The sequence below is a fragment of the Pseudomonas sp. DR 5-09 genome, from assembly GCF_001655595.1.
In the GTDB taxonomy this organism is placed as follows: Bacteria; Pseudomonadota; Gammaproteobacteria; order Pseudomonadales; family Pseudomonadaceae; genus Aquipseudomonas; species Aquipseudomonas pharyngis.
On the sequence record NZ_CP011566.1, the window covers coordinates 4,053,812 to 4,166,406 of the forward strand.

General features: G+C 60.9%; 105 protein-coding genes, 4 tRNA genes and 1 pseudogene (2 of these 110 running past the window's edge). 49 read left to right on the forward strand and 61 right to left on the reverse strand.

Going from position 1 to position 112,595, the window contains the following annotated elements:
* The 7 genes in view from nuoH to nuoN are tightly spaced (at most 39 nt apart) and all read left to right on the forward strand, a layout consistent with a single transcriptional unit that may run on beyond the window.
* On the forward strand, positions 1-215 hold the 3' end of the coding sequence (gene nuoH, locus PDR5_RS18165; RefSeq protein WP_007964859.1) for an NADH-quinone oxidoreductase subunit NuoH. Its footprint begins 793 nt before the window's first position; the window shows 215 of its 1,008 coding nt (coding positions 794-1,008); its start codon lies beyond the left edge, outside the window; its stop codon occupies positions 213-215.
* A gap of 11 nt (positions 216-226) precedes the next feature.
* A complete protein-coding gene (nuoI, locus tag PDR5_RS18170; RefSeq protein WP_007951461.1) occupies positions 227-775 on the forward strand; it encodes an NADH-quinone oxidoreductase subunit NuoI in 549 nt (182 codons plus the stop codon).
* Positions 776-784: 9 nt separating this feature from the next.
* Positions 785-1,285: an NADH-quinone oxidoreductase subunit J gene (gene nuoJ, locus PDR5_RS18175; RefSeq protein ID WP_007951462.1), complete on the forward strand. Its 501-nt coding sequence runs from the start codon at positions 785-787 to the stop codon at positions 1,283-1,285.
* Between the two features lie 3 nt (positions 1,286-1,288).
* On the forward strand, positions 1,289-1,597 hold the full coding sequence (gene nuoK, locus PDR5_RS18180; protein ID WP_003180046.1) for an NADH-quinone oxidoreductase subunit NuoK: 309 nt from the start codon (positions 1,289-1,291) through the stop codon (positions 1,595-1,597).
* Complete coding sequence (gene nuoL, locus PDR5_RS18185; protein ID WP_039767429.1) at positions 1,594-3,447, forward strand: NADH-quinone oxidoreductase subunit L; 1,854 nt, start codon at positions 1,594-1,596, stop codon at positions 3,445-3,447. The genes nuoK and nuoL overlap by 4 nt, the downstream gene beginning before the upstream one ends.
* 39 nt (positions 3,448-3,486) lie before the next feature.
* Positions 3,487-5,019, forward strand: a complete 1,533-nt coding sequence (gene nuoM / locus PDR5_RS18190; RefSeq protein WP_011334963.1) for an NADH-quinone oxidoreductase subunit M — start codon at positions 3,487-3,489, stop codon at positions 5,017-5,019.
* 7 nt (positions 5,020-5,026) lie between these two features.
* Positions 5,027-6,490, forward strand: coding sequence for an NADH-quinone oxidoreductase subunit NuoN (nuoN, locus tag PDR5_RS18195; protein ID WP_064597748.1), 1,464 nt, complete (start codon positions 5,027-5,029; stop codon positions 6,488-6,490).
* Positions 6,491-6,548: 58 nt separating this feature from the next.
* Here the strand turns inward: nuoN and PDR5_RS18200 are convergent, their stop codons facing one another.
* A complete protein-coding gene (locus PDR5_RS18200; protein ID WP_064597750.1) occupies positions 6,549-7,022 on the reverse strand; it encodes a GNAT family N-acetyltransferase in 474 nt (157 codons plus the stop codon).
* 372 nt (positions 7,023-7,394) lie between these two features.
* On the opposite strand from PDR5_RS18200, the gene PDR5_RS18205 reads away from it, so the two are divergent.
* The 4 genes and pseudogenes from PDR5_RS18205 (at position 7,395) to PDR5_RS18215 (ending at position 9,417) form a co-directional block, all read left to right on the forward strand.
* Positions 7,395-7,745, forward strand: a complete 351-nt coding sequence (locus tag PDR5_RS18205; RefSeq protein WP_064597755.1) for a hypothetical protein — start codon at positions 7,395-7,397, stop codon at positions 7,743-7,745.
* The gene (locus PDR5_RS18210; RefSeq protein WP_064597757.1) at positions 7,735-8,049 is read left to right on the forward strand and encodes a helix-turn-helix domain-containing protein; all 315 of its coding nucleotides are present in this window, start codon (positions 7,735-7,737) and stop codon (positions 8,047-8,049) included. The genes PDR5_RS18205 and PDR5_RS18210 overlap by 11 nt, the downstream gene beginning before the upstream one ends.
* Positions 8,050-8,210: 161 nt before the next feature.
* Positions 8,211-8,409 (forward strand): annotated as a pseudogene (locus PDR5_RS29990) (OprD family porin); the annotation flags it as partial.
* Positions 8,410-8,538: 129 nt separating this feature from the next.
* Complete coding sequence (locus PDR5_RS18215; RefSeq protein WP_064597759.1) at positions 8,539-9,417, forward strand: alpha/beta fold hydrolase; 879 nt, start codon at positions 8,539-8,541, stop codon at positions 9,415-9,417.
* A 44-nt stretch (positions 9,418-9,461) separates the two neighbouring features.
* Here PDR5_RS18215 and PDR5_RS18220 read toward each other — a convergent pair whose 3' ends face one another.
* Genes PDR5_RS18220 through PDR5_RS18245 form a run of 6 tightly spaced genes read right to left on the reverse strand, consistent with a single transcriptional unit; the run spans position 9,462 to position 15,429 of the window.
* Positions 9,462-11,204 carry an ABC transporter substrate-binding protein gene (locus tag PDR5_RS18220; protein WP_007951484.1) on the reverse strand — a complete coding sequence of 581 codons (1,743 nt, stop codon included), beginning with the start codon at positions 11,202-11,204 and terminating at the stop codon, positions 9,462-9,464.
* A gap of 47 nt (positions 11,205-11,251) precedes the next feature.
* On the reverse strand, positions 11,252-11,524 hold the full coding sequence (locus PDR5_RS18225) for a DUF2160 domain-containing protein (protein ID WP_039767461.1): 273 nt from the start codon (positions 11,522-11,524) through the stop codon (positions 11,252-11,254).
* Between the two features lie 10 nt (positions 11,525-11,534).
* On the reverse strand, positions 11,535-12,329 hold the full coding sequence (locus tag PDR5_RS18230) for a carbohydrate ABC transporter permease (protein WP_371915867.1): 795 nt from the start codon (positions 12,327-12,329) through the stop codon (positions 11,535-11,537).
* 30 nt (positions 12,330-12,359) lie between these two features.
* The gene (locus PDR5_RS18235; RefSeq protein WP_007951487.1) at positions 12,360-13,226 is read right to left on the reverse strand and encodes a carbohydrate ABC transporter permease; all 867 of its coding nucleotides are present in this window, start codon (positions 13,224-13,226) and stop codon (positions 12,360-12,362) included.
* On the reverse strand, positions 13,223-14,335 hold the full coding sequence (locus tag PDR5_RS18240) for an ABC transporter ATP-binding protein (RefSeq protein ID WP_007951488.1): 1,113 nt from the start codon (positions 14,333-14,335) through the stop codon (positions 13,223-13,225). Before PDR5_RS18240 ends, PDR5_RS18235 begins: the two co-directional genes overlap by 4 nt.
* Entirely contained in the window at positions 14,335-15,429 is a 1,095-nt protein-coding gene (locus PDR5_RS18245) for an ABC transporter ATP-binding protein (protein ID WP_064597764.1), read from the reverse strand. The genes PDR5_RS18240 and PDR5_RS18245 overlap by 1 nt, the downstream gene beginning before the upstream one ends.
* A 270-nt stretch (positions 15,430-15,699) precedes the next feature.
* Here PDR5_RS18245 and PDR5_RS18250 point away from each other — a divergent pair, with 270 nt between their 5' ends.
* A complete protein-coding gene (locus PDR5_RS18250; protein ID WP_064597766.1) occupies positions 15,700-17,565 on the forward strand; it encodes a sigma-54-dependent Fis family transcriptional regulator in 1,866 nt (621 codons plus the stop codon).
* A gap of 16 nt (positions 17,566-17,581) precedes the next feature.
* Here the strand turns inward: PDR5_RS18250 and PDR5_RS18255 are convergent, their stop codons facing one another.
* The 3 genes from PDR5_RS18255 to PDR5_RS18265 all read right to left on the reverse strand — a co-directional run bounded on the left by PDR5_RS18255 (position 17,582) and on the right by PDR5_RS18265 (position 22,237).
* Positions 17,582-18,793 carry an MFS transporter gene (locus PDR5_RS18255; protein ID WP_064597768.1) on the reverse strand — a complete coding sequence of 404 codons (1,212 nt, stop codon included), beginning with the start codon at positions 18,791-18,793 and terminating at the stop codon, positions 17,582-17,584.
* 340 nt (positions 18,794-19,133) lie between these two features.
* Complete coding sequence (gene cysS, locus PDR5_RS18260) at positions 19,134-20,516, reverse strand: cysteine--tRNA ligase (protein ID WP_039767472.1); 1,383 nt, start codon at positions 20,514-20,516, stop codon at positions 19,134-19,136.
* Between the two features lie 20 nt (positions 20,517-20,536).
* Positions 20,537-22,237 (reverse strand): glutamine--tRNA ligase/YqeY domain fusion protein, encoded by a 1,701-nt coding sequence (locus PDR5_RS18265; RefSeq protein ID WP_064597770.1) that lies wholly within the window; start codon positions 22,235-22,237, stop codon positions 20,537-20,539.
* 250 nt (positions 22,238-22,487) lie between these two features.
* Here PDR5_RS18265 and PDR5_RS18270 point away from each other — a divergent pair, with 250 nt between their 5' ends.
* Together PDR5_RS18270 and lpxH are read left to right on the forward strand one after the other, a co-directional pair.
* Positions 22,488-22,994 carry a peptidylprolyl isomerase gene (locus tag PDR5_RS18270; RefSeq protein ID WP_039767476.1) on the forward strand — a complete coding sequence of 169 codons (507 nt, stop codon included), beginning with the start codon at positions 22,488-22,490 and terminating at the stop codon, positions 22,992-22,994.
* Positions 22,991-23,737 (forward strand): UDP-2,3-diacylglucosamine diphosphatase, encoded by a 747-nt coding sequence (lpxH, locus tag PDR5_RS18275; protein WP_064597773.1) that lies wholly within the window; start codon positions 22,991-22,993, stop codon positions 23,735-23,737. Before PDR5_RS18270 ends, lpxH begins: the two co-directional genes overlap by 4 nt.
* A gap of 197 nt (positions 23,738-23,934) precedes the next feature.
* Here the strand turns inward: lpxH and PDR5_RS18280 are convergent, their stop codons facing one another.
* The 7 genes from PDR5_RS18280 to PDR5_RS18310 all read right to left on the reverse strand — a co-directional run bounded on the left by PDR5_RS18280 (position 23,935) and on the right by PDR5_RS18310 (position 35,155).
* Positions 23,935-25,464, reverse strand: a complete 1,530-nt coding sequence (locus PDR5_RS18280) for a DHA2 family efflux MFS transporter permease subunit (protein ID WP_039767480.1) — start codon at positions 25,462-25,464, stop codon at positions 23,935-23,937.
* A 168-nt stretch (positions 25,465-25,632) separates the two neighbouring features.
* Positions 25,633-26,835 carry an HlyD family secretion protein gene (locus PDR5_RS18285; RefSeq protein ID WP_039767481.1) on the reverse strand — a complete coding sequence of 401 codons (1,203 nt, stop codon included), beginning with the start codon at positions 26,833-26,835 and terminating at the stop codon, positions 25,633-25,635.
* 15 nt (positions 26,836-26,850) lie between these two features.
* Positions 26,851-28,320 carry an efflux transporter outer membrane subunit gene (locus PDR5_RS18290; protein ID WP_064597775.1) on the reverse strand — a complete coding sequence of 490 codons (1,470 nt, stop codon included), beginning with the start codon at positions 28,318-28,320 and terminating at the stop codon, positions 26,851-26,853.
* Positions 28,310-28,792, reverse strand: a complete 483-nt coding sequence (locus tag PDR5_RS18295) for a MarR family winged helix-turn-helix transcriptional regulator (RefSeq protein ID WP_011334990.1) — start codon at positions 28,790-28,792, stop codon at positions 28,310-28,312. Before PDR5_RS18295 ends, PDR5_RS18290 begins: the two co-directional genes overlap by 11 nt.
* A gap of 247 nt (positions 28,793-29,039) precedes the next feature.
* The gene (locus tag PDR5_RS18300) at positions 29,040-32,714 is read right to left on the reverse strand and encodes a translocation/assembly module TamB domain-containing protein (RefSeq protein WP_064597777.1); all 3,675 of its coding nucleotides are present in this window, start codon (positions 32,712-32,714) and stop codon (positions 29,040-29,042) included.
* On the reverse strand, positions 32,711-34,438 hold the full coding sequence (locus tag PDR5_RS18305; RefSeq protein WP_064597778.1) for an autotransporter assembly complex protein TamA: 1,728 nt from the start codon (positions 34,436-34,438) through the stop codon (positions 32,711-32,713). Before PDR5_RS18305 ends, PDR5_RS18300 begins: the two co-directional genes overlap by 4 nt.
* A gap of 66 nt (positions 34,439-34,504) precedes the next feature.
* Positions 34,505-35,155, reverse strand: coding sequence for a GNAT family N-acetyltransferase (locus PDR5_RS18310; RefSeq protein WP_064597780.1), 651 nt, complete (start codon positions 35,153-35,155; stop codon positions 34,505-34,507).
* A 174-nt stretch (positions 35,156-35,329) separates the two neighbouring features.
* Between PDR5_RS18310 and xthA the strand changes: the two genes are divergently transcribed.
* Entirely contained in the window at positions 35,330-36,142 is an 813-nt protein-coding gene (gene xthA, locus PDR5_RS18315) for an exodeoxyribonuclease III (protein WP_064380745.1), read from the forward strand.
* A 120-nt stretch (positions 36,143-36,262) separates the two neighbouring features.
* Positions 36,263-37,597: a substrate-binding domain-containing protein gene (locus PDR5_RS18320; protein WP_064600895.1), complete on the forward strand. Its 1,335-nt coding sequence runs from the start codon at positions 36,263-36,265 to the stop codon at positions 37,595-37,597.
* Between the two features lie 144 nt (positions 37,598-37,741).
* Here the strand turns inward: PDR5_RS18320 and PDR5_RS18325 are convergent, their stop codons facing one another.
* Entirely contained in the window at positions 37,742-38,971 is a 1,230-nt protein-coding gene (locus PDR5_RS18325; protein WP_064597782.1) for an acyl-CoA dehydrogenase, read from the reverse strand.
* A gap of 176 nt (positions 38,972-39,147) precedes the next feature.
* Here PDR5_RS18325 and PDR5_RS18330 point away from each other — a divergent pair, with 176 nt between their 5' ends.
* The 3 genes from PDR5_RS18330 to PDR5_RS18340 all read left to right on the forward strand — a co-directional run bounded on the left by PDR5_RS18330 (position 39,148) and on the right by PDR5_RS18340 (position 41,591).
* A complete protein-coding gene (locus PDR5_RS18330) occupies positions 39,148-40,092 on the forward strand; it encodes a LysR family transcriptional regulator (RefSeq protein WP_011334997.1) in 945 nt (314 codons plus the stop codon).
* Between the two features lie 55 nt (positions 40,093-40,147).
* Positions 40,148-40,549 carry a MerR family transcriptional regulator gene (locus PDR5_RS18335; RefSeq protein ID WP_011334998.1) on the forward strand — a complete coding sequence of 134 codons (402 nt, stop codon included), beginning with the start codon at positions 40,148-40,150 and terminating at the stop codon, positions 40,547-40,549.
* 142 nt (positions 40,550-40,691) lie between these two features.
* Positions 40,692-41,591 carry a hydroxymethylglutaryl-CoA lyase gene (locus PDR5_RS18340; protein ID WP_007951509.1) on the forward strand — a complete coding sequence of 300 codons (900 nt, stop codon included), beginning with the start codon at positions 40,692-40,694 and terminating at the stop codon, positions 41,589-41,591.
* 669 nt (positions 41,592-42,260) lie between these two features.
* Here PDR5_RS18340 and PDR5_RS18345 read toward each other — a convergent pair.
* Positions 42,261-43,958: an AMP-binding protein gene (locus PDR5_RS18345; RefSeq protein WP_064597784.1), complete on the reverse strand. Its 1,698-nt coding sequence runs from the start codon at positions 43,956-43,958 to the stop codon at positions 42,261-42,263.
* 200 nt (positions 43,959-44,158) lie between these two features.
* On the opposite strand from PDR5_RS18345, the gene PDR5_RS18350 reads away from it, so the two are divergent.
* Genes PDR5_RS18350 through PDR5_RS18365 form a run of 4 tightly spaced genes read left to right on the forward strand, consistent with a single transcriptional unit; the run spans position 44,159 to position 49,720 of the window.
* Entirely contained in the window at positions 44,159-45,322 is a 1,164-nt protein-coding gene (locus tag PDR5_RS18350) for an isovaleryl-CoA dehydrogenase (RefSeq protein WP_064597789.1), read from the forward strand.
* 12 nt (positions 45,323-45,334) lie between these two features.
* Positions 45,335-46,942: a carboxyl transferase domain-containing protein gene (locus tag PDR5_RS18355; protein WP_064597790.1), complete on the forward strand. Its 1,608-nt coding sequence runs from the start codon at positions 45,335-45,337 to the stop codon at positions 46,940-46,942.
* 13 nt (positions 46,943-46,955) lie between these two features.
* On the forward strand, positions 46,956-47,771 hold the full coding sequence (locus tag PDR5_RS18360; RefSeq protein ID WP_064597792.1) for a gamma-carboxygeranoyl-CoA hydratase: 816 nt from the start codon (positions 46,956-46,958) through the stop codon (positions 47,769-47,771).
* On the forward strand, positions 47,771-49,720 hold the full coding sequence (locus tag PDR5_RS18365) for an acetyl/propionyl/methylcrotonyl-CoA carboxylase subunit alpha (RefSeq protein ID WP_064597794.1): 1,950 nt from the start codon (positions 47,771-47,773) through the stop codon (positions 49,718-49,720). Before PDR5_RS18360 ends, PDR5_RS18365 begins: the two co-directional genes overlap by 1 nt.
* Positions 49,721-49,759: 39 nt before the next feature.
* Here PDR5_RS18365 and PDR5_RS18370 read toward each other — a convergent pair whose 3' ends face one another.
* Positions 49,760-50,416, reverse strand: coding sequence for a LexA family protein (locus PDR5_RS18370; RefSeq protein WP_039767691.1), 657 nt, complete (start codon positions 50,414-50,416; stop codon positions 49,760-49,762).
* Positions 50,417-50,545: 129 nt separating this feature from the next.
* Between PDR5_RS18370 and PDR5_RS18375 the strand changes: the two genes are divergently transcribed.
* Entirely contained in the window at positions 50,546-50,884 is a 339-nt protein-coding gene (locus tag PDR5_RS18375) for a DUF6124 family protein (protein WP_039767517.1), read from the forward strand.
* A 163-nt stretch (positions 50,885-51,047) separates the two neighbouring features.
* On the opposite strand, the gene PDR5_RS29715 is transcribed toward PDR5_RS18375, so the two are convergent.
* The gene (locus tag PDR5_RS29715) at positions 51,048-51,266 is read right to left on the reverse strand and encodes a hypothetical protein (RefSeq protein ID WP_156669347.1); all 219 of its coding nucleotides are present in this window, start codon (positions 51,264-51,266) and stop codon (positions 51,048-51,050) included.
* Between the two features lie 97 nt (positions 51,267-51,363).
* Here PDR5_RS29715 and PDR5_RS18380 point away from each other — a divergent pair, with 97 nt between their 5' ends.
* Entirely contained in the window at positions 51,364-52,515 is a 1,152-nt protein-coding gene (locus PDR5_RS18380) for a M14 family metallopeptidase (protein WP_064597797.1), read from the forward strand.
* 145 nt (positions 52,516-52,660) lie between these two features.
* On the forward strand, positions 52,661-53,869 hold the full coding sequence (locus PDR5_RS18385) for an MFS transporter (protein ID WP_064597799.1): 1,209 nt from the start codon (positions 52,661-52,663) through the stop codon (positions 53,867-53,869).
* Between the two features lie 7 nt (positions 53,870-53,876).
* Here the strand turns inward: PDR5_RS18385 and PDR5_RS18390 are convergent, their stop codons facing one another.
* Complete coding sequence (locus PDR5_RS18390; protein WP_064597801.1) at positions 53,877-54,422, reverse strand: cytochrome b; 546 nt, start codon at positions 54,420-54,422, stop codon at positions 53,877-53,879.
* Positions 54,419-55,513 (reverse strand): catalase family peroxidase, encoded by a 1,095-nt coding sequence (locus tag PDR5_RS18395; RefSeq protein ID WP_064597803.1) that lies wholly within the window; start codon positions 55,511-55,513, stop codon positions 54,419-54,421. Before PDR5_RS18395 ends, PDR5_RS18390 begins: the two co-directional genes overlap by 4 nt.
* A gap of 157 nt (positions 55,514-55,670) precedes the next feature.
* On the opposite strand from PDR5_RS18395, the gene PDR5_RS18400 reads away from it, so the two are divergent.
* Both PDR5_RS18400 and PDR5_RS18405 read left to right on the forward strand, forming a co-directional pair.
* Positions 55,671-56,177 (forward strand): RNA polymerase sigma factor, encoded by a 507-nt coding sequence (locus PDR5_RS18400; RefSeq protein ID WP_064597805.1) that lies wholly within the window; start codon positions 55,671-55,673, stop codon positions 56,175-56,177.
* Positions 56,174-56,926 carry an anti-sigma factor family protein gene (locus tag PDR5_RS18405; protein ID WP_064597807.1) on the forward strand — a complete coding sequence of 251 codons (753 nt, stop codon included), beginning with the start codon at positions 56,174-56,176 and terminating at the stop codon, positions 56,924-56,926. The genes PDR5_RS18400 and PDR5_RS18405 overlap by 4 nt, the downstream gene beginning before the upstream one ends.
* A gap of 6 nt (positions 56,927-56,932) precedes the next feature.
* Here PDR5_RS18405 and PDR5_RS18410 read toward each other — a convergent pair whose 3' ends face one another.
* The 7 genes from PDR5_RS18410 to PDR5_RS18440 form a co-directional block, all read right to left on the reverse strand.
* Positions 56,933-57,904, reverse strand: coding sequence for a Csu type fimbrial protein (locus tag PDR5_RS18410; RefSeq protein ID WP_064597809.1), 972 nt, complete (start codon positions 57,902-57,904; stop codon positions 56,933-56,935).
* Complete coding sequence (locus PDR5_RS18415; protein WP_064597812.1) at positions 57,901-60,258, reverse strand: fimbria/pilus outer membrane usher protein; 2,358 nt, start codon at positions 60,256-60,258, stop codon at positions 57,901-57,903. The genes PDR5_RS18410 and PDR5_RS18415 overlap by 4 nt, the downstream gene beginning before the upstream one ends.
* An 84-nt stretch (positions 60,259-60,342) precedes the next feature.
* On the reverse strand, positions 60,343-61,125 hold the full coding sequence (locus PDR5_RS18420) for a fimbrial biogenesis chaperone (RefSeq protein ID WP_064597814.1): 783 nt from the start codon (positions 61,123-61,125) through the stop codon (positions 60,343-60,345).
* Positions 61,126-61,149: 24 nt separating this feature from the next.
* Complete coding sequence (locus tag PDR5_RS18425) at positions 61,150-61,650, reverse strand: Csu type fimbrial protein (RefSeq protein ID WP_064597816.1); 501 nt, start codon at positions 61,648-61,650, stop codon at positions 61,150-61,152.
* A 4-nt stretch (positions 61,651-61,654) separates the two neighbouring features.
* Complete coding sequence (locus PDR5_RS18430; protein WP_064597818.1) at positions 61,655-62,191, reverse strand: Csu type fimbrial protein; 537 nt, start codon at positions 62,189-62,191, stop codon at positions 61,655-61,657.
* A 20-nt stretch (positions 62,192-62,211) separates the two neighbouring features.
* Positions 62,212-62,745 carry a Csu type fimbrial protein gene (locus PDR5_RS18435; protein WP_064597820.1) on the reverse strand — a complete coding sequence of 178 codons (534 nt, stop codon included), beginning with the start codon at positions 62,743-62,745 and terminating at the stop codon, positions 62,212-62,214.
* A 101-nt stretch (positions 62,746-62,846) separates the two neighbouring features.
* On the reverse strand, positions 62,847-63,356 hold the full coding sequence (locus PDR5_RS18440) for a Csu type fimbrial protein (RefSeq protein WP_064597822.1): 510 nt from the start codon (positions 63,354-63,356) through the stop codon (positions 62,847-62,849).
* 287 nt (positions 63,357-63,643) lie between these two features.
* Between PDR5_RS18440 and zapE the strand changes: the two genes are divergently transcribed.
* Positions 63,644-64,777, forward strand: a complete 1,134-nt coding sequence (gene zapE / locus PDR5_RS18445; protein ID WP_064597824.1) for a cell division protein ZapE — start codon at positions 63,644-63,646, stop codon at positions 64,775-64,777.
* A 62-nt stretch (positions 64,778-64,839) separates the two neighbouring features.
* Positions 64,840-66,150 (forward strand): leucine-rich repeat-containing protein kinase family protein, encoded by a 1,311-nt coding sequence (locus PDR5_RS18450; protein WP_064597826.1) that lies wholly within the window; start codon positions 64,840-64,842, stop codon positions 66,148-66,150.
* Between the two features lie 127 nt (positions 66,151-66,277).
* On the opposite strand, the gene PDR5_RS18455 is transcribed toward PDR5_RS18450, so the two are convergent.
* Positions 66,278-66,982, reverse strand: coding sequence for a YebC/PmpR family DNA-binding transcriptional regulator (locus PDR5_RS18455; protein WP_011335021.1), 705 nt, complete (start codon positions 66,980-66,982; stop codon positions 66,278-66,280).
* Positions 66,983-67,202: 220 nt separating this feature from the next.
* Between PDR5_RS18455 and PDR5_RS18460 the strand changes: the two genes are divergently transcribed.
* Positions 67,203-68,609, forward strand: coding sequence for a type VI secretion system Vgr family protein (locus tag PDR5_RS18460; RefSeq protein WP_064597828.1), 1,407 nt, complete (start codon positions 67,203-67,205; stop codon positions 68,607-68,609).
* Positions 68,610-68,612: 3 nt separating this feature from the next.
* Here the strand turns inward: PDR5_RS18460 and PDR5_RS18465 are convergent, their stop codons facing one another.
* Together PDR5_RS18465 and PDR5_RS18470 are read right to left on the reverse strand one after the other, a co-directional pair.
* Positions 68,613-70,010, reverse strand: a complete 1,398-nt coding sequence (locus PDR5_RS18465) for an FAD-dependent oxidoreductase (protein ID WP_172829540.1) — start codon at positions 70,008-70,010, stop codon at positions 68,613-68,615.
* A gap of 66 nt (positions 70,011-70,076) precedes the next feature.
* The gene (locus PDR5_RS18470; protein WP_064597832.1) at positions 70,077-71,402 is read right to left on the reverse strand and encodes an MFS transporter; all 1,326 of its coding nucleotides are present in this window, start codon (positions 71,400-71,402) and stop codon (positions 70,077-70,079) included.
* Positions 71,403-71,672: 270 nt separating this feature from the next.
* Here PDR5_RS18470 and PDR5_RS18475 point away from each other — a divergent pair, with 270 nt between their 5' ends.
* Entirely contained in the window at positions 71,673-72,545 is an 873-nt protein-coding gene (locus PDR5_RS18475; protein ID WP_064597834.1) for a LysR family transcriptional regulator, read from the forward strand.
* Positions 72,546-72,599: 54 nt separating this feature from the next.
* On the opposite strand, the gene PDR5_RS18480 is transcribed toward PDR5_RS18475, so the two are convergent.
* Positions 72,600-73,460 (reverse strand): LysR substrate-binding domain-containing protein, encoded by an 861-nt coding sequence (locus PDR5_RS18480; protein ID WP_064597836.1) that lies wholly within the window; start codon positions 73,458-73,460, stop codon positions 72,600-72,602.
* Between the two features lie 113 nt (positions 73,461-73,573).
* On the opposite strand from PDR5_RS18480, the gene PDR5_RS18485 reads away from it, so the two are divergent.
* From PDR5_RS18485 to PDR5_RS18495, 3 genes are all read left to right on the forward strand, one after another.
* Positions 73,574-74,683, forward strand: a complete 1,110-nt coding sequence (locus tag PDR5_RS18485) for a 2-aminoethylphosphonate--pyruvate transaminase (protein ID WP_064597841.1) — start codon at positions 73,574-73,576, stop codon at positions 74,681-74,683.
* 57 nt (positions 74,684-74,740) lie between these two features.
* Positions 74,741-75,568, forward strand: a complete 828-nt coding sequence (gene phnX / locus PDR5_RS18490; protein WP_064597843.1) for a phosphonoacetaldehyde hydrolase — start codon at positions 74,741-74,743, stop codon at positions 75,566-75,568.
* 196 nt (positions 75,569-75,764) lie between these two features.
* Positions 75,765-76,319: a cytochrome b gene (locus PDR5_RS18495; RefSeq protein WP_064597845.1), complete on the forward strand. Its 555-nt coding sequence runs from the start codon at positions 75,765-75,767 to the stop codon at positions 76,317-76,319.
* On the opposite strand, the gene PDR5_RS18500 is transcribed toward PDR5_RS18495, so the two are convergent.
* Both PDR5_RS18500 and PDR5_RS18505 read right to left on the reverse strand, forming a co-directional pair.
* A complete protein-coding gene (locus tag PDR5_RS18500; protein ID WP_064597847.1) occupies positions 76,316-77,224 on the reverse strand; it encodes a 1-aminocyclopropane-1-carboxylate deaminase/D-cysteine desulfhydrase in 909 nt (302 codons plus the stop codon). The genes PDR5_RS18495 and PDR5_RS18500 overlap by 4 nt on opposite strands.
* 41 nt (positions 77,225-77,265) lie before the next feature.
* Positions 77,266-79,305, reverse strand: a complete 2,040-nt coding sequence (locus PDR5_RS18505) for an NADPH-dependent 2,4-dienoyl-CoA reductase (RefSeq protein ID WP_064597853.1) — start codon at positions 79,303-79,305, stop codon at positions 77,266-77,268.
* A 204-nt stretch (positions 79,306-79,509) separates the two neighbouring features.
* On the opposite strand from PDR5_RS18505, the gene PDR5_RS18510 reads away from it, so the two are divergent.
* Together PDR5_RS18510 and PDR5_RS18515 are read left to right on the forward strand one after the other, a co-directional pair.
* The gene (locus PDR5_RS18510) at positions 79,510-80,637 is read left to right on the forward strand and encodes a nitrilase-related carbon-nitrogen hydrolase (RefSeq protein ID WP_064597855.1); all 1,128 of its coding nucleotides are present in this window, start codon (positions 79,510-79,512) and stop codon (positions 80,635-80,637) included.
* A 3-nt stretch (positions 80,638-80,640) separates the two neighbouring features.
* Positions 80,641-81,681, forward strand: coding sequence for an AraC family transcriptional regulator (locus tag PDR5_RS18515; protein WP_064597857.1), 1,041 nt, complete (start codon positions 80,641-80,643; stop codon positions 81,679-81,681).
* Positions 81,682-81,685: 4 nt separating this feature from the next.
* On the opposite strand, the gene PDR5_RS29720 is transcribed toward PDR5_RS18515, so the two are convergent.
* The 3 genes from PDR5_RS29720 to PDR5_RS18525 all read right to left on the reverse strand — a co-directional run bounded on the left by PDR5_RS29720 (position 81,686) and on the right by PDR5_RS18525 (position 83,857).
* Positions 81,686-81,874: a hypothetical protein gene (locus tag PDR5_RS29720; RefSeq protein ID WP_156669348.1), complete on the reverse strand. Its 189-nt coding sequence runs from the start codon at positions 81,872-81,874 to the stop codon at positions 81,686-81,688.
* Positions 81,875-82,001: 127 nt separating this feature from the next.
* On the reverse strand, positions 82,002-82,865 hold the full coding sequence (locus PDR5_RS18520) for a DUF2242 domain-containing protein (RefSeq protein WP_064597859.1): 864 nt from the start codon (positions 82,863-82,865) through the stop codon (positions 82,002-82,004).
* 92 nt (positions 82,866-82,957) lie between these two features.
* Positions 82,958-83,857: a LysR family transcriptional regulator gene (locus tag PDR5_RS18525; RefSeq protein ID WP_064597862.1), complete on the reverse strand. Its 900-nt coding sequence runs from the start codon at positions 83,855-83,857 to the stop codon at positions 82,958-82,960.
* Positions 83,858-83,979: 122 nt separating this feature from the next.
* Between PDR5_RS18525 and PDR5_RS18530 the strand changes: the two genes are divergently transcribed.
* The gene (locus PDR5_RS18530; RefSeq protein ID WP_064597864.1) at positions 83,980-85,185 is read left to right on the forward strand and encodes an MFS transporter; all 1,206 of its coding nucleotides are present in this window, start codon (positions 83,980-83,982) and stop codon (positions 85,183-85,185) included.
* Between the two features lie 60 nt (positions 85,186-85,245).
* Here PDR5_RS18530 and PDR5_RS18535 read toward each other — a convergent pair whose 3' ends face one another.
* The 10 genes from PDR5_RS18535 to PDR5_RS18580 all read right to left on the reverse strand — a co-directional run bounded on the left by PDR5_RS18535 (position 85,246) and on the right by PDR5_RS18580 (position 94,644).
* Positions 85,246-87,117, reverse strand: coding sequence for a SurA N-terminal domain-containing protein (locus PDR5_RS18535; RefSeq protein ID WP_064597866.1), 1,872 nt, complete (start codon positions 87,115-87,117; stop codon positions 85,246-85,248).
* Between the two features lie 231 nt (positions 87,118-87,348).
* The gene (locus tag PDR5_RS18540; RefSeq protein ID WP_002552737.1) at positions 87,349-87,621 is read right to left on the reverse strand and encodes an HU family DNA-binding protein; all 273 of its coding nucleotides are present in this window, start codon (positions 87,619-87,621) and stop codon (positions 87,349-87,351) included.
* Positions 87,622-87,769: 148 nt separating this feature from the next.
* Positions 87,770-90,166, reverse strand: a complete 2,397-nt coding sequence (gene lon / locus PDR5_RS18545; RefSeq protein WP_039767614.1) for an endopeptidase La — start codon at positions 90,164-90,166, stop codon at positions 87,770-87,772.
* A 163-nt stretch (positions 90,167-90,329) separates the two neighbouring features.
* A complete protein-coding gene (gene clpX, locus PDR5_RS18550; protein ID WP_064597867.1) occupies positions 90,330-91,613 on the reverse strand; it encodes an ATP-dependent Clp protease ATP-binding subunit ClpX in 1,284 nt (427 codons plus the stop codon).
* A gap of 113 nt (positions 91,614-91,726) precedes the next feature.
* Positions 91,727-92,362 carry an ATP-dependent Clp endopeptidase proteolytic subunit ClpP gene (gene clpP / locus PDR5_RS18555; protein WP_007951559.1) on the reverse strand — a complete coding sequence of 212 codons (636 nt, stop codon included), beginning with the start codon at positions 92,360-92,362 and terminating at the stop codon, positions 91,727-91,729.
* 92 nt (positions 92,363-92,454) lie between these two features.
* Entirely contained in the window at positions 92,455-93,765 is a 1,311-nt protein-coding gene (gene tig / locus PDR5_RS18560; RefSeq protein WP_064597869.1) for a trigger factor, read from the reverse strand.
* Between the two features lie 400 nt (positions 93,766-94,165).
* Positions 94,166-94,241 (reverse strand) — tRNA-His (locus PDR5_RS18565).
* Positions 94,242-94,317: 76 nt separating this feature from the next.
* Positions 94,318-94,402, reverse strand: a tRNA-Leu gene (locus tag PDR5_RS18570).
* Between the two features lie 57 nt (positions 94,403-94,459).
* Positions 94,460-94,535: transfer RNA gene (locus PDR5_RS18575), tRNA-His, on the reverse strand.
* A gap of 32 nt (positions 94,536-94,567) precedes the next feature.
* Positions 94,568-94,644 (reverse strand) — tRNA-Arg (locus tag PDR5_RS18580).
* 274 nt (positions 94,645-94,918) lie between these two features.
* Here PDR5_RS18580 and folD point away from each other — a divergent pair.
* Positions 94,919-95,773, forward strand: a complete 855-nt coding sequence (gene folD, locus PDR5_RS18585; RefSeq protein ID WP_011335038.1) for a bifunctional methylenetetrahydrofolate dehydrogenase/methenyltetrahydrofolate cyclohydrolase FolD — start codon at positions 94,919-94,921, stop codon at positions 95,771-95,773.
* A gap of 229 nt (positions 95,774-96,002) precedes the next feature.
* A complete protein-coding gene (gene pbpG / locus PDR5_RS18590) occupies positions 96,003-96,941 on the forward strand; it encodes a D-alanyl-D-alanine endopeptidase (protein WP_011335039.1) in 939 nt (312 codons plus the stop codon).
* A 53-nt stretch (positions 96,942-96,994) separates the two neighbouring features.
* Here the strand turns inward: pbpG and PDR5_RS18595 are convergent, their stop codons facing one another.
* The 3 genes from PDR5_RS18595 to PDR5_RS18605 all read right to left on the reverse strand — a co-directional run bounded on the left by PDR5_RS18595 (position 96,995) and on the right by PDR5_RS18605 (position 98,185).
* Positions 96,995-97,201, reverse strand: a complete 207-nt coding sequence (locus tag PDR5_RS18595) for a hypothetical protein (protein ID WP_007951563.1) — start codon at positions 97,199-97,201, stop codon at positions 96,995-96,997.
* 12 nt (positions 97,202-97,213) lie between these two features.
* Positions 97,214-97,420 carry a DUF6021 family protein gene (locus PDR5_RS18600; RefSeq protein ID WP_041475356.1) on the reverse strand — a complete coding sequence of 69 codons (207 nt, stop codon included), beginning with the start codon at positions 97,418-97,420 and terminating at the stop codon, positions 97,214-97,216.
* Positions 97,421-97,513: 93 nt separating this feature from the next.
* Positions 97,514-98,185: a peptidase C39 family protein gene (locus tag PDR5_RS18605; RefSeq protein WP_064597872.1), complete on the reverse strand. Its 672-nt coding sequence runs from the start codon at positions 98,183-98,185 to the stop codon at positions 97,514-97,516.
* 231 nt (positions 98,186-98,416) lie between these two features.
* On the opposite strand from PDR5_RS18605, the gene PDR5_RS29905 reads away from it, so the two are divergent.
* Complete coding sequence (locus tag PDR5_RS29905) at positions 98,417-98,584, forward strand: hypothetical protein (protein ID WP_172829492.1); 168 nt, start codon at positions 98,417-98,419, stop codon at positions 98,582-98,584.
* Positions 98,585-98,658: 74 nt separating this feature from the next.
* Here PDR5_RS29905 and PDR5_RS18610 read toward each other — a convergent pair whose 3' ends face one another.
* The gene (locus tag PDR5_RS18610; protein ID WP_039767626.1) at positions 98,659-99,408 is read right to left on the reverse strand and encodes a TerC family protein; all 750 of its coding nucleotides are present in this window, start codon (positions 99,406-99,408) and stop codon (positions 98,659-98,661) included.
* A 29-nt stretch (positions 99,409-99,437) separates the two neighbouring features.
* Positions 99,438-99,677, reverse strand: a complete 240-nt coding sequence (locus PDR5_RS18615; protein ID WP_064597874.1) for a hypothetical protein — start codon at positions 99,675-99,677, stop codon at positions 99,438-99,440.
* 146 nt (positions 99,678-99,823) lie between these two features.
* On the opposite strand from PDR5_RS18615, the gene nhaR reads away from it, so the two are divergent.
* Positions 99,824-100,723 carry a transcriptional activator NhaR gene (nhaR, locus tag PDR5_RS18620; RefSeq protein WP_064597876.1) on the forward strand — a complete coding sequence of 300 codons (900 nt, stop codon included), beginning with the start codon at positions 99,824-99,826 and terminating at the stop codon, positions 100,721-100,723.
* On the opposite strand, the gene PDR5_RS18625 is transcribed toward nhaR, so the two are convergent.
* Positions 100,720-101,880: an MFS transporter gene (locus tag PDR5_RS18625; protein WP_007951570.1), complete on the reverse strand. Its 1,161-nt coding sequence runs from the start codon at positions 101,878-101,880 to the stop codon at positions 100,720-100,722. The genes nhaR and PDR5_RS18625 overlap by 4 nt on opposite strands.
* Positions 101,881-102,216: 336 nt before the next feature.
* Between PDR5_RS18625 and sstT the strand changes: the two genes are divergently transcribed.
* Entirely contained in the window at positions 102,217-103,449 is a 1,233-nt protein-coding gene (sstT, locus tag PDR5_RS18630; protein ID WP_064600897.1) for a serine/threonine transporter SstT, read from the forward strand.
* A 65-nt stretch (positions 103,450-103,514) separates the two neighbouring features.
* Here sstT and PDR5_RS18635 read toward each other — a convergent pair whose 3' ends face one another.
* On the reverse strand, positions 103,515-104,024 hold the full coding sequence (locus PDR5_RS18635) for a DUF1993 domain-containing protein (protein ID WP_007951572.1): 510 nt from the start codon (positions 104,022-104,024) through the stop codon (positions 103,515-103,517).
* A gap of 125 nt (positions 104,025-104,149) precedes the next feature.
* Between PDR5_RS18635 and PDR5_RS18640 the strand changes: the two genes are divergently transcribed.
* Positions 104,150-104,800, forward strand: a complete 651-nt coding sequence (locus tag PDR5_RS18640) for a YceH family protein (protein ID WP_064597878.1) — start codon at positions 104,150-104,152, stop codon at positions 104,798-104,800.
* A 17-nt stretch (positions 104,801-104,817) separates the two neighbouring features.
* Here the strand turns inward: PDR5_RS18640 and PDR5_RS18645 are convergent, their stop codons facing one another.
* Together PDR5_RS18645 and PDR5_RS18650 are read right to left on the reverse strand one after the other, a co-directional pair.
* Positions 104,818-105,336, reverse strand: coding sequence for a cupin domain-containing protein (locus PDR5_RS18645; protein WP_064597879.1), 519 nt, complete (start codon positions 105,334-105,336; stop codon positions 104,818-104,820).
* Between the two features lie 97 nt (positions 105,337-105,433).
* The gene (locus PDR5_RS18650) at positions 105,434-106,252 is read right to left on the reverse strand and encodes a shikimate 5-dehydrogenase (protein ID WP_064597881.1); all 819 of its coding nucleotides are present in this window, start codon (positions 106,250-106,252) and stop codon (positions 105,434-105,436) included.
* Positions 106,253-106,506: 254 nt separating this feature from the next.
* On the opposite strand from PDR5_RS18650, the gene PDR5_RS18655 reads away from it, so the two are divergent.
* The 3 genes from PDR5_RS18655 (at position 106,507) to PDR5_RS18665 (ending at position 107,596) form a co-directional block, all read left to right on the forward strand.
* Positions 106,507-106,857: a hypothetical protein gene (locus tag PDR5_RS18655; protein ID WP_007951578.1), complete on the forward strand. Its 351-nt coding sequence runs from the start codon at positions 106,507-106,509 to the stop codon at positions 106,855-106,857.
* A gap of 259 nt (positions 106,858-107,116) precedes the next feature.
* Positions 107,117-107,311: a hypothetical protein gene (locus tag PDR5_RS18660; protein ID WP_007951579.1), complete on the forward strand. Its 195-nt coding sequence runs from the start codon at positions 107,117-107,119 to the stop codon at positions 107,309-107,311.
* 102 nt (positions 107,312-107,413) lie between these two features.
* The gene (locus PDR5_RS18665) at positions 107,414-107,596 is read left to right on the forward strand and encodes a hypothetical protein (RefSeq protein WP_064597883.1); all 183 of its coding nucleotides are present in this window, start codon (positions 107,414-107,416) and stop codon (positions 107,594-107,596) included.
* On the opposite strand, the gene PDR5_RS18670 is transcribed toward PDR5_RS18665, so the two are convergent.
* Positions 107,593-108,654, reverse strand: a complete 1,062-nt coding sequence (locus PDR5_RS18670) for an AI-2E family transporter (RefSeq protein WP_039767635.1) — start codon at positions 108,652-108,654, stop codon at positions 107,593-107,595. The two genes, PDR5_RS18665 and PDR5_RS18670, sit on opposite strands and share 4 nt — an antisense overlap.
* Before the next feature lie 156 nt (positions 108,655-108,810).
* Here PDR5_RS18670 and trhP point away from each other — a divergent pair, with 156 nt between their 5' ends.
* Positions 108,811-110,139 (forward strand): prephenate-dependent tRNA uridine(34) hydroxylase TrhP, encoded by a 1,329-nt coding sequence (trhP, locus tag PDR5_RS18675; RefSeq protein ID WP_064597885.1) that lies wholly within the window; start codon positions 108,811-108,813, stop codon positions 110,137-110,139.
* 37 nt (positions 110,140-110,176) lie between these two features.
* Here the strand turns inward: trhP and PDR5_RS18680 are convergent, their stop codons facing one another.
* Both PDR5_RS18680 and PDR5_RS18685 read right to left on the reverse strand, forming a co-directional pair.
* Positions 110,177-110,407: a hypothetical protein gene (locus PDR5_RS18680; RefSeq protein ID WP_064597887.1), complete on the reverse strand. Its 231-nt coding sequence runs from the start codon at positions 110,405-110,407 to the stop codon at positions 110,177-110,179.
* Positions 110,408-110,501: 94 nt separating this feature from the next.
* Positions 110,502-111,215: a FadR/GntR family transcriptional regulator gene (locus PDR5_RS18685; protein WP_064597889.1), complete on the reverse strand. Its 714-nt coding sequence runs from the start codon at positions 111,213-111,215 to the stop codon at positions 110,502-110,504.
* A gap of 364 nt (positions 111,216-111,579) precedes the next feature.
* Here PDR5_RS18685 and PDR5_RS18690 point away from each other — a divergent pair, with 364 nt between their 5' ends.
* Positions 111,580-112,595 carry the 5' portion of an MFS transporter gene (locus tag PDR5_RS18690; RefSeq protein ID WP_064597891.1) on the forward strand. The gene runs 331 nt beyond the window's last position, so only the first 1,016 of its 1,347 coding nucleotides appear in the window; it begins with the start codon at positions 111,580-111,582; its stop codon lies off the right edge, out of view.

The window sequence follows — 112,595 nt, forward strand, 5'->3', positions numbered from 1 at the left end:
TCGGCATCCTGCCGCAACTGTCCTTCGTCTGGTTCGCACTGAAGACCGCGTTCTTCATCATGCTGTTCATCCTGCTGCGCGCTTCCATCCCGCGTCCGCGTTATGACCAGGTGATGGATTTCAGCTGGAAATTCTGCCTGCCACTGACCCTGATCAATTTGCTGATAACCGCTGCGGTTGTGTTGTGGAACACACCTGCGGTTGCGGTTCAGTGAGGATTTGACCCATGTTCAAATATATTGGCGACATCGTTAAGGGTACCGGTACCCAGTTGCGCAGCCTGGTCATGGTCTTCGGCCATGGCTTTCGCAAGCGCGACACCCTGCAATACCCGGAAGAGCCGGTCTACCTGCCACCACGCTACCGTGGTCGCATCGTCCTGACCCGCGACCCCGATGGCGAAGAACGCTGCGTAGCCTGCAACCTGTGCGCCGTGGCGTGCCCGGTGGGTTGCATCTCGCTGCAGAAAGCTGAAACCGAAGACGGTCGCTGGTACCCGGACTTCTTCCGTATCAACTTCTCGCGCTGCATTTTCTGCGGTCTCTGCGAGGAAGCCTGCCCGACCACCGCGATCCAGCTGACGCCGGATTTCGAGATGGCCGAGTTCAAACGTCAGGACCTGGTGTACGAGAAAGAAGATCTTTTGATCTCTGGCCCCGGCAAAAACCCTGATTACAACTTCTATCGTGTTGCAGGTATGGCCGTTGCGGGCAAGCCGAAAGGCGCCGCACAAAACGAAGCCGAGCCGATCAACGTGAAGAGCTTGCTGCCTTAAGGAAGAACGATGGAATTCGCTTTCTATTTCGCATCGGGTATCGCTGTTGTGTCCACACTGCGTGTGGTCACCAACACCAATCCTGTGCACGCCCTGCTCTACCTGATCATTTCGTTGATCGCCGTGGCCATGACCTTCTTCGCACTCGGCGCGCCGTTCGCCGGCGTGCTGGAAGTGATCGCCTACGCTGGCGCCATCATGGTGCTGTTCGTGTTCGTGGTGATGATGCTGAACCTGGGCCCGGCCTCGGTTCAGCAGGAACGCACCTGGCTCAAGCCCGGGATCTGGGCGGGGCCGGTGATTCTCGCCGCCCTGCTGCTGGCCGAACTGCTGTATGTGCTGTTCGCTCACCAGAGCGGTCAGGCCATCGGCCACACCACCGTCGATGCAAAAGCCGTGGGCATCAGCCTGTTCGGTCCGTATCTGCTGGTGGTCGAACTCGCCTCGATGCTGCTGCTCGCTGCAGCCGTCACGGCGTTCCATTTGGGCCGTAACGAGGCGAAGGAGTAAGACATGCCTGCTATCCCTCTCGAGCATGGATTGGCCGTTGCCGGCATCCTGTTCTGCCTTGGTCTGGTCGGCCTGATGGTCCGCCGCAACATTTTGTTCGTGTTGATGAGTCTGGAAGTGATGATGAACGCCTCTGCACTGGCCTTCATCGTTGCGGGCGCCCGCTGGGCGCAACCGGATGGACAGATCATGTTCATCCTGGTGATCAGCCTTGCAGCCGCCGAAGCCAGTATTGGCCTGGCGATCCTGCTGCAACTGTATCGCCGCTTCCACACGCTCGATATCGACGCTGCCAGTGAGATGCGCGGATGAACCTACTCTTTCTGACTTTCGTATTCCCTCTGATCGGGTTCCTGTTGCTGTCGTTCTCCCGCGGCCGCTTCTCGGAAAACCTGTCGGCGCTGATCGGTGTCGGCTCCATCGGCCTGTCTGCCATCGTCGCGGCTTACGTGATCTGGCAATTCAACGTCGCGCCACCGGAAGGTGGCGTCTACACCCAGGTGCTGTGGCGCTGGATGTCGGTGGAAGGTTTCCAACCTAACTTCGCGCTGTACCTGGATGGTCTGTCCGTGACCATGCTCGGTGTGGTTGTCGGTGTCGGCTTCCTGATCCACCTGTTTGCATCGTGGTACATGCGTGGCGAAGACGGTTACTCGCGCTTCTTCTCGTACACCAACCTGTTTATCGCCAGCATGCTGTTCCTGATCCTGGGCGATAACCTGCTGTTCATCTACTTCGGTTGGGAAGGCGTGGGCCTGTGCTCGTACCTGTTGATCGGTTTCTACTACAGCAACCGCAACAACGGTAACGCCGCACTCAAAGCCTTCATCGTCACCCGTATCGGCGACGTGTTCATGGCGATCGGCCTGTTCATCCTGTTCCAGCAACTGGGCACGCTGAACGTCCAGGAACTGCTGGTGAAGGCGCCTGAGCACTTCAAGGTCGGCGATTTCTGGATCGTGCTGGCAACCCTGATGCTGCTGGGTGGTGCGGTCGGTAAATCGGCTCAACTGCCGCTGCAGACCTGGCTGGCGGACGCGATGGCCGGCCCTACCCCGGTTTCGGCACTGATCCACGCCGCAACCATGGTGACTGCCGGTGTCTACCTGATCGCCCGTACCCACGGTCTGTTCGCCCTGGCGCCGGACATCCTGCACCTGGTCGGCATCGTCGGTGGTGTCACCCTGGTTCTGGCCGGTTTCGCAGCACTGGTGCAAACCGACATCAAACGTATCCTCGCCTACTCGACCATGAGCCAGATCGGCTACATGTTCCTGGCGCTGGGCGTTGGTGCCTGGGAAGGCGCGATCTTCCACCTGATGACCCACGCCTTCTTCAAGGCCCTGCTGTTCCTTGCCTCCGGTGCGGTAATCGTTGCCTGCCACCACGAGCAGAACATCTTCAAGATGGGCGGCCTGTGGAAGAAACTGCCGCTGGCCTACGCCAGCTTCATCGTCGGTGGTGCCGCCCTGGCCGCGCTGCCGCTGGTGACCGCCGGTTTCTACTCCAAGGACGAAATCCTCTGGGAAGCGTTCGCCAGCGGCAACCACGGTCTGCTTTACGCAGGTCTGGTCGGTGCCTTCATGACGTCGCTGTACACCTTCCGCCTGATCTTCATCGCGTTCCACGGTGAAGCCAAGACCGAAGCCCACGCCGGTCACGGCATCGCTCACTGGCTGCCGCTGTCGGTGCTGATCGTGCTGTCGACCTTCGTCGGCGCCATGATCGTTCCACCACTGCACGGCGTGCTGCCGGAGAGCGTTGGCCATGCCGGTGGCGAAGCCAAGCACAGTCTGGAAATTGCCTCGGGCGCCATCGCCCTGGCCGGTATCCTGCTGGCGGCCCTGCTGTTCCTCGGCAAGCGTCGCTTCGTGACCGCAATCGCCAACAGCGGCATCGGCCGTCTCCTTTCGGCCTGGTGGTTCGCTGCCTGGGGCTTCGACTGGATCTACGACAAACTGTTCGTCAAGCCGTACCTTGCGATCAGCCATGTACTGCGCAAAGACCCGCTCGACCAGACCATCGGTCTGATCCCGCGCATGGCCAAGGGTGGTCACACCGCCCTGAGCCGTACTGAAACCGGTCAACTGCGTTGGTACGCCGCCTCGATGGCTGCTGGTGCCGTGTTGGTCATCGGCGCCGTCGTGCTGGTAGCGGTCTGATATGAACCTTGCGAATTTGCGAAAGGAAACGAGCCCGTCATGATTCTGCCTTGGCTAATCCTGATCCCCTTCATCGGCGGCCTGCTGTGCTGGCTGGGTGAGCGCTTCGGCGCCACCCTCCCCCGCTGGATTGCGCTGTTGACCATGACCCTGGAACTCGCCCTCGGCCTCTGGCTGTGGGCCCACGGTGACTATTCATTTGCACCGGCGCCTGGCGCCGATCCGACTTGGGCGCTTGAGTTCAAGCACGTCTGGATCCAGCGCTTCGGCATCAATGTGCACCTGGCCCTCGACGGCCTGTCGCTGCTGATGATCCTGCTGACCGGCCTGCTGGGCATCCTCTCGGTACTCTGCTCGTGGAAAGAGATTCAACGTCACGTTGGCTTCTTCCACCTGAACCTGATGTGGATCCTGGGCGGCGTTGTCGGCGTGTTCCTCGCCCTCGACCTGTTCATGTTCTTCTTCTTCTGGGAAATGATGCTGGTGCCGATGTACTTCCTCATCGCGCTCTGGGGTCACAGTTCTTCGGACGGCAAGAAAACCCGGATCTACGCAGCGACCAAGTTCTTCATCTTCACTCAGGCTTCCGGCCTGATCATGCTGGTGGCGATCCTCGGTCTGGTCCTGGTCAACTACAACAGCACCGGCGTGATCACCTTCAACTACGCCGATCTGTTGAAGACCAAGATGTCGATGACCACCGAGTACATTCTGATGCTCGGCTTCTTCATCGCCTTCGCGGTCAAGCTGCCAGTGGTTCCGTTCCACTCCTGGCTGCCTGATGCTCACGCCCAGGCGCCGACTGCAGGTTCCGTCGACCTCGCCGGTATCTTGCTGAAAACCGCGGCCTACGGTCTGCTGCGTTTCGCCCTGCCGCTGTTCCCGAACGCCTCGGCCGAATTCGCGCCGATCGCCATGACCCTCGGTCTGATCGGGATCTTCTACGGTGCGTTCCTGGCGTTCGCACAAACCGACATCAAGCGTCTGATCGCCTTCTCGTCCGTTTCCCACATGGGCTTCGTGCTGATCGGCATCTACTCCGGCAGCCAACTCGCACTGCAAGGCGCCGTGATCCAGATGCTGGCCCACGGTCTGTCGGCGGCGGCACTGTTTATCCTCAGCGGTCAGCTTTACGAGCGTCTGCACACGCGTGACATGCGTGAGATGGGCGGTCTGTGGTCGCGTATCGCTTACCTGCCGGCGATCAGCCTGTTCTTCGCAGCCGCCTCCCTGGGTCTGCCGGGCACCGGTAACTTCGTCGGCGAGTTCCTGATCCTGATCGGTACGTTCGCCAGTGCGCCATGGATCACCGCGATTGCCACCTCCGGTCTGGTGTTCGGTTCGGTCTACTCGCTGATCATGATCCACCGCGCTTACTTCGGTCCGTCGAAATCGGATTCGATCCTGCACGGCATGGACGGTCGCGAACTGATCATGGTGCTGGGCCTTGCGGTACTGCTGATTTACCTCGGCGTCTACCCGCAACCGTTCCTCGACACTTCCGCCGCCACGATGCATGGCGTGCAGCAGTGGCTCGGCACCGCCTTCACTCAACTCGCTTCGGCCCGGTAAGAGCGCTATGGAATTCACGATTCAACACTTTATTGCGCTAGCGCCACTGTTGATCACCAGCCTCACCATTATCGTGGTGATGCTGGCAATCGCCTGGCGCCGCAACCACTCGCAGACCTTCCTGATTTCGGTGGCAGGTCTGAACCTGGCCTTGCTGTCGATCCTGCCGGCCCTGAAAGTCGCGCCTCTGGCCGTGACTCCATTGCTGCAGATCGACACCTTTGCCTGCCTGTACATGGCGCTGATCCTGGTCGCCACCCTCGCTTGCGTCACCCTCGCCCACGCCTACCTCGGCGATGGCGGTTCGGGTTACCCGGGCAACCGTGAAGAACTGTACCTGCTGATCCTGATGGCCGCCGCCGGTGGCCTGGTTCTGGTCAGCGCGCAGCACCTGGCCGGCTTGTTCATCGGTCTGGAACTGCTGTCGGTGCCGGTCTACGGTCTGGTGGCCTACGCCTTCTTCAACAAGCGTTCGCTGGAAGCCGGCATCAAGTACATGGTGCTGTCGGCCGCCGGTTCCGCGTTCCTGCTGTTCGGTATGGCGCTGCTGTACGCAGACTCGGGCTCCCTGAGCTTCGTCGGTATCGGTCAGGCCCTGGCCGCGACCGGTCTGCCAAGCTCGCTGGCGCAACTGGGTCTGGGCATGATGCTGATCGGTCTGGCGTTCAAGCTGTCGCTGGTACCGTTCCACCTGTGGACGCCGGACGTGTACGAAGGTGCTCCGGCACCGGTGGCCGCGTTCCTCGCCACCGCGTCGAAAGTGGCTGTGTTTGCGGTCATGGTTCGTCTGTTCCAGATCTCCCCTGCCGCAAGCAGTGGCGTACTGAGCAACGTGCTGACCATCATCGCCATTGCCTCGATCCTGTTCGGTAACCTGCTGGCCCTGACCCAGAGCAACCTCAAGCGTCTGCTCGGTTACTCCTCCATCGCGCACTTCGGCTACCTGCTGATCGCACTGGTAGCGAGCAAGGGTCTGGCGGTGGAAGCCATCGGCGTGTACCTGGTCACCTACGTGATCACCAGCCTCGGCGCCTTCGGCGTGATCACCCTGATGTCCTCGCCGTACAACGGCCGTGACGCAGACGCCCTGTACGAATACCGCGGCCTGTTCTGGCGCCGTCCGTACCTGACCGCCGTACTGACCGTGATGATGCTGTCCCTGGCCGGCATCCCGCTGACCGCTGGCTTCATCGGCAAGTTCTACATCATCGCTACCGGTGTCGAGTCGCACCAATGGTGGTTGGTCGGTTCCCTGGTCCTGGGCAGCGCCATCGGCGTGTTCTACTATCTGCGCGTGATGGTTACCCTGTACCTGATCGAACCGAACCTGCGCCGCCACGACGCCCAACTGCACTGGGAACAGAAAGCAGGCGGCGTGATGCTGCTGGCGATTGCCGTCCTGGCGTTCTTCCTCGGCCTGTACCCACAACCGTTGCTGACCCTGGTTCAGCAATCGGGCCTGGCGGGCTGATCGCTCAGCGATAGTTGGCTACAAACAGAAACGGCACCTTCGGGTGCCGTTTTTGCGTCTAGACCGTCTTGAGTTTTTTCACCATCGGCACGCAAACCAGTTGCAGACCTGAAGGCGATTGATAGATCGCCCTCCCCTCCCCGACGTAACCGCAGCGCCGATAAAAATCAGCGGCATTCAACGTCGCATCCAGACAAACCTCTGCCAGCCCCAGATCCTGTGCCAGCGCTTCCAGAAACTGCAGCACTCGCTTACCCAGCCCACGCTGCATGAAATCCGGATGAATGAAGATTGCACCGATTTCACGGTGCTCCAGATCGAGCATTCCGGTTGCCACGGGCTCACCCTCAATGCAACCCAGATAGAAATGCTTTTGCATGAGCGTGTCATAACCATCCGCTGCCGAGCCCTTTGTCCAGTCGAGCATTTGCTGCTCGCTGTAGGCACCGATGCATTGATGCCGGATCGCCAGTCGCCGGATCTCGAACGCTATCCCGGCATCGTCCGGGTCGGCTCTTTTCATTTCGAACATTTCTCTCTCCTTGAGCCATGTGCGGACGGGCAATGAAAAAGCCCCGTCCATTTCTGGCGGGGCTTTGGGTAACAACACGTCATTTACCAGACATGCATGACCTTATGGCCCGCCGGAAGCGGTCATAGAGGAGCACATCATGGTCATTCGGTGTTGGGCAGTCATGGCTGGATAGTGCTGCGGATTGTTCCGACGAGTCAATCGCAAAGCTCTTCCCTGAACAGTTGAACGTTCCCACCACACTGGCCGACTCGTCCTACAGGCGTTTTTACGGTCGGTGACTACCGTTGAAAAGGGGGCGAAAAGGATGGCCTGGAGGCCTTGACCAATTCGATCATCGGGACAAAACTATACGCAGGTAACGTACAGAACATGGATGCTCTTTTTATCGAATTACCCGCGTTCCAGAAGCACCGGAACGATTACCTGGATGATGATCTATTCCGCAGCTTTCAGTTGGAGTTGCTGAAAAATCCCGAAGCGGGCGATCTCATCGAAGGCACGGGTGGGCTGCGCAAAATTCGCTTCTGCGACCAACGACGCGGAAAAGGCAAGCGCAGCGGATTACGAGTGATTTATTACTGGTGGCCTGGTTTCGACCAATTCTGGCTGTTCACCGTGTACAGCAAAAACGAGCAAGACGATCTGTTGCCTTCCCAGAAAAGAGTCTTCAAACAGGCATTGGATACAGAAATCAACACGAGAGCCAAATATGAAACGTGACATTTTTTCCGAACTGATGGAGGGCATGGAGGCTTTGGCTGACGAGCGCCAGGGCAAGGTCACCCTTCGAACCCACAAAGTCCAATTACCAAAGCTGTTGCCGATAACCGCGGAGGAAGTGGTCGCGATCCGCCAACAACTCAACCTCTCCAGGTCAGTGTTCGCCATGTATCTGCGAACCAACACACGAACTCTCGAAAACTGGGAACAAGGTCGAGCAACGCCAAATGCCCAAGCGACGACACTCATTCGACTGGTCGAGCGTTTTCCACAAACGATCGACCATCTTGCGGCTCTGACCTGACTTCGGGGATCCAACAAATTTGTGATCCCCCGATCACCTCGGCGTTATCCGCAGCGCAGCAACGATTTCTCCCGGCGACCATACCGGCGGGTTCTTGCCCGTCGAACAATAAAACCCACGCCGAAGCTCGTTCCCGCTCTGCCTAACCCAAGGAGTGATTGATGGTTAACAACAAAAGAGTGTCGATGGCCGCTCTGGCAGTGATTGTCGACTCCGGGCCGTCCGTGGTGTTTTACAGAAGAAAAACCCGAAGGGTTTATCGAATGCCGCAGCCTGACGGTGCTCAACCGTAACTTCTATTTCAATCGTGATCACCGCGACGGCCAGTCCAGTCCTACCGGCAATGTTTATATTGCCGCGGCTCCAGATTCGGTTCGTGCTTCAACTCGCTCACCCACAGAACCGTCAGGGGGAACACCTAATGAGCTACGTCAGCGACATGAAGACTGCGCGTCATGCACCTCAAAGTCTCCAGACTGCGCAACCGGCATGACCTTCTCCCTGCACAGCCGAGGTTATTACCCGACCGGCGACGGCCATCAACTCTATTGGGAACGCCATGGTATTCCGGGACACGAACCGGTGTTTTTCCTCCATGGCGGGCCCGGCGGACGTATCAGCCGTCACCATTTGCAGTTCTTCGACCCGGGCCGGTTCGACATCATCCTGTTCGACCAGCGGGGTTGCGGACGTTCAACGCCTCACGGCGAGCTGCGGGACAACACCACCGGACAGTGTGTCGAAGACATCGATGCCCTGCGCCAGCATTTCGGCTTCGAAAAAATCAGCGTGCTGGGCGTGTCATGGGGTAGCTGGCTGGCGATCCAGTATCAACAGCGATATCCGCAGCACCTGCTGAAAACCACGCTGGTTTCGGTATTCGTGCCGTTTGCCGCCAATGTCCGGGCCTACGATCAGGCACTCAATGACGGGTTGGCTCAATCGCCTCAAACGTCGACCGGCGACCGCGCCAGGAACATCTACCGGATCCTCGGCGAAGGCTGTCCATCGCAGCAACACCGTGCCGCCATCGAATGGTTGAACGCTGTTCTACGTCGCACAGGGCAGACGATTTGCCGCGCCACACTGGAGCGCTTCGTCGATCAGGAAGCGGTGCTCGCGATCCGCCTCGAACTGCATTACCACCTGCACAACTATTTCTTCACACCAAAGGACGAATACCTGACCCTCGACGACAATACCCTGCTGATCCAGGGCATCCGCGACACCCATGGCATGGCCAGCGTGCGCTGGCTCAGGCAACGCATGAACATTCACTGCCGGCTGCTGCACGCCGGGCACAACGCCTTTGAAAACGCCCTCCTCAAAGCGGTGCGTCGGGCGGTGAAACGTGAAATCGAGGGCTAAGAAAAACGGCACCCGAAGGTGCCGTCCCATCCCGCAAAAAACGCTTACTTGCGTGCCGCCTCCCACGACTTGAGCAGTTCGTTGTAGCTCACGGTTTCGCCTTTCGGCTTCTCGTTGGCCAGTTTCGGTTTGGGTGCGCCCGGCTGGTCGAACCAGTATTGCGCGTCGCGCTCGGGGTTCATTTTCGGGGCGCACACCGCTTGGGCCTTGGAGCGTTCCAGACGGGTCATGATCGCGTCCTGATCCTTGGCCAGACCGTCGAGGGCCTGTTGCGGGGTCTTCTCGCCGCTGGCGGCTTCGGCGATGTGGCTCCACCACAATTGTGCCAGGCGTGGGTAGTCCGGCACGTTGGTGCCGGTCGGCGTCCATTGCACACGGGCCGGGCTGCGGTAGAACTCGACCAGACCACCGAGTTTCGGCGCCAGATCGGTCATCGCTTGCGAGTTGATGTCCGACTCGCGAATCGGCGTCAGACCGACGATGGTTTTCTTCAGCGACACGGTTTTCGAGGTCACGAACTGCGCGTACAGCCAGGCCGCGAGTTTCTGTTTCTCAGGCGTGGACTTCATGAAGGTCCACGAGCCCACGTCCTGATAACCGAGCTTCATCCCTTCTTCCCAGTACGGCCCGCGCGGCGACGGCGCCATGCGCCACTTCGGCGTGCCGTCGGCGTTGACCACCGGCAGACCCGGCTTGGTCATGTCGGCGGTAAAGGCCGTGTACCAGAAGATCTGCTGGGCGATGTTGCCTTGGGATGGCACCGGGCCGGATTCGGAGAAGGTCATGCCCGCCGCTTCCGGTGGCGCGTACTTTTTCAGCCAGTCGACGTATTTGGTGGTGGCAAACACCGCCGCCGGGCCGTTGGTGTCGCCGCCGCGGGTCACGCTGGAGCCGACCGGGTGGCAATCCTCGACGCGAATCCCCCACTCGTCCACCGGCAAACCGTTGGGAATGCCCTTGTCGCCGCCACCGGCCATGGAGAACCAGGCATCGGTGAAGCGCCAGCCCAGCGACGGGTCTTTCTTGCCGTAGTCCATATGCCCGTAGATGCGTTTGCCGTCGATTTCCTTGACGTCTTCGCTGAAGAACTTGGCGATGTCTTCATAGGCCGACCAGTTCACCGGCACGCCCAGTTCATAGCCGTACTTTTCCTTGAACTTGGCTTTCAGGTCGGCGCGTTCGAACCAGTCAGCGCGGAACCAGTACAGGTTGGCGAACTGCTGGTCGGGCAATTGATAGATCTTGCCGTCCGGCGCAGTGGTAAAGGAGATGCCGATGAAGTCCTTGATGTCGAGGGTTGGCGAGGTGAAGTTCTTGCCTTCGTTGGCCATCAGGTCGGTGATCGATTCGGTCTTGCCGTAGCGAAAGTGCGTACCGATCAGGTCAGAGTCGTTGACCCAGCCGTCGTAGATGTTCTTGTCCGACTGCATCACCGTCTGCATTTTTTCCACGACGTCGCCTTCCTGCAGCAGGTCGTGGGTCAGCTTGATGCCGGTGATTTCACTGAAGGCCTTGGCCAGCACCTTGGATTCATATTCGTGGGTGGTCAGGGTTTCCGAGACGACCTTGATGTCCATCCCGCGAAACGGCTCGGCCGCCTTGATGAACCACTTCAGTTCTTCGAGCTGCTGCTCGGCCGTCAGGGTCGACGGCTTGAATTCGCTGCCGATCCATTTTTTTGCGGCATCTTCGTAGGCGTCGGCCCAGGCGGACGCGCTCAAACCGCTGAGTGCCAGCATGGCTGCCAATGAAATGCTATGTCGCAGCTTATTTTTCTTATCGAACATAGAGACCTCCTGTTAGGTTTTCGGAGCAAGATTGCCGAGCGATTCGACTAGCCCCAACGCATCACAGCCAACAGCCACACCAGGGACAACGCGGACGCTACCCAGATGCTCCAGTCGGTCACGCCGATTACCAGCAGATGCAGGTAGGCGCTGCCGAGAAGACCGATGAACAAACGATCGCCACGGGTGGTGGCAATCGGCAGAAACCCTCGCCGCAAGATGCTCGGCGAGCGCAATTCCCAGGTGGTCATGCCCACCAGGATCAACCCGATCACGATGAAAAACGCCGCCGTCGGGACGGTCCAGCTCATCCATTCCATCATCATTTCCTCAGACCCGGCCCAGGGCAAAGCCCTTGGCCACGTGGTTGCGAACGAACCAGATCACCAGCATGCCGGGGAGAATAGTCAACACCCCCGCCGCCGCCAGTACGCCCCAGTCAATGCCGGACGCCGACACCGTGCGCGTCATCACCGCCGCGATCGGTTTGGCGTTCACCGAGGTCAGCGTGCGCGCCAGCAGCAGTTCGACCCAGGAAAACATGAAGCAGAAAAACGCCGTCACACCGATGCCGGAGCCGATCAGCGGGATGAAGATCTTCACGAAGAACTTAGGAAAACTGTAGCCGTCGATGTAGGCAGTTTCGTCGATTTCCTTCGGCACCCCGGACATGAAGCCTTCAAGGATCCACACCGCCAACGGCACGTTGAACAGGCAGTGCGCCAGCGCCACGGCGATGTGGGTGTCGAACAGGCCGATCGACGAATACAGCTGGAAGAACGGCAGCAGGAATACCGCCGGCGGCGCCATGCGGTTGGTCAGCAGCCAGAAGAACAGGTGCTTGTCGCCGAGAAAGCGGTAACGCGAAAACGCGTAGGCCGCTGGCAGTGCCACAGTAAGGGAAATGATCGTGTTCAGACTGACGTAGTACAGCGAGTTGATATAGCCGGTGTACCAGCTCGGATCGGTGAAGATCACCTTGTAGTTCGCCAGCGTGAAATCCTGTGGGAAAAGGGTCAGTCCGCCGAGGATTTCGGTGTTGCTCTTGAACGACATGTTCAGCAGCCAGTAGATCGGCACCAGCAGGAACAGGATGTAGAGCAGCAGTGGGATCACTTTTTTCATAGGGGTAAGACGTTTGCTCATGGCCGGGCCTCAGCGGTTGGCATCGTTGTGGGTCATGGCGGTGTAGAACAGCCAGGACACCAGCAGGATGATCAGGAAGTACACCAGCGAGAATGCCGCCGCCGGCCCCAGGTCGAATTGGCCTACGGCCATCTGGGTCAAGGTCTGACTCAGAAAGGTCGTCGAGTTACCCGGCCCGCCACCGGTGAGCACGAACGGCTCGGTGTAGATCATGAAGCTGTCCATGAAGCGCAGCATCACCGCGATCAACAGCACGCTCTTCAACTTCGGTAACTGAATGTGCCGGAACACGGCCCAGGCCGAGGCCCGGTCAATACGCGCGGCCTGGTAATACACGTCGGGAATCGCCCGCAGCCCGGAGAAACACAACAGCGCCACCAGCGAAGTCCAGTGCCAGACGTCCATCACCAGCACCGTGACCCAGGCGTCCATGGTGTTGGCCGCGTAGTTGTAGCTGATGCCCATGGCGTTGAGGCTTGAACCGAGCAGGCCGATGTCGGCGCGGCCGAAAATCTGCCAGATGGTGCCGACCACGTTCCATGGAATCAGCAACGGGATCGCCAGCACGATCAGCACCACCGACGACCAGCGACCCTTGGTCGGCATGGTCAGCGCAATGGCGATCCCGAGGGGGATTTCGATCAGCAGCACACACGCCGAGTAGATGAACTGGCGCAGCAACGAGTCGTGCAGACGCGGGTCAAGCAGCACCTGCTTGTACCAGTCGGCGCCGACGAAGTAGCGGCTGGACTGGTCGAAGATGTCCTGCACTGAGTAATTGACCACGGTCATCATCGGGATCACCGCACTGAACGCCACCAGCAGGAACACTGGCAACACCAGCCACCAGGCCTTGTTGTTCTGCACCTTGTTCATGGCTGTACCTCGCTGTCGGTGGCATCCAGCAGAAACTCGTCGGCATAGACCATCAGCCATTGCGCCGGAAAACTGATGTACGCCGTGCCCTGGGGCACCGGTTTGTCCTCGGCCAGGCGCACTTTCAGCGGTGCGCCGTCCAGATCCAGGGTCATGATCTTGTAGGTGCCGAGGTCTTCGACGTGTACGACCCGCGCCTGCATCGCGTCATCAAACGGCTCGTCCCACACATGGATGAACTCGGGACGGATGCCGACCTTCAGATTTTTCCACTGGCCGTGTTCGATATGGCGCTGCAAGCCGTCGGACAGCGGCAGATGGGTTGAATTGAAACCGACCCCGCCCGGTTGCGGCTGCACTTCGATCAGGTTCATCCCCGGGCTGCCGATGAAGTAGCCGACAAAGGTGTGGCTCGGCCGCTCGAACAATTCCCGTGGCGTGCCGAACTGGACGATCTGGCCGCCGTACATCACCGCGATCTTGTCGGCGAAGGTCGAAGCCTCCAGTTGATCGTGGGTGACGTAGACCATGGTGATGTTGAACTGCTCGTGGATCTGCTTGAGCTTGCGCCGCAGTTTCCATTTCAGGTGCGGATCGATCACCGTCAGCGGCTCGTCGAACAGAATCGCCGAGACGTCATCGCGCACCAGGCCACGGCCCATGGAGACTTTCTGTTTTTCGTCGGCAGTAAGGTTGCGCGCCTTTTTGCTCAGCAGGTTCTGCAGGTCGAGGACTTCGGCGATTTCCTGCACCTTGCTGTGCACTTTCGCCTCGGCCAGGCCCTGATTGCGCAGGGGAAAGGCCAGGTTGTCGAACACGGTCATGGTGTCGTACACCACCGGGAACTGGAACACCTGGGCGATGTTGCGCTTCTCCGGGGTCAGGTCGTTGACCGCTTTGCCATCGAACAGCACATGGCCCTGGGACGGGCTGAGCAGGCCGGAAATGATGTTGAGCAACGTCGATTTGCCGCAACCCGAAGGGCCGAGCAAGGCATAGGCGCCGCCCTGCTCCCAGATGTGGTCCATCTCACGGATCGCGTAATCCTCGGGCCCGCTCGGGGTTTTACTGTAGCTGTGGGCGAGGTGCTGCAAACGGATTTCGGCCATCAGGCAACCCTCGCGACGCGCCGGCCCGGTGCCTGCACCAGACGGCCCTGCGCATCGAACACAAACAGTTTATGGGTCGGGATATAGATGCGGATCGGCGCATCGACGTCGTATTCGTGAACCCCCGGCAAATGCAGCACCAGCAGGAAATGCTCGTTGCGCACGTGCAGGAAGGTTTCCGAACCGCTGATTTCCGCCACCTCGACGGTCACCGCCAGTTCCAGGTCGTCGTCGTTGCTCGGCACCAGCGAGATGTGGCTCGGGCGCACGCCAAAACGGAACTCGCCCTCGCCCACCGGCCGCAGGTCGACGTTCAGCGGGAAGTGCACGAAGTTGGCGAAACTCACTTCGTTACCGGCGATACGCCCCGGCATCAGGTTGATCGGCGGCTCGGAGAACAATTCGGCGGCCAGCACCGTTTGTGGCTGGTGGTAGACCTCGGTCGACGGGCCGCTCTGGATCACCCGGCCCTCGTGCAGAATGGTCGTGGTACCGCCCAGCGCCAGCGCTTCGTTGGGTTCGGTGGTGGCATAGATGGCGATGGTGTGGCGCGCCTTGAACAGCTCGCGCATTTCCTGGCGCAGTTCTTCGCGCAGTTTGTAATCGAGGTTGACCAGCGGTTCGTCGAACAGGATCAGCTCGGCATCCTTGACCAGCGCCCTGGCCATGGCCGTGCGCTGCTGCTGGCCGCCGGACAGTTCCAGCGGATAGCGCTTCAGGAACTTCTCGATGCGCAGCATCTTCGCGGTTTCCTGCACCTTGCTCTGGATCTGCTCGTTGGAGATCCCGGCCTGGCGCAGCGGCGAGGCGATGTTCTCGAACACCGTCATGGTCGGGTAATTGATGAACTGCTGATAAACCATCGACACATTGCGCAAACGCACCGGGCGTTGGGTGACGTCGACGCCGTTCATCAGGATGCGGCCGCTGTCGGGCTTGTCCAGACCGGCCATCAGACGCATCAGACTGGTCTTGCCGGACAGCGTGCGTCCGAGCAAAACGTTGAAGGATCCAGGTTCGAATTTCAGGCTCGCATCGTCGATCCAGGTCTGGCCCTCGACGGTACGGCAGACGTGCTCCAGGGTGAGTGACATGGCTCGGCCTTTTTATTATTGGAGTCAAGCGACCTGTCCTGTAGAGCGACATTCGTGCCAGAAACGGCAAGCTGTTGATTTACCGCAAAATTCGCTGGAGGCCACGCAAACCGGGGTTCGCAGCTGAACACAAGTGAACAGTCGCGACTGAACAATTGAACAGTCGGTCGATTGACAATGAACAATAGTGAACAACACTCTATGGATGCTTTTTGCTCGTCGAACGAGCCATAACAAAAACAACAAAGCACCCTTCAGAGACTGCCAATCATGGCCGCACCTGCCTCGCCGCTTTCCCACGACGCCCTCGTCCAGAGTTCCTGGCAACGTTGCCGCGCGTTCGGTCTGGATCACCAAAGCGCCCCGGCCTTTGATCAGTTGCCCGCCGCCGGCATCGCGCATCTGCTCGACAGCCATCACGCGCTGGTGCAGACCACCCACCAGGAAGTCTTGCCCTACTACGAAAACATCCTCAGCAATTCCAACTGCCTGATCATGCTCGCCGACAATCAGGGCCAGGTGCTGACCTCGTGGGGCACGCAACGCTTTATCGAGCCGAGTCTGGCGCGGGGTTTTCAACCGGGAGCGAGTTGGATCGAACGCGCCAGCGGCACCAACGCCATCGGCACGGCGCTGGCCTGCGAGCAGGCGGTGCACATCGAACACGATGAACACTTTCTCAAGGCCAACCGCTTCATGACCGGTTCCGCCGCACCGATTTTCGATGCCGAGCGCAAGGTCATCGCCGTACTCGATGTGTCCAGCGACAGTTATCTGCCGCCCTCGCACACCCTCGGCATGGTCAAGATGATGAGCCAGACCGTGGAAAACCGGCTGATCCTCAACCTGTTCCATGGCCAGCACTTTCAACTAACCTTCAACACCGGGTTGAACAACCTCGACAGTCAGTGGGCCGGGCTGCTGATCTTTGATGAGAGCGGTCAGGTGCTGTCGGCCAACCGTCGGGCCGACAATCTGCTGGGTGTCCGCTTGTCGCGGGTCAGCGTTGAAAGCCTGTTCAAGGTGTCGTTGCTGGAGTTGATCAATCAGCCGGAAGGTTTGCCGTTCGCCTTGCAGACCTCCGGGCGCAATCGTTTCCAGTGTTTGTTGAAGCGACCTAAACAGGCGCCGATTCAGGCGCGCGTCTTCACTGAAACAAGAACCGCTGAAGCCAGAACCGCCGAACCGAAAGTCGCCGCACCCACCGCCATCAGCCTGAGCACGTTGCACTTCGGCGACAGCCGCGTGGAGAAAGCCGTGCGCCAGGCCGAACGCTTGCTGGAAAAGGACATTCCGCTGCTGATTCACGGGGAAACCGGGGTCGGCAAGGAAGTCTTCGTCAAGGCCCTGCATCAGGCCAGCTCCCGCAGCAAACAGGCGTTCATCGCCGTCAACTGCGCGGCGATCCCCGCCGAACTGGTGGAGTCCGAGCTGTTCGGTTACGAGAAAGGCGCGTTCACCGGCGCCAACCAGAAAGGCAGCATCGGCCTGATCCGCAAGGCCGACAAGGGCACCCTGTTCCTCGATGAAATTGGCGATATGCCACTGCCGACTCAGGCCCGGCTGTTGCGGGTGTTGCAGGAGCGCTGCGTGCAACCGGTGGGCAGCAGCGAGCTGTTCCCGGTGGATCTGCGGATCATTTCCGCCACCAACCGTTCGCTCAGGGAACAGGTGCAACTGGGGCGTTTTCGCGAGGATTTGTACTACCGCATCGGCGGCCTGACCTTGGAACTACCTCCGCTTCGCGAGCGCAGCGACAAGCAAGCGCTGTTCAAACGGCTGTGGGAACAACATCGCGAGCCGTCGCAGTGGGCAGGATTGAGTCGCGAGGTGCTGGAACTGTTCGAACGGCATCCGTGGCCAGGCAACCTGCGCCAGGTCAGCAGCGTGATGCAGGTGGCGCTGGCGATGGCCGAGGAACAACCGATCCGGCCCGAGCATTTGCCGGACGACTTCTTCGTCGATCTGGAGATGGAGCCGGTGGAAGTCGCCGAGCCGTTGGGCATCGACCTGAACGATGCCGAGGCGCTGAACCGGGAGTTGCAACTGGCCGGCGGGAATATTTCCCACCTGGCTCGGCGATTGGGGGTGAGCCGCAATACGCTGTACAAGCGATTGCGGCAGCTTGAAAGCTGAGCGCCCCCATAGCGGGTCAGGCCGAAATTGCTGGTTCAACAGGCGCAGTCGATGCGGCCGCCAACGTCCGCAGGCCCATCAGCACCACGACCATCATCATCAGACCTGCGGCTATCGCAACGCCGAACCCTGCCCGGGCGCCCCAGGCATCAATCACCAGCCCCGCCAGCATGCCGCCGAGCGCCACGCCGATGCTGATCCCGGTGGTCATCCACGTCAGGCCTTCGGTCATCCTCGCTGCAGGGATGATGATTGTTCCCAGCTTCATGACCACCACCATGGTCGGCGCGAACGAGATGCCGGCGATAAACAGCATCGCGGTAAGGACATAAACGTCCGGTGAGAAAATCGGCAATACGCCGGTGACTGCCGTGACCAGGATCCCGATAAAGAACTGCTTTTCAATCGCCAGCGAAACCCGCAACGCGCCGAAGGTCAGGCCCGCCACCAGCGAGCCGAACGCATAGGCAGCGAGGATGAAGGTGGCGGACGCTGGCCAGCCCTGGGCATTGGCGAAGGCCACAACGGCGACATCGATCGATCCGCCAATGGCGCCCATCGCCAGCAGTGCCAGGACGATGGTGCGAACGCCGGGAATCAGCAGGGTCGAACCACTGTTTTTCCGGTTGCCCGCCACGACTTTCGGTTCGGTCTGACGCTGCATGAGAAACGCCGTCACGCCGACGGCCAGCAGCCCCACCGCCACCAGCGGCCCGGCTTCCGCGAAGAAACTCACGCTCAAACCGATCGCCAGTGGCGGGCCGATGATGTAAGCGAGTTCGGTGAGGACCGTGTCCAGCGAGAACGCGGTGTGCAGTTGTGGCTTGCCACGAAACAGCTGCGTCCAGCGTGCGCGGATCATGGACGGCATGCTCGGCATCGTCCCTGCCAGTGCCGCCAGCACAAAAAACAGCGCGGCCGGCGCCCTCAGGTGCACCGCAACAATCAGCGCCAGCAACATGACGATGCTGAACGCCGTGACGACGGGCAGCACGCGACTCTGGCCACGCCGATCAACCTGTTTCGAGATGCGCGGGCCGAGCAGCGCATTGGCCAGGGTAAACGTACCGGCGACTGCACCGGCCAGCCAGTAAACGCCGGTCTGCTGCACCAGCATGGTGATGATGCCGATGCCGATCATTGCCTGGGGCAGTCGGGCAATAGAGCTCGCGAGGATCAGCCCGGTCGCGCCGGGTGTCGATACCAACTCGCGATAGTGATTAGCCATGATTTCTCCATTCCATAAACGTCGCCGATCAGCATCCGGCTGAGCGCGTTGCGGACATCAAGACCTACGCGAACGTCAAAAGCAATCCCTCACCCCAGCCCTCCCGAAACGTCGGACCGCCCGGAGGGAGAGGGAGCTGACCGAGGTGTCTGGCGTTCTACATCGACCTGAGAGATTGCGTCGATTATGGATTCGGAGAAAACCTTTCAGGTCGGCGTATTTCTTGAATATCCCCCATTCAGTCCCCTCTCCCTTTGGGAGAGGGTTAGGGTGAGGGGCTCTTCTCGCAGCCAAACAAAAACCCGCACAAGGCGGGTTTTGTTTGCAACAGGTGCAGCAATCAGTCAGCCAGACGCCAGGTCGTGCCGCCCTTGCCGTCTTCCAGCACCACGCCCATGGCGGTGAGCTGGTCGCGGATGCGGTCGGATTCGGCCCAGTCCTTGCCGGCACGTGCCGCCAGACGCGCAGCGATCAGCGCCTCGACTTCGGCGGCATCGACACGCCCTTCGGCGCCGGCCTGCAGGAAGTCATCGGCTTCGAGCTGCAACACACCCAGCACGCTGGCCAGTTCTTTCAGACGCGCCGCCAGACCGGCCGCTGCATCGAGATCGCTCTCGCGCAGACGGTTGATCTCACGGACCATCTCGAACAGCACCGCGCAGGCTTCCGGCGTGCCGAAGTCGTCGTTCATCACTGTGGTGAAGCGCTCGACGAACGCTTCACCGCCAGCCGGTGCCACGTTCGGCAGGCCTTTCAACGCGTGGTAGAAACGCTCCAGTGCGCCCTTGGCGTCCTTGAGGTTGTCTTCCGAATAGTTGATCGCGCTGCGGTAGTGGCTCGACACCAGCAGGTAACGCACGACTTCCGGGTGGTACTTGTCGAGCACGTCGCGAATGGTGAAGAAGTTGTTCAAGGACTTGGACATCTTCTCGCCATTGATACGGATCATGCCGCAATGCATCCACGCGTTGGCGTAGGTCTTGCCGGTGGCCGCTTCGCTCTGGGCGATTTCGTTTTCGTGGTGCGGGAACTCGAGGTCGCTGCCGCCGCCATGAATGTCGAACGTCTCACCCAGGCAGCAGGTGGACATCACCGAGCACTCGATGTGCCAGCCCGGACGCCCGGCGCCCCACGGCGATTCCCAGCTCGGCTCGCCCGGCTTGACGCCTTTCCATAGCACGAAGTCCAGCGGATCTTCCTTGGCTTCGTCGACCTCGATCCGCGCACCGATGCGCAGGTCTTCGATCTTCTTGCGCGAGAGCTTGCCGTAGCCCATGAACTTGCCGACGCGGTAGTACACGTCGCCATTGCCCGGGGCGTAGGCGTAACCTTTGTCGATCAGGGTCTGGATCATCGCGTGCATGCCCGGAATGTGGTCCGTGGCACGCGGCTCCATGTCCGGCTTCTGGATGTTCAGGCGCGCTTCGTCTTCGTGCATCGCGGCGATCATGCGCTCGGTCAACGCTTCGAACGACTCGCCGTTCTCGTTGGCCCGGTTGATGATCTTGTCGTCGATGTCGGTGATGTTGCGCACATAGGTCAGGTCATAACCGCTGAACCGCAACCAGCGGGTCACCAGGTCGAACGCGACCATGCTGCGGCCGTGGCCCAGGTGGCAGTAGTCGTACACGGTCATCCCGCAGACGTACATGCGCACCTTGTTGCCATCCAGCGGCTTGAAGACTTCTTTGCTCTTGGTGAGCGTGTTGTAGATCGTAAGCACGGTGTTTCCTTAAGACTTGATCACTGGCCCCACGAATCACGCAGGGTCACGGTACGGTTGAATACCGGCTGACCTGGTTTCGAGTCCTTGATATCCGCGACGAAGTAGCCTTCGCGCTCGAACTGGAAACGGTCTTCCGGCTGTGCGTTGCCCAGCGAGGGTTCAGCACGACAACCGGTCAGCACTTGCAGTGAGTCAGGGTTGATGTTGTCCAGGAAACTCGCGCTGTCTTCGGCCTTCTCCGGGTTCGGAGAACGGAACAGGCGATCGTACAGACGCACTTCGCACTCGATGCTGGCAGCGGCCGGCACCCAGTGGATCACGCCTTTGACCTTGCGGCCTTCAGGGTTCTTGCCCAGGGTGTCCGGATCGTACGAGCAACGCAGCTCGACGATGTTGCCGTCGGCGTCCTTGATCGCTTCGTCGGCACGGATCACGTAGCTGCCGCGCAGACGCACTTCGCCATTCGGCTCCAGACGCTTGTAGCCTTTTGGCGGTTCTTCCATGAAGTCATCGCGGTCGATGTAGATTTCACGGGCGAACGGCAGCTGGCGCACGCCGAGTTCTTCTTTCTGCGGATGACGCGGCAGTTCGAGGTTGTCGACCTGGCCTTCCGGGTAGTTGGTGATCACGACTTTCAACGGACGCAGCACGCACATAGCGCGTGGGGCGTTCGCGTCCAGGTCCTGACGGATGCTGAACTCGAGCATGCCGAAGTCGACCACGCCGTCGGAACGGTTGGTGCCGATCATCTCGCAGAAGTTGCGGATCGATGCCGGGGTGTAGCCACGGCGGCGGAAGCCCGACAGCGTGGACATGCGCGGATCGTCCCAGCCGTTGACGTGTTTCTCGTCAACCAGTTGCTTGAGCTTGCGCTTGCTGGTGATGGTGTAGTTGAGGTTCAGACGGCTGAACTCGTACTGACGCGGGTGCGCCGGCACTGGCAGTGCGTCGAGGAACCACTCGTACAGCGGACGATGGCTTTCGAACTCCAGGGTGCAGATCGAGTGGGTGATGCCTTCGATGGCGTCCGACTGACCGTGGGTGAAGTCGTAGTTCGGGTAGATGCACCACTTGTCACCGGTCTGGTGGTGATGGGCGTGGCGGATGCGGTACATGATCGGGTCGCGCAGGTTCATGTTCGGCGAGGCCATGTCGATCTTGGCACGCAGTACGCGGGCACCGTCCGGGAACTCACCGGCGCGCATGCGGGCGAACCAGTCCAGGTTCTCTTCCACCGAACGGTCGCGGAACGGGCTGTTCTTGCCAGGCTCGGTCAAGCTGCCGCGGTATTCCCTGGCTTGCTCGGGCGTCAGGTCGTCGACGTAGGCCTTGCCGGCCTTGATCAGCTCGACGGCCCAGTCGTGCAACTGGTCGAAATATTGCGAGGCGTAGCGCACTTCGCCGGACCATTCGAAGCCCAGCCATTTGACGTCGCTTTCGATCGCGTCGATGTATTCCTGGTCTTCCTTGGCCGGGTTGGTGTCGTCGAAACGCAGGTGGGTAACGCCGCCGAACTCCTGGGCCAGGCCGAAGTTCACACAGATCGACTTGGCGTGGCCGATGTGCAGGTAGCCGTTGGGCTCAGGCGGGAAACGGGTGACGATCTGCGTGTGCTTACCCGAGTCCAGGTCCGCCTGGATGATCGGGCGCAGGAAATTGACCGGCGTAACGGGGCCGGTCTTGGAATTCGAGGTAGGGTCGACAGTGGGCTTGCTCATAGGATCCTTGAACGTACAGTGCGCGGCCGGGACACGGGCCTGACAAAACAAAGCGGCTATCATAGCCGATGCTGTCAAGCCCCTGACAGAGCAGGGCTTAAAAGGAATGCATTTAATCGCCGGGTTTTGAAAAACAGCCTCGAAATTCGCGCCTGTCACGCTAAACTGCGCACCTTGGCCCTCACGGGCTGAACCGGTACGGGGCCCAAATGTCCCAATACCCACGAATTCCTTATAAAGAGCATCGATCATGACTCAAGTTAAATTGACCACCAACTTCGGTGACATCGTCATCGAACTGAACGCTGAAAAGGCGCCTCTCACCACCGCCAACTTCATCGAATACGTCAAAAAAGGTCACTACGAGAACGTCGTGTTCCACCGCGTCATCAAAGGCTTCATGATCCAGGGCGGCGGTTTCGAGCCAGGCATGAAAGAAAAGAAAGACAAGAGCCCGAGCATCCAGAACGAAGCCGACAACGGTCTGAAGAACGACAAGTACACCATCGCCATGGCCCGTACCATGGACCCGCATTCGGCTTCGGCGCAGTTCTTCATCAACGCCTCCGACAACAGCTTCCTGAACCACACCGCCAAGACCGCTCAGGGCTGGGGTTATGCCGTGTTCGGTAAAGTGGTTTCGGGCACCGACGTTGTCGACAAGATCGAAGGCGTTTCCACCACGTCCAAGGCAGGCCACCAGGACGTACCCGCAGACGACGTGATCATCGAGAAAGCCGAGATCATCGAAGCGTGATATTGCTGATTTCAGACTTGCATCTGGAAGAGGAGCGCCCGGACATTACCCGGGCGTTTCTGGATTTACTCGCCGGACGCGCCCGCTCGGCGAGTGCGTTGTACATTCTGGGCGACTTCTTCGAGGCGTGGATTGGCGACGACGCCATGACCCCCTTCCAGCGTTCCATCTGCCAGGCCCTGCGCGAACTCAGCGACAGCGGCACGGCGATTTTTCTGATGCACGGCAATCGCGACTTCATGCTCGGCAAGGCCTTCTGTAAAGAGGCCGGCTGCACGCTGTTGAAGGATCCGAGTGTCGTGCAGTTTTACGGCGAACCGGTGCTGCTGATGCACGGCGACAGCCTGTGCACCCGCGACGAAGCCTATATGAAGCTGCGCCGCTACCTGCGCAACCCGCTGAGCCTGTTCATCCTGCGCAACCTGCCCTTGCGCACCCGGCACAAACTCGCGCGCAAGCTGCGCAGCGAAAGCCGGGCGCAGACGCGGATGAAGGCCAATGACATCGTCGATGTCACGCCGGAGGAAATTCCGCGGATCATGCAGGAATACGGGGTGAAAACCTTGGTTCACGGGCACACCCATCGCCCGGCGATCCACAAGTTGCAGATCGGCGATCAGGCGGCGAAGCGGATTGTGCTGGGGGATTGGGATCGTCAGGGTTGGGCGTTGCAGGTGGATGAGAACGGGTTTGCGTTGGCGCCGTTTGACTTTGCGCCGCCGCTGGCATTGCCGCACGGCTGAAGATCGCCACCCCCTCACCCCAGCCCTCTCCCCCAAGGGGGCGAGGGGGAAAGGGAGCCGACCTTCATGCTTTTCAAACCTGAGTTCGACTGAAGACTTTCAGGTCGATGACCTCGCACATCCACTTCGGTCAGTCCCCTCTCCCTCCGGGCGGTCCGACGTTTCGGGAGGGTTAGGGTGAGGGAAAGCTTTTGATCTTAGTGCCCGGAAGCAGCCGGGCCTGCCTTGGCAGCAAACGGCGGTTTAGCCAGCCACACAATCAGAATCAAACCCATGAACCCCCACCCCAGCAACGTGAAGTAATCCACGGTGGAAAGCATGTACGCCTGACTGGTGAGGATCTGATCCATCTGCGCATAGGCCGATTGGCTCGCGCCACCCAGCGAATGCAAGGTCTCGCGAGTCGCTGGCTCGAAGGTGCTGATGCTCTCGCTCATATAGGCATGATGCTGATCCGCCCGGCGAATCCAGATCCACGTAGTCAACGACGCCGCAAAGCTGCCGCCCAGTGTCCGCAGAAACGTCGCCAGACCCGCGCCATCGGCAATCTGGCTCGGCGGCAGGTCCGACATCAGAATGCTCAGGGTCGGCATGAAAAACAGCGCCACGCCAATCCCCATGAACAACTGCACCAGGGCGATGTGCTGGAAGTCCACTTCGTTGGTGAACTCGGCGCGCATGAAGCAGCTCAAGCCGATCGCCAGGAACGCCAGCCCGGCCAGCAGGCGCAGGTCGAACTTGTGCGCGTACTTGCCGACAAACGGCGACAACAGCACCGGCAGAATACCGATCGGCGCCACCGCCAGACCGGCCCAGGTCGCGGTGTAGCCCATCTGGGTCTGCAACCACTGCGGCAGGATCAGGTTGATGCCGAAGAACCCGGCGTAACCCAACACCAGCACCAGCGTGCCGATGCGGAAGTTGCGATAGGCAAACAGCCGCAGGTTGACCACCGGATGCTGGTCGGTCATTTCCCAGATCACGAACACCGCCAGCGCGATCACCGAAATCGCCGCGCCGATGATGATGAAGTTCGACTCGAACCAGTCCAGGTCATTGCCCTTGTCGAGGATCACCTGCAATGCGCCCACGCCGATGATCAGCGTGATCAGCCCGACGTAATCCATCGGCTGATGGCTGGTGACCACCGGGCGTTTGGCCAGTTGCTGGCGCACCACCATCACCGCGAAGATGCCGATCGGCACGTTGATGAAGAAAATCCACGGCCAGCTGTAACTGTCGGTGATCCAGCCGCCGAGGATCGGCCCGGCAATCGGCGCCACCACCGTGACCATCGCCAGCAACGCCAGGGCCATGCCCCGCCTCGCCGGCGGATACACCGCAATCAGCAGTGTCTGGGTCATCGGGTACAACGGCCCGGCCACCAGGCCTTGCAGCACGCGGAAGCCGATCAGTTCCGGCATCGATGTGGAAATACCGCAGAGGAACGAAGCCAGCACAAACAGGATGGTCGCCCACAGAAACAGCTTCACCTCGCCGAAGCGACGGCTCAGCCAGCCGGTGAGCGGCAGCGCAATGGCGTTGCTCACGGCAAACGAGGTTATGACCCAGGTGCCCTGCTCCGAACTCACGCCGAGGTTGCCGGAAATGGTCGGCAACGCCACGTTGGCGATGGTGGTGTCGAGCACCTGCATGAAGGTCGCCAGCGACAGGCCGATGGTGCTGAGCAACAGGCTGGGCGGCGTAAAAGAGGCGTTATTGCTCATCGTGAATCCTATGAAGCCGGGTTGGCGCCGTGTCTGTTACAGACGCAGTCGCCCTTTGTGGGAGCGAGCCTGCTCGCGAAGACGGCGGCTCAGCCAACAAAACTGTTGAATTGAAAATCGCCATCGTCGGAACGCCGCCCGGAGCAAGCTCGCTCCCACAGGATGGGATCAGCGTTGCGCAGTCTTGCTGACCGCGGCGCTGTTGTCGTGGATCAACTGGGTGATCATCGCGTCGGCTTCGGCCAGTTGGCGGTCGTAGACGTTGGTGCTGAACGAGGCCTTTTGCGGCGGTTGCTGGGCCAGTACCGGGCCGCTCTGGTCGTGCAGGTTGACCTCGACATTGGTCGACAGACCGACGCGCAGCGGGTGCTTGGCCAGCTCTTCGGCGTTGACGTGAATCCGTACCGGCACACGCTGCACGATCTTGATCCAGTTACCGGTGGCGTTCTGCGCCGGCAACAGGGCGAACGCGCTGCCGGTGCCCGCGCCGAGGCTATCGATGGTGCCGCTGAACTTGACGTCGCTGCCGTAGATGTCCGACTCGATCTCCACCGGTTGGCCAATGCGCATGTCACGCAGCTGGGTTTCCTTGAAGTTGGCGTCGATCCACAGCTGATCCAGTGGAATCACCGCCATCAGCGCAGTGCCCGGCTGCACACGCTGACCGAGTTGCACGGTGCGTTTGGCGACATAACCGGTGACCGGCGCAATCAAGGTGCTGCGCGCGTTGGTCAAGTAGGCCTGACGCAGTTGCGCGGCGGCGGCCATCACGTCCGGGTGCGAGGAGACCACGGTGTCATCGACCAGCGCGCTGGTGGTTTTCAACTGCTGCCTGGCGTTGGCCAGGGCGTTTTGCGCCGAGGTCAGATCGTCGCGAGCGTGGGACAGTTCTTCCTGGGAAATCGCCCCGCCAGCAGCTAGGTTCTTACGACGGTTGAAGTTGTCCTGGGCTTTCTGCACTTCGGCCTGTTGCGCATTGACCTGGGCCTTCATGCCGTCGACGTTACTGTACAGACCGCGCACCTGACGCACGGTGCGGGCCAGATTGGCCTTGGCACTTTGCAGGCCGACTTCGGCGTCGTTCGGGTCGAAGTTGATCAGCACCTGGCCTTCATGAACCAAGTCACCATCGTCGGCACCGATGCTGACCACGGTGCCGGTCACCAGCGGGGTGATTTCCACCACGTTGCCGTTGACGTAGGCGTCGTCGGTGCTTTCGCTCCAGCGCCCGATGAATTCGTGATACGCCCAGACACCGGCACCGGCGAGGGCAACCACAACGGCCAGCACCAGCAGCATCACCTTGCGTTTGCGCGGATTGCCAGTGTCCTGGGCGTTGTCTTGAGCTTGTGTGTTTTCGGCAGTGGCCATGACAAGTACCTTGAATTAGTTGTGCGGCGTGGCTGGGGTGGCGTTGGCTGCGGTCAGGGTTTCACCCTGGAAGCCGCCGCCCAGCGCTTGCATCAGTTGAATCGACAGGTCGATCTGCTCGGCATTCAGGTTGGCCAGCTGACGCTGGGCCTGCAGCAATTGCTGCTCGATGCTGAGCACGTCCAGGTAGTTGCCGATGCCGGAACCGTAACGCTGGACGACGGTGTTGTAAGAATCCTGGGCAATCTCGGTCGCGTGCTGCTGGGCGCCGATCTGCCGGCCGATGTCACGCAGCTGGTTGATCGTGTCGCTGACATCGCCCAGGGCTTTCACCAGGCTTTTGTTGTACTGCGCCACGGCGAGGTCGTAATCGGCGTCGCGGGCATCGAGGTTGGCGCGCAGGCGCCCGCCATCGAAGATCGGCACCGAAATCGTCGGGGCAATGTTGAAGAAGCGACTGGCGGAGCCGAACATCGCGTCCCCCAACAAGGATTCGGCACCGGCGGAAGCCGACAGGTTCAGGTTGGGATAGAAGCGGGTCTTGGCCGAGTCGATGTCCTTGCTCGCCGCCTCGACACGCCAGCGCGCGGCGACCAGATCCGGGCGACGGCCCAGCAGCTCGGCCGGCAGCACCGAGGGCAATGCCACGGCGCTGGCTTGCAAAACTTTCGGTCTAGCGATTTCGTTGCCGCGATCCGGGCCTTTGCCGAGCAGTACGGCCAGGGCGATTTTTGCGCTGTTCAGGCGTTTTTCGGCGTCGATCAGGCTGGCTTCGGAGCTGGCTTCCAGACTTTGGGTCTGCTGGAACTGGTACTGGCTGTCGATCCCCGAGCTCAAACGACGCTGGCTCAGGTCGAGCATCTGTTTGGTGCGCTTCAAATCTTCGTTGGCCAGGTCATAAACGATGTGCGCCTGACCCAGATCGCTGTAGGCCCGAGCCACGTCGGCGGCGAGGGTCAGTTGCGCGGCCTGACGGTCGACTTCGGCGGCGCGGGCCTGACCGAGTGCAGCTTCCCAGGCGTCACGCTGACCGCCCCACAGGTCGAAGTTGTAATTGAAGCCGGCGCTGATGTTGCGCACGGTGGAGTAAGCCCCACCCTGCCCCAATGGATCCTGATCCCGGGCCAGACGCGAGCGGCTGATGCCGGCGCTGGCGTCGAGGGTCGGATAACGCTCGGCATCGGCGGCATACGCGGCGGCGCTGGCCTGATGGGCACGGGCGTCGGCGATCTGCATGTCCGGGCTGTCTTTCAGGGCTTCGCGGATCAGGCCGTCGAGCTGCGGATCGCCGAGGCTGGTCCACCAGTCGCTCTTCGGCCACGCGGCCTGGGACAGGGTGACGCCGTTGAGCGATTGCCCGGTCTGCAGGGTTTTCGCATCGAGGCTGGCGCCCTGGGTATCGAGGCCACTGTAGTTGGCGCAACCGGCGAGGATCATCGCCGACAGCACCAGTGTCAGGCTGCTGCGCAAGGTTTTACCGCTCATTGTGTTCACCTAACCGCTGGATGGTGATCGGGTCACCGGCTGCCAGCAAAATTTTCTTGAGGATGTATTCCAGGGTTTTCAACTCGTCCGGGGTCACGGCGCCGGCCAGTTCATTCATGGCGTCGGCGCCGATGTGCGGCAGGCGATCGGCCAGTTGCTGGCCCTGCTCGGTGAGTTTCAGTTGCACCTGACGGCGATCACCTTCGCTGCGTTGGCGAACCAGGAAACCTTTCTGCTCCAGACGATCGAGCATCCGAGTCATCGAACCGCTGTCCAGCGACAGGTGCCGGCACAGCTCGGCCGGAGTGTCGACGCCGAACTGGGCCATGATGATCAACACCTTGAACTGCGCGGCGGTGATGCCGTGGGGTTCCATGTGGGTGTCGATGATCTTGTCCTTGAGTAAAGCGGCACGGCCGAGCAACAGGCCGAGATGGCAATGCTGGAATTCGTCAGGGGTGAAATGCTTCATGTGCTCACCTAATAACTGCCTAGGCAGTGAATGTATGTCGAGATGTTACTGCCTAGGCAGCGAATGTCAACGTAATAGTTAGGTTGCTTTGTAATTAGTTGACCAATGGATTGGGTTTTTCTGTCGTCCGTGCAGACGCCATCGCGAGCAGGCTCGCTCCCACACAGTTGTGAACTTCACAAAACCCTGTGGGAGTCAGTCTGCTGGCGATTGCACCAACTTGTTAATACAGGCAGGGAAAAGCGGGCTAGAAATCCCGCTTGTAGAAGATGTCCAGCGAGCTGGCCACACCGCTGGCGGCTTCGAGGTAAACCTTTTTGCTCAGTTTGTAACGCAAGGCGATGGTGTTGGCCGGCTCGAACACGCCGACGCCATAGCGCAGGCTGAGTTTTTCCGAGATGTTACCGCTGGCCACCACGCTGGTGGTGTTGCCGCTGCCCTGGGTGTCGAGCTGAAAGTCCTGAATGCCCAGGTCGCTGGCCAGACTGCTGGTGACCCCGGAACTGCCCATCAGGCCCAGACCGAGTGCCGTCTGCGCGAGCATGTTGTTGTCCTCGCCGGTGGTGCTCAGCGGACGCCCCAGCACCAGATAAGACAGCGCCTGTTCCTGGCTCATGGCCGGTTCCGAGAAGATCTGTGTCGTCGGCTGCTCGGCGCTGCCGCTCAGGCGGATACCGGCGATCACATCATCGGTCTGGCGAATCGCTTCGATGTCCAGATATGGCTGATCGATCGGGCCGGCAAACAGCAGACGCGCGCGACGCACCGTCAGGCGCTGACCATAAGCGCGGTAGCGTCCGTCGTTGAGCCACAGTTCACCGCGAGTATCCATGTTGTCGCCGATGTGCACCTGGCCTTGCAGGTTCGCGGTCAGGCCGAACCCGGCGAAGCTCAACTTGTCCTGGCCGACCACCACATCGATGTCCATTTTCATCGCCAGCGGCGGTTTGCCCTCCTCGGTTTGCGCGCCGACGATGATCGTGTCATCGGAGACTTTCACCGTCGATGGCGGCAGTTCGCGCACGGTGATTTCGCCTTTCGGTACCAGCACCTTGCCGGCAATCGCCAGCTCATCGCCGGCCATGGAAATCTTCAGGTCCGGCGCCACTTCCAGTTTGGCGTAGGGTTCGACCGTCACTGGCAATTGCGTGCCCTTGAGCGCCAGATCCACCACCAGCGCCTGACCCCAGGCGATGTTGCCGTTCAGGCTGCCCTGCCCGCTCTTGCCGCTTTTCCAGCCGCCGTTCAATTGCACGGCTTCACCGGCGATCACCGCTTGTAGTTGCAACGCTTGCAGCTCGATCGGCAACTCCGGCCCGGACACTTCGCCGTCGCTGAGCTGCACCGTGCCGTTGACCAGCGGCGCGAGCAGCCCACCGGAAATCGTGCCGCTGCCGTTCAGGCGCCCGGTGAGTTTTTCGACCATCGGCACAAACGGCCGCGCCACCGACAGATCCAGTCCGCTGAGGCGGAATGTACCGCTGAGCGGTTTGTTCTTCGGCAGCGGGTTGAGCTGCGCCTGCACCATCAGCTCACCGAGCTTGCCGCCGACGAAGTTGAGATCAGTGTCGATGCGTTTCGGCGTGAGTTTGCTGGTGAGCTTGAGGGTCTGGTACGGGAAGTCCAGCCACTGATCCTTCTCGCGCATGCGCAAGGTGCCGCCGCTGGCATCGATGCTGACCTGGCCGTTCGGGCCGCTGGCCGGCAGGTCCAGTTGCAGGTCGGCGTTGAGCTTGCCCTGCCAGGCGAAATCCTTCGGCAGCCACTGCGCCAGGCTTTCGATCGGGAATTGCTTGAGGTGATAACGCAACTTCGGCTCCGGCATCAGGCGCTGGTCTTCACCGCACAGGCTGGCATTGCCGGACATCCAACAATGGGCGCCAAAGTTGATCTTGCCGTCGGCCAGCCGTTCGAGTTTGGCAGGGTTTTGCAGCTTCCAGTCCTGGCCGCCGGCCTGAATGTCGCCGCTGGCCAGACGCCCGCGCCAGTTGCCCTTGTCCAGATTGCCGTCCAGACCCAACGCAAGTTTCAGCTTCGGCCCGAGCAGGTCGAGGTTGAGTTTCTGGTTTTTGATATCGCCCTGAGCGCTGACGGTCAGGGTGCCCAGCGACGTATCGCCGGCCTGGATGCCGCTACCCTTGAGGTCGATCTTCGCCCGTTGCGCACTGTCGAGGGTGGCGTCGAGGTTGAGGCTTTGCAGGCGATTGTCCTGGAACGCCAGTTGCGAACCTTGCAGGCCGAGCTTGCCCTGCGGCGCCTTGAGCGTGCCGGCGACATCGACCCGCCCGTTGATCTGCCCGCGCAGTTGCGGCCAGAGCTGGGCCAGTCGCGCCAGTTTGATGTCGATCTGCCCGGTGAGCTTCTGTTGCAGGCTGCCCTTGCCGTTGATGCTGTTGTCGCCGAGGCGAATTTGCAGGGCGTTCAGATTCCACTGCTCGCCGGCGCCGTCAGCCTTGGCTTGCAGGATCGCCGGTTGCCCGCGCAGTTTGCCCTTCAGATCGAGGTCGGCATTCAGGCTCAGGCGCTCGTTTTTCATTTCGCCTTTGCTTTTCAACGGGCCGGCCAGGGTGCCCGGCAACTCCGCAACCCAGTACGCCGGGTTGAGCGCCGACAGTTCCAGCGCGGTGTCCCAGGCAATGCCATCGGCGAACTGCACGTTCACATGGCCTTCGGCCTTACCCTGCCCGGCTTCGAGTTTCAGTTGTGGCAGGAAAATCTGCTTGAGATTGCCGCTGAACGGACTGCTCAGGGTGAACGCCCCCGCCGGCCCATCTGCAGCGGCGGCGAAGTTACCGAGGTACTGACCGTCGGTGTAGGAGACTTCGCCGGTGAAGGTACGCAAAGCGACCTGCGGCTCGTCGATTTCCGGATAGAGCCGGTGCCAAGGAAAATCCAGCCAGTTGATGTTGGCCTGGGCGCTGAGGCCTTTGCTCCAGTCGACATTGCCGGTGAGCTTGAGGCTTTGCTTGTCGTTGGCTGTCAGGTCGAGGCCAGCAATCTGCGCGCCTTTGGCGTCAACCTTGCCTTTGAGCAACAGCGCCACCGGGCCTTTCTCGGCAGGCAGCGTCGCATTGCCGAGCAGTTGGTAACCGTTTTTCAGGTCGCCTTCGCCGGTCAATAGCAGCTGATTGAATTGCAGGGTGTCCGGCAGATCGGCGCTCGGCTTGAACGCCTCCGAGGTGATCCGCACTTTGGCCGGCAGGTTTTCCGCCAGCGGTTGCAGCTCGCCGCTCAACTGGCCGTTGAGGTAGCCACGGCTGTCGGCGTGCAGGTTGAGGGTTTTCAGCAGGTCGCCGTCGATTTTCAGCGCCAGCGTCCACGGCTCGGGAGCGGGCGACGGCAAGGTCAGATCACCGGCAATGTTCAGCGGCCAGTTGCCGGTCGGTTGCAACAGGCCGGACAGGTTCAGGCTCAACTCGTCGCGTTGCAGTTTCACACTGTCGATCTGCAGACCCTTGGCGGTCCAGTGCGCCGCCAGTTGCAGGCCTTTCAACGCTTCGCTGCCGTTGAACAACAGGCTGCCGACCTGCACGTCGCCCAGCTCGATGGCCACGGGCAATTGCAGATCAGGAAGCTTGATCGGGCCGCTTTCAGTGACTTCTTCGCTCGGCGGGAATTGCAGGCTGACGGTATCGGCCTTGAGCTGTTCGATGCACAACGTCATGCGCGTCAGGCACAGCGGCGACCATTCGAAGATCGGCTTGCTCAGCTCGACGCGGCTGCTGTCCTGCTGCCACAACAGATGATCGGCGCTCCACTGCCCGCCGAGGCGGCCCTGGAAATTGTCGACGCTCAAGCCCGGTACTCGCCCCAGCACCCAACGGCTGCCGGCCTGGGTTCCGAGCACAGCGGTGATGCTCAATACAATCAGCAGCACCAGCGACAACAGCGCCAGCGCCGATATTTTCAAACCACGCTTCACAGCTCAGGCCCCATGGAAAAGTGCAGCCGGATGCCGCCATCGTCGTCCAGTGCATGGGCCAGGTCGAGGCGGATCGGCCCCACCGGCGAGACCCAGCGCACACCGATACCGACCCCGGTCTTGAGGTTCGGCAGTTCGAGTTTGTTGAAGGAGTTGCCCTGATCGACGAAGGTCGCCACGCGCCACTTCTCGGCAATCGAGTATTGGTATTCGACGCTGCCGGCCACCATGTAGCGCCCGCCGATGCGGTCGCCCTCGGAGTTCTCCGGGGACAGGCTCTGATAGTCGTAACCACGCACGCTCTGATCGCCACCGGCGAAGAAGCGCAGCGACGGCGGTACGGATTTGTAACCGTTGGTGGCACTGCCGCCGACCTGCACTCGGCCGAGCAAGCGATGCTTGTCGAACACGGTGGTCAGGCCCTTGATCAGCGCCGTGCCATAAAGCAGGTTGTTGTCCGAACCGAGCCCTTCTTTCGCCACTTTGCTTTCGAAGGTCAGGCGATAGCCGTTGTGCGGGTCGATGCGGTTGTCACTCTTGAGGTAGGAATAGCTGACGCCGGGCATCAGCAAGGTGCTCAGACCGGAGTCGTCGCCGAGCTGGTATTCCTCACGCTGCCATTTCAACGAGATCACCCGCTGCCAGCCGCTGGGCAGTTTGCTGTGCCATTCCGGGCCGAAGGTCAGCAGCTTGCTCAAGGTGTCGGAACCGTCGATGTCCTCGTATTGATAACCGCCGGCCCAGCGCAGTTTGTCGGTCAGCGGCGGGTCCAGCGGGATGTCGTAGAACAGACCGACGTTCTGCCGTGGAGCCGACAGTTCGGCCTCCCAGCCATAACTGTCGCCCTGCGGGTTGACCCAGTGACGGGTCCAGTTGGCCTTGATTCGCGGGCCGACGTCGGTGGAATAACCCAGACCCAGGCCCATGGTGCGCGGCTTGCGGGTGTCGAGTTTGACGTCCACCGGGATCACGTCGTTTTTCGCGGCGGTCGGCGCGGCGTCGACCCGCACGCCTTCGAAATAGCCGCTCGATTGCAGGTCGCGGTTGAGTTCGGCGATCAGCTCGGAGTCATACGGCTCGCCGGCCTTGAACGGCACCATGCGTTGCAGCAGGTCTTCGTCGAACGGCGTGTCGCCTTCGAAGCTGACCTTGCCCAGCGCATAACGCGGGCCGCTTTCGTAGATCAGTTCGACGTCGGCGACCCCAGCGCGCGGGTCGACCATCAATTTCTGGCTGGTGAAACGGCCACTGAAGAAGCCATAACGCGAGGCCTGGTTCTGAATCAGGCGTTTGGCGTCTTCGTAACGCCCATGGTTGAGCACCGCGCCGGGCTTGAGCACGTCACTCTTGGGGACTCGAAAGGATTTGAGAGAGGCCGCCGGGCCGTCAACACGCACGGTCACGTTGCGCAGGCGGATCGGCTCGCCGGGATCGATGTTCAGCACCAGACGCGGTTTTTCACCGCCCTTGACGTCACTTTCGATCTGCGGCTGGTAATAACCCAAGGCCTGGGCGGCCTTGCGCGCCTGTTCTTCGGCGCCGCGACTGAAGCGCTGCAAGGCTTCTTCGTCACGATCGCCGAGGCTGCCGATATAGCCTTCTATATTGGCTTTCAGTTCATCGTTGGACGGTTTGATCCGCACATCCAATTCACTTTGCGCCAGCGCCGCGCAGCTGGTTAACAGCATGAGCACGCCACTGGTAAATCTTCCTGGAAACTTCATAGGCGCGGATGCTATCACGGGCTTGGGAGCGTGATAGAACAGGAAATTTCCCAAAAAGTTCGACGGTTATCCCGTTGCAGTTTGTAACACCTGCGGGTTGGCGTGGAAAAACACGTGCTCGCGAACCGGGCCGACGGCCACTTCGCCGATTTCCTCGTAACCCTGACGCTTGTAGAACTCCAGATAGCGCGGGTTGCCGGTGTCGAGAATCACGCCTTGGGAGCTTTCGTCCACCGCGCACCAGTTGTGCACCGCTTGCAGCAGTTGCTCGCCGAAATGCTTGCCCTGAAATTGTGGATGCACACCGAGCAGCGGCAGCATGTGCACCGAGTCGGTCGGCACGCAGGCTTCAACGGCAGCGTGATATTCCAGATAACGGCGGGTGCAGCGGAAGCCGGTGCTCAGCACCATGCGCAAACGCCAGGCCCAACTTTCGGTAACGCCCAGACGCCGTTGCGGCGGCGCGATCAGGGCGATGCCGATCAAGCGGTCGTTGACCAGCAGGCCGATGGCCGGCAGATCCTGCAGGAAGTGCTGTTTGACCAATTCCCGCACCGTGGCCCGCACCCGCTGCTCGTAACCCGGACGCTCGGCTTCGAACAGGTAAGCGAAGGTCGGCTCGTGGCGATAAGCCTGATAGAGAAGAGATCGCGCTTCACGGGAATAGCCGCGGTCGAGCATGTGGATGTCGGCAACGGCGGTTTGGGTTTCAGGCATGACGGTGATTCTCCCTGGACGGGACTCAAGAGGCCCCGTTCTTGTTATACGAGCCTTGGGCAGAAGGGATCGTTCCCACACCCGAAAGACATTAGCAGCGCATATGGACTACCGCCACGCTGGCCCAGATCCTACATGTCAGCTAGCATCGCCCTTTTGCCAGGACTGCCGACCATGAAGATCGTTTCCTTCAACATCAACGGACTGCGGGCCCGCCCGCATCAGCTGGCGGCGCTGATCGAAAAGCATCAGCCGGACGTCATCGGCCTGCAGGAAACCAAGGTCCACGACGACCAGTTCCCGCTGGATGAAGTGCGGGCCCTGGGTTATCACGTGTATTTCCACGGCCAGAAAGGCCATTACGGTGTCGCCCTGCTCTCGCGCCAGGAACCGATTGCCGTACACAAAGGCTTCGCCACCGATGAAGAAGACGCGCAGCGGCGCTTCATCTGGGGCACATTCGCCGACGCCAACGGCGTGCCGGTGACGATCATGAACGGCTATTTCCCACAGGGTGAAAGCCGCGACCATCCGACCAAATTCCCGGCCAAGCAGCGTTTCTACAGCGATCTGCAAGCGCTGCTGGAAAGCCAGTTCCACAACGAACAGCCGCTGGTGGTGATGGGCGACGTCAACATCTCCCCCGAAGACTGCGACATCGGCATCGGCCCGGACAACATGAAACGCTGGCTGAAAACCGGCAAATGCAGCTTCCTGCCGGAAGAGCGCGAGTGGATGGCCCGCCTGAAAAACTGGGGCCTGACCGACAGTTTCCGTCACCTGAACCCGGACGTGACCGACACGTTCAGCTGGTTCGACTACCGCAGTCGCGGGTTTGAAGACGAGCCGAAGCGCGGTCTGCGCATTGATGTGATTCTGGCGTCCCACGGTTTGCTGCCACGGGTGAAAGCCGCCGGCGTCGACTATGAACTGCGCGGGATGGAAAAGCCTTCGGACCATGCGCCGATCTGGCTTGAATTGAGCTGATACCGCAATCAGCTCAAATCGCTGTGGGAGTTCGCTCCCACAGTTTGAGCACTGTCATCTTTCAGCAATCTCACTGACTTAATCTCCCCGGCAATCCCCTTGGCTGCATTCGGTGCCGGCATGACCCTGCGTGTTCTGTTCGTCTTTCTCCTGAGCACCTGGCTGCAGGTTGCGGTTGCGGCGTTGCCCATTCCCGAGAACGGCCCGGTATTGCGCATCCAGGGTTCTAACACCATTGGCGCGGCGCTCGGCCCGGCGCTGGTGGAAGGCCTGTTGCAAGACCGGGGGCTGTTGAAAGTCCACAGCGAAACCCCGGACACCGCCAACGAACAACGGGTCGTCGGCCTGACGGCCCAAGGCCAGAGGGTCGTGGTGGAAATCGCTGCCCACGGCTCGAGCACAGGTTTCACTGCACTCAAGAATGCCAGCGCCGATCTGGCCGCCTCTTCGCGCCCGATCAAGGACAGCGAACTGCTGAACCTGCAAGCCCGGGGCGATCTGAAAAGTCCCGACGCCGAGCAAGTCATTGCCATCGATGGCCTGGCGATCATCCTTCATCCCGACAATCCGCTGAATCAATTGAACACCGAACAACTGGCGCGGATCTTCAGCGGCGAGGCGAAGACGTGGGAAGACGTCGGCGGCAAGGGTGGGACGATTCATTTATATGCGCGGGATGATCAGTCCGGCACCTACGACACCTTCAAGGAACTTGTTCTCAGCCGTCGTGGGAAATCCCTGAGCAATGCCGCGAAACGGTTCGAATCCAGCGAGCAGTTGTCCGACGCCGTGAGTGCCGATCCGCAGGCCATCGGTTTCATCGGCCTGCCGTATGTGCGCCAGGCCAAGGCCGTGGCGATCGTCGACGGCCAATCCCAGGCAATGTTGCCGCTCGCCAGCCTGATCGCCACCGAAGACTATCCGCTGTCGCGGCGTTTGTTCTTCTACCTGCCGCCGGACAGCAACAATCCCTGGGCCAAGGCATTGGTGGAGTTTGCGCAGAGCCGCCGGGGCCAGGCGATTGTCGCGGCCAACGGTTTTATTGCCCAGACCGTGCAGGCCATCGCCGTCACACCGAATGCGCTGATGCCCGAGGGTTATCAATCCCTCAGCCGCCACGCCCAGCGTCTGACCGTGAACTTTCGCTTCGAAGAAGGCAGCGCCAGCCTCGACAACAAGGCCCGTCAGGATCTGGCCCGGGTGTTCGACTATATAAAGCACCACGACAAGACCGACCGCGCGGTAACGCTGGTGGGATTCGGCGACGCCAAGGACGACCCGGCGCGGGCGGATTTGCTGTCGAAGCTGCGGGCGATGGCGGTCCGCCGGGAGTTGGTGAAGAACGGCGTGGTGCTGCGCGAGGTGCGCGGGTTTGGCGCGCTGATGCCGGTGGCGACCAACAGCGGGGATGAAGGCAGGATCAAGAATCGGCGGGTTGAGGTTTGGGTTTACTGAATCTGGTGTTGATGCGTTGCGGGCACTGACGCCATCGCGGGCAAGCCCGCTCCCACAGGGATCTTCGGTGAACACCAATGGTGTGAACACCAGCAGACTTGTGGGAGCTGGCTTGCCAGCGATGAACGATAACGCGCTTTTGGATCAGCGCTCGCTGCGCAGCATTTCCTTCGGCACGTACTTGCCGATCTCGAACTTGCCGATCGCCGCGCGGTGCACTTCGTCCGGGCCGTCGGCCAGGCGCAGGGTGCGTTGCATGGCGTACATGTAGGCCAACGGGAAGTCGTTCGACACCCCGGCCCCGCCATGAATCTGGATCGCCCGGTCGATCACCCGCAACGCGACGTTCGGTGCCACGACCTTGATCTGTGCAATCTCGCTCTTGGCGACCTTGTTACCCACGGTGTCCATCATGTACGCCGCTTTCAGGGTCAGCAGGCGCGCCATGTCGATTTCCATCCGCGAGTCGGCAATCTTGTCGACGTTACCGCCCAGACGCGCCAGCGGTTTGCCGAACGCGGTGCGGCTTACCGAACGTTTGCACATCAGCTCCAGTGCGCGCTCGGCCATGCCGATCGAACGCATGCAGTGGTGAATCCGGCCCGGGCCAAGACGACCTTGTGCGATTTCGAAGCCGCGTCCTTCACCGAGCAGGACGTTTTCGTACGGCACCCGCACGTTGTCGAACAGCACTTCGGCGTGGCCGTGGGGCGCGTCGTCGTAACCGAACACCGGCAGCGGACGGAGGATCTTCACGCCGGGAGTGTCGACCGGCACCAGGATCATCGAGTGCTGAGCGTGACGCGGGGCGTCGGGGTTGCTCAGGCCCATGAAAATCAGGATCTTGCAGCGCGGATCGCAGGCGCCGGAGGTCCACCATTTCTTGCCGTTGATCACCCACTCGTCGCCATCACGCACGGCACGGGCGGCCATGTTGGTGGCGTCAGAGGACGCAACGTCCGGCTCGGTCATGGCAAATGCCGAGCGGATCTCACCGCGCAGCAGCGGTTCGAGCCAGCGCTGCTTCTGTTCTTCGTTGGCGTAACGCACCAGCACTTCCATGTTGCCGGTGTCGGGGGCCGAGCAGTTGAACGGCTCGGGACCGAGCAACGAACGGCCCATGATTTCCGCCAATGGCGCGTATTCGAGGTTGGTCAGGCCGGCGCCCAGTTCCGACTCAGGCAGAAACAAATTCCACAGACCTTCGGCCTTTGCCCTGGCCTTGAGTTCTTCCATGATCGCCGTCGGCTGCCAGCGATCGCCTTCGGCAACCTGCCGTTCGAACACGGCTTCGGCCGGGTAAACGTAAGTGTCCATGAACGCGGTCACGCGCTCACGCAGTTCTTGCACCTTGGGCGAATAAGCGAAATCCATGAGCAATTACCTTTTTTCGGCAGGTTGTTTAATTCATGCAATCGATGCTAGAACAGCGTTGATAATTTACCTAGCCTATTCTCGGCGTGTATAAACATTCATCACCGATATATGATTGGTTGATTTTCCTGGCCGCCCTGACCCGCGCCATTCACCTATAACAAGAGAGCCGCGTAATGAATCTGAGCAAGGTCGACCTCAACCTTTTCATCGTCTTCGACGCGATCTACACCGAAGCCAACCTGACCCGCGCCGGGCAGATTGTCGGCATTACCCAGCCAGCGGTGTCCAACGCATTGGCGCGGTTGCGCGAGACCTTCAACGACCCGCTCTTCGTGCGCACCGCCCAAGGCATGGTGCCGACGCCCATGGCGCAGAACATCATCGGTCCGGTGCGCAACGCACTGTCGCTGTTGCGGGTTTCGGTTCAGGAAAGCCGCATTTTCAACCCCTCGCAAGCGGTCAAGACCTACCGCATCAGCATGACTGACCTGACCGAAGCGGTGATTCTGCCGCCGCTGTTCCAGCGTCTGCGTCGTCTGGCGCCGACGGTGATCATCGAAAGCTTCCTGTCCAAACGCCGGGAAACCACCAAGGAGCTGGCTGCCGGGCGTCTCGACTTTGCCGTGGATGCGCCGCTCAACACCGACCCGCAGGTGCGCCACGTCAAGCTGATGGAAGACCGTTACGTCTGCGCGATGCGCAAGGGCCATCCGCTGGCGACCAAGGAAAAATTCACCCTCGACGATTACCTGTCGCTGACCCACATTCATATTTCCAGCCGGCGCAGTGGCCTGGGCCATGTCGATCTGGCGCTGGGCAAAATGGGCATCCAGCGCAAGATCGCCCTGCGCTCGCAGCACTATCTGATGGCGTCCCAGGTGTTGCAGCAGACCGACATGGTGATGACCGTGCCGGAGCGTTTCGCCCGCCGCCATGACCTGCATGCGTTCAATCTGCCGGTCAACGATGTACCGCCGGTGGAAACCCATTTGTACTGGCACGAAAGCACTGATCAGGACCCGGCCAACCGCTGGATGCGCGAGCAGATGATCGAGTTGTGCCAGCAAGTGACAGCGCACGAGAAGAAGCTCGACAAGCTGCAGGCGCCCGCTACTTGACGTAAACGTCAACCTGCCATTAGCTTAGCGCCAAGACCCTTCTTCGAGCGCTTTCATGAGCAGCCAGACCTACAGCATTTCCGACCTCGCCCGCGAGCTGGACATCACCACCCGGGCGATCCGCTTTTATGAAGAACAAGGCCTGCTCAGCCCCGAGCGCCGAGGCCAGGAACGCATCTATTCGCCGCGCGACAAGGTCAGCCTGAAGCTGATCCTGCGGGGCAAGCGCATCGGTTTTTCCCTGGCCGAGTGTCGCGAGCTGATCGAGCTCTACGACCCCTCCAGCGGTAACACCAAACAACTCAACAGCATGCTGGCGAAAATCAGCGAACGCCGGGCACAGCTTGAACAGCAATTGCTGGACATCGAACAGATGAAGCTGGAACTCGACACCGCCGAAGAACGCTGCGTGCAGGCGCTGGAGCAGACGCTCAAGAGTCAGCAATCAGTTCAGTAACCTAAATAAATCCCAATGTGGGAGCGGGCTTGCTCGCGAAAGCGGTGTTTCAGAAACAGATTTGTCGGCTGACACTCCGCTTTCGCGAGCAAGCCCGCTCCCACAAGGGGTTCCGCAGGAATTCAAAGAGCAGGTCAACGCCATGTCCCTCCCCTCCCAAGTACGCCTGATCGAAGTCGGCCCGCGTGACGGCCTGCAGAACGAAGCCCAGCCCATCAGCGTCGCCGACAAGGTGCAACTGGTCGACGCGCTGAGCGCCGCCGGCCTCGGCTATATAGAAGTCGGCAGTTTCGTCTCGCCCAAGTGGGTGCCGCAGATGGCCGGTTCCGCTGATGTATTCGCGCAGATCCAGCGCAAGCCCGGCGTGACCTACGGCGCACTGGCGCCGAACCTGCGGGGTTTTGAAGATGCGCTGGCCGCCGGGGTCAAGGAAGTCGCGGTGTTTGCGGCTGCGTCGGAAGCGTTTTCGCAGCGCAACATCAATTGCTCGATCAGCGAAAGCCTGGCGCGGTTCGCGCCGATCATGGAATCGGCGAAACAGCACGGCGTTACCGTGCGCGGTTACGTGTCCTGCGTGCTCGGCTGTCCTTACGAAGGCGAGGTCGCGCCGGAACAAGTCGCCATGGTCGCTCGCGAGCTGTACGCGATGGGCTGCTATGAAGTTTCGCTGGGTGACACCATCGGCACCGGCACCGCGGGCGCCACCCGCCGGCTGTTCGAAGTGGTCTCGAAACAGGTGCCTCGAGAGAAACTCGCCGGCCACTTCCACGACACCTACGGCCAGGCCATGGCCAACATCTACGCCAGCCTGCTGGAAGGCATCGCGGTGTTCGACAGCTCGATCGCCGGCCTCGGCGGCTGCCCGTACGCCAAGGGCGCCAGCGGTAACGTCGCCACCGAAGACGTGGTGTACCTGCTCAATGGCCTGGGCATCGAGACCGGTATCGACCTCGACGCCTTGATTGCCGCAGGCCAGCAGATCAGTGCGGTGCTGGGTCGCCCGACCGGTTCGCGCGTGGCCAAGGCTCGCAGCGCACAGTGAGGGGATGGTGTTACCGCCGAGCGCGAAACGTGGGCACAAGCGAGTAACACGGAAACAAATTGTCTGGTTTTGCCTGAAGGATAAATCCTTCAAAAATCTCAAGCCCTTGATTTAAAAGGGTTTTGAAAAGTTGGCACGGCTTCTGCTATCTCTATGGCATAACAAGAATAAAAAGCAGCAAACCAATAAAAATAAGACGTACCGACTCTGACATAACAAAAACAACACGGCAGAGACGCAGCTAACAGATTTTTTTGGAGAAGGTGTGCTTTTCAGGGTATTCCTCGGAATGACCCGCAACCGGGCAGAGAACAATAAAACTACCTTCAGGTAGCTCCCGAATCGGTTGGATCGCTTGGCGAGAAAGCAGATCAGCGCTCAAAAAAATACGTTTGCTCTTGACCCCGGATGGGGGTCGCCAAAAACAGCGGTAAAGGGCCACGGTTGCCAAAAACAACAACAGACCGACCCTCAATAATAAAAAAGAGCACGCGACGACAAAATTAAAGGGGAGCTTCGGCTCCCCTTTGTGCTTCCTGTGATTTCTGTTTTCACCGCCCCTCCCCTTTGTGGGAGCGGGCTTGCTCGCGAATGCGTCAGGTCAGTCAACATGCTTGGTGAATGGCACACTGCATTCGCGAGCAAGCCCGCTCCCACATTCGATCTTTGTCAGGTCTGGTTTTCGCGTAATTCTTCGATACTGATCTCACGCATCCGGAATTTCTGGATCTTGCCCGTTACCGTCATCGGAAACTCCTCTACGAACTTGAAATGACGCGGCGTCTTGAAGTGGGCGATGCGCTCCTTGCACCACGCTTGCAGTTCTTGCTCGGTGGCGCTGTGGCCGGGATGGAATTTGATCCAGGCGACGATTTCTTCCCCGTAACGCGAGCAGGGAATACCGATCACCTGCACGTCCGCCACCGCTGGATGGGTGAAGAAGAACTCTTCCAGTTCGCGCGGGTAAATGTTTTCGCCGCCACGGATGATCATGTCCTTGTTACGCCCGGCGATGCACACGTAACCCTCGTCGTTCATGCTCGCCAGGTCGCCGGTGTGCATCCAGCCTGCCGCGTCGATGGCTTCGGCGGTGGCCTGCGGGTTGTTCCAGTAGCCGAGCATCACGCTGTAGCCACGGGTGCACAGCTCGCCGATGGTGCCGCGCGGTACCGGATTGCCGGCCTCGTCGATGATTTTGCTTTCGAGTTGCGGCTGAGTGCGGCCCACGGTGGTGACGCGCAGTTCCAGCTCGTCGGATGGGCCGGTCTGCAGGGACACGGGGCTGGTTTCGGTCATGCCGTAGGCGATCTGCACTTCGCTCATGTGCATTTCGCTGATGACCCGGCGCATCACCTCGATCGGGCAAGTGGCGCCGGCCATGATCCCGGTGCGCAGGGTCGACAGGTCGAATTCGGCGCGTTGTGGCTGATCGAGCATGGCGATGAACATGGTTGGTACACCGTACAACGCGGTGGCCTTTTCTTCGGCGACGGTGCTCAGGGTCAGCAGCGGATCGAAGGCATCGTTGGGATAGATCATGGTGCTGCCGTGGGTGATGCAGCCGAGGTTGCCCATGACCATGCCGAAGCAGTGATACAACGGCACCGGGATCACCAGGCGATCGGCGGAGGTCAGGTCGAGGCTTTCGCCGACCATGTAACCGTTGTTGAGGATGTTGTAGTGACTGAGGGTCGCGCCCTTGGGAAAACCGGTGGTGCCGGAGGTGTACTGAATGTTGACGGGCTGATCGAAGTGCAGACCGTCGCTGCGTTCACGCAATTGTTCTGGAGAGACACTGGCGGCCAGATCTGCCAGTTGCGACCACGGAAGAAAACCCGAAGGCGGCCGCGGGTCGAGGCTGATCAAGCCGCGCAGCTCCGGCAGGCGCTCGCTGCGCAGCTCGCCGATGGATTGCTCGACCAGTTCCGGGAGCAAGCCTTGCAACATGCCGTGATAGTTGGAGCTCTTGAAAGCACCGGCGCAGACCAGCCATTGGCAACCGGATTGCTTGAGCACGTATTCGAGTTCGGAGCTGCGGTAGGCCGGGTTGATGTTGACCAGGATCACGCCGAGCTTCGCGGTGGCGAACTGCGTGATGCACCACTGCGCGCAGTTCGGCGCCCAGATGCCGAGCCGATCACCGGCCTGCAAACCCAACGCCAGCAGGGCTCTGGCGTGAACATCCACCGCGTCGGCCAGTTGCCGCCAGGTGTAACGCAGCTGCTGATGACGCACCACCAGCGCCTCGCCGTCCGGGTACTGCGCGACGGTCTCGTCGAACTTCTGCCCGATGGTCATCGCCAGCAAGGCTTTGTCCTGGGATCCACGGGTATAGCTGCGCTGCGGGTTTGCACTGGGTTGATCCATGACGACCCCTATTGTCTTTATTAGTGGGTGTTGGACCGGAGCCATTGAGCTCCGACCATTCAGAACTGGCCCTACTCTCGCTCAAGTTGACGTTAACGTAAAGGGTGATTGACAGCCATTCGTCACAGGCTTACGTTAACGTAAAGGTGAGAACTGAAACGCCCTTCTCCCCACCCTACAAAAAAGCCAAAAGGTGACCCATGAGCTACCCATCCCTGAACTTTGCCCTCGGTGAAACCATCGACATGCTGCGCGATCAGGTTCAGTCCTTTGTCGCCAAGGAGATCGCCCCGCGTGCCGCGCAGATCGACAGCGACAACCTGTTCCCGGCTGATCTGTGGCGCAAGTTCGGTGACATGGGCCTGCTCGGCATCACCGTACCGGAAGAGTACGGCGGCGCTGGCCTGGGTTACCTGGCGCACGTGGTGGCGATGGAAGAAATCAGCCGTGGCTCGGCTTCGGTGGCGTTGTCCTACGGCGCCCACTCCAACCTCTGCGTGAACCAGATCAACCGCAACGGCAACCACGAACAGAAAACCAAATACCTGCCGAAGCTGATCAGCGGCGAACACGTCGGCGCACTTGCGATGAGCGAGCCGAACGCCGGTTCCGACGTGGTCTCGATGAAACTGCGTGCCGATAAACGCGGCGACCGCTTCGTGCTCAACGGCAGCAAGACCTGGATCACCAACGGTCCCGACGCCAACACTTACGTCATCTACGCCAAGACCGACCTGGAAAAAGGCCCGCACGGCATCACCGCGTTCATCGTCGAACGTGACTGGAAAGGCTTCAGCCGCAGCAACAAGTTCGACAAACTCGGCATGCGCGGCTCCAACACCTGCGAGCTGTTCTTCGATGACGTCGAGGTGCCGGAAGAGAACATCCTCGGCGTCCTCAACGGCGGCGTGAAAGTGCTGATGAGCGGCCTCGATTACGAACGCGTCGTGCTGTCCGGCGGCCCGACCGGGATCATGCAGTCGTGCATGGACCTGATCGTGCCGTACATCCACGATCGCAAGCAGTTCGGCCAGAGCATCGGCGAATTCCAGCTGATCCAGGGCAAAGTCGCCGACATGTACACCCAGCTCAACGCCAGCCGCGCGTACCTTTACGCCGTGGCCCAGGCCTGCGAGCGTAACGAAACCACGCGCAAGGACGCCGCCGGCGTGATCCTCTACACCGCCGAACGCGCCACACAAATGGCTCTGGACGCGATCCAGATTCTCGGCGGCAACGGTTACATCAACGAATTCCCCGCCGGTCGTCTGCTGCGTGACGCCAAGCTGTACGAAATCGGCGCTGGCACCAGTGAGATCCGTCGCATGCTGATCGGTCGCGAACTGTTCAACGAAACCCGCTAAACGGAGCTGTCCATGGCTATCCTGCATACCCAGCTCAACCCTCGTTCAGCGGAGTTCGCCGCCAACAGCGCGGCGATGCTCAAACAGGTCGACGCCCTGCACACCCTGCTCGCCCAAGTGGCCCAGGGCGGCGGCGCGAAAGCTCAGGAACGTCACACCTCGCGCGGCAAACTGCTGCCGCGTGAGCGGATCAACCGCTTGCTCGATCCGGGCTCGCCGTTTCTGGAAATCAGCCAATTGGCCGCTCATGCCGTTTATGGCGAGGACGTGCCGGCCGCTGGCGTGATTGCCGGGATCGGCCGCGTGGAAGGCGTCGAATGCATGATCGTCGCCAACGACGCGACGGTAAAAGGTGGTTCGTACTACCCGCTGACCGTGAAGAAACACTTGCGCGCCCAGACCATCGCCCAGCAAAACCGCTTGCCGTGCATTTATCTGGTGGACTCGGGCGGCGCCAACCTGCCGCGCCAGGACGAAGTGTTCCCGGATCGCGAACACTTCGGGCGGATCTTCTTCAACCAGGCCAACATGAGCGCCATGGGCATTCCGCAGATTGCCGTGGTCATGGGTTCATGCACCGCCGGCGGCGCCTATGTGCCGGCGATGGCAGACGAAGCGATCATGGTGCGCAATCAGGCAACAATTTTCCTCGCCGGCCCGCCGCTGGTGAAAGCCGCAACCGGTGAAGTGGTCAGCGCCGAAGACCTCGGCGGGGCCGATGTGCACTGCAAGACTTCCGGGGTTGCCGACCATTACGCCGAAAGCGACGAGCACGCCCTCGCCCTCGCCCGCCGCAGCGTCGCCAACCTCAACTGGCGCAAACTCGGCGAAGTGCAGCAGCGCGCGCCGATTGCTCCGCTGTACGCCAGCGACGAGTTGTACGGCGTGGTGTCGGCGGACGCCAAGCAGCCGTTCGATGTGCGCGAAGTGATTGCGCGACTGGTCGACGGTTCGGTGTTCGATGAATTCAAAGCGCTGTTCGGGACGACGCTGGTGTGCGGCTTCGCCCATCTGCACGGCTACCCGATCGCGATCCTCGCCAACAACGGCATCCTGTTCGCCGAAGCCGCGCAAAAAGGCGCGCACTTCATCGAACTGGCCTGCCAGCGCGGGATTCCGCTGCTGTTCCTGCAGAACATCACAGGCTTCATGGTTGGCCAGAAATACGAGGCCGGCGGCATCGCCAAGCACGGCGCCAAACTGGTGACCGCCGTGGCGTGTGCCAAGGTGCCTAAATTCACCGTGATCATCGGCGGCAGCTTCGGCGCAGGCAACTACGGCATGTGCGGGCGGGCCTACGATCCGCGTTTCCTGTGGATGTGGCCGAACGCGCGGATCGGCGTGATGGGCGCCGAACAGGCGGCCGGCGTGCTGGTTCAGGTCAAGCGCGAGCAGGCCGAACGCAGCGGTCAGGCGTTCAGCGCCGAGCAGGAAAGCGAGATCAAACAACCGATCCTCGACCAGTATGAAGAGCAGGGTCACCCCTACTACTCCAGCGCACGGCTGTGGGACGACGGCGTCATCGACCCGGCGCAGACCCGCGATGTACTGGCCCTGGCCTTGTCCGCGTCGTTGAACGCGCCTATCGAACCGAGCCGCTTCGGCGTGTTCCGGATGTGATCGGGAGAACCTCATGAGCGACTTCAACACCCTCGAAGTGCAGAGCGATCCACGGGGTTTCGCGACCCTGTGGCTCAGCCGCGAAGAAAAGAACAACGCGTTCAACGCCGAGATGATCCGCGAACTGATCCTGGCGCTGGACAAGATCGCCAGCGATGCCAGCCTGCGTTTCCTGCTGGTGCGCGGACGCGGCAAACACTTCAGCGCTGGCGCGGATCTGGCCTGGATGCAGCAATCGGCCGAACTCGATTACCACACCAACCTCGACGACGCCCGGGAACTGGCGGAGCTGATGTACAACCTCGCCAAACTGAAAATCCCGACCGTTGCCGTGGTGCAAGGCGCGGCGTTCGGCGGCGCGCTGGGTCTGATCAGTTGCTGCGACATGGCGATTGGCGCCGATGACGCGCAGTTCTGCCTGTCGGAAGTGCGCATTGGCCTGGCGCCGGCGGTGATCAGTCCGTTTGTGGTGCAAGCCATCGGCGAGCGCGCGGCGCGGCGTTATGCGCTGACGGCCGAGCGTTTTGGCGGCCAACGGGCGCGTGAAATCGGTTTGTTATCGGAAAGCTATCCGGCAACCGAGCTTGAACAGAAAGTCGAACAATGGATCGACAACCTCCTGCTCAACAGCCCCGCCGCGATGCGCGCCAGCAAGGACCTGCTGCGTGAAGTCGGCAACGGCGCGCTGACGCCAGCCCTGCGCCGCTACACCGAAAACGCCATCGCCCGCATTCGCGTCAGCCCGGAAGGCCAAGAAGGCTTGCGGGCCTTTTTGCAGAAACGTGCGCCGAGTTGGCAAGCCGCAACCACCACCAAGGAGCCGCGTTGATGAGCGCACCTGTTCTCACCACCCTGCTGGTGGCCAACCGTGGCGAAATCGCTTGCCGGGTCATGCGGACCGCCAAGGCCTTGGGCCTGACCACGGTCGCCGTGCACAGCGCCACCGACCGTGAAGCGCGGCACAGCCGTGAAGCGGACATCCGCGTTGATCTGGGCGGCAGCAAAGCGACTGACAGTTATCTGCAAATCGACAAACTGATCGCGGCGGCCAAGGCCAGCGGCGCTCAGGCGATTCATCCGGGTTATGGCTTTCTGTCGGAGAACGCCGGGTTTGCTCGCGCCATCGAAGCGGCCGGCCTGATCTTCCTCGGCCCACCCGCCTCGGCCATCGACGCGATGGGCAGCAAATCCGCCGCCAAGGCCCTGATGGAAACGGCTGGCGTGCCGCTGGTGCCGGGTTATCACGGCGAAACTCAGGATCTGGACACCTTCCGCGATGCTTGCGAGCGCATCGGCTATCCGGTGCTGCTCAAGGCCACCGCTGGCGGTGGCGGTAAAGGCATGAAGGTCGTTGAGGACGTCAGTCAACTGGCTGAAGCGCTGGCCTCCGCACAGCGTGAAGCGCAGTCGTCGTTCGGCGACTCGCGGATGCTGGTGGAGAAATACCTGCTCAAGCCGCGGCACGTGGAAATCCAGGTATTCGCCGATCAGCATGGCAATTGCCTGTATTTGAATGAGCGCGACTGCTCGATCCAGCGTCGGCACCAGAAGGTCGTCGAAGAGGCGCCGGCACCGGGGCTGAGTCCGGAGCTGCGCCGTGCGATGGGCGAAGCGGCTGTGCGTTCGGCGCAGGCCATCGGATATATCGGTGCCGGCACGGTGGAGTTTCTGCTGGATGCTCGCGGCGAGTTCTTCTTCATGGAGATGAACACGCGGCTGCAGGTCGAACACCCGGTCACCGAAGCCATCACCGAGCTCGATCTGGTGGCCTGGCAGATTCGCGTTGCTCGCGGCGAAGCACTGCCGATCACCCAGGATCAGGTGCCGCTCAACGGGCATGCGATTGAGGTTCGGTTGTATGCGGAAGATCCGTCGAATGACTTCCTGCCGGCAACCGGGCGTCTGGATCTGTATCGCGAATCCGCCGCAGGGCCGGGGCGCCGTGTGGACAGCGGCGTTGAAGAAGGCGACGAGATTTCGCCGTTCTACGATCCGATGCTCGGCAAGCTGATTGCCTGGGGCGAGGATCGTGAACAGGCGCGTTTGCGGCTGCTGAGCATGCTCGATGAGTTTGCGATTGGCGGGCTGAAGACCAACATCAACTTCCTGCGGCGGATCATCGGTCATCCGGCGTTCGCGGCGGCCGAGCTGGATACTGGGTTTATTCCGCGCTATCAGGAACAGTTGCTGCCAGCGCCTGCTGTGCTGAGCGATGAGTTCTGGGAGGCGGCGGCGCAGGCTTTTGCGCAGAGCCTGCCGGGGATGGCTCGGGCGGATGATCCCGCTTCGCCTTGGGCGCTTCCCAGCGGTTTGCGTGCTGGCCTGCCACGTGAAATCACTTTGCATTTGAGTTGCGAGGGGCAGGACCGGGCGTTGACGCTCGGTGCTGGCGGCAGTGCAAAACTGATCGGCGAGCAACTGATACTCGAGCACGACGGGCTGCGTCGGCAGCTGCGGGCGATTCGTCGTGAAGAGGTGCTGTTTCTGCAATGGGACGGCGAGTTGCGACGCGTTGAAACGTATGACCCGATCAGCGCTGTCGACGCCAGCCACAGCCATCAGGGCGGTCTGACGGCGCCGATGAACGGCAGCATCGTGCGGGTACTGGTGGAGGCCGGGCAAGCGGTTGAGGCCGGCGCGCAATTGGTGGTACTGGAAGCGATGAAGATGGAGCACAGCATCCGCGCGCCCCACGCCGGGGTGATCAAGGCGCTGTATTGCCAGGAAGGCGAAATGGTCAGCGAAGGCAGCGCACTGGTCGAACTGGAAGAAGCTTGAAAGATGGATCGATCCTACGCCTGGCGAGGATCGATCTGACTAGTATTTGGCCGTTGCCTGAACCACGACGCCGATAATTCGGCACTCGTCGGTCAACAAGGCTTTCGGCCAGGTCGGATTGAGCGGCACCAGGTAACGCTGGCCGCCCTCTTCGATCAGTTTGCGGAAAATCGCCTCGTCGCTGTCAGGCCACTGGGCGATCACCAGTTTTCCGGGCTCGGCTTCCAGCGCCGGGTCCACCAGAATCATCATCCCCTCGCCGATGCTCTGCCCGGTGGGCGCGGTCATCGCGTTACCCGTCACCGTCAGCCAGAACGCCGGGCCACGGGCGTGGTAATCCGTCAGTTCGAAACGTCGCTTGTCCTTGGCACTCGAATACGCTGGCTGGCTCTCGCGGGCCTCGACCGGCGCATTCCACTCGCTGACCGGATAGCGAAAGTAAGGGTTGTACTTCTGCGCCAGGGGCATTTCGTCGTCCGCATCGATCTGCGGTTCACGAATCACCACCGCGACCTCGAGATACTCCATGCCCAGCGCTTTCAGCACGCGGTTCATCTGCGTGATGCCGGGCTCGCGGCGCTTGTTCAGCCAATGGCCGATACCGCCCTGAGACATGCCGACGCGCTCGCCGAGCTCGACTTGAGTGACGTTGAGTTCACTCATTTTGGCCTTGACCAACTCAATCCATTTATCCATGTGCGGCACCATACGTGGACGCCTGCGGCCGGCAAAACACATATTGTAGTATTTAAATTCTGGTCACAAATACTGAAAGTACTATTCTTGGGTCACGGATTTGAATCGACCAAGGAGTGACCTTTCACCATGAATATCACCAGCAAAGACTTGCCCGACCTGCAAATGGACACCACCTTCACCTCCCCGCAAGGGTGTGCCGCTGCGCAACGGGCGTTGGACTATTACTTGAAACCAGCTGTGTCAGAACCGGATGCAGAGGAACGCTTCTTCGGCGTGAACAGCAACCTGAGTGGCGAAGAATCCCTGGTCCACGCCTCCGACCTGCTGCGATGCGCAGCAGCCACGGCGTTCAAGGCTGCGGATGGCTTACAGGGCGTCAATCGGGATCTGGCGTTTTCGGTCGTGCACATGGTGGACATGGCACGAGCGATGGTCGATCACTCGCTCGATGGCGCGGTTCGCTGAAGACGGGAGTTAGGACGGACAGGAAAGAACTTTCCAATCGCGCAGATAAAAACATTTGACTTGCAAATGATAATGATTATTATTGCAAGCAGCTGGTCGCGAGATCAGTCGATGGGCCAGAGACCTTAGGTCGGTCTTCTGGACTATCTCCTCATCAGGCTAATCACGGTTTTTGACCCGGCTTTTTGCCGGGTCTTTTTTTTGCCAGTTTTCTGGCTTGTGGCTTCAGGCTAATGAAGTCTTTGGGTGCTGCAAATTCGATGGCGCGGATAATATCAAAAGAATATTGCTTGGCAAGCGGACCCCGGCCCCATTGGGGCAAAGTAATGCCAATTAGCACTTGAGAATCAATCGCACAGCCACTAAGCTGCATCCGCGTCACGGAAGACGCCCCCCGCCACAACCCGCAATTTCCCTCGGTTTCACCCCTGTCTTGCGTGTAAAGTAGCCGCCATAAAAATCATATTCAGGAACCGATTATGACCGTGGCCAAATCTTCGTTCGACATCAGCGCCAACTTCGACAGCGGCAACATCCAAGTCATCGACATCAGCAATCCGCTCAACCCGGTTCTGGCAATTCGGCCAGATACCCGCAGCGCCCATTTCCAGTGGTTCCACTTCAAGGCCAGCGGCCTGCACGTTCATCAGGAACACTGGTTCCGTCTGGTCAACGCCAGTCAGTCCTCCTACAACAAGGCCTGGACCGGCTATCAGGCGGTCGCCTCTTACGATCACGTCAACTGGTTCCGCATTCCGACCCAATTCGAAGGCGACAGCCTGCGCTTCTGCCTTGAAGCCGAGCAGACCCACGCCTGGTTCGCCTACTTCGAGCCCTACAGCCGTGGCCGTCATGACTGGCTGATCGAGCAGGCGCTGACCAAGGCCGGCACCGAACTGCTGGCCACCGGCAAAAGCGTCGAAGGTCGCGACATTCAGCTGCTGCGCAAAGGCACTGGCGCCGAAGGTCGACGCAAGATCTGGATCATCGCCCAGCAACATCCCGGCGAGCACATGGCCGAGTGGTTCATGGAAGGCGTGATCGAACGCCTGGAACATCATGACGATCCAGTGCTGAACAAACTGCTGGCCAGCGCCGATCTGTACCTGGTGCCGAACATGAACCCGGACGGTGCCTTCCACGGTCACCTGCGCACCAACGCCATGGGCCAGGACCTGAACCGCGCCTGGCAGAACGCCAGTCAGGAAGTCAGCCCCGAAGTACTTTTCGTACAACAGCAAATGGAAAAGTACGGCGTCGATCTGTTCCTCGACGTACACGGCGACGAAGAAATTCCCCACGTGTTCACCGCCGGCTGCGAAGGCAATCCGGGTTACACCCCGCGGATCGAGAAACTCGAAGAACACTTCCGCAGCCACCTCAAACACACCACCAAAGATTTCCAGACCAAGTATGGCTACACCCGCGATGAACCGGGCCAGGCCAACATGACCCTGGCCTGCAACAGCGTCGGCCAGAAGTTCGACTGCCTGTCACTGACCCTGGAAATGCCGTTCAAGGATCACGATGATGCGCCGAATCCGCTCACCGGCTGGTCGGGCAAGCGCTCGAAGCAACTGGGCAAGGACGTGCTGACCACCATCGCGGACATGGTCGACACCCTGCGCTGATCGCCCCTGAGTTTCGCTTCACAAAAGATCGCAGCCTGTCTGCGATCTTTTTTTTGCGCCGACTTTTACCCAATCAGGTTGCAAATCAAAACCGGATTACTTACCGTCAATCAAGTTTCAACTTGAAACCTGAAAGGATCGGGACATGAAAACTGCAACACTCGATAAAGGTGTCGTGCTGCTTTTTGCCATCGCTTGCGGCCTCGCGGTGGGCAACGTGTATTACGCCCAGCCGCTGCTGGATGCGATGGCCGAAGCCTTCGGCCTGTCGCCGGGCAGCATCGGCATCGTCATGACCTTGACTCAGGTCGGCTACGGCCTCGGGCTGTTATTGTTCGTACCCCTCGGCGACCTGCTCAACCGCCGGCGGCTGATCGTCACGCAAACACTGTTGTCCGCCGCAGCCTTGCTGATGATTGCTCTGGCCTCGAACAGCACCTGGCTGCTGATTGGCGTCACCCTGACCGGCCTGCTGGCCGTGGTCACCCAGGTGTTGGTCGCCTACGCCGCAACTCTCGCGGTCCCGGCACAACGCGGAAAGGTAGTCGGCGTGATCACCAGCGGCATCGTCGTCGGCATTCTGCTGGCGCGCACGGTGGCCGGCGGCATGGCTGATCTGGCCGGCTGGCGCTCGATCTATCTGCTGTCAGCGGGATTGACGCTGGTGATGGCTGTGTTGCTGTTTCGGGTGTTGCCCAAGGATGAAGAAGCACGACCGACCACGCATTACGTGGCATTGATCGCCTCAGTGTTCAGCCTGTTTCGTGAAGAACCGGTGCTGCGCCAACGAGCAATCCTCGCCCTGCTCACCTTCGCCAGCGCCATGGTGCTGTGGACGCCGATGGTGTTGCCGCTGGCCGCCCCGCCGCTGTCGCTTTCCCACAGTGAGATCGGATTGTTCGGACTCGCCGGCGCGGCGGGTGCACTCGCCGCCGCCAGAGCCGGACACCTGGCGGATCGAGGATGGGGGCAATGGGTCAGCGGTCTGTCGCTGCTGCTGATGCTGGGCTCGTGGTTGCCAATCGCACTCACCCATTTATCACTATGGGCGCTACTGCTTGGCGTCATCACTCTGGATCTGGGCTTGCAGGCCGTGCACGTCACCAGCCAGAGCATGATCTACAGCGTCCGCCCGGAGGCGCAGAGCCGACTGACCGCCGGCTACATGCTGTTTTACTCAATTGGCAGCGCCTTGGGCTCAATCGCCTCGACCGCCATGTACGCCTGGGCAGGATGGCCGGGCGTCTGCGGGCTGGGTGCCGCAATCAACATGGTCGCGTTGCTGTACTGGTGGCGAACGCTGGCCACCCGGAAACGTGGCGAGGCGGCTTGCGCCCTCGCCACGTCGGACTGACACACGATCAACCGCGATTGCGTCCCCGCAGCATGCTGTCGAGCACCTCGTCGCGGCGCACCCAGCCATGGAACAGCGCCGCCGCCAGGTGCAGCAGCACGGTCAGGAACAGCAGATACGCCAGATACCCGTGAGCCTTGCGCAGCAACGCGAACACCTGCGCATCCGCCGGCACGATCGACGGCAATTGCAGGGACGCGCCGAACATCACCGGATCCCCCGCCGCGCTGATCATCGCCCAGCCCAGCAGCGGCAACACCAGCATCAGCGCGTATAGCAACAGATGAGAGGCCTTGGCCGCCATCACTTGCCAGCCCGGCAGATCCGCCGGCAGCGGCGGCTGACGGGTGCCGAGCCGCACCAGAATACGCACGATCACCAAAGCGAGTATCGCGATGCCCAACGGTTTGTGCAGATTGATCAGCCATTCATGCCGCGCCGACACCGAGGTCACCATGCCGGCGCCGATGAACAACATCGCGATGATCATCAGCGCCATCAACCAGTGCAGCAACCGCGCCAGCGGATTGAAATGAGTCGGTTGCGTGCTCATGGGCGAGCCTCCTTTTTGCCGGTGGGCAGTTGGCTGACTTCGCTGGTGCGACGCAGGTAGGAATCGGCGTAACCGGCCGAGCGCGCGGCGAGCAGCGGATCGTCGGAACCCTGAATGCCGGCCGGCAGCACCAGCGGATCGTAGTTGATGTCACGGCATTCGCCGCTGAGCTGCGGCTGGGTCTTTTCCAGCACCAGGGTGCCGGCGTTCAACACTTTGCGACCGGCGGGCCAGGTCTTGCTCGCATCGTTCACCGGATCGTCGGCGTTGGCCAAGGTGATGTTCAACTGAAAACGCAGCGGCCCTTCCGCCAGGCGCTGCACCAGGTCTTTTTCAAGGAAGTCGCTACCTTCAGGCGCGGTCGCACCGGCAGCGTCCTGGGCCAGAGGCGTCATGCTCCAGCGCACCGCTTGCTTCTTGCCGCTGGCATCCACCAGATAGAACGCGTTGACGCTGTTGTAGGTTTCCGTCGCGTAACTGGCCGAAGGTTTGGCGGTTTTTATCCAGGTCAGAAACGGCACGGCTTCCGGGTGTGAGGCAAAAAATGCCGGGACCTTGGTCGGATCCGGTTTACCGGTGGCGGGATCCGGCGATTGCGCCTGCTGCAATTGATAGAACGCCTCGGGCGTGCCGACCGGGAACACCGGCATGCTGTTCATCCCGGTGCGCCACTGCTGGCCGTTGGCCTGAGTGAAACGCAGCGCCAGACTGCGGATCGGTACGGCGCTGTCCGGCGCATACGGACTGCCGGCTGGCAACGCAAAGCGCCCGACCACAGGAGTGCGCGGCTCGTTGAACACTTGCGCGACAGAATACGAGCGAGCCTCGCCGCTGCTCTCGAAATGTCCGATCACGCACACACCTTTGGCGTGATTGCGGCGAAAGCCCGGATGCACGCCGTTGTTCTTTTCCAGCACATCCACCAACGCTTTTGGTGTCAGGCGTTGTGGGTCAAATGAACCATGAACGTAGGCAAACGCCCCGGCCAGGGCTGCGACTACCACGGCGATTCCGCCAAGCCGCAACACCAGGCTCGCGGCACTCAGTGGCGGGCGTTGTGGCCCGCCGGGCGATGAACTGCGATCAACCATGAAGCACTCCAGGGCCATCGGCCACAAGTAGGAAGAATCAGCAAGACGCACACCATCGGGATTTATTCCACGGCCCGGTATTTATTTTTCAGAACGTGGAATAACCTCCAATGCCGGGCGTCTTCCTAGTCCACAGCGTAGCGACTAGCAGAACTTCATGAGCGAATTCGACGAACAACTGCGAGAAATAATCCCCAGATTGCGGCGTTTTGCCGTGTCGTTGACTCGCAACGGCAGCAGCGCCGACGACCTGGTACAGGCCAGTCTGGAGCGGGCGCTGTCGGGTTGGGGTGACAAACGCGCCGACGGTGATCTGCGCGCTTGGCTGTTTTCGATCCTGTACCGGCAGTTTCTCGATGCGCACCGGCGTTCGCGGCGTTATGCGCGGATGCTCGAAATCTTCACCGGACGCGATGACGCCGAGCCCTCGGTGGAACGCACCGTCATTGCCCAATCGACTTTGAAAGCCTTCGACCGACTGCCCACCGAACAGCGCGCGCTGCTGCTGATGGTGTCGGTCGAAGGCCTGACCTATAAGGAGGTCGCCGAGATTCTCGGCGTCCCCACCGGCACCGTGATGTCGCGCCTGTCCCGTGCTCGCCAGGCCCTGCGCCAGCTCAGCGACGGGGAAATCAGCAGCCCTTCCTTGCGGATACTCAAATGATCAGTCTGCCCCCCAACGAACGTGACCTGCACGCCTACGTCGACCATCAGCTCAGCGAATCCGACCGGCATGTGCTGGAAACCTGGCTCGCCAGTCACCCGGACGAAGCGGCGCAGGTTCGCGCCTGGCAACAGGACGCCCAGCACCTGCGCGCCGCCCTCGGCGGCGCCTTGCAACAGCCGGCCAATCCGGACCTCGATCCGGCGCTGATCCGTCAGCGCCTCAAACGCCAATCGCGCCGCCAGTGGGCCAGCGCGGCGGTGTTGCTGATTGCCGTCAGCCTCGGCGGTGTCGGTGGCTGGAAGGCCCGGGACATGACCGTGTTTCATCCCCCGGCACCGATGACGGACGCCTTGCAGGCGTACCGTTTGATCGCCCAGCAAGGGCTTCTGCCGGCGGACTACAAAGTCGATGGCGACGGCGACATCCAGCGCTGGCTCGACCGTTATTTCACTCAGGCCAATCGCCTGCCGGACCTGACGTCGGCCGGGTTTGAACCGGTCAGCGGCCGCCTGCTGAGCACTGACGAAGGCCCCGCGGCGATGGTGATGTATGAAGACCAGAGCGGGCACAAGGTCAGTTTCTACGTGCGTCCACCGGGACCGAAAAATACCTTCCTGCCCCGGGGTAGCCGCCAGGACGGAGATCTGCAGGCCGAGTACTGGTCCGGCAAAGGCTACAACTACGCGATGGTCAGTCCGACCGACACCCCGGCGGCGAAAATGCTCAAGCAATCCCTGAGCTTCTAGCCGGTTTCAGAACCCCACATCCAGCACCACATTGTCCAGGTAGGTTCCGGCGGGCGGTGTGGTCTGGTCGGTGTAGATTTTCGCGTTGTAGTTGAAGATCTGGCTGCCGGTACCCAGCCCGTTGCCGGGGTTGACCTCGGCATCGCTGCTGGCCCGACGAGCCGCGCCGACACTGCCCCAACGGGTGGTGCCGGCACTCTTGAAGATGTCGTAGGCCAGATAGTTGCTGCCGGAAATCATCCGCCGTCGTCCGCCAACGCTCAGCGCATTCTGCCCGTCGTTCAGCCCCACGGTGTAGGCACTGCCCTTGGTGCAGGCGAGGTTGATGGTCTGCCCGGTCACCGGGGTAAACGCGCTGACCACCGGTGCGCTGCCGAAAGCGATGTTCGGCGCGGTGATGGTGCAATCGTTGGACACCGTCAGGTTGACCGTCAGTGTCGTGGTACCGCTGTTGATGTCGCGGCCCAGGCAAAGCCCGCCGACACCGATGCCCGAACAATAATTCCAGTTCCAGAAAATGCTCAGTGTCTCGGTATACACCCCGGCCGCCACGTTGCTGCCGATGGTGGTACCGAAGTAGAGCGGAACGGTTTTCGGCACCGTACCGCCCAACAATCCCAAGGCATCGATGATGCCGTTGCGGGCGAAGTCATAGGCGGTGCCACGCGTCAGCGGGTAACTGGTGCTGTTGTTGGCGTAGATCGTGTAACCGATCACGTCGCCGGAGGGCCCGAGCAAACCGCTCTGGGTCGAGGTGACGGTGGCCCAGAAATGATCATTGTTGGTCAACAGCGACAGCAGCGAACCGGTGCAACTCAAGCCTCCGTTCAGGGTAGAACTGGGTTGCGAGGTGGTGCGCACGGCGATTGAGCTGATGTTGCCGAACCCGGCCGGCGTGGTGGTCACCACCGAACACAGCGCCTGCGCCAGCCCCGGCAGCAGCAACAACAGCCACAGAGCAAGCCGCGCCCGGATCATTGGCACACCAACGGGCCGATCAGCGGCACTTCATCCTGCTGCAGATCGACGCTGAATTGCGCCTGGCAGGTCTTGCCGTCCGCGAGAGTCACCCGCAGCGAATTCTGCGCCTGGAGGTTTTCCAGGTAGACCAGTCCGTCCCAGCCGACCACCGTCCGCGTGCCGCTCTGTTCGTGCAGCACGCCACTGCCCAGCGGCAACTCCTTTTGCTGCGCATCCACCAGCACGATGCTCGCGGCAATCACCCGGCTCAGCGGAAACTCCAGCAGATAGCCGCTGCCCCGGCGCACGGCAACGCGCTGTTCGACATTCGGGCTGCGCACGTTGGCCGGCAGGTTCAACGGATCGATTTCGTACTTGCCGCGGTAATAGGCACTGCTCCACGGCACCAGCAAATGGCCGTTGCGGTCAGTCTGGCCGACCTGCTGGTTCTCGTAACGCACCGGAATGTCCGCGTAGCCGTCGGTGCTGACCACCACGAACGCATCGTCGATGCGGTTGGCGGCGAACACTTGATCGTCCATCCACACCAGCGAGCCGCTGGCATCGGCCCAACGGGTTTCCGCGTCGGACGTGCCATAGACGCCCGCCTGCAATTGCACCGATTGCAGACGCCAGGTCACGTCAGCCTGACGGTAATCGGCGCCGTCGCCCTTGGCGTAGCCGAGATTGAAGCCCACCCCGCCCTCGGACGGCACGGCGCGGCTGTAGTTGACCCGCTGCTGCGTCTGCCCGGTCTTGCTGCGTTCGCTGCTGATGGCCAGACTGCCGCGCAGGTCGAACGGGATCACCAGTTGCGCCTGCACCGCCCAGTTGCTGTCGCCGATTTCGCGGTTGGCCGACAGGTAGAAACTGCTGTTGCGCCACAGCGGTTTGCTCCAGCTCAGATTGAGCAACCGCGTGCGGGTTTCGTCTGCCGCGCGAATATCGAAATAACCGACGCCGAGACTGCCCCAGCGTTCAAGGTTGAGGCTCAGGGTCGCCTGCTCGCTGCGCTTGCTGAGTGTGGTGTAAGGGCTGTCGACCACGGTCAGGTCGGCATAGCGATCGCGGCGTTGCAGACGCTGATAGGAAAAGCTGTAGCGCTGGCCGCTGTATTGATAACCGAGGCTCAGTTGCTGACCGCCGTCGCCGTCGAAACGGCTCTGACTGATCGCACTGTTGAGCACTCCGAAATTGCCCAGCCGCAAGTTACCGCCCAGTCCCCCAAGGGTCAGGGAATCCGCCGCCTCGGCGTGACTCTCCAGAGTAAACGTGTCGCTGACGCCGTAGCGCAGACTGCCCGAGGTCACGCCCGGTCCGTAGCTGAAGTCCTTCAGGCCATAATCCCGGCGCAACGTACCGGCGGCCACCGAAAAATCGCTCAGCCCCTTTTGTAACAGGCTGCTGGTGACGTAGAACGGCACCGTGGTCGACACCTGCCGGCCCAGCGCATCAGTGGTCACCACCACCGCCTCGCCCGCGCCGTTGATGAACGGAATGTTGGTCAGGGTGTACGGCCCCGGTTGCAGGTCGGTGCTGCTGGACTTGTAGCCGTTGATAAAAAGATCCACCGAGGACGGCACCGCCGCTTCCCCGGCGAACTGCGGCAGCGGATAGGTCACCAGATCCGGACGCACCGCAAAATCCCTTGAGAACTGCACACCGCCCAGCCGTACCGAACTGCTCCAGGGCAAGGCGCCGCTGACCACGTCCCCGGCCTCGTAGGTCAGCATCCGTTCATCATCGGAGTAGCGCCAGGTGGTGTCGTAACGCAGATAGCCGTTGTCCAGCGTGCTGACCGCATCCCCCGACAACGTACGGCGATATTGCCCGGTGTTCGACAACGTGCCCCAACTGTCGAACAGCCGCACCTCGTTCCACGCCGCCAGATAAGTGCCGGCGTCGTCGGTGTCATTGAGGTAGAGGTCATAGTTGAACAAAGCGCCGAAACTGCTCAGCGCCGGGGTGCGCGGATAAACCTCGCGGTTGCCGATGAACTGCTCCGGCAGCCAGTCCGGTGGCACGTCGAGCAGCAAGCGCTGGCTGACGCTGTCGTAATCGCTGTGCAGGCCCGGCAGGCCGTCGAGATCGACTTCGGCACCGGCCTCTGCCGGCAGCTTCATGCCGGTGTCGCGCAATACGCTGGCCGGCAGGAACAGGCGCCCGCCGCGTTGCTCCACCGCCACTACATGGCCGGTATTCATCTGGTTGACCACCAGTTCCAGAAACAACTGTGCATCACTCACGGCCTCCATGCCGCTGGGAGGCGGCGGCAGTTCACCGGCCCCGGATGGATGAATGAACATCAGGCACCACGCGCCGGTCATGAGCCACAACGGACGCTGAATACGGCGAGCCCATCCTGGACTCATTAGCGTGTTACGTCCGTCAATGGACTGATTCCTCCTGAAACCGCTGGCGCCGAAGCCTGATCACTTCGACATGACTCGCTATGGCTATCGCGCCGGCGGAATGCTCTGCACCTTGGCCGCGCCATTGATCCGTCCCGCCAGCTCTCCCGCCACCGGCCCCGGTGCCGGCCAGCGCATCACCGCGCCGGGCAACACGTAACCGAGCAGGCCCTCGGCCAACGGTTTGCTTTGACCACCCTGCTTGATGGCGACATCAGTCAGCCGCGCATGAACTGCGCCCTGATTGCGCACTTCCACATAAGGACGGCCCTCCACCGCCACCGTGCGCCAGCTCAATTGCGGCAGTCCGATACCCTTGGGGTCACGCTGGCGGGCGCTGTCCTCCTTGCTCCACAAACCCGCGCCATAGGCGAACAGCGGTACCGAGTAGCGCATCTGGAAGCGGATCGCCGCAGCGGTCTTGCCGTCTTCGGCGACGGGCGGCTGAGCCGAGGGGATTTCATCGATGATGATCCGATACGCCAGCTCCTGGCCTGGCGGCACGTCCTTGGTACGGGTCAGGCGCACCAGTTGCTTCTGTCCCGGCTCGATCTTCGCCACCGGCGGGCTGCCGATCACCTCCCGCTGATTGCGGTACTGCTCTTCGAAACCGCTCTGGCTCCAGCCGAACACGCGGATCTGCAGGTTGGCGGTTTCCGTGCCGCGATTTTCCAGCCACAGCGCACTGGCCTGCTGATCGGCCTCCAATACCGGGTCGATCGGCCAGATCAGCACCGAACTGGCAGCCTGGGCCTTGAGCGTCCCGAACATGGCCAGCGCCAGCACGGCGCAACACGCGAACGAATAGCGTGACGTGAAAAACCCCATAAACCTGCTCCTTGTCATTTCACATCACCACGACAGCTGCACCTGCAACACATCGCTGTATGTCCCCCCGGGTTGATTGCCCGGTAATTGCACCTGCCCGTAGATCGGCAGACTGATGTTGTTCGCATCGCTGTAGGCCACCGCCACACTCTGGCCGATGCCCAGGCTCTGGCTGTAAGCCGCATCGCGAAACAGCGCATAGGCCACCTTGGCACTGCCTCCGCTGATCTGCATGCGTCGCCCGCCGCTGTTGTACTGGCCGCCATCGACCGTCATGTTCAGCGCCACCCCCGGCGTGCATTGCAGCGTGACACCGCCGGTCAACGCTACCTGCACCGTGCCGGTAGCCAGCGCCGACCGCGAACCGAAATTCAAGCCGCCATAGTTCGATACGCCCCCCACCACCAGACAGCCCGGTGTCACCGTGGCACTGACCTGAAAACTCTGACTGGTGACCGCCGCCAACGGCAGCGGCAAGCTGCCCGCACACAGCAGCAACAGCCCCGCACAGCCATGCCGGCCCATGGCGCTAAAACGTCAGTTCAACGGAAATCGTGTCGGTGTACGTGCCCGCCGGCAGCCCGGCCTTGCCGACCGCCTGACCGTAGATGTTCACGGTCTGCGCCACACCAGTGCTGGCCGCGAGGTTGATCACCCCGTCGATGGCCAGCAATTGCGAGTGCCCGGCGTCGGTGTACAGGTCATACGGCACGTAATTGGCCACTCCGTCATACAACGCGCGAGTGCCGCCCGGCGAGAGTCCGTCATGGGCGCCCGCCCGGACCTTGACCGTCGGCGTGGTGCCAGCCGAGCACAGGATCGACAGCGCCCCGCCCCCGCCGCCCAGCACCTGTCCGGTCGCCGTGGTGAACAGGCTGTTGGCGGTGCCAAAGTTCAACGCACCGAAGTTCAGCCCGGTAGAACCGCCGGAACCGTTGACCTGGCAACTGCTGATCAGGGTCAGGCTGGAAGTGATCTGGCCGGTGACCGTGGTGGCGGCATTAACGCTGGAAGCGAGCGTCAGGCCGAGCAACGACAAAGCTATCCTTGATGCAATCGTACGCATGGTGTCCGTCCTCTACGGGGTTACCAGTCGAGCGTCACCGTCAGGGTGTCGGTATAGACACCGGCCGGTACCGCACGGGTGTTCGCCACCACCGAGCCAAATACCGGAATGGGTATCTGTGCGCCGCTGGTGACAGCGAAATTGTGTTGTTGACCAATGCTGTAGCTCTGGCTGCCGGAGGCATCGAGAAACAGCTGATAGGGAAGTGTCTGGCGCCCGTTGCTCAGGCGGCGTGTGGTGCCGTCGCCATGGGTGCCGCCGTCGATGGTCACGGTGAACCCGGTGACCGAAGGGTTGCAGGCGACATTCAGCCGGCCGCTGCCCGCTTCGCTGAGGCTGGCCTTGATCGGTGCATTCCAGGTCGGGCCCTGCTGGCCGAAATCGAGTGAGCCCAGCCCGTCTACCGGGCCGGCGGGGCTGGAGGCGTTGGTCACTTCGCAGCCAGCGATCAACGTCAGCCGCGCGACGATCTGCCCACTGATTGCCGCTGGCGCGACCTCGGTGAACATCAGCAGCGTGGCTATGGCGATTACCCGCCCGTGTTTGTCCATCATTGAGCGCCTACTCCTTCAGGATCACTCGAACATTGCGCTCATCACTGAACGCCCTTCCCTGCGCCACCCGGATCCAGCGGATGGCTGAAAAAACGCCGCGATCACCAGGTGACCGTCACCTTCACCAGATCCGAATACCGGCTGACCCAAGGCACTTCTGCCATCCGTTCGATCCGCCCGTATAGCGGCAAGTCCACCGTGCCGCTGTCCGGCACCCGGCCACTGACCGGCACATCCACCACCAGCGGCACCCGCCGCGCAGGGTCCTGATACAGGCGATAGGGAATCGGCTTGCTGCCGGCCTCTCCCGCCATATAACGCACCTCGCCGACGCCACCGTGCAGGCCGCCATCGACACGCAACTGGTACGGGGTGTCCGGGTTGCATTCCAGACGCGGCAGGCGCGAATTCGTCAGCGCCGCTCCGAGTGGCCCGTCCCGGTCGCCGAGCCGCGCCGTGGTGCCGAAGTCGAGTACGCCCAGTTGTTCGATACCGGCTTCACGTTGCTGGCCAATCAACTGGCAACCGCGCTGCACATCGACCCGCACCTCGACCTGAAGATCGGCGGCGTGGACCGGTACCGCGAGCCCGCTCAGCAATGCCCAGACCATCCCTGCTTTCACCGCCCGCTCCCTGATCGCGACGGCGTATCTGCCGTTACAGTGTTTCAGGTTAGCAACGGACACCGATTGCGCCAGTCGATTGGATCCAGTCACCCGCCGGGAATTGTTTCGAAAGGTTGGCAACAGGTCGATTCATAATGTTGAAAAAACCTGTACACACCGCAGATTACTGTCTGGAAAAACGATAAAGCGCAGTGGAAGCAAAACTACCCGTCTGGTTACACTACGCCGCCGCGCTCGCGGGGAGCCGGCCCGATGATGACGGAGTGATTGCAGTGCCCGCCCGACCGCCCGAACGTTCGCGTCTGACCCATCGCTGGTCAGCCTTGCGCCGCCTCCTCGGCAAACGCTCCAGTACCGCTGCGGGCCAGTGCGCTGCCAGCGCGCAATCGGTCCGCGACTACTTCCGGCAAAAGGCCCACGGCCAGGGCTACACCCTCAGCCACAGCCAGCAGCGAGTCATCGACTGCATGGCGCAGCAGGCCGGCCTGTTGTTCGGCACCCCTGCGCAAACCCCGCCCAGCCTGTATCTGCACGGGGCGGTCGGGCGCGGCAAAAGCTGGCTGCTGGACGGATTCTTCGAGGCGTTGCCGATTGCGCAAAAGCGCCGTCTGCACTTCCATGGGTTCTTCGCCCAGTTGCACCAAGGCATGTTCGAGCATCGTGACTGCGACGATGCCTTGGCCGTTACCCTCGATGCGCTGCTGCTGGACTGTCGGGTGCTGTGTTTCGATGAATTTCATGTGCATGACATCGGCGATGCAATGCTCATCACCCGCTTGTTCAAGGCGCTGTTCAAGCGCGGGATCCTGCTGTTGGTGACTTCCAACTACCCGCCCGAAGGCTTGCTGCCCAACCCGCTGTACCACGCGCGGTTCAAACCGGTGATCGACCTGATCAACGCGCGGATGCAGGTCATGGAAGTCGGCGGCCCGCACGATTACCGCAGCCAGGCGCGTCGGCATGCGCATCAGGTGTTCACCCAAGGCTATTACGTCTGGCCGGCCACCCCGGCGCAGCGCCAGGCTTTGAAGCTGCCGCCACTCGGCACCACGCCGTTGCCATTGGCAGTCGGCAGCCGCCATTTGCAGGCGCGGCTGTGCGAAGACCGGCGTGTCGGGTTTACCTTCAACGACCTCTGCGAACAGCCCACCGCCGTGATGGACTATCTGGAACTGTGCCGGCGCTTCGACCACTGGATCATCGATGAACTGCCGGAGTTGGGCGAGTGTTCGATCGCCGCCCAGCAACGCTTCATCAATCTGATCGACGTGCTCTACGACCAGGACAAACACCTGACCCTGCTCGGCCAGCTCCCGTTGCGTGAAAGCCTCGGCGGCCAGGCGATCGATCTGGCCCGCACCCGCAGCAGGCTCGGGCAATTGCGCGAAGTGCACGAACCGGGCTGATTTGCCGTTATCATGCCGCCCATTTCCGGCGCTCGGGCGCCTTCCAGATAGCGATCCTTTTCATGCACACCCTTGCACAACTGCGCGCCGGCGAACTGTCGGGCATCACCCGGCTCGACCTGGCTGAAGGCCTGACTGAATTTCCGCCGGAGATTTTCAACCTGGCCGACACGCTGGAAGTGCTCAACCTCAGCGGCAATGCCCTGAGCAGCTTGCCGGACGACTTGCACCGCCTGACACGCCTGCGCGTGCTGTTCTGCTCGGACAATCAGTTCACCCGGTTGCCGGCGTGCCTGGGCCAGTGTCAGGCGCTGACGATGATCGGTTTCAAGGCCAACCGGATCACCCAGGTGCCCGGCGCGGCGCTGCCGCCGCAGTTGCGCTGGCTGATCCTGACCGACAACGCCATCGAAACCCTGCCCACCGAACTGGGCGAGCGTCCGCTGTTGCAAAAGCTCATGCTCGCCGGCAATCGCCTGCGCACGCTGCCGCCGTCACTGAGCCAGTGCCATCGGCTGGAACTGATCCGTATTGCCGCCAACCAGTTGACCGAGCTGCCGCAATGGCTGCTGACCTTGCCGAGCCTGACCTGGCTGGCCTACGCCGGCAATCCGCTGGAAACCGAAGCCGATGCCGACGCGCTCAACAACGCGCCCCTGATCGACTGGTCGGCGCTGCAGCTGGAGCAACGGCTGGGCGAAGGCGCTTCCGGGGTGATTTACCGGGCGCAGTGGCAGCCTGTGAATCAGCCGGCCACGCCCGTGGCGGTCAAGTTGTACAAGGGTGAGATGACCAGCGACGGCTCGCCGCTGCATGAAATGAACGCGTGCATCACCGCCGGGATGCACCCGAACCTGATCCGCGTCGAAGGCCGCATCGACCAGCATCCCGATGGTCAGCAAGGCCTGGTGATGCAACTGATCGATTCGAGTTACCGCAACCTGGCCGGACTGCCGAGCCTGGCGTCCTGTTCACGGGATGTGTATGCCGATGATTGCCGTTTCAGTGCCGACGTCGCCCTGCGTATTGCCCGGGGCATTGCCTCGGTCGCCGGGCATCTGCACCGTCACGGCATCACCCATGGCGATCTCTACGGACACAACATTCTGTTGAACGATCAGGGCGATTGTCTGCTGGGGGATTTTGGCGCGGCATCATTCCATGCCACGGCGGACACGCCTGAAACCCGTGCACTGCAGCGCCTCGAAGTGCGGGCGTTCGGGATTTTGCTGGGGGAACTGCTGGCACGCATCGACTCGGGGTTGAGCGATGAACAACGTCAGGCGCTGGAGGCCCTGGAACAGCAGTGCTGTCAGCCGGACGTGCTGGCACGGCCGGGGTTCGGCGAGATCGTTGAGGTGCTGCAACAGTAATGACCGCTGCGCGATCAATCGCGAGCAGGCTCGCTGCCACAATCGACTTGTATCACCCCTGTAAAGGGTCACTGATCAAATGTGGGAGCGAGCCTGCTCGCGATTGCAGCGTTACTGACTCGAAAAATCAGCCGGCCAGACCGACGAACATGTCCTGCACATCGTCATGGTTGTCCAGGCCTTCGAGGAACGCCTCGACTTCAGCCATCTGCTCGTCGCTCAGGCCGCTGACCGGGTTCTTCGGCTGGTAGCCGAGTTTGGCCGACAGCACGGTGAAGCCTTGTTCCGGCAGGGCTTTCTGCACGGCATCGAGGTCAGTCGGATCGGTCAGGAACAGGGTCGCACCCTCTTCGCCCGCTTCGAAATCCTGCGCGCCGGCTTCGATCGCGGCCATTTCCGGATCGGCGTCCGGGGTGTCCGGAGACGCTTCGATCATGCCGACATGGTTGAAGTCCCAGGCAACGGAACCGGAAGCACCCAGTTGCCCCTTGCGGAAAGCCACGCGGATTTCCGCCACAGTGCGGTTGATATTGTCGGTCACGCACTCGACGATCAGCGGCACCTGATGCGGTGCGAAGCCTTCGTAGGTAACGCGATGGTATTGCACGGTTTCGCCCAGCAGCCCAGCACCCTTCTTGATGGCACGGTCCAGGGTTTCCTTGGGCATCGAGGCTTTCTTGGCCTGTTCGACCACCAGACGCAGGTGTGCGTTGGTGGCGGTATCGGCACCGTTACGCGCAGCAATGGTGATTTCCTTCACCAGTTTGCCGAAGATCTTGCCCTTGGCGTTGGCTGCCGCTTCTTTGTGTTTAACCTTCCACTGTGCGCCCATTACTCACTCTCTTGATCTGTGGCGCCGAGACATCTATTGGCCGACGCATGGCGGCAAGTTTATACGGCCTAAAGTCGGCAATCGACCAAAAAATCCGCTGCGTATCGACATCTTCTACACGCCTTGTAGGGCGATTCTGAAAAACCGGTTTGCCATGTCCAATCAACGTCGCGTTTTCGTACCCTCTGTCGCCCGTATTGCCAGAACAGAGCCTGCCCGAATGCTCAATGACAAGGAAAGTCCGTTTTCACTGACCCTGGCCGAAGGCGGGATAAGCCTGCCGGTGCTGCGCTTCAGCGGTCATGAAGCGCTGAATCAGCCTTATCGGTTTGAAATCGAGGTCATGGGCCTGGCGCCCGCCTGGTCACCCGGCAAGCTGCTGCATCAGGCGGCGTTTCTGCACCTGGATGAGGATCACGGCATTCACGGCGTCATTCAAAGTGCCAGCTGCGAACATCGCGCAACGCACCGGATCGCCTACCAACTGGTGCTGATGCCGCATCTGCAAGCGCTGGAGCAACATCCCGTACGCCGGGTCTTCACGCAACTGAGCGTGCCGGCCATCCTTGAGCAACTGTTGATCGAACATCACCTGCCCGCCCACAGCTACCGGATCGAGATGACCGTCGGCCACTATCCGCCGCGTCCGTTCTGCATTCAGTACGACGAAACCGATTTGGCCCTGTTGCAACGGCTTTGCGAAGAGGAAGGCATTCACTACCACTTCGAACATCAGCCGGACGGCCATGTGGTGGTGTTCGCCGATGACAGCCTGAGCCTGCCACAGCAACTGACGGCGATTCCTTTCAACACCCAGCTCGATGCGCCAACCAGCGGCCTCAGCAGCCTGTTCCAGCGGCATGAGGCGGTACTGCCTCCGATGCCTGCCGGCGTACGAGAGCGAGGGCGACCGATCAAGGGTCAGGAGGCCGCCAATCACACGCTGGGCAGTGCCGTCGCCCCACAGGAGTCTCTGCCAACTGCGCAACGTCACGCCACCCAGCGCAGTCGCCGTCTGCTCGAGCGCCAACGCTGCCGGTCGCGCTCGATTCAGGGCCGCAGCGATTGTCTGCGCCTGCTCAGCGGGCGCCTGTTGCAAGTCACGGAGCACCCGGTAAACGCCTTCAACGAGCAGTGGCTGATCACCGAGTTGCGTCATCAAGGCCAGCAACCTTCGATTCTCGACCCAGTGCCGACGGTTCGCCGCTATCACAACGACTTCACGGCGCTGCCCTGGTCGACCCCGTTTCGCCCGCCGCCGAAACAACCGCGTCCGCGCATTCCGGGGTATCACCCGGCGCAATTGCTCGGTGCGCCGGGGCAACCGGCGCAGGTGAACGATCAGGGACGCATGGCCGTCCGGTTATGGCCGGAGCATTCACGTAACGGTGCAAGCGAAGGGCTGTGGCTGCCGTTGGTCATGCCCCATGCCGACGCCTGCGTGCCTCGGGAAAATCTTCCCTGCGCCGGCAGCGAAGTCTGGGTCAGTTTTCTCGACAGCGATCCCGACCGACCGATCCTCTGCCTCGACGCCTGCCGGCCCCAACCGGCACAACCGAGAGAAACTGAGCCCGACGAGGACCTGTTGCTCGACTGGCTGCTCAACCGCTCCACCCCGCCGCGCTGACGCTCACGCCTTGTCGGCCTTGCCCGCCGCCGCCGCGAATTTCGCCAGACGCACGTCAAGGTGCCGGGGTCGCCGACCGTGATCCTCGGCGCGCTCCTTGCGGCGAATGGCGTTGCGCACCATCAGCGAGCCGAGGTAGCGGATCGGCTCCGGCGGAAAGTAACCCAGCGGCCCGTTGACCAGCGGCGAGCGTGTCCATGGGTTGTCGAGGCCCTGCACCAGCGAAGCGAGGATCTGCCCGCCCATGTGGCACGGCCCGACGCCGCTGCCGGAATAACCGAAACCGTAGAACACATTCCCGCTGGCACTCATCCGGCCGAAGAACGGCAGGCCGGTGACCGAGCGATCCGAGGGGCCGTTCCAGGTTGCGTCGACTTTCACATCGGCAAAGGCCGGGAAGAAGTCGTCGAGGCTGCGCTTGAGCAAACCGGTATAGGGCGAGGGCTGGTCGAACACCGGCAACATCCGCCCGCCGTAAGCGAAGGTATTGCCGCCCTTGCCGAGCATGATCCGGCCGTCCGGGGTGTTGTGGTAGTAGTGCACGAAAATCCGCGAATCGAGCACGGTCACGCCGCTGATCAAACCGATTTCCTGCAACAGATCCGGCCGCGGTTCGGTGATCAGCATGTCGCTGGAGACGATCGCCACACTGCGCTCGAACTGCGGGAACGCGCGGGCCATCCACGCGTTCATCGCCAATACCACACGGTCGGCGGTCACCCGGCCGCTCGCCGTGTGAAGGCGCGCCGGACGGCCCTCCTCCAAACCGGTCATCGCTGTGCCTTCATGAATCCGCACGCCCAGCTGCAACGCCACCTGGCGCAAGCCGCGCACCAGTTTGCCCGGCTGCACGCTGGCGGCGGCCGGCGAGAACCAGCCTTCCAGGTGTTTTGCCGATCCGGCCATGCGCTGTACATCAGCGACCGGCCGCTTGGTAAACGAGTTGATGCCGTTGCGCTCCAGCGCCGCAATCACCGCATCGGTCGAGCCGCATTGCGCGCGGTTGGTCGCGGTGTAAAGCGTGCCGTCGAGGCGGTAATCGGCGTCGATGCCGTACTGCTCGCAGAACTCGCCGATGGCGTGGATGCTGCGCTCGGATTCCTTGACCAGCCGCACCGCCTCTTCGACGCCGAACAGTCGTTCCAGAGTGAAGTACTTCGCCGACCACGACAGCGCACAGCCGCCGTTGCGCCCACTGGCGCCGGCGCCGCAAATGTCGGCTTCGATCAGCAACACATCGAGTTCGGGGTTCTGCTGCTTGAGCATGATCGCCGTCCACAACCCGGTGTAACCGCCGCCGACGATGCACACGTCGGTGCGCACATCGCCTTGCAGCGGCGGGCAAGGTTCGGACGTGTCGAGCTGCAAAGCCTGGTCCAGCCAAAACGGTCTCATGAAAATTCTCCAGTCAGTCGGCCACGGCACAGCCTGCCGCGAATGCCGCAGCAGGCCGCGAGGTGAGGGTTTTCAGTTACGCAGGGGTTTGATGGTCAGGGCGCGGTTGGGCACGTAGGCACGTGGTTCCATGACGCCGACCGGGCGGCTGTTCCAGTGCGGAATCAGCACCAGCGCCGAAAACAGCGCGCAACCGGCGAACACGATGAACACCGTCACCGAGTCGAAGTAACCCGGCAGCAAACCACCGAGCACAGCACCGACCGAGCCGCAGCCGTTGACGAATCCCGCCGCCGTGGCGCCGGCCTTGGCCTTGCCGAAATCGATGGCGGCCGCGCCGCTGATCATCGAATCCGGGCCGTACAGGGTCAGGCCCATCACAAACAACAATGCGACCACCAGCATCACGCTGCCGGTGTGCAAGGCGCCCATGAACAGCGCGAGGGTCACGGTCAGCGCCAGCAGACTCAACACGCAGGCCGGCATGCGTCGGGCGCCGAACAGTTTGTCCGAGGCCAGGCCGATCATGATCGGCCCCAGCAGCCCGGCCAGTTCAAACGCGGTGGGAATTATCGCCGCGCCGACCTTGCCGACCGAGGGCATCTGTTCGAACACGATCACCGGGCCCCACAGCAGAATCGCGTAACGCGCCGGTTTCAGCAGGAAATACGCCAGACCCAGCACCAGCACCGTACGGTTGCGCAGGATTTCCTTGAGCGGCTCCCAGACGCTGAGTTTACTGTTGGCTTCGGCCTCTTCGGCGCTGATCACCGGCTCCGGCTCCACGGCGGGCAGGCCGACGTCTTCCGGTTTGTCGCGCTGAAAGATGAAGAACAACACCGCCACCACCGCGACCACCGCCGCGCTGGAAATGAACGCCGCGTGCCACGAACCAATCAGCGTGTAGGCCCACCAACCGGCGAACGGCGAGGCCACCAGACCGCCGAATGCATAGCAGGAACTCCACAACCCGAGCACGCGCCCGCGCTGTTCGGAAGGGAAGAAACTGCCGAGGTTCTTGCACAACCCCGACCAGCCGGTGGACTGCGCCAGCCCCTGAATCAGCATGCAGGTGGCGAAGATCGGCAAGGTCGCGAAACTGCCCATCACCAGCGCCGCCGCAGCGGAAATCAGCAAACCGCCGAGTACCACGACCCGTGGGCCGAAGCGGTCGGCGAGCATGCCCCAGGTGAACTGGCCGATGGCGTAGGCCGCCAGGTAAATCGCGTCGAGGTTGGCCATGGCCATTTTGTCGAGGGTGAAGCTGGGGTCTTCGGCGATGCCCAGTTTGGCCACCGAAAAGGCTTTGCGGGTGAAATAGAACGCGGCGTAAGCGAGCCAGGTGACAGCGAAGATCTGCATGCGCCAACGCGCAAGGGTGCCGATGTGCTTGTTCATTGTGGTTCTGACCTCAGGGTGTGAGTGTGCCGGCAGAATCGATGAGTAAACGCCTGTGTTTTTATTGTTGAGCACTGCGATATCACCCCGTCCCTTTGGCGACACCGGTCAGATGAGTCCTGGTTTTGCACGCACAGGCTCATGGCCAGCATCGCTGCCCGACCGGGCAGTCAGCGTTGGCGTGAGCCGATCAAAGCAATTACTGTTTAATAAATAAAATCGATTTATCGTATTTCACACATAAGCACAGCTTGTTACTGGAGTCAGAACATGTCGGTTTCACACGCCCAGCTCAAAGCCTTTCACGCCGTGGCCGTGCACGGAAGCTTCACCAAGGCCGCCGAGCGGCTTTATCTGACGCAGCCGGCGATTTCCGACCAGGTGCGCAAGCTGGAAGAACGCTTCGGTGTGTTGCTGTTCCATCGCAACAAGCGCTCGGTGCGCCTGACCGATTTGGGCGAACGCTTGCTGGCGATCACCCAGCGTCTGTTTGTGGTCGAGGCCGAAGCTCAGGAGCTGTTGCAGGAATCCCAGGCGTTGCAGACCGGCAGCCTGATTCTGGCGGTGGATGCCCCGGTGCATGTGTTGCCGCAGATCGCCCGGTTTTGTGAGCGCTACCCGGGGATCAGCGTGAAGATCGAGACCGGTAACACCGATGAGTCGCTGTTTCGACTGTTCAACTATCAGGCCGATCTGGCGTTACTGGGTCGCGATGTCAGCGATGAACGCCTGCTGTGTGTGCCGCTGCGCAACGACCCGATGGTGGCGTTTGTCTCCCGCCATCATCCGTGGGCCGAGCGTGAATCGATCTGCCTGGAAGATCTGGACGACACGCCGCTGGTGCTGCGCGAACACGGCTCGGTGACCCGCCAGACCCTGGAAGAGGAAATGGCCCGCGCCGGCTTCCGCATCCGCCCGGCGATTCAGGTCGAAGGCCGGGAAGCGGCGCGGGAGGCGGTGGTGGTGGGGATTGGCGTGGGGGTGGTGTCGGCGGCGGAGTTTGGTGCTGACTCGCGGGTTTGCGCGTTGCCGATCACCGATTGCACCCGGCGCTTGACCGAGACACTGGTGTGCCTGCGCGAGCAGAGTTCGCGGCGGGTGGTGGCGACGTTTCTGGATATGGTGCGCGAAAGCCTGGTGTAGATCGTTCCCCCGTCGAGGCGTCGAACCGTCCGCGTAGGAACGATCTGGTGGGTATCAGATGGGGGCCAATCCGAAAAACGCCTGAATCAACCGCAACTCCCGCCGGCGCTCCACGCAGCCGATCATGTGCCGGTTCACCAGCCCTTCTCCCGCGATAGGAATCGCGACGACACGGGGGTCATGGCTGACCTCAACCGACGACACCACCCCAACCCCCAACTCAGCCGCCACCGCTTCCGTCACCGCCTCGCGACTGTCCAGTTCCAGCAACACCCGTGGGCTGACCGATGCCTGCGCACAGGCCTGATCAAACGTGCGCCGGGTAATCGAACTCGGCTCGCGCAAGACCATGATCACCTGATCCAGCTCCTTGAGCCTGACCTCGCCACTGCGTGAAGACCATGGATGCCCCGCCGGCACCAGCGCGCAGATCCGCGATTCACTCAATGCTTGCAGATGCAGCCCTTTGCGCGGCTCGACCTCGGTCAGCACCGCCACATCGGCATGCTCGGACAACAACGCCGCCAGGGTCTCCTGAGCATTGCCCAAGCGCAAATTCACCGTGATCCCCGGATAGCGCGCCCTCAGGCTGGCGAGCATCGGCATGACCATGTGCGGGCCGTCCGCCGCCACCTCAAGGCGTCCGGTCAGCAACTGCCGATTGGCTTCGAGCAGCGCCTGCGCCTCTTCGGCCAGGCCGAACATCGCCCGAGTGATCGCCGCCAGTTTGGTGCCCTCCTCGGTCAACTCGACCCGGCGCGCCGTGCGTCGTAACAGGGTGATCTGGTAATGCTCCTCCAGCGCCTTGATATGTCCGGTGACCGCCGGCTGGCTGATGAACAACCGCGCGGCGGCACGGGTAAAGCTGCCTTCCCGGGCCACGGCGTCAAAGGCGCGGAGCTGGAACAGGTTCATGAATAACCCTCACTGATGGCTGGCATAACAACAAACAATTTGATTGATGATCCGCCGAATTGCAACGTAGGCGCCGTAGCTTCATCCCACAGCGCTATCGCGAGGACACACGAATGAGTACTGCCGCCCCCATCCTGCTCACTCCCGGCCCGTTGACCACTTCGGCCCGCACCCGCCAGGCGATGATGGTCGACTGGGGTTCATGGGATGACCGCTTCAACCAACTGACTGCCAGCCTGTGCGAACAACTGCTGGCGATCCTCAACGGCGCCGCCACCCACCACTGCGTACCGTTGCAGGGCAGCGGAACATTCGCCGTCGAAGCCGCGATCGGCACCCTCGTCCCCCGCGACGGCAAGGTGCTGGTGCTGATCAACGGCGCCTACGGCAAGCGTCTGGCGAAAATCTGCGAAGTGCTCGGCCGCTCGTTCAGCACCTTTGAAACCGCTGAAGACGAACCGACCACCGCCGCCGACGTCGACCGCCTGTTGTGCGCCGACAGCGACATTACCCACGTCGCGCTGATCCATTGCGAAACCAGCACCGGTATTCTCAATCCGCTGCCGGAAATCGCTCAGGTCGTCGAACAACACGGCAAACGCCTGATCATCGACGCCATGAGTTCCTTCGGCGCCTTGCCGGTGGATGCGCAAAAAGTCCCGTTCGACGCGCTGATCGCCGCATCGGGTAAATGCCTGGAAGGCGTACCGGGCATGGGCTTCGTGTTTGCCCGCAAGGAATCCTTGGCCGCAGCCGCCGGCAATTCGCCTTCGCTGGCGATGGACCTGTTCGACCAGCACAGCTACATGAAGAAGACCGGCCAATGGCGCTTCACCCCGCCGACCCACGTGGTCGCCGCGCTGCACGAGGCGCTGCTGCAATACAACGAAGAAGGCGGCCTGCCCGCGCGGCATGCGCGTTACGCCGCCAACTGCCAGGCGCTGATGGAAGAGATGGGCAAACTCGGCTTGCGCAGTTTCCTGCCTGCTGCGATTCAGGCGCCGATCATCGCGACCTTCCACGCACCGAAAGATCCGCGCTACCAGTTCAAGGACTTCTACGAACGGGTCAAGGCCAAGGGTTACATCCTCTACCCCGGCAAGCTGACCCAGGTCGAAACCTTCCGCGTCGGCTGCATCGGCCACGTCACCCCGGCGCAGATGCGCGAAGCCGTCGCGGCGGTGGGTGAAGTGCTGCGCGAGATGGAAGTGCTCGACATCTGACTCACCCGGCCCGCTCCCTCATTTGAATTGCATTGCCAATACAGGATTCTGACCAACATGAACTACAACAACCCAACCCAGCTGCAAGCCGCCATCCTCGACTGGGCCGGCACCGTGGTCGACTTCGGTTCCTTCGCACCGACCCAGATTTTTGTCGAAGCCTTCGCCGAGTTCGACGTCCAGGTTTCCATCGAAGAAGCCCGGGGCCCGATGGGCATGGGCAAATGGGATCACATCCGCACCCTGTGCGATCAGCCGCAGGTTGCCGAGCGCTATCGCAAAGTGTACGGCCGCACCCCGACCGACGATGACGTGACCGCGATCTACAACCGCTTCATGCCGCTGCAGATCGAAAAAATCGCCGAGCACTCGGCGCTGATTCCCGGCGCGCTGGAGACCATCGCCAACCTGCGTCAGCAAGGCATCAAGATCGGTTCCTGCTCGGGTTATCCGAAGCAAGTGATGGACAAGGTCGTGGCACTGGCCGCCACCAACGGCTACGTCGCCGACCACGTCGTCGCCACCGACGAAGTGCCGAACGGCCGCCCATGGCCTGCGCAAGCGCTGGCCAACGTGATTGCGCTGGGCATCGACGATGTCGCCGCCTGCGTGAAGATCGACGACACCGTGCCGGGGATTCTCGAAGGTCGTCGCGCCGGGATGTGGACCGTGGCGCTGATCTGCTCCGGCAATGCGCTGGGCCTGGATTACCAAGGCTATCGCGCACTGGGCAGCGATGCGCTGGCCAGCGAACGCAAGCGCATTCACGCGCTGTTCGAAGGCTCGCGCCCGCACTACATGATCGACACCATCAGCGATCTGCCGGAAGTGATCGCCGACATCAACAAGCGCCTGGCCAACGGCGAGATGCCGCAAAGCAGCTGATTGCATCCATCGCGGCAAACAAAAACGCCAGTGTCTGCCCGACACTGGCGTTTTTTCATGGTGGTTTTCAGCTAAATCGCTGACGCAGCTCAGTGAAAGCTTTTTTAGCCTCGGGCAAACGCGCCAAAGGGGATTACAGTTAAGGCATGCCGTCGCAGAACGGCACGCTTGAGCCCTGAACCGTGAGGAACGCCGTATGCCGTGGACAAATTCCGAATCCCGTTACAGCACCGTATCGATCCTGTTGCACTGGCTGATGCTGGTGCTGTTGGTGCTGGTGTACGCCAGCATGGAATTGCGCGGGCTGTTTCCCAAGGGCAGTGGTGGTCGCACGCTGATCCGCGAAGTGCATTACATGCTAGGGCTGACTGTGTTCGTGCTGGTGTGGTTTCGCCTGTTCGCTCGCAGCCTGGGGCCTGCGCCGAAAATCTTTCCGGCTTCGCCACAATGGCAAACCACCCTCGCACGCTTGATGCACTGGGCGTTGTACCTGTTCATGATCAGCATGCCGATCCTCGGCTGGCTGATCACCAGCGCTGAAGGTCATCAGGTGATGTTCTACGGTTTCGACCTGCCGTTGCTGGTGAGTGAAGACAAGGTGTTCGCCAAAGACGTTGAACACTGGCATGTGCTGATCAGCACCATCGGCTACTGGCTGATCGGCCTGCATGCGCTGGCGGGGATCTATCACCATTACGTGGTGCGCGATAACACGTTGCTGCGGATGATGCCCAAGCGCAGCCAGGGTTAATCGTCGAATCCGCGCCGGCCCTGCAAGCCGCCGGTGTGGACGAAGATCAAGCGCAAACCCCGGGCAAAGCGGCACGCCTCGATCTGTTGTTTGAGCGCCAGCAAGGCCTTGCCGGTGTACAGCGGTTCGAGGGGAATGCCGCTGGCCTGTTCGGTTTGCGCGATGAATTCAAGCAACGCCTGATCGACCTTGGCGAAACCGCCACGGCTGGCGTCGATCAGCTCAAAGCCTCCGGTGTCACCGACAATCGCCTCGACATTGGCCGCGACGCCGTGATCGTCGGGCACAGCCATTGCGCCATACACCGCACGTTGGCCTGCCTCGGCCAACACCAATCCCGCTAGCGTGGTGCCCGTGCCGCAGGCCAGCCACCAACCGTGGTAGTCGTCCCAACCAAGCTTGCCGAGTTGTTCACTGACCTGGTCCTTCAGCGCCGCGCAACCCTGCGCGCCCAGCAACCCGCCGCCACCTTCAGGCACCGGATGCAGCGTCTGATATTGCTCTCGCCACGGCTGCCAGAACCCCGGCTCGTGCCGCGCCCGATAGCCGCCGTAACCAAGCCAGTGCAGTTGCATGCCGAAATCCTGCAGATCCCTGACCGTCGGCGTGTCCTGCGGATGCCCGCGCAATAACCCGACCGTTGTGAATCCCAGGCGTTTGCCCGCAGCCGCCAGCGCATGCAGATGATTGGAGTGCGCACCGCCCAGGCTGATGATGCCTTCGGCACCCGCGCGGTCTGCGGCCTTCAGATGTTCGACGAGCTTGAACCACTTGTTGCCGCTGATCAGCGGATCGATGCGGTCTAGACGCAGGATCGCGACTTCAATGCCGGCGGCAGTGAGCCAGTCCAGATGAAAGGGATCGAGGGGGGCTTGAGGTAGCCAGTCGGTGGGAGGCAGAAACATGAAGGCCGGCTCTGTGCAAAGAGCCGGCATTCTAGGGTGGATCAGAGCTCGGCGGCCAGACGCGAGCCCTGATTGATCGCGCGCTTGGCATCCAGCTCGGCCGCCACATCGGCGCCGCCGATCAGGTGCACGTTCTGCCCGGCTGCTACCAGCCCGTCGTGCAGCTCGCGCAGCGGATCCTGGCCGGCGCAGATGACGATGTTGTCCACCGGCAGCACTTGCGGCTCGCCGGCTTCGCCGATGCGGATGTGCAGGCCTTCGTCGTCGATCTTCAGGTATTCGACGCTGTTGAGCATCTGCACCTGCTTGTTCTTCAGACCGGTGCGGTGAATCCAGCCGGTGGTCTTGCCCAGACCGTCGCCGACTTTGGACTTCTTGCGTTGCAGCAGGAACACGTCACGGGCCGGTGCGTGCGGTGCAGCCTTGATCCCGGCCACGCCACCACGGGCTTCCAGATTCGTGTCGATGCCCCACTCTTTCCAGAACGCAGCGCGATCCTGACTGGTGGCCACACCTTCATGGACGAGGAATTCCGAGACGTCGAAACCGATACCGCCAGCGCCGATCACCGCCACACGCTTGCCGACCGGTTTGCGCTCGAGCAGCACATCCAGGTAGCTCAGCACTTTGGCGTTCTCGACACCCGGAATCGCCGGAAGACGCGGCGCAATGCCGGTCGCCAGGATGACTTCGTCGTAACCGCCCTCGACCAGTTTCGCCACGTCGACGCGGGTGTTCAGGCACACCTCGACGTTGGTGGTCTGCAGTTTGCGTTTGAAGTAACGCAGGGTTTCGTAGAACTCTTCCTTGCCCGGCACACGTTTGGCGACGTTGAACTGGCCGCCAATCTCGCTGGCCGAATCGAACAGCGTTACCTGATGCCCGCGCTCGGCGGCCACAGTGGCGGCGGACAGACCGGCAGGACCGGCACCGACCACGGCGATCTTCTTGATCTGCTTGACCGGCAGGTAGTTGAGCTCGGTCTCGTGGCAGGCACGCGGGTTGACCAGGCAACTGGTGAGCTTGCCGCCGAAGGTGTGATCGAGGCAGGCCTGGTTGCAGCCGATGCAGGTGTTGATTTCGTCGGCGCGGCCTTCGGCAGCCTTGTTGACGAAGTCCGGGTCGGCAAGAAATGGCCGCGCCATCGAGACCATGTCGGCATCGCCTTCGGCCAGAATCTGCTCGGCGATTTCCGGGGTGTTGATGCGGTTGGTGGTGATCAGCGGAATATTCACCGAGCCACGCAGCTTGGCCGTGACCTTGCTGAATGCCGCACGCGGCACTTTGGTGGCGATGGTCGGGATCCGCGCTTCGTGCCAGCCGATGCCGGTATTGATGAGGGTTGCGCCGGCCTGCTCGATGGCTTTGGCCAGGGTGACGATTTCTTCCCAGGTGCTGCCGCCTTCCACCAGATCGAGCATCGACAGACGGAAGATGATGATGAAGTTCGGGCCGACCGCTTCACGTACGCGGCGAACGATTTCCACCGGCAGGCGCATGCGGTTTTCGTAGCTGCCGCCCCAACGGTCAGTGCGGTGGTTGGTGTGGGCGGCGAGGAACTGGTTAATGAAATAACCCTCCGAGCCCATGATCTCCACGCCGTCGTACTCGGCAGTCTGGGCCAGTACCGAGCAAGTGACGAAATCGCGGATCTGTTTCTCGATGCCTTCCTCGTCCAGCTCTTTGGGCTTGAACGGGTTGATCGGCGCCTGAATGGCGCTCGGTGCGACCTGTTTCGGGCTGTAGGCATAACGGCCGGCGTGGAGGATCTGCATGCAGATCTTGCCGCCCGCATCATGCACGGCGCGGGTGACGATGCGGTGCTTGAGCGCTTCTTCCTCGGTGGTCAGCTTGGCCGCGCCGGAATACACACCGCCCTCGTCGTTCGGGCCGATACCGCCGGTGACCATCAGGCCGACGCCGCCGCGGGCACGCTCGGCGAAATACGCCGCCATGCGTTCGAAACCACCCGGCTTCTCTTCAAGGCCGGTGTGCATCGAGCCCATCAGGGTGCGGTTGCGCAGCGTGGTGAATCCCAGGTCCAACGGGGCCAACAGGTGCGGGTATTGAGTGGCGGTCATCGTTAACTCCACAGCAGCGATCACGGAAAATGCGGGAGCTCTGCGTCCCCCGTCAGTCATGCTCGACAGATTAGGAGTCGCCTCGCTGTCACTCAATGACCGTAACTGACAAGTTATTGATCCAAATGCGCAGCGCCTCTTGGCAAGCCGGGGCTGGCGCCCTACCCTGTCCGCACACCCTGTACCCGGTTGTTGTTGGATTTCATGCGCAAACTTCTGTACCTGACCTTTTCCATGGCGCTCATCGCCGCGCTCACCTTCTACGCCATGTGGGCGGCTGACCGGCCGGCCGGTCATTACCTGTCGGACCTGCGGATCAAACTCGCGGTCGATCAGGGCACCCCCGCCGACCGTGGCAACCTGCTGGGCATCCAGCCCGAGCTGTTTCCCACCGACTACCAAAGCCCCGAACGCCTGCACCGCAAGCTCGCCGCCTATTTGCAGCAGGCGCAGGATCAGGGGCTGTTGAATGAAAAAACCGTGGTCATCCTGCCGGAGCATGTCGGCACCTGGCTGATGATCAGCGGCGAGAAAGATGAGCTGTACCAGGCCGCCACCCTCGCCGAAGCGATGAACTGGCTGGCGGCGAGCAACCCGGTGCAGTTTGCTCGCGCCTGGCTCACCGCCAAGGGCAGCAGCCGTCTGGATGACGCGCACCTGCGCATGAAGTCCCGGGACATGGCCAAGGACTATCAGGCTCTGTTCGGTGGATTGGCCAAGGAGTTCCACATCACCCTGGTGGCCGGCTCGATCGTGTTGCCTGATCCGAACATCACCGACGGCCGGCTCAAGGCCGGCAGCGGCGCGCTGTACAACAGCACGGTGGTCTTCGGGCGTGACGGCGCCCCCCTCGGCCAGCCACAGCGGCAGATGCGTCCGGTCTTCGATCACGATGACTCCGGCACCCGCGAAGCTTCGCGGATCAATGTGATCGACACCCCGGCCGGACGCCTCGGCGTGTTGATCGGCAAAGACAGCTGGTATCCGGACAACTATCGCAAACTCGACGAGCAAGGCGCGCAGCTGATCGCGGTGCCCGCGCTTGTCGTCGGTAATGGCGTGTGGGATCAACCCTGGAAGGGTTACAAAGGCTCGAGCGTGCCGGACTCAGTCAGCCTGAAACCCGGAGCAGTCAGTGAAGGCCAGGCCTGGCACCAACTGACCCTGACCGCGCAACCGCCGGCCAGCAAGGCGTTGGCCGGTATGAGTGTGTTTCTGCGCGGGCAGTTCTGGGACAAGCCGAGCGCCGGGCAAAGTTTCCTCAGTAGCAACGGCCAGCAATTCGCCGACAGCGAAGCCCGCGGCGCGCGCCTGCTGAACCTCTGGTTGTAAACCGTGAAACCGCTGCCGATGCGTCTCGGGGATCTGTCGGTGGGCTTCGTCCACAGCCTGGCCGATGCCGTGCGCAGCCATGAGATCGACCCGCTGCCATTGCTCGAACAGTACGGTTTGGACACCGCACGACTGGCAGAAGCCGGGGCGCGCCTGTCGATCCCGCGCTACATGCGCCTGGGGCATGGCGCGATCCAGCTGACCGGCGACCCGGCACTGGGTTTGCGCATGGGCCGGCTCAGTCGCCTGAGTCAGGCCGGGCTGGCCGGTGTGACCGCCGCGCAGGCGCCGACCGTGCGCGAAGCCGCTCGCTGCCTGACTCGTTTCGAACCGTTGTACGGCTCCAACTATCGCGGCCAGTCGAGTTTCCACGAGGACGCCAGCGGCGCGTGGCTGCGGTTCTACTCGATCAGCCCGTACAACGCCTACAACCGCTTTGTGGTGGATTCGATCATTGCCGGCTGGCTGCATCAGCTGTCGAGCGTCAGCCCTGAGCCCTTGCGCGCCGAACGGATCGAGATCGAATTCGACAGCCCGGATTATCGCGACGCCTACGCCGTGCTCGGCGACTGCCCGATTCAGTTCGGCGCCGAACACAACCAACTGCGCCTGAGCCTCACCAGCCTGGCCCAACGCAACCCGGAGCATTGCCCCAGCACCTGGAAACATTTGCTCGGTTTGTGTGAACGGGAACTGGAACAACTGACCCGCACCCGCAGCCTGCGCGAACGCATCACGCAATTGCTCGGGCCGTTGCTCAATGGTGGCCGGGAACCCGACCTGGAAGAAGTGGCGACACGCCTGAAGCTGCCGACCTGGACGTTACGGCGCAAACTGGCCGAGGAAGGCACGCAGTTTCGCGCGATCCTCAATGACACCCGCCGTGACTTGGCAATGACCTACATCCGCGACACCGAACTGGCATTCGGTGAAATTGCCTACCTGCTGGGCTTTGCCTCGGCCGAAGCTTTCCAGCGCGCCTTCAAGCGCTGGAACGGCCAGACACCGGGCGAATTTCGCCGCAGTCACCGCAAGACAGGCTGACGCCTTACAGCTCGGTGGCGTCTTCCGCAGGCTCTGGTGAATCCAGCTCAAAGGCCTGGAATTCGAGCAGTTCTTCTTGATAGTCATCCATTGCGTAATCCCCCTGACGCTTGCTTGAAATGGCCTGGAACAAATGACCAGTGCCTCGAGCATAAAGTGCCCGTGTGAAGGAAAAATGAAACACGGCATTCATGAAATAAACGTAGCAGGCGGTCAGGAATTTATCGCGGGATATTTTTCGACGAGGCTTGCAGGAAGAAGCTCAAGGGAGACAACAAAACGCCACGCGTCCGACAGGGGTCGGACGCGTGGCGTGAAGTTTACTGCCCGGAGGCAGGCATGGCCGGAATCGGCTCGGAGGGCGGCGGTATGTCCGTCGGATTGGCCGGTGGCGTGATGGTTTCCGTGGCGGGCGCAGGCTCGGTAACCGGTGCCGGGGTAATCGGCGCCGCTTCCGCTGACGGCGCTACCGGCTCGGAACTGGCCGGGGTCGCTTCTGCAGGTGCTGGCGCAGGTGCTGCAGCGGGCTCGGCGGCCGGTGCTGGGGCCGGGGTCGGTTCAGCCGCGGGGGCTGGAACCAGCGGAGCCGGTGCCGCTTTGGCTTCCGGCACACCCAGGTCGGTCTTCGGTTTTTCGGTGATGTGCGCGGCCTTCTTCGCTTCGGCCGGCAGGAACAGCTCGACCAGCGTGAAGAAGCGCTCGTAGAACTTCTGCGACGACACGGTTTCACTGGCGACCTTGACCATCGAATCGTCAGACGAGCCGATCGGCATCGAAACCGAGCCCAACACGCCGACACCGAGGCTGGCCGAGTTGTTGGTCTTCTTCAGCGCGTAGCGGTCCTGCAGGGCATTGGCGAACACGGTGGCGTGATGGCCTGCGCTGCCATCATCGGCGCATACCACGTTGAAGCTGATCTCCAGGTGGGTTTCGCCGGTCTGCTGGAAGCTCTTGTGTCCGCTGACCAGTTTCGGGTCATTGCTGGTAATGATGTAGCCCTGACTGAGCAACGCTCGGCGGGCCGCTTCGCAACTGGCGGTGTCGGTCACCGGGTAATTGCGCGAAAAGGTGCCGGAGTCGTCGAAATTCTCATGCTCGTAGATGGGCTTGTCCTTGGAGCAGCCGGCAGCGGCGGTCAGCAACAACGCCAACCCGATGAAACGCACGGGAATAGAATTCAACATTAAACATCCTGAGGAAAAACGGTCCGGGGCGTATTGTGCAACAGATCGCTGCCCCGCGGCGTATGGATTAGTGTCTTAAAACAGTTACAACTCTATCGACCTTCAGTGGCAGGAAAAAGTCGCGCCGATAAATGATCGATGAACACCCGCAACTTGGCGGTTGCATGCCGGCTCGACGGCCACAGCACCCAGAACTGTCCGACGTGCTCCAGATGCTCATCCAGCACGCGCTGCAGGCGACCCTGCTGCTGCGCCTCGAAGATCATGAAGTCCGGCAGACAGGCGATGCCCATGCCCGCCAGCGCTGCATGCCGCACGGCTTCGATCGACGTACTGACCAGGCGTGTCGGCAAGGTCGGCTCGGGAGCGCCCTCCTCGCGTTTGAACGGCCAGGACTCCAGTTTGCCGGTGGCGTGAAACGTATGGCGCAGGCAGGCGTGCTCCGCCAGATTGGCCGGGGTCAGCGGCTCGCCGCGCTCGCGCAGATACGCGGGGCTGGCCACCAACACCATGTGAAACTCGCCCAACGGTCGTGCCATGAGTCGCGAGTCTCGCGGTTTACCCGTTCGGATCACCGCATCGAAGCCCTCCTCAACGACATCGACCATGCGATCAGTCAGGTCCAGATCCAGTTCGATCTGCGGGTACAGCGCCATGAATTCGTTCATGACCGGCATCACCAGGTCATGCACCTGCGGCAGGCTGACCCGCAACTTGCCGTGAGGCGCCGCTGCGGCATCGCACAGTTCAAATTCCGCCGCCTCCACTTCGGCGAGGATCTTGCGGCAACGTTCAAGAAACAGCGCGCCTTCACTGGTCAGCGTGATGCTGCGAGTGGTGCGGTGAAACAACCGCACATTGAGTCGTGCCTCCAGTCGGGCAATGCTTTTGCCGACCGCCGACGAAGACACGCCCTGCAAGCGGCCGGCCTCGGTAAAGCTGCGGGTTTCCGCCACCTGCACAAACACTGAAATACTGCCCAGGCTGTCCATTCATCCCTCCCTGATTCACGACATTCTTGTCCGAGATGTTCGGAACCCTAACCTGTTTTTCCCGAATGTGCAGCGCCCTACCCTATGGCCTTCGTCTTTCTCGGCAAAAGGGATGCTGGTTCATGAACGATGCGCAACTCACCTCTACACCGCTGACCAATAGCGTCCAGCACGATGAACGACTACCGCTGGGCGCACTGCTCGCGCTGGCCACCGCCGGCTTCATCACCGTGCTGACCGAGGCGATGCCCGCCGGCCTGCTGCCGCAGATGAGCGCGGGGCTTGATGTCTCTCAGGCACTGATCGGGCAACTGGTCACGCTGTACGCCATCGGTTCGATGCTGGCGGCGATTCCCCTCACCATCGCCACCCGAGGCTGGCGTCGACGTCCGCTGTTGCTGGCGGCCATTGGTGGGTTTGCCATCGCCAACAGCATCACTGCACTGTCGGAACTGTACTGGCTGACCCTGATTGCACGCTTGATCGCAGGCGTGTTCGCCGGGTTGCTCTGGGCTCTGCTGGCCGGGTACGCGAGCCGGATGGTCGCACCTCATTTGCAGGGCCGGGCGATTACGGTGGCCATGCTCGGGGCGCCGCTTGCGCTGTCGCTGGGCATTCCGGCCGGGACGCTGCTGGGCACGGCGGTCGGCTGGCGTCTGAGCTTTGCGATCATGACCGGGCTGACGTTGCTGCTGGTGATCTGGGTGCGCTGGCAAGTGCCGGATTTCGCCGGTGAACGCGCCGGAAAGCGCCTGCCACTGCGTCAGGTGTTTACCTTGCCGGGCGTGCGATCGGTGTTGTTTGTGACTTTGTCCTACGTCGTCGCGCACAACCTTCTTTACACCTACATCGCGCCATTTCTTGAACCGTCGGGACTTGGCGGAGAAATCGACCGGGTGTTGCTGGTATTCGGCCTGGCGTCGGTACTGAGCCTGTGGATCGTCGGCAGCCTGATTGATCGCTGGCTGCGTCAATTGGTTCTGGTCAGTGCCGCGCTGTTCCTGCTGTCGGCGATTGCACTGGGTCTTTGGCGCGAATGGCCGGGCGTGGTCTACACCGCCACCGCCGTCTGGGGCCTGGCATTCGGCGCGATGCCCTCGCTGTTGCAGACGGCCCTGGCGAAAACCGCCAGGGAGGCTGCCGACACCGCGCAATCGATGCTAGTGACCCTGTGGAATGTCGGAATTGCCGGCGGTGGGCTTGCGGGCGGTCTGCTGCTGAACAACCTGGGCGTCGGGAGTTACCCGTGGATTGTCGCGGGCCTATTGCTGTTGACCCTGTATGCGACCGTCAATGCCCGGAGCCATGGCTTCCCGAACGCCGGATAGCGGGCATAAAAAAGCCCCGGATTTTCATCCGGGGCTCGGGTCTTGCGGCTCAGCCAGGCATCAGAAACGCTTGATGTCGGCTTCGGCTTCCAGCTGCTTGCGGTACGCCGCGAAGTCTTGCTGGCCCACACGCGAGGCGAGGAAGCGACGGTACTGCGCTTTCTCTTCATCGGTCGGAGCCGCTGCTTCGTTCACGCCGTTAAGGCGCACGATGGTCAGGCTACCGTCCGCCAGCGTCACGCTGGTGAAGGTCGGCTTGTCCTTGGCGGCCGGTTTCGGCATGCGGAACAACGCTTGCAGCACCGCTGGATCAACGCCTTCCTGAGCGCGGTTCGCCGCTTCAGTGACTTTCCAGCTCTGACCGTCCACCGCTTTGTCCAGCGGGGTCTTGCCATCACGCAGACTGGCGATCAGTTGCTCCGCCTTGGTCTTGGCAGCCGCGCTGGCATGCTCTTTGGTCAACTGGGTGCGAATGGCGGTGGCCACGCTTTCCAGCGGCAATTGAGTCGGCTTGAGGTGCTCCTTGGCGCGCAGCACGATCACGGTTTCCGGATCCAGCTCGATGGCGGTGCTGTTGGCCCCCTCTTCCAGCACTTCGGTGCTGAACGCGGCCGTCACAACGGCACGGTTGGCTGCAACGCCTTCGCCACCTTCACGGCCGAACGGCTTGGAAGTGTGCACGGTCAGTTTCAGATCCTGCGCCGGCTGGGCCAGGTCGGATGCTTCGAACGAAGAGTCTTCCAGTTGCTTGGTCGCCTCCACGAAACGCTGCTCGACCTGCTGGGTTTTCAGCTCGCGGGTCAGCTTGTCCTTCAGGCTGGCCAGAGTCGGCACTTCAGGCGCCTCGACACCCAGCAGCTTGATCAGGTGGAACCCGAAGTCGGTGCGAACCGGCTCGGAAACCTGATCCTTGTTCAGCGAATACAGGGCTTTCTCGAAAGCTGGGTCGTAAACGCCAGGACCGGCATAACCCAGGTCACCGCCATTGTTGGCCGAACCCGGATCCTGCGAGAACTCCTTGGCCAGCGCTTCGAACTTCTCGCCCTTGGCCAGACGCGCCTGGACTTCTTCGATCTTCGCCTTGGCCTGCGCCTCGGTAGTCTTGTCGTTGACTTCGATCAGAATGTGCGCCGCACGACGCTGTTCCGACAGGTTGGCGATCTCTTTCTGATACGCCGCCTGCAGGTCTTCGTCCTTGACGGCGACCTGATCGAAGAACGAAGCCTTCTTCAACTCCAGGTAATCGATGACCACTTGATCCGGGGTCATGAACTCCTTGGCGTGCTCGTCGTAGTAAGCCTTGACCTCGTCATCGGTCAGCTTCACGGTCGAAGGGTCAGCCTTGATGTTCAGCGTGGCGAAGTCGCGGGTCTGTTTTTCCAGACGGGCGAAGGCCAGCACCTGACCGTCGGTCACGAAACCGCTGCCCGCCACACCGGCGCGCAGTTGGCCGATGAGCATTTCCTGAGCCAGCATCTGGCGGAACTGCATGCGGCTGTAGCCCAGTTGACGGATCACCTGATCGAAACGGTCGGAACTGAACTTGCCGTCGACCTGGAATTCAGGCGTCTGCAGGATCACTTGGTCCAGGGCCGCTTCGGAGAAAGCGAACTTCGATTGTTCTGCGCCTTGCAGCAGCAGCTTGCGATCGATCAGACCCTTGAGGGCCGATTCGCGCAGCATTTTTTCGTCCAGCAAGGAAGCGTCGAAGTCCTTGCCCAGTTGTTGCATCAGCTGACGGCGTTGCATATCCACCGCCTGGCTCAGCTCGTTCTGGCTGATTTCTTCGCCGTTGACCTTGGCCGCCTCATTCTTGTGAGTCGTGGCCTGGAAAATGGCGTCGAAACCGGTCAGAGCCATCAGTGCAACGATGACCCCGATAATGGTCTTGGCAATCCAGCCTTGTGAATTGTCCCTGATATTCTGCAGCATGCGTCCCCCAGAAACGGTTGAACTTCAAAATTAGGCAACCGTGGAGCGTGGGTAGAATCCGGATAGAAGAAAGGCGCATCCGAGGATGCGCCTTCTCGTAACTGGCGGAGCGGACAGGGCTCGAACCCTCGATCCCGGTGTGACAGGCAGCTATTCCAACCGCCTGCTCTACCGCTCCGCTGCCAAGTCAGGCATGACCCCGACCCGGATGGGTAAAAACCTGAATCAAACTTAGTTGACGGCTTCTTTCAGGGCTTTACCGGCTTTGAAACCTGGTTTTTTGGCTGCCGCGATTTCCAGAGTCTTGCCGGTCTGTGGGTTACGACCGATGCGAGCTGGACGATCAGTCACGGAGAAAGTACCGAAACCAACCAGAACAACGGAGTCGCCAGCCTTGAGAGCGCCAGTGACGGATTCGATTACAGCGTCCAGCGCACGGCCAGCAGCAGCTTTCGGGATATCAGCGGATGCAGCGATAGCATCAATCAGTTCCGACTTGTTCACTCTAAGTCCCCTTATATCTATTTGAGTATGATTCTAAGTTTTTTGGTGAAAGCAAAAACGAGTGCTGAATGGCCTACAGACACTTAAGAGCCGCTTTATAACAAGGGCTCTAAAAAGCTGTCAAGGAAGCCCCCCAGGCAAAAGCGTATTAATGCGTGCTAATTCTTTCCTTAGAGTCAGACTCACGTTTTTCGTCCTTGGCAACTATCTCCGGAGCCACATCCGGCAAGGGCTCCGGCGCGTATTGCAGCGCAATTTGCAGGACCTCGTCAATCCATTTAACCGGTTTGATCTGCAGATCCTGCTTGATATTGTCAGGAATCTCCTTCAGATCGCGCACGTTCTCTTCCGGAATAATCACTGTCTTGATTCCGCCACGGTGAGCGGCCAGCAGTTTTTCCTTCAGACCGCCAATGGCGAGAACTTGACCACGCAGGGTGATCTCGCCGGTCATGGCGACATCGGCGCGCACAGGAATACCCGTCAAAGCCGACACCAGTGCGGTACACATGCCTACACCAGCGCTCGGGCCGTCTTTCGGCGTAGCACCTTCCGGCATGTGGATGTGCGTGTCGCGCTTCTCGTGGAAGTCCAGGGGGATACCCAGGCTCTTGGCACGGCTGCGAACCACAGTCAGGGCCGCAGTGATCGATTCGACCATTACGTCACCCAGCGAACCGGTCTTGATCAGTTGACCTTTGCCCGGCACCACAGCGGCTTCGATGGTCAGCAATTCGCCGCCCACCTGAGTCCAGGCCAAGCCGGTGACTTGTCCGATCTGATCCTGCTGCTCGGCCAGACCGTAGCGGAACTTGCGAACGCCGAGGAAATGCTCCAGCAGATCAGCTGTCACTTTTACCGAGAAGCGTTTTTCCAGCGCGTGCTCTTTGACCGCCTTGCGGCAGACTTTGGCAATCTGCCGCTCGAGGCCACGCACACCGGCTTCGCGGGTGTAGTAACGGATGATGTCGCGGATCGCTTCTTCGTCGAATTCCAGCTCGCCCTTCTTCAGGCCGTTGGCTGCAACCTGCTTGGGCGACAGGTACTTGACCGCGATGTTGATCTTCTCGTCCTCGGTGTAGCCCGGCAGACGGATGACTTCCATCCGGTCCAGCAGCGCCGGTGGAATGTTCATCGAGTTCGAGGTGCACAGGAACATCACATCCGAGAGGTCGTAATCGACTTCCAGATAGTGGTCGTTGAAGTTGTGGTTCTGCTCAGGATCGAGCACTTCCAGCAACGCCGACGCCGGGTCACCACGCATGTCGCTGCCCATTTTGTCGATTTCATCGAGCAGGAACAGCGGGTTGCGGACACCCACTTTTGTCATCTTTTGAATCAATCTTCCTGGCATCGAACCGATGTAGGTCCGACGATGACCACGGATTTCCGCTTCGTCACGCACGCCACCGAGGGCCATGCGCACGAATTTGCGGTTGGTGGCATGGGCGATCGACTCGGCCAGCGAGGTTTTACCCACGCCCGGAGGACCGACCAGGCACAACACCGGGCCACGGATTTTCTTCACGCGCTTCTGCACGGCGAGGTATTCAAGGATGCGTTCCTTGACCTCTTCGAGGCCGTAGTGATCGGCGTCGAGAATGTCTTCGGCACGGGCCAGGTCCAGACGTACCTTGCTCTGGGCCTTCCACGGCACTTGAACCAGCCAGTCGATGTACGAGCGCACCACAGTGGCTTCAGCGGACATCGGCGACATTTGCTTGAGCTTGTTCAGCTCGGCAGTGGCCTTGGCCAGCGCGTCTTTCGGCAGACCGGCAGCGTCGATGCGCTTTTTCAGGTCTTCAATTTCGTTGTGGCCTTCGTCGCTGTCGCCGAGTTCTTTCTGAATGGCCTTCATCTGCTCATTCAGGTAGTACTCGCGCTGACTGCGCTCCATTTGCTTTTTGACGCGGCCACGAATGCGTTTTTCGACTTGCAGCAGGTCGATCTCGGCGTCCAGCAAGGCCAGAACGTGCTCGACCCGGGCCGACAAATCGATGATTTCGAGGATTTCCTGCTTCTGCTCGATCTTCAGCGCCATGTGCGCGGCCATGGTATCTACCAGACGGCCAGGCTCGTCGATGCTGTTGAGCGACGACAGGACTTCAGCCGGGACTTTCTTGCCCAACTGCACATATTGTTCGAACTGCGACAACAGGCTGCGCACAAACACTTCGGATTCGCGCTCGGCGGCGTCGACCTCGTCGATCAGCGAGACTTCGGCACGGCAGTGGCCATCGACTTCGCTGAAGCGCTCGACAGCGCCACGCTGCTCGCCTTCGACCAGAACCTTGACGGTGCCGTCCGGCAGTTTCAGCAGCTGCAGAACGGTGGCGATAGTACCTACGCGATAGAGAGCTTCTTCACCGGGATCATCGTCAGCCGGGTTTCTCTGGGCCAGCAGCAGGATCTGCTTGTCGCCCGTCATCGCGGCCTCGAGGGCTTCGATGGATTTCTCGCGCCCCACGAACAGCGGGATAACCATGTGCGGATACACAACGACATCACGCAATGGCAGGAGAGGCAATTCGATGGTGGTCTTCATGATTTCGCCTCTACGGCGGCCATATGGCCGTAATCAGATGGAATTAAGCTTGAAACCAAGATGGGGGTTGCCTTGAAAAAAAACAAGCGCAAAGCGGATGTAAAAAACGACATAAAAAAAAAGAGGCCCGAAGGCCCCTTCCTTGTTCCGGCAGGCCGGGCGCTTACGCGTCCGGTGCAGCCTTGGCAGCCGGCTCACTGTTTTCGTAGACATACAGTGGCTTGGACGTGCCTTCGATCACGCTTTCATCGATCACGACTTTGCTCACCTCGGACTGCGAGGGGATTTCATACATCGTGTCGAGCAGCACACCTTCCAGAATCGAACGCAGGCCACGGGCACCGGTTTTACGCTCCAGGGCACGCTTGGCGACCGATTTCAGCGCGTCGGAACGGAATTCCAGATCCACGCCTTCCATCTCGAACAGCTTGGCATACTGTTTGGTCAGGGCATTTTTCGGCTCGGTGAGAATTTGCATCAAAGCAGCCTCATCCAGCTCGTCCAGCGTCGCCAGGACCGGCAGACGACCGACGAATTCCGGGATCAGACCGAACTTGACCAGATCGTCAGGCTCGACTTCACGCAGGGATTCACCGACTTTCTTGCCTTCTTCCTTGCTGCGCACTTCTGCGTTGAAACCGATGCCACCCTTGGTGGAACGGTTCTGAATGACCTTCTCCAGACCGGAGAATGCGCCACCGCAGATGAACAGGATGTTACGGGTATCAACCTGAAGGAATTCCTGCTGCGGATGCTTGCGGCCACCTTGTGGTGGTACGGAAGCGACCGTGCCTTCGATCAGCTTGAGCAAGGCCTGCTGCACGCCTTCACCGGAAACGTCCCGGGTGATCGACGGGTTGTCGGACTTGCGCGAAATCTTGTCGATTTCGTCGATGTAGACAATGCCCATCTGGGCTTTCTCTACGTCATAATCACACTTCTGCAGCAGCTTCTGAATGATGTTCTCGACGTCTTCACCCACGTAACCCGCCTCGGTGAGGGTGGTTGCGTCGGCGATGGTGAACGGAACGTTCAGCAAGCGGGCCAGGGTTTCGGCCAGCAGGGTTTTACCGGAGCCTGTCGGGCCGATCAGCAGGATGTTGCTCTTGCCGAGTTCGACGTCGTCAGCCTTTTTGTCACGCTGGTTCAGACGCTTGTAGTGGTTGTACACCGCTACTGCCAGAACCTTCTTGGCACGCTCCTGACCAATGACATATTGATCAAGGATGCCGCTGATTTCTTTAGGCGAAGGCAATTTATGCGCGCTGCTTTCGGCCTGTGCTTCCTGCACCTCCTCGCGGATGATGTCATTGCACAGGTCGACGCACTCGTCGCAGATAAAGACCGAGGGGCCGGCAATCAATTTGCGTACTTCATGCTGGCTTTTGCCACAGAAGGAGCAATAGAGCAGCTTGCCGTTGTCCTCGCCGTTGCGGGTGTCAGTCATTCGTTCGATCCAAATCCGATAGGCTTGCAACACAAGATGAAGGCTATTGCGGGCTTTTTCAAGCCCGCCGCTGATCAGACGCGCCGACCAAGCCTATTTTGAGCTGCTTATTTTTAAGCTGGGCGCTGGTTGATCACTTCGTCGATCAGACCATATTCCTTCGCAGCTTCTGCACTCATGAAGTTGTCGCGGTTGGTGTCGCGCTCGATTTCTTCAAGCGTACGGCCGCTGTGCTTGGCCATCAGCGTGTTCAGACGCTCGCGGATGAAGAGGATTTCCTTGGCATGGATTTCGATGTCCGATGCCTGGCCCTGGAAACCGCCCAGTGGCTGGTGAATCATCACGCGCGAGTTCGGCAGGCAGAAACGCTTGCCAGGTGCACCGGCCGTCAGCAGGAATGCGCCCATGCTGCACGCCTGACCGATACAGGTAGTCGATACGTTTGGCTTGATGAACTGCATGGTGTCGTAGATCGACATGCCCGCTGTCACCGAACCGCCCGGGGAGTTGATATAAAGATGGATGTCCTTGTCCGGGTTTTCCGCTTCAAGGAACAGCAATTGCGCGCAAATCAGGTTGGCCATGTAGTCCTCTACCGGACCCACCAGAAAGATTACTCGTTCCTTGAGAAGACGCGAGTAGATGTCATAGGCGCGCTCGCCACGAGCAGATTGCTCGACAACCATCGGGACCAGGCCGCCGGCGGCCTGGATATCAGAGTTCTGCTGAATATAGGAATTACGGAACATGCTCTGCAGTCACTCCCAAATAGTCATGTCTTGAATACGCATAAGCCAGCTCGAAGGCTGGCTTATGGTGTGTGCTTCTAACGCAAAAACAATCAGTCGGCTTTTGGAGCTTCTACCGGCTTGACCGCTTCTTCGTAAGAGACCGATTTGTCGGTCACGCTAGCTTTCTGCAGAACAGTATCCACAACTTGTTCTTCCAGCACAACCGAACGAACTTCGTTCAGTTGCTGGTCGTTCTTGTAGTACCAGGACACGACCTGCTCAGGCTCCTGGTAAGCCGAAGCCATTTCCTGAATCATTTCGCGAACGCGGGCTTCGTCTGGCTTCAGGTCGAACTGCTTGACCACTTCGGCCACGATCAGACCCAGGACAACGCGACGCTTGGCTTGTTCTTCGAACAGCTCGGCCGGCAGTTGGTCTGGCTTGATGTTGCCGCCGAACTGCTGAACAGCCTGCACGCGCAGACGGTCAACTTCGTTGGACAGCAGAGCCTTAGGCACTTCGATCGGGTTGGTGGCCAGCAGACCGTCCATTACCTGATTCTTGACCTTGGATTTGATCGCCTGACGCAGTTCACGCTCCATGTTCTTGCGAACTTCGGTGCGGAAACCGTCGATGCCGCTTTCCTTGATGCCGAATTGAGCGAAGAACTCTTCGTTCAGCTCTGGCAGCTTTGGCTCGGAAACGGTGTTTACAGTCACAGTGAACTCGGCGGTTTTGCCAGCCAGGTCCAGGTTCTGATAGTCCTCTGGGAAGGTCAGGTTCAGAACGCGCTCTTCGCCGGCTTTAGCGCCGACCAGGCCTTCTTCGAAGCCAGGGATCATGCGGCCGGAACCCAGTACCAGCTGAGTGCCCTTGGCGGAACCGCCAGCGAACACTTCGCCGTCAACCTTGCCAACGAAATCGATGTTCAGCTGGTCTTCGTTCTGGGCAGCACGATCGGCCACTTCGAAACGGGTGTTCTGCTTGCGCAGGATGTCCAGCATCTTGTCCAGATCGGCGTCAGCCACGTCAGCGCTCAGACGCTCAACGGTGATGCCTTCGAAGCCGGCAACGGTGAACTCAGGGAACACTTCGAATACGGCTACGTATTCCAGGTCCTTGCCAGCTTCGAGCGATTTTGGCTCGATCGATGGCGAACCGGCCGGGTTCAGCTTCTGCTCAACCACAGCTTCGTAGAAGGAGGACTGGATCACGTCGCCGATCGCTTCCTGGCGCGCATCAGCACCGAAACGGCGCTTGATTTCGCTCATTGGCACTTTGCCTGGACGGAAGCCAGCAATCTTGGCCTTTTGGGCAGTCTGCTGCAGACGCTTGTTGACCTGAGTCTCGATGCGCTCAGCCGGCACGGTGATGCTCATGCGGCGCTCAAGAGCAGTAGTATTTTCAACAGAAACTTGCATGGATATTCCTCGTTGCACAGACGTTAGCCGGCCGTTTCCGACCCAAGAATCAAGGGCAAGCATTCTAGTAGGTCAAACTCAAGAAGTCACCCTACTGAAAACGGGTAAAAAAACAGCAGGCCATTTGAAGGCGGGGACAAGCGGTTGCGCCTCGCCTTGTTAGCAAATACAGCCAATTCAAGCCAGGGCTCTGCGCCAACCTCTTCTATATATAGAGGCGGTTGAATCATCTCCCTGACAGCCGACCTCGCAAGCAAGGCCGGCGGACAGCGCAGCATCATCGAACAACATTAATACGACGAAGCACCCTGCCCTGCGACCCGAAACCTGCAGCCGCCGAAATGCGAAACCGTAAAACAAAAAAGGCGCCAGACTGTTAAATCTGGCGCCTTTCGGAATATGGGGTGGACGATGGGGATCGAACCCACGACAACGGGAGTCACAATCCCGTGCTCTACCAACTGAGCTACGCCCACCATATTGCGTGCCAAAGAAGCCAAACAACTTCTTTGTAGAACTTCACCCGGCCAATGGCATGAATGAAGCTTTGATTGGTGCGGATGAAGAGACTCGAACTCTTACGCCTCGCGGCGCTGGAACCTAAATCCAGTGTGTCTACCAATTCCACCACATCCGCAGATGAAGCTTTTAAAGCAAAGGCGCCAGACTGTTACATCTGGCGCCTTTCGAAATATGGGGTGGACGATGGGGATCGAACCCACGACAACGGGAGTCACAATCCCGTGCTCTACCAACTGAGCTACGCCCACCATATCGCGTTACTTGTGCCAATGCTGCCTAATGGCGCACCCGGCAGGACTCGAACCTGCGACCATCCGCTTAGAAGGCGGATGCTCTATCCAGCTGAGCTACGGGCGCCTTGTTAGCTGTACCCTTGGAGGACTACAAACTAAGTGCTTTCCAGTCTCGCAAAACGTTGATTTCGCTCGACCTTCTTAACCAGTGCTAGGCTGTGCCCGACAAGTGCGACGAATAGTATAGAGCGACCCGAAGGTCGTCAAATCCTTTTTGAAAAAAATTCATTTAATTAAAGGGCTTAGGGGAATTTGCTGACCAAGCGCCTTTGCCCTCACCGTTTGACATGCGAGAATGCGTTCTCTTTTTTTCCCCTCTCGATGGTTAATCACGCGCAATGACTGCACAACTAATCGACGGCAAATCGATCGCCGCCAGCCTGCGCCAGCAGATCGCCCAACGGGTTGCCGAACGTCGCCAGCAAGGTCTGCGCACGCCAGGCCTCGCGGTGATCCTGGTCGGCAGCGATCCTGCCTCTCAGGTTTATGTCTCGCACAAGCGTAAAGACTGTGAAGAGGTCGGCTTCCTCTCTCAAGCCTACGACCTGCCTTCCGAAACCACTCAAGAAGCGCTGACCGATCTGATCGATCGACTGAACGACGACCCGGCAATCGACGGCGTTCTGCTTCAACTTCCTCTGCCAGAGCACCTGGACGCTTCCAAACTGCTGGAGCGCATCCGCCCGGACAAGGATGTTGACGGTTTCCATCCTTATAACGTCGGCCGTCTGGCCCAGCGCATTCCGCTGCTGCGTCCGTGCACCCCGAAAGGCATCATGACCCTGCTGGAAAGCACCGGTGCCGATCTGTACGGGATGGACGCGGTGGTTGTTGGCGCATCCAACATCGTCGGTCGTCCGATGGCGATGGAGCTGCTGCTGGCCGGTTGCACCGTAACCGTTACCCACCGCTTCACCAAGGATCTGGCCGGACACGTCGGCCGCGCAGACCTGGTGGTCGTGGCCGCCGGCAAGCCGGGCCTGGTCAAGGGCGAGTGGATCAAGGAAGGCGCGATCGTGATCGACGTCGGCATCAACCGCCAGGAAGACGGCAAACTGGTGGGTGATGTGGTCTACGAGACCGCCCTGCCCCGCGCCGGCTGGATCACTCCGGTACCCGGCGGCGTCGGCCCGATGACCCGCGCCTGCCTGCTGGAAAACACCCTCTACGCGGCAGAAACCCTGCACGCCTGAGTCGCGTTTTCCGCGCTCCGAGAACCCCGCCTTGTGCGGGGTTTTTCATGCCCTCGAAAAAACCTTTACCGTTCGCCGGAAACCCCTATTTTTACAGGGCTTTTCACGACTTTTTCATGCCTTGCGGACAACCATCGACAGTTCTTCAACCATACTCCTACAATGCGTCGTTTTTACGACACAGGCCGTTACAAAGAACGGCATTTCCAACCTTCATGAGTTCGCCCGCGTGAATATTCGTCTGTCCATCCTGAGCCTGGTTTTTGCATTTTCAGGCACGCTCCTCACGCCAACGGTCAACGCCGCCGAAACCACCGCCGCCCCTCGAGACGCTTCGCAATTGAAGATTGCCTCCGGCAGCGCCCTGCTGATGGATCTGCAGACCAACAAAGTCATTTATTCCAGCAACCCGGACGTGGTGGTGCCCATCGCTTCCGTGAGCAAATTGATGACCGGTTTGGTAGTGGTCGAAGCGCACCAGAACATGGACGAATGGATTGACGTCGACATCAGCCACACACCGGAAATGAAAGGCGTGTTTTCCCGCGTCAAGCTGCGCAGCGAACTGCCCCGCCGGGAGATGCTGCTGATTGCCCTGATGTCCTCGGAAAACCGCGCCGCCGCCAGCCTGGCTCACCACTACCCGGGCGGTTACGCGGCATTCATCGCAGCGATGAACGCCAAGGCCAAGGCGCTGGGCATGACCAGCACACATTTTGTGGAGCCCACCGGCCTGTCCGAGCGCAACGTCTCCACCGCCCGCGACCTGAGCAAGTTGCTGGTGGCTGCGCACAAACAGCCGCTGCTCATCGAACTGACCACCACCAAGGAAAAGACCGTTTCGTTCCGCAAACCCAATTACACCCTGGGTTTCCGTAACACCGATCACCTGGTCAACAAGGCCGACTGGGATATCCGCATCACCAAGACCGGTTTCACCAACCCTGCCGGTCACTGTCTGGTGTTGGTGACCCGCATGGCCAACCGCCCGGTCGCCCTGGTGATTCTCGACGCGTTCGGCAAATACACCCACTTCGCCGATGCCAGCCGCATCCGCAGTTGGGTGGAAACCGGCAAGAGTGCCAACGTCCCCGCCGTGGCTCAGCAATACAAGGCCGACAAAAACCTCAAGAGTCGCCAGAGCGGCGTGATCGAAGCGTCCAAGTAATCCGTCCCCCCATGAAAAAGCCCCGAATCGTCGGGGCTTTTTCATTTATGCACTCAGTCGTTGGGCAACGGCATCTTGTCGTCATCGGGAATGCCGTCACCAGCGCTCGGGTCGCGGGAATGCTCCGGCGTCACCACCGCCGGACGCGCCAGCGGATCGCGCAGAGGGCTCTCAGGATCCAGCACCGGATCAACTTCCGGCTCAGGCGTGGTGGGCACACTGTCAGGCTTGTGGTCGTCGAAACTCGAATCGGTACTCATACGCACCTCGCTTCAAGGCTTGAGATCAGCCAAGGGATCGTAAGGCTTGGCCGGACGCTTGGGATCGTCGCCCGGCTGCACATCCTTGGGCGCCTTCGCCGGGCCAATGGGATCGACTTGCGGATCGTCCAGATCAGGCGAGTCCGGATCGAAGCCCAGGTCGTCGCCGCTGCCATGCTCGGAAGAATGCGGCCCGCTGGGTGAAGTTGGAATTGCCATATTCGCCTCCTGAAACTGGCCCGTAAAACACGGGACGCTACAGTTCAGAAGCGCATCCTCCGCCAGGGTGCCCGACAGGCGACGAACGGAACCTCAATGCGCCGCCAGCGCCTTCCTCGCCTGCGCCGCTTCCCGCTCCTGCCCGGCTTGCGCCAGTGCGTCGGCAGCCTTGAGCCAGCGCTGTTGATCGACCGCCGCCGGAATCTGCGTCGGCTTCTGGATCAACACTGCCCAGCCGCCGGATTTTTCCAGGGCCGACTCGAACGAGCTGAAGCTCATCAATTCACGGCGATTCATCCCGGCGCGCAGCAGCACCTTCTGCTTCAAGCGATCGTAGCCGGACAGGATCGCGTAACGCGGCTCCGCCCAAAACGCCGAACCTTCGCTGAAACGCACCATCACCGGATACCCGGCCGCCACCTGAGTCAGCAGCGCCGAGAGGTTGCTGTCCAGCGGATACACGACCATGCCGTATTCACGGGCAAGGTTCTGCAGATTCTGTTGCAACTTGTCCTCGGCGCCCGGCAAATGCAGCGGTTTTTCCAGCAAACCCGGGGTGATCACGATGCCCTGCTGCGACAGCAGGCTGGCCAGCACTTGCGGCCCGCTTTGATAGGCCTCACCGCGATAGAACGTACCACTAAGCTCGACCCGCTCCGGCAGGCGCTTGACCTCCGGCGCCACACTGCCCGCACACCCCACCAATGCTGTCACGCAACCGGCCACCAGCAGCGCCGCGCGAATCCGGGAAAATAGCTGCACCATCGTCACTCTCTTGATCAGTTACCGGTCATCGTGTTCCGGCTTGGTCGAGGATCATAGGACGGCGCCACGCTGCGGTATAGCCCAAAGCGGCAGATGCGTCGGCTGCATAGAGCGAACTGATTGGTCACCACCGACCTTTGGTCAATAGCCTGAAACACACCAGCGACTAGACTGTCATTCAGACAAGAGCCAAAGAGCGAGCGCCCGACGCAGGGCAAAGAGGAGGCACAGATGAGCCTGACCATGACCATCGTAATGCTGATTGCCGGCTGGCTGGCCGTTGCCGCCGCCATGCTGTGGGGCGTGTTGCGGATTTCCCGCCGCCATCACCACCCGGTTCAACCTGCACCGAACAGGAAGATCGATAAACACGACGCCCGTCACGCCACCGCGCACTGATTTTCCGTAACCGACTCCAACAAAAAGGCCGCCTGGACTCTCGCAAGTTCAGGCGGCCTTTGGTTTTCCAGCGATTACGCTTCGGCAGTCAGTTTCTTCTGCTTGGCGCGGCGCGACATCATGTTCAGCACTTCAATCGCAGCCGAGAACGCCATGGCGGCATACACGTAACCTTTCGGTACGTGGGCGCCGAAGCCTTCGGCGATCAGCGTCATGCCGATCATGATCAGGAAGCCCAGAGCCAGCATCACCACCGTCGGGTTATCGTTGATGAACTTGGCCAGCGGGTCAGCTGCGAACAGCATCACCAGCACCGAGACAACAACCGCGATCACCATGATCGGCAAGTGTTCGGTCATGCCGACAGCGGTAATGATGCTGTCGATCGAGAACACCATGTCCAGCATCAGGATCTGCCCGATGGCGGCGGCGAAGCCCAGGGTCACCTTCGACGTCGCGGTCTTCGGATCTTCCGGTGCCGGGTCCATGCTGTGATGGATCTCTGTCGTCGCCTTCCACAACAGGAACAGGCCGCCGGCGATCAGGATCATGTCCTTCCAGGAGAACGCGTGGCCGAGGATCTCGATGACCGGCGCGGTCAGCTGAACGATGAACGCGATGGTGCTCAACAGGGCCAGACGCATGATCAGCGCCATGCCGATCCCCAGACGACGGGCCTTCTGCCGGTACTGCTCGGGCAGTTTGTTGGTCAGGATCGAGATGAAGATCAGGTTATCGATGCCGAGCACGATTTCCATCACCACGAGTGTGGCCAAAGCAATCCATGCGGTCGGGCTGGAAGCGAGTTCTAACAGGTATTCCATGGGTCAGTCCTGACTCTGTGTAAGACGGTTTAGATTTCCTGGGAGGACGATTCGGATTTTTCTTCGTCGTCTTTCGGTTCTTTCTTGCTGATCAGATTGCCGGTGGCATCGCTGAGCGCCTGCTCGGCGGCTTTGTGCGTGTCATCGATGGCTTGCTTGGCCGCTTCAGCCGCCTGCCCCATCAGTTGCTGGGCGCTCTTTTCGGCCTGGTCGCAACCGGCCAGTACCAGTAAAGACGCGATCAACAGCCCCGTAGTTTTTAGTTTCATGATGCTTCCCTCGATAGAACTGACAGAGCGGTACAGACCGGCCGTCGATGGCTGGGCATTCTAGGGAGACAAACACTTCAGGAAAATTCGTATTTTTAGCGGCTATACTTCGATTTATACGAACTGTATTGGACGGACCGAACCCCATGCTCAATTACCGACAACTGCATTACTTCTGGGTGGTGGCCAAGACCGGCAGCATCGTGCGCGCGTGCGAGCAACTGAACCTGACGCCGCAGACCATCAGCGGGCAGATTTCCCTGCTCGAACAAACCTACGGTATCGAGTTGTTTCAACGGGTCGGACGGCAATTGGAACTCACCGAGGCCGGGCGTCAGGCCCTGCCCTACGCCGAACAGATGTTCCAGCTCGGCGGTGAACTGGAGCTGATGCTGCGCGCCCAGCCCAATGAGCAGCAGATCCTGTTTCGGGTCGGCGTGGCGGACGTGGTGCCCAAATCCATTGTCTATCGCCTGATCGCGCCGACCATGGAGTTGAGCGAGCCACTGCGCATCACCTGTCGCGAAGACAAACTCGAGCGGTTACTGGCGGACCTGGCAATCCAGCGCCTGGACCTGGTGATTTCCGACAGCCCGATGCCCTCGCACCTGGACATCAAGGGCTACAGCCAGAAGCTAGGAGAATGCGGGATCAGTTTCTTTGCCACCGCCGAACTGGCCGCGCAATACGGTCAGGATTTTCCCCGCAGCCTGCACGGTGCTCCGCTGTTGATCCCCGGCGCGGAAACCGTGGTGCGCACCCGTTTACAGCGCTGGTTCGCCGAGCAGCAGATTCAGCCGAGGATTGTCGGGGAGTTCGATGACAGCGCCTTGATGCAGGCGTTCGGCCAGTCCGGCAGCGGGATTTTCATCGGCCCGAGCGTGATTGCCGATGAGGTGAAGCGCCAGTACGGCGTCGAGTTGATCGGCCAGACCGATGCGGTGAGCGAGTCGTTCTACGCGATCTCGGTGGAGCGCAAGGTCAAGCACCCCGGCATCAAAGCGATTACCGAAGGTGCCCGACGCGAGCTGTTTACAGCGTTTTAAGCCGGCGCGCAGACGTCGCGCGGCTTGAGCACCATCAGCACCATGGCGAGGAAAATCGACAGCAGAATGAACCCGGCAGCGGCGAAACCCACAAAACCCAGGCCGGCGCTGTCAATCACCCGACCGCCAATGATCGCGCCCAGACCAATCCCGAGGTTGGCCCCGGCGATGTTCAGCGACGCGGCGAAGGCCGGCGCTTCAGGAGCCGCTTTCATCAAGCGCACGTGGCTGACCAGAAACAGCGCCGCCTGGGTCACGCCCCAGATGCCCATCGCCGCCGCCAGACCCAGCGACGAATTGATGTTCGGCACCAGCGCCACCATCCCCGGAATCATGAACGCGCAGAACATCACCGAAGCCATCAGCGGATGACGATCCACCGCACGACCGCCCAGCGAGTTGCCGATCAGGCCGACCGCGCCAAAGCCCATCAGGCACCAGCCGACCACGGTGCCATTGAAGCCGGCCAGCCTTTCGAGAATATCCGCCAGATAGGTGTAGGCGGTGAACATGCCGCTGAACACCAGGATCGACAGCAGCACATGACCCAGCATCAACGGGCTGCGCAGGATCTTGAACTGCGAAGCGAAACTGACCTGATGCTGGTGCAGGCTGGTTTTCGGCAGGTAGACAAACAGCAGCAACGCCTTGGCGAATGCAATCACCGCCAGAATGGCGAACGCACTGCGCCAGCCGAACGCATCGGAAATCAGCGTGCCGACCGGAATGCCGAACACGGTGGCGCAGACAATGCCGAAGCCGATCTTGGCGATCGCGCGACCGGCGAAGTCCGGGCCGACGATATCCACCGCCGTTTCGCTGGCCAGCGCCCAGAACACCGGCAACCCCAACGCCGGGATCAACCGGGCAATGGCCATCACCCAGATGTTCGGCGCCAATGCCGCCACGGTATTGGCCAGGCCGAACATGATCAGGATGGTGATGAACAGCTTGCGTCGCTCGAAGCGGGCGAAATACGCGGTCAAGAAAGGACCGAACATGGCCACGGTAAAAGCGAACAGCGTCACCAGCAGCCCGGCTTGCGGGATGGTGACAGCAAGATCGCGGGCAATCGCCGGCAGCAGACCGACGATGACGAACTCCGTGGTCAGCACCGTAAACCCGGCGGCAGACAACAGAAGGATGGGCAACAGCATGAGGAACTCCAGCAAAACGACGACACCAGCGTTGACCCGAGGGCCCGCTGGCAGAACTTGAAAATAAGGATGCGCAATCTTAACAGAGTGTTTCCCGAGTGACTTGCACAAACCTGTCTAAGTTGTAGATGGATCCGGTGGCAGATCGTCACAGGCCTGAAGGAATCGGACGACCCTGTGATAAAGTCCGCGCCCTGCAAAACGTACACCCTGTTCAACCACCCGTTTAACGGCGTGGCTGGCGCGTCAGTCCTTTCGGTTTGCGTCCGTGGCCTGCCCCCGATCAATCGCCCGGATCACGCAACCTTGCACCCTATAAAAACAGAGATGCCGTTCATGACCGCTTCATCCCCTTCTCTATTGCAACGTCTTAAAAGCCTCAGCCTGGTCACCCAGATCCTGATCGGCCTGATTGCCGGCATCGCCCTCGCGCTGTTCGCGCCGGAAGCGGCCAAAGGCACGGCCTTCATCGGCAAAGTGTTCGTCTCGGCCCTGAAAGCCGTGGCGCCGATCCTGGTGTTCGTGCTGGTCATGGCGTCGATCGCCAACCACAAGCACGGCCAGGAAACTCACATCCGGCCGATTCTGTTCCTGTATCTGCTGGGCACCTTCGCCGCTGCCGTGGTCGCGGTGATTGCCAGCATGATGTTCCCGTCGCATCTGGTGCTGTCCACCGACAATATCGCTGTAAGCGCGCCGGGCGGCATCAGTGAAGTGCTGCAAAGCCTGTTGCTGAGCGTGGTCGACAACCCGGTGAGCGCACTGATGAACGCCAACTTCATCGGCATTCTGGCCTGGGCCATCGGCATGGGCGTGGCGATCCGCCACGCCGGCGACACCACCCGCGAGGTGCTGGGTGATCTGTCCAACGGCGTGACGCTGATTGTCCGGGTGGTGATTCGCTTCGCACCGCTGGGCATTTTCGGTCTGGTAGCGTCGACCCTGGCCACCTCCGGGTTTGGCGCATTGATCGGTTATGCGCACCTGCTGGCGGTACTGCTCGGCTGCATGCTGTTCGTGGCGCTGGTGATGAACCCGCTGATCGTGTTCTGGAAGCTGCGCCGCAACCCGTACCCGCTGACGCTCCAGTGCCTGCGTGAAAGCGGCATCACTGCGTTTTTCACCCGCAGCTCGGCGGCGAACATTCCGGTCAATCTGGAACTGAGCAAGCGCCTGGGCCTGCATGAAGACACCTATTCGGTATCGATCCCGCTCGGCGCCACCATCAACATGGCCGGCGCGGCGATCACCATCACCGTGCTGACCCTCGCCGCCGTGCACACCTTGGGTATCGCCGTGGACATCCCGACCGCGATCCTGCTCAGCGTCGTCGCTGCGATCTGCGCCTGCGGTGCCTCGGGCGTGGCCGGTGGTTCGCTGCTGTTGATCCCGCTGGCGTGCAGCCTGTTCGGCATCCCGAGCGAAATCGCCATGCAGGTGGTGGCCGTCGGTTTCATCATCGGCGTGCTGCAGGATTCGGCCGAAACGGCGCTGAACTCCTCCACCGACGTGCTGTTCACCGCCGCCGCGTGCCTGGGCGAAGAGCAGAAAGCCCAGCGCCCGGCGTAAAAAACCAGCGCAACAAAAAGCCCGCCAAGGCGCAAACCTTGGCGGGCTTTTTGTTGCAGAACGTTTTAGAACGCGCCCATGTAATCGCGCTTGCCCACTTCCACCCCGTTGTGACGCAGCAGTGCGTAGGTGGTGGTGACGTGGAAGAAGAACTGCGGCAGACCGTAGCTCAGCAGATAAGCCTGGCCGCTGAAGCGCTTCTCTTTCGGGGTGCCCGGGCGAGTCACGATCTCGATGCCTTCCTTGCCATTGATTTGCTCTGGCTTGATCTCGCCGATGAAGGCCAGAACCTTGGCGATCAGCGCTTGCAGCTCGGCGAAGGTGGTTTCGGTGTCGTCATATTTCGGAATTTCGATTTCGGCCAGACGCGAGGAAACGCCTTTGGCGAAGTCCACGGCGATCTGCACCTGACGCACCAGCGGGAACATGTCCGGGTACAGACGCGCTTGCAGGAAGGCGTTCGGGTCGATGTTTTTCTCGGTGGCGTGGGCTTCAGCCTTTTTCAGCACATCGCTCACGGCGTTGAGCATTTGTTGAAAAACCGGGACGGATGCGGCGTACAGGGAAATGGTCATGGCAGTCTCACGTGGTGGCTGGGTGAATCGTGGGGGCGATTATAGCCATGCTCGCGGGCGGCGCGGCTTGTCTTTTATCCAGCAAGGATTAGGCTAGGCGCCTTCGACTGCAGAGGGAACGCGCGATGACCACAGAATTTGAAACCCGCCCCGACGAACCACGGCTCAACGCCACGGAAATCCGCATTCTGGGCTCGTTGATCGAGAAACAGGCTACCAGCCCGGAAAGCTACCCGTTGACCCTCAACGCACTGGTGCTGGCCTGCAACCAGAAAACCAGCCGGGAGCCAGTGATGAACCTGACTCAGGGCCAGGTCGGCCAGAGCCTGCGCGCCCTCGAAAGCCGCGGCTTCACCAAACTGGTGATGGGCAGCCGCGCCGACCGCTGGGAGCACAAGGTCGACAAGGCACTGGAGCTGGTGCCGGCGCAATTGATCCTGACCGGGTTGATGTTCCTGCGCGGCCCGCAGACCGTCAACGAACTGCTGACCCGCAGCGGTCGCATGCATGAGTTTGAAGACGCCGAACAAGTGGTGCATCAGCTGGAACGCCTGATCGCCCGGGACCTGGCGGTGTTGATTCCACGTCAGGCCGGCCAGCGCGAAGATCGTTATACCCACGCGCTGGGCGATCCGGCGGACATCGAGGCGATTATCGCGGCGCGGCAGAACCAGAGTGATCGCGGCGCTGCCAGCGGCGTGTCAGTGGAGCGCATCGAAGAGCTGGAAGCGCGGATTGCGGCGCTCGAAGAGCGTCTGGCCCGTCTCGAAGAATAAGTGCACCGGGGACGGTGTTATTCGCCGTCCCAGTAATCCACCCCGTCCGCCTGCCGCGCCACCGCCACGAAGCCCGAGGGATTGCCTTCGGCATCGACGCTGAAGTTGTCCATCACTGCGTATTTGTTGGAATCCGGGTACTCGCAGATTTCCGGTTGCTGCTGGGTGCTGACCGCCAGATAGCGCAGTTCCGCAGCACTGGTGTTGATGATCTGATGCGCCGCTTCCGGGCCGCCCGGTGGGCAGGCGATCACGTCGCCGGCGCGAATCGGGAAACGCTCGGCGCCGAGGCGCACTTCCCCTTCCCCGGCCACCACGTAAAACATTTCCTCATTCACCCGATGGCTGTGAAACGGACTGCCACGCATGCCCGGCGGTAGCGCATACAGGCGATATCCGAGCTTTTGCGCGCCCAATTGCTGGCCGACCCGGGCGAACCGTTGCTGATAACGCCCGGCGGTTTCGCCCTCGGGGGCCAATGATTCGGGAAGCGGTTCGAGTTCGACGTCATTCAGGTTGAGAATGGGCGGATGCATGCAAGCCTCGGCTTTTGTGATGGGCAAGTCTGTGCTTGCTGATCCGGCAGTATAGGCAACGGCAAATTCGGGCGGATATGCCGTTGCTCAGGCGCCATCAACTGCGGGCAAACGCCACCGCCGCATCGAACTGCTCGACCGTCGGCCGCACGCCGGTGTACAGCACGAACTGCTCCAGCGCCTGGATCGCGATGACTTCCAGCCCGGTGATCACCTTTTTACCTTCGGCACGACCGCGCACGATCAGCGGGGTTTCCGAGGGGATCGCCACCACATCGAACACGGTGTCGGCAGACTTGATCACATCCACCTCAAACGACAGTTGACCCGCTTCCGGGCCACCGTCCATGCCGACAGGGGTCACGTTGATCAGCATCTGCGGGCGCTCGTCGCCCAGTTCCGCCTGCCAGCGATACCCCAGGGAGTCCGCCAGCGCACGCCCGGCGCGCTCGTTGCGAGCGACGATCAAACCATTTTTGTAACCGCCATCGCGCAAGGCACTGGCCACAGCCTTGGCCATGCCGCCGCTGCCGCGCAGGGCGAAAGTCGAGTCCTTCGGCACCGCGTGGGTTTCCAGCAACTGGGCGATGGCGATGTAATCGGTGTTGTAGGCCTTGAGATGGCCGTTGGTGTTGACGATGGTGTTGATCGACTGGATCGCCGCCGCCGAGGCGTCCAGTTCATCAACCAGCGCAATGCTCGCTTCCTTGAACGGCATCGACACGCCGCAACCGCGAATCCCCAGCGCGCGGATCCCGCCGACCGCACCGGGCAGGTCCTGGCTGCTGAACGCCTTATAGTAGAAATTCAGGCCCAGTTGTTCATACAAATGGTTGTGAAACCGCAGACCGAAATTCCCGGGACGCCCAGACAGGGACATGCACAATTGGGTGTCTTTGTTGGGGTTCATCTGCATGGGAGGCTCCTTCGTATGCACTTTCGGATGGACGGGATTAGCCAGGCCATCGGGTTCTGAACGATCATAAGGCGGTCTGTTCCGGGCATCACAGTCGATGCCGCAAGCTCGGTAAACAAACCGGTACAGACCTTACACAAAATTTACCTGGCGGCCGTGCTGTTTTTCAAAATGTTGCTGTCTTAGAAGTATCCCCGCGCCATTCCGGGCCTGTTGCAGGTTCGGACGCCGGGTCGAAGAACCGAGGAATTATCATGATTCGTAAACTCCCCATCGTGGCCTTGTTGATTGGTGCATTCGCGATCACGGGTCAGGCAGAAGCCCACGGCGGTGGCTGGCAGGGCCCGGCGGTATTTGGTGCGATCGTCGGCTCGGCCATCATCGGCTCGGCGCTCATCAATCAGGATCGGCCGGTGTACGTCCAGCAGCCTGTTTACGCTCAACCGGCCCCGGTCTACGTGCAGCAACCGCCGCCACCGGTCTACTACCAGCCGGCCCCGGTCTATGTGCAGCAACCGGTCTACGTCCAACCGGCCCCGGTGTATTACGGCCCGCCGCGTGGTTATTACGGCCGGCCACACTACTACGGTGGCCCGCGCTGGTAACCGGCACACAAGGGCCCCGCTTGTTAGCGGGACTTTTTATTGCGCGCATATTATTGCCGGCGGAAAAGCCAACCGTCCGTCGGCCAAGGTCTGAAAAAATCTCGCCAAGGTCGCTGTGGGGACAGTTTGAACCGTTAAAGTCGGCATGATGGACTCGACCGTCGGGGGCAACACACAAACGGTCATCTATTTGTCATGACGGAACCGCACTCTGAATCCGTCCGCAAACAACAGGTTGATAACAACAAGGACGACTTGAATGCCTACACAGAATCCGCACCGCATCGTCGGTTTATGTACCTCGAGCAAGGTCTACAACGCCCTGACCGAACTCAAGCACCTGGAAGGCCACCGCACGGCGAAGTTTCTCTCGTTGCTGGCGGAAAACCTGGTGCGCAAGGGTTTTCTCAACGAACACGAGATCGTGCACATGCTCGATCAAGTGGTGGATTGAGCCAGCCCTCAGCGGCGTCAATGACCACTATCGAAAGCGTTGATTGTCCCTGAAACGGCCAATTCCCTAAGGTAGCTCCACAGATTGATGGAGGTACTTTTCATGGCTCAGGTTCAAATCATGTCCGTTGTCGGCAGCGCCGTTCCCGCATCGCTCAGAGAGCTGGGGCTGCTCGCCTGCTGGTATCTGGTGCGCGACGGCGAGCCGGTCAGCGGCCCGCTCACGTCCTTGCCGGCGGCTCAAGCGCTGTCGCAACAACTGCTCAGCGGCCCGTTCAAGGCTTAAGGCAGCTGCACTTTCGGTTTGCTTTCGATGAACAACGCCCAGCTCGACATGAACAGAGCCGCGATCAGCGGCCCGATCACAAAGCCGTTCAGCCCGAACACCGCCAATCCGCCCAGGGTCGAGATCAGGATCATGTAGTCCGGCATCCGTGTGTCCTTGCCCACCAGGATCGGGCGCAGCAGGTTGTCCACCAGACCGATCACGAACACCCCGAACAGCCCCAGCACCACGCCCTGCCAGATCATCCCGCTGAGCAGGAAGTAAACCGCGACCGGCACCCAGACAATCCCCGCCCCCACCGCCGGCAGCAACGACAGAAACGCCATCAATACCGCCCAGAGCAACGCACTGGGAATGTCGAGAAACCAGAAAATCGCCCCGCCCAGCGCACCCTGCGTGATCGCCACCAGCAGATTGCCCTTCACCGTGGCGCGTACCACGCGATTGAACTTCAACTGCAAGCGACGCTTGTGATGCTCCTCCAGCGGTATCGCTGTGCGCACCTTGCGCGCCAGTTCGGCGCCGTCGCGCAGAAAGAAAAACAGCAAGTACAGCATGATGAAAAAACTCACCACGAACTCGAACGTGCCCTGGCCGAAACTGAATGCCTGGCTCGCCAGCGCTTGACTGCCCTGCATGGCGGTCTTGACGATCTTCTCGCGCAAGGCATTGAGCTCGCCCATGCCGAAGCGGTCGAGCAGGTGCTGAAAGTAAGGCGGCAGGCTGTGCTTGAACTGCGCCAGATAAGCGCCGATATCGAGCTTGCCGCTTTCGATATTGTCGTAGAGCGTCGCCCCTTCCTGCACCAGCAGCACACTGAGGACGATCACCGGCAAAATCGCGATCACCAGGCAGATGCTCAAGGTACACAGTGATGTGAGGTTGCGTTGCCAGCCGAATTTCAGTTGCAACTGGCGCTGCATCGGTGCGAACAGGATGCCGAGGATCACCGCCCAGAACACCGCACCGTAGAACGGCAGCAGGATCCAGATGAAGGCGACCGTCACCAGAAACAACAGCACGGTGAGGGATTTGAATTGCAGACTCTTTTGGTTCATGTCCGGTCCAGGTCAGTCAGGCGCCACCCGCGCCCGTCCCGTTTAGTCAGCCAGCGTCAGCGCGAGTGCCCTGTTTCTTCATTGAGCATAGATCCAGATCAATAAACCCTCGGCGCAACTGCTCTACCCTGCCGCGCTTTTGCGACCGACGCCGCCATGACGACCTCCTTCACCCCCGAACTGCTCGCCCCCGCCGGCACCCTGAAAAACATGCGTTACGCCTTCGCCTATGGGGCCGATGCGGTGTACGCCGGCCAGCCACGCTACAGCCTGCGGGTGCGCAACAACGAGTTCGATCATGCCAACCTGGCGCTTGGCATTCGTGAAGCCCAGGCCCAGGGCAAGCGCTTCTACGTGGTGGTCAACATCGCGCCGCACAACGCCAAACTGAAGACCTTCCTCAAGGACCTGGCGCCGGTGATCGAGATGGCGCCGGACGCGCTGATCATGTCCGACCCCGGCCTGATCATGCTGGTGCGCCGGCACTTCCCGCAGATGCCAATCCACCTCTCGGTGCAGGCCAACACGGTGAACTGGGCGAGTGTCGAATTCTGGCAACAGCAGGGCTTGAGTCGGATCATCCTGTCCCGTGAATTGTCGCTGGAAGAGATCGGCGAAATCCGCGAGCAAGTGCCCGGCATGGAACTGGAAGTGTTCGTCCACGGCGCGCTGTGCATGGCCTATTCCGGCCGCTGCCTGCTCTCGGGTTACATGAACAAACGCGACGCCAATCAGGGCACCTGCACCAACGCCTGCCGCTGGAAATACTCGGCGCAGGAGGCCAGCGAAAACCAGCTCGGCGAAATCGTGCAGACCTTCGAACCGCAACCGACCCTCGGCCTCGGCGCCCCCACCGATCAGGTGTTCCTGTTGCAGGAAGCCAACCGCCCCGGCGAGCTGATGCCGGCCTTCGAAGACGAGCACGGCACCTACATCATGAACGCCAAGGACCTGCGCGCGGTGCAGCACGTCGAGCGCCTGACCCGCATGGGCGTGCACTCACTGAAGATCGAAGGCCGGACCAAATCGCACTTCTATTGCGCGCGCACCACCCAGGTCTATCGCCGGGCTATCGACGATGCTGTGGCCGGTCGCGAATTCGACCGCAGCCTGATGACCGATCTGGAATCCCTCGCCCAGCGCGGCTACACCGAAGGCTTCCTGCGCCGGCATGTGCATGACGAATACCAGAACTATCAGAACGGCAGCTCGGTGTCGGAGCGTCAGCAGTTTGTGGGCGAGTTGACCGGCGAACGTCGGGATCGTCTGGCCGAGGTCAAGGTTAAGAACCGTTTTGCACTGGGCGATCACTTGGAACTGATGACGCCCAAGGGCAATTTCCACTTTGATCTGCATGAATTGCAGAACCTGAAAGGTGAAGCCATCGACGTGGCGCCGGGGGACGGGCATACGGTGTATCTGCCGATTCCGGATGCGGTGGATTTGCGGTTTGGGTTGTTGATGCGCGATCTCGGCGCTGTTTAAAAGCATCAAAAAAACCCGGCAATCAGCCGGGTTTTGTTCAGCGCCTGTCATCGGACAGCGGTGTCGGCTCATCAGCCGGCGGTATGTCTTCATCGGACGACGGATCCTTCCAGTCTTCCGGCCGATCGGCATCGCTCAACGGGTCGCGCCCGGGCATGACGCCCGGCGGCATCTCGTGATCGGCCAGCGTCGGCTCATCCGTACCGGGGACTTTGCGGGTAGGGTCGGTTGGGGCCGTGCCTCCCTGAAACAGCGTATCGTCAGCCATGATTGCACCTCAGGGCATGAGGCCCGGAAGATCCGGGTCGTACTCGTTGGAAGTGCCGCCGCACCGGGCGTGCTATCGAACAGACCAGCGGCATTCAGCTCGTGGCTGAAAACCGGTCTCGACTGTTGGTCAGGTGCAACCACATTGCCGCGCGCGCCGCGTCCGCGTCCTGACGTTTGATGGCGTTGAAGATCGCCTCATGCTCAAGATTCGCCAGTTGCCCGAGCTTGCTCAAATCCACCGCGCCGCGCTCGGCCGCATTGACCCGGGTGCGCGGGATCATCGCGCTGCCAAGGTGTTGCATGATTTCGGTGAAGCAGACATTGCCGGTGGCTTCGGCAATCAGCAAGTGGAAGCGCCGGTCGGCTTCGACGCAGCTGTCGTTATTGGCCAATAGACGCTGATAGTCGTCCAGCGCCTGACGCATCTGCATCAGTTGTTGCTCGGTGCGGCGCTGCGCGGCCAGTGCCGCTGCTTGCGTCTCCAGGCCCATGCGCAGCTCGAGAATGCTGCGCACCCCCAGCGCGGTGTCGACATTCAGCCGCAGCCCCTGCTCCGGCGCGCGTTCGATCACGAAGGTGCCGATACCGTGTCGCGTCTCCACCAGCCCTGACGCCTGCAATTTTGAAATCGCCTCACGCACGACGGTGCGGCTGACGCCGTGTTCCTGAACGATCGAGTTTTCCGACGGCAACTTGTCACCGGGCAGCATCTGACCGAGCAGGATGCTCTGGGTCAGTTTTTCCACCAGGTCGTGGGCCAGGTTGTGCGCGCGTTTACGGGCGGGGGCGTCGAAGTCGTCTTGCATGGTCGGTTCCGGTGATCGGGGCAAACCGATCGTAGCACTGGTGGCAATGACTTGTATGAGCTCCTATGAATTCCGGGATCTAACTTGTATGACAACACTCAATTTTAGCTAGAAAATCTTCCACTGCGCCGAGCAGTCGCCCCACTTGCAATGGAACAAAACGCTCTACTACGCGTGCCAAACCCCCTACAAAAGCCAACAAACGCGGCGCATAAAATCTGAAAAAGCATAAAAACCCTTTCCCGTAGACAAATTTGATTGAGCACTCCCGCTTGTAGGACAAAAAAATCTAGTTGTATGATGTCTATCAACAACGCAACACCAGACACACCCCGCATAAAAATAACGAGTGGGAGAAAACCAAGTGAAATCATCCATTGCCGGGATGAACGAGGGCGCCGATTCCGTGCTGTCCTCCGCCATTGCCAAAGTCAAACGCCACGTCCTGCCGCTGTTCGTCATCATGTTCATCGTCAATTACATTGACCGGGTGAACATCGGCTTCGTCCGTACCCACATGGAACACGACCTCGGCATCGGTGCCGCGGCCTACGGTTTCGGTGCCGGTCTGTTCTTCATCGGTTACGCGCTGTTCGAAGTCCCTTCCAACATGTTGCTGCAAAAGGTCGGCGCGCGAATCTGGCTGACCCGCATCATGCTCACCTGGGGCCTGGTCGCCGCCGGCATGGCGTTCATCCAGAACGAAACCCACTTCTACATCCTGCGATTTCTGCTCGGCGTGGCCGAGGCCGGGTTCTTTCCCGGGGTGATCTACTATTTCACCCGCTGGTTGCCGGGGGCCGAGCGCGGCAAGGCGATTGCAATTTTCTTGAGCGGTTCGGCCGTGGCCTCGCTGATTTCCGGCCCGTTGTCCGGCCTGTTGCTGCAGATCGAAGGTCTGGGCATGCACGGCTGGCAGTGGATGTATTTCATTGAGGGGATGTTCTCGGTCGGCCTGTGCGTGTTCGTCTGGTTCTGGCTCGACGCCAAACCCCACGATGCCAAGTGGCTGACCCGCGCCGAGCAGGATGCGCTGGTCAAAGCCATCGACGATGAGCAGAAGGCCCGCGAAGCCGCGACCCCGATCCGGCCGTCGCTGGGCAAACTGCTCAAGGATCGCCAGATCATCCTGTTCTGCCTGATCTACTTCTTCATTCAATTGACGATCTACGCCGCAACGTTCTGGCTGCCGAGCATCATCAAGAAAATGGGCGAGATGAGCGACTTCCAGGTCGGCCTGTTCAACTCGATTCCGTGGCTGCTGTCGATCATCGGCATGTATGCGTTCGCCTCATTCTCGGCGAGGTGGAAACACCAGCAGGCGTGGGTCGCCACTGCATTGCTGATCGCCGCCGCGGGGATGTTCATGTCCACCACCGG

Excerpts from the sequence above, each read along its gene's own strand:
- PDR5_RS18615 (WP_064597874.1), bottom strand. The coding sequence starts at position 99,677 with ATGAAACTAAAAACTACGGGGCTGTTGATCGCGTCTTTACTGGTACTG.
- clpX (WP_064597867.1), bottom strand. The coding sequence starts at position 91,613 with ATGACTGACACCCGCAACGGCGAGGACAACGGCAAGCTGCTCTATTGC.
- lon (WP_039767614.1), bottom strand. The coding sequence starts at position 90,166 with ATGAAGACCACCATCGAATTGCCTCTCCTGCCATTGCGTGATGTCGTT.
- PDR5_RS18600 (WP_041475356.1), bottom strand. The coding sequence starts at position 97,420 with ATGGCAATTCCAACTTCACCCAGCGGGCCGCATTCTTCCGAGCATGGC.
- nuoL (WP_039767429.1), top strand. The coding sequence starts at position 1,594 with ATGAACCTACTCTTTCTGACTTTCGTATTCCCTCTGATCGGGTTCCTG.
- PDR5_RS18255 (WP_064597768.1), bottom strand. The coding sequence starts at position 18,793 with ATGGCTAATCACTATCGCGAGTTGGTATCGACACCCGGCGCGACCGGG.
- PDR5_RS18470 (WP_064597832.1), bottom strand. The coding sequence starts at position 71,402 with ATGAACAAGCACATCGGCACCCTTGCGCGTTGGCGCATGCAGATCTTC.
- PDR5_RS18625 (WP_007951570.1), bottom strand. The coding sequence starts at position 101,880 with ATGCTGTTGCCCATCCTTCTGTTGTCTGCCGCCGGGTTTACGGTGCTG.
- PDR5_RS18530 (WP_064597864.1), top strand. The coding sequence starts at position 83,980 with ATGAACGATGCGCAACTCACCTCTACACCGCTGACCAATAGCGTCCAG.
- PDR5_RS18360 (WP_064597792.1), top strand. The coding sequence starts at position 46,956 with ATGAGCGACTTCAACACCCTCGAAGTGCAGAGCGATCCACGGGGTTTC.
- PDR5_RS18355 (WP_064597790.1), top strand. The coding sequence starts at position 45,335 with ATGGCTATCCTGCATACCCAGCTCAACCCTCGTTCAGCGGAGTTCGCC.
- PDR5_RS18415 (WP_064597812.1), bottom strand. The coding sequence starts at position 60,258 with ATGAGTCCAGGATGGGCTCGCCGTATTCAGCGTCCGTTGTGGCTCATG.
- PDR5_RS18495 (WP_064597845.1), top strand. The coding sequence starts at position 75,765 with ATGCCGTGGACAAATTCCGAATCCCGTTACAGCACCGTATCGATCCTG.
- PDR5_RS18635 (WP_007951572.1), bottom strand. The coding sequence starts at position 104,024 with ATGACCATTTCCCTGTACGCCGCATCCGTCCCGGTTTTTCAACAAATG.
- phnX (WP_064597843.1), top strand. The coding sequence starts at position 74,741 with ATGAACTACAACAACCCAACCCAGCTGCAAGCCGCCATCCTCGACTGG.
- PDR5_RS18265 (WP_064597770.1), bottom strand. The coding sequence starts at position 22,237 with ATGAGCAAGCCCACTGTCGACCCTACCTCGAATTCCAAGACCGGCCCC.
- PDR5_RS18225 (WP_039767461.1), bottom strand. The coding sequence starts at position 11,524 with ATGGAATGGATGAGCTGGACCGTCCCGACGGCGGCGTTTTTCATCGTG.
- PDR5_RS18285 (WP_039767481.1), bottom strand. The coding sequence starts at position 26,835 with ATGGCCACTGCCGAAAACACACAAGCTCAAGACAACGCCCAGGACACT.
- PDR5_RS18395 (WP_064597803.1), bottom strand. The coding sequence starts at position 55,513 with ATGGTTGATCGCAGTTCATCGCCCGGCGGGCCACAACGCCCGCCACTG.
- nuoM (WP_011334963.1), top strand. The coding sequence starts at position 3,487 with ATGATTCTGCCTTGGCTAATCCTGATCCCCTTCATCGGCGGCCTGCTG.
- PDR5_RS18235 (WP_007951487.1), bottom strand. The coding sequence starts at position 13,226 with ATGAACAAGGTGCAGAACAACAAGGCCTGGTGGCTGGTGTTGCCAGTG.
- PDR5_RS18480 (WP_064597836.1), bottom strand. The coding sequence starts at position 73,460 with ATGAACCTGTTCCAGCTCCGCGCCTTTGACGCCGTGGCCCGGGAAGGC.
- PDR5_RS18205 (WP_064597755.1), top strand. The coding sequence starts at position 7,395 with ATGGATGCTCTTTTTATCGAATTACCCGCGTTCCAGAAGCACCGGAAC.
- PDR5_RS18435 (WP_064597820.1), bottom strand. The coding sequence starts at position 62,745 with ATGATGGACAAACACGGGCGGGTAATCGCCATAGCCACGCTGCTGATG.
- PDR5_RS18405 (WP_064597807.1), top strand. The coding sequence starts at position 56,174 with ATGATCAGTCTGCCCCCCAACGAACGTGACCTGCACGCCTACGTCGAC.
- PDR5_RS18485 (WP_064597841.1), top strand. The coding sequence starts at position 73,574 with ATGAGTACTGCCGCCCCCATCCTGCTCACTCCCGGCCCGTTGACCACT.
- PDR5_RS18340 (WP_007951509.1), top strand. The coding sequence starts at position 40,692 with ATGTCCCTCCCCTCCCAAGTACGCCTGATCGAAGTCGGCCCGCGTGAC.
- PDR5_RS18250 (WP_064597766.1), top strand. The coding sequence starts at position 15,700 with ATGGCCGCACCTGCCTCGCCGCTTTCCCACGACGCCCTCGTCCAGAGT.
- PDR5_RS18430 (WP_064597818.1), bottom strand. The coding sequence starts at position 62,191 with ATGCGTACGATTGCATCAAGGATAGCTTTGTCGTTGCTCGGCCTGACG.
- PDR5_RS18665 (WP_064597883.1), top strand. The coding sequence starts at position 107,414 with ATGGCTCAGGTTCAAATCATGTCCGTTGTCGGCAGCGCCGTTCCCGCA.
- PDR5_RS18220 (WP_007951484.1), bottom strand. The coding sequence starts at position 11,204 with ATGTTCGATAAGAAAAATAAGCTGCGACATAGCATTTCATTGGCAGCC.
- PDR5_RS18390 (WP_064597801.1), bottom strand. The coding sequence starts at position 54,422 with ATGAGCACGCAACCGACTCATTTCAATCCGCTGGCGCGGTTGCTGCAC.
- PDR5_RS18200 (WP_064597750.1), bottom strand. The coding sequence starts at position 7,022 with ATGTTCGAAATGAAAAGAGCCGACCCGGACGATGCCGGGATAGCGTTC.
- nuoJ (WP_007951462.1), top strand. The coding sequence starts at position 785 with ATGGAATTCGCTTTCTATTTCGCATCGGGTATCGCTGTTGTGTCCACA.
- PDR5_RS18505 (WP_064597853.1), bottom strand. The coding sequence starts at position 79,305 with ATGACCGCCACTCAATACCCGCACCTGTTGGCCCCGTTGGACCTGGGA.
- PDR5_RS18475 (WP_064597834.1), top strand. The coding sequence starts at position 71,673 with ATGTCGGTTTCACACGCCCAGCTCAAAGCCTTTCACGCCGTGGCCGTG.
- PDR5_RS18605 (WP_064597872.1), bottom strand. The coding sequence starts at position 98,185 with ATGGTGCAGCTATTTTCCCGGATTCGCGCGGCGCTGCTGGTGGCCGGT.
- PDR5_RS18450 (WP_064597826.1), top strand. The coding sequence starts at position 64,840 with ATGCACACCCTTGCACAACTGCGCGCCGGCGAACTGTCGGGCATCACC.
- PDR5_RS18310 (WP_064597780.1), bottom strand. The coding sequence starts at position 35,155 with ATGCCTGAAACCCAAACCGCCGTTGCCGACATCCACATGCTCGACCGC.
- trhP (WP_064597885.1), top strand. The coding sequence starts at position 108,811 with ATGACGACCTCCTTCACCCCCGAACTGCTCGCCCCCGCCGGCACCCTG.
- PDR5_RS18680 (WP_064597887.1), bottom strand. The coding sequence starts at position 110,407 with ATGGCTGACGATACGCTGTTTCAGGGAGGCACGGCCCCAACCGACCCT.
- PDR5_RS18535 (WP_064597866.1), bottom strand. The coding sequence starts at position 87,117 with ATGCTGCAGAATATCAGGGACAATTCACAAGGCTGGATTGCCAAGACC.
- PDR5_RS18610 (WP_039767626.1), bottom strand. The coding sequence starts at position 99,408 with ATGGAATACCTGTTAGAACTCGCTTCCAGCCCGACCGCATGGATTGCT.
- PDR5_RS18345 (WP_064597784.1), bottom strand. The coding sequence starts at position 43,958 with ATGGATCAACCCAGTGCAAACCCGCAGCGCAGCTATACCCGTGGATCC.
- PDR5_RS18270 (WP_039767476.1), top strand. The coding sequence starts at position 22,488 with ATGACTCAAGTTAAATTGACCACCAACTTCGGTGACATCGTCATCGAA.
- PDR5_RS18295 (WP_011334990.1), bottom strand. The coding sequence starts at position 28,792 with ATGAAGCATTTCACCCCTGACGAATTCCAGCATTGCCATCTCGGCCTG.
- PDR5_RS18420 (WP_064597814.1), bottom strand. The coding sequence starts at position 61,125 with ATGGGGTTTTTCACGTCACGCTATTCGTTCGCGTGTTGCGCCGTGCTG.
- PDR5_RS18645 (WP_064597879.1), bottom strand. The coding sequence starts at position 105,336 with ATGCATCCGCCCATTCTCAACCTGAATGACGTCGAACTCGAACCGCTT.
- PDR5_RS18385 (WP_064597799.1), top strand. The coding sequence starts at position 52,661 with ATGAAAACTGCAACACTCGATAAAGGTGTCGTGCTGCTTTTTGCCATC.
- PDR5_RS18325 (WP_064597782.1), bottom strand. The coding sequence starts at position 38,971 with ATGGATTTCGCTTATTCGCCCAAGGTGCAAGAACTGCGTGAGCGCGTG.
- PDR5_RS18215 (WP_064597759.1), top strand. The coding sequence starts at position 8,539 with ATGACCTTCTCCCTGCACAGCCGAGGTTATTACCCGACCGGCGACGGC.
- PDR5_RS18320 (WP_064600895.1), top strand. The coding sequence starts at position 36,263 with ATGACCCTGCGTGTTCTGTTCGTCTTTCTCCTGAGCACCTGGCTGCAG.
- PDR5_RS18245 (WP_064597764.1), bottom strand. The coding sequence starts at position 15,429 with ATGTCACTCACCCTGGAGCACGTCTGCCGTACCGTCGAGGGCCAGACC.
- nhaR (WP_064597876.1), top strand. The coding sequence starts at position 99,824 with ATGCTCAATTACCGACAACTGCATTACTTCTGGGTGGTGGCCAAGACC.
- folD (WP_011335038.1), top strand. The coding sequence starts at position 94,919 with ATGACTGCACAACTAATCGACGGCAAATCGATCGCCGCCAGCCTGCGC.
- PDR5_RS18460 (WP_064597828.1), top strand. The coding sequence starts at position 67,203 with ATGCTCAATGACAAGGAAAGTCCGTTTTCACTGACCCTGGCCGAAGGC.
- PDR5_RS18520 (WP_064597859.1), bottom strand. The coding sequence starts at position 82,865 with ATGTTGAATTCTATTCCCGTGCGTTTCATCGGGTTGGCGTTGTTGCTG.
- nuoI (WP_007951461.1), top strand. The coding sequence starts at position 227 with ATGTTCAAATATATTGGCGACATCGTTAAGGGTACCGGTACCCAGTTG.
- xthA (WP_064380745.1), top strand. The coding sequence starts at position 35,330 with ATGAAGATCGTTTCCTTCAACATCAACGGACTGCGGGCCCGCCCGCAT.
- nuoN (WP_064597748.1), top strand. The coding sequence starts at position 5,027 with ATGGAATTCACGATTCAACACTTTATTGCGCTAGCGCCACTGTTGATC.
- PDR5_RS18660 (WP_007951579.1), top strand. The coding sequence starts at position 107,117 with ATGCCTACACAGAATCCGCACCGCATCGTCGGTTTATGTACCTCGAGC.
- PDR5_RS18305 (WP_064597778.1), bottom strand. The coding sequence starts at position 34,438 with ATGAAGTTTCCAGGAAGATTTACCAGTGGCGTGCTCATGCTGTTAACC.
- PDR5_RS18370 (WP_039767691.1), bottom strand. The coding sequence starts at position 50,416 with ATGGATAAATGGATTGAGTTGGTCAAGGCCAAAATGAGTGAACTCAAC.
- PDR5_RS18240 (WP_007951488.1), bottom strand. The coding sequence starts at position 14,335 with ATGGCCGAAATCCGTTTGCAGCACCTCGCCCACAGCTACAGTAAAACC.
- PDR5_RS18500 (WP_064597847.1), bottom strand. The coding sequence starts at position 77,224 with ATGTTTCTGCCTCCCACCGACTGGCTACCTCAAGCCCCCCTCGATCCC.
- PDR5_RS18335 (WP_011334998.1), top strand. The coding sequence starts at position 40,148 with ATGAGCAGCCAGACCTACAGCATTTCCGACCTCGCCCGCGAGCTGGAC.
- PDR5_RS29720 (WP_156669348.1), bottom strand. The coding sequence starts at position 81,874 with ATGAATGCCGTGTTTCATTTTTCCTTCACACGGGCACTTTATGCTCGA.
- tig (WP_064597869.1), bottom strand. The coding sequence starts at position 93,765 with ATGCAAGTTTCTGTTGAAAATACTACTGCTCTTGAGCGCCGCATGAGC.
- PDR5_RS18455 (WP_011335021.1), bottom strand. The coding sequence starts at position 66,982 with ATGGGCGCACAGTGGAAGGTTAAACACAAAGAAGCGGCAGCCAACGCC.
- PDR5_RS18440 (WP_064597822.1), bottom strand. The coding sequence starts at position 63,356 with ATGGTCTGGGCATTGCTGAGCGGGCTCGCGGTACCGGTCCACGCCGCC.
- PDR5_RS18280 (WP_039767480.1), bottom strand. The coding sequence starts at position 25,464 with ATGAGCAATAACGCCTCTTTTACGCCGCCCAGCCTGTTGCTCAGCACC.
- PDR5_RS18650 (WP_064597881.1), bottom strand. The coding sequence starts at position 106,252 with ATGCAGATGAACCCCAACAAAGACACCCAATTGTGCATGTCCCTGTCT.
- PDR5_RS18375 (WP_039767517.1), top strand. The coding sequence starts at position 50,546 with ATGAATATCACCAGCAAAGACTTGCCCGACCTGCAAATGGACACCACC.
- PDR5_RS18425 (WP_064597816.1), bottom strand. The coding sequence starts at position 61,650 with ATGGGCCGGCATGGCTGTGCGGGGCTGTTGCTGCTGTGTGCGGGCAGC.
- PDR5_RS18365 (WP_064597794.1), top strand. The coding sequence starts at position 47,771 with ATGAGCGCACCTGTTCTCACCACCCTGCTGGTGGCCAACCGTGGCGAA.
- clpP (WP_007951559.1), bottom strand. The coding sequence starts at position 92,362 with ATGTTCCGTAATTCCTATATTCAGCAGAACTCTGATATCCAGGCCGCC.
- PDR5_RS18350 (WP_064597789.1), top strand. The coding sequence starts at position 44,159 with ATGAGCTACCCATCCCTGAACTTTGCCCTCGGTGAAACCATCGACATG.
- PDR5_RS18510 (WP_064597855.1), top strand. The coding sequence starts at position 79,510 with ATGCGCAAACTTCTGTACCTGACCTTTTCCATGGCGCTCATCGCCGCG.
- sstT (WP_064600897.1), top strand. The coding sequence starts at position 102,217 with ATGACCGCTTCATCCCCTTCTCTATTGCAACGTCTTAAAAGCCTCAGC.
- PDR5_RS18230 (WP_371915867.1), bottom strand. The coding sequence starts at position 12,329 with ATGAAAAAAGTGATCCCACTGCTGCTCTACATCCTGTTCCTGCTGGTG.
- PDR5_RS18400 (WP_064597805.1), top strand. The coding sequence starts at position 55,671 with ATGAGCGAATTCGACGAACAACTGCGAGAAATAATCCCCAGATTGCGG.
- PDR5_RS18685 (WP_064597889.1), bottom strand. The coding sequence starts at position 111,215 with ATGCAAGACGACTTCGACGCCCCCGCCCGTAAACGCGCGCACAACCTG.
- PDR5_RS18380 (WP_064597797.1), top strand. The coding sequence starts at position 51,364 with ATGACCGTGGCCAAATCTTCGTTCGACATCAGCGCCAACTTCGACAGC.
- nuoK (WP_003180046.1), top strand. The coding sequence starts at position 1,289 with ATGCCTGCTATCCCTCTCGAGCATGGATTGGCCGTTGCCGGCATCCTG.
- PDR5_RS18290 (WP_064597775.1), bottom strand. The coding sequence starts at position 28,320 with ATGAGCGGTAAAACCTTGCGCAGCAGCCTGACACTGGTGCTGTCGGCG.
- PDR5_RS29905 (WP_172829492.1), top strand. The coding sequence starts at position 98,417 with ATGAGCCTGACCATGACCATCGTAATGCTGATTGCCGGCTGGCTGGCC.
- PDR5_RS18595 (WP_007951563.1), bottom strand. The coding sequence starts at position 97,201 with ATGAGTACCGATTCGAGTTTCGACGACCACAAGCCTGACAGTGTGCCC.
- PDR5_RS18330 (WP_011334997.1), top strand. The coding sequence starts at position 39,148 with ATGAATCTGAGCAAGGTCGACCTCAACCTTTTCATCGTCTTCGACGCG.
- PDR5_RS18670 (WP_039767635.1), bottom strand. The coding sequence starts at position 108,654 with ATGAACCAAAAGAGTCTGCAATTCAAATCCCTCACCGTGCTGTTGTTT.
- PDR5_RS18640 (WP_064597878.1), top strand. The coding sequence starts at position 104,150 with ATGACCACAGAATTTGAAACCCGCCCCGACGAACCACGGCTCAACGCC.
- PDR5_RS18410 (WP_064597809.1), bottom strand. The coding sequence starts at position 57,904 with ATGATCCGGGCGCGGCTTGCTCTGTGGCTGTTGTTGCTGCTGCCGGGG.
- PDR5_RS18525 (WP_064597862.1), bottom strand. The coding sequence starts at position 83,857 with ATGGACAGCCTGGGCAGTATTTCAGTGTTTGTGCAGGTGGCGGAAACC.
- PDR5_RS18210 (WP_064597757.1), top strand. The coding sequence starts at position 7,735 with ATGAAACGTGACATTTTTTCCGAACTGATGGAGGGCATGGAGGCTTTG.
- PDR5_RS18655 (WP_007951578.1), top strand. The coding sequence starts at position 106,507 with ATGATTCGTAAACTCCCCATCGTGGCCTTGTTGATTGGTGCATTCGCG.